Genomic DNA, 113,081 nt, shown 5'->3' on the forward strand with positions numbered 1-113,081 from the left:
ATGTGCTCCAGGATAGCGGCGCACTGGGCGCCCTGGCGGCCAGCAATGTGCTCATCGATCGACCGGCAGGCATGCCAGCAGCCGAAGCCGGAGATCCGGTACAGGTCTACTTGCTCCAGAATGGCGGTATCGCTTGACGATGCACATTTCGTTGCTTAGTTGTTCTCGCATTGTTCGCGAACAGAACTCGAAGTGTTCTACGCGAGAGGAACAAGGCCGCATCGCGCGGCCCATCAGGCGAGGCAGGCCACATGTTGACGCGCAAGCAGCACGAATTGCTCCGGTTCATCCAGCTCAGGCTTGAGGACAGCGGCGTCTCGCCCAGCTTCGAAGAGATGAAGGACGCGCTGGACCTCAAGTCCAAGTCCGGGGTGCACCGCCTGATTTCCGCGCTAGAGGAACGCGGTTTCATCCGGCGCCTGCCGAACCGCGCGCGCGCTCTGGAAGTGCTCCGCCAGCCCGAAGACATCACCAGCAAGCCGATTGCCACGCCAAAGGCTCTCGAAGTGCCGCAATCCGCGCCTGTCGCGGCAAGCAGCGCTCCGGCAAACGACGTGATCGAAATTCCGCTCCACGGGCGCATTGCCGCGGGCGTTCCGATCGAGGCACACGAAGGCCAGTCTACATTGCCTGTGCCGGCCGCCCTGCTTGGAGCGGGAGAACACTACGCTCTTGAAGTATCCGGCGATTCGATGATCGAAGCCGGCATTCTCGATGGCGATCTCGCCTTGGTGAAGCGCACCGACATCGCCCGTGACGGCGAGATCGTGGTGGCACTCGTGCGCGGCGAGGAAGCGACGCTCAAGTACTTGCGCCGCGAGGGCGGCAAGGTTCGCCTCGATCCGGCGAATGCCGCGTACGAACCACAGATCTACGGCGCCGATGAAGTTCAGGTGCAAGGCAAGCTGACCGGCATTCTTCGCCAGTATCACTGACGAGAGGTGGCTGCCTGCCGGAACCCCGGACTTCGGCTGCCCCAGCCACTGCGCTTGCTGCACAAAGATGCATGGTTTTTCCCTTCGCCAACCACGTATGGAACAGGCGCAAATCGCCAGGCATAGGCGGCGCAAAACGGTATCCCGGCGACACGAACCCGCCGTTTTTCAGCCGCCTTGTGCCGTACGCCACCAACCGTGCTGCCCCTGTTCCTGAGCAACGCTCTGAAAAGTCGCATTCCCAAGGTCAACCGTTACACCGCCGGTCCGCGCAAGCGCCTGTCGATCGAATTTCAGCCATCTCGGGCTGCACGCTGGTGGCAGGTAACGATCGGCGATGACGATGTCGCTGGCAGCACAGGCCCGAGCGAGTGAAGCCAGAGGTACATGCGCACGGTTGCGCGAAAGCAGGATCCGCCAGATCCGTCCGGTTTTCTCGACCGTCACCAGGCAAAAATCAGCGTTGCAACGCGCGCCCGACCAATCCTGCAAGGCCACCGTTCCCGACCGGAGCCCCGCAGTCTCGACGAGACTGTCTCTTGCATAGTCCCCCACACCGTCGCGCAGCACGGCCAACTTCGAGCCGTTGTCGACCACCAGAGCGACATGGCGGCCATCGCCGGAAACCATGATGTCCGGCGGCTGCACCATCAGCAGCCCGCCTAGCCCCAGGACAGCGGGAACAACACCCCAGAAACGGACCCGGTGGCTCCACAGCGCGAACCACAGCCCGCCGATGACAAAAAGGAGGAAATGGCCGCCGCCCATCCTGGGCATGGCGCTGACCGCACCCGGGAAATGCGCGACGTTCCTGGCAAGCGCAAGGAGCATCGAGATCGCCTCCCCGGACAGCCACCAGACCGGCTCACCGACGCCCGCAAGGTCGAGCAGCAGGCTGAACGCGACCAGCGGCATGATGACAAATGTCGTAAGCGGTATGGCTACCAGATTGGCGAGTGCGCCGTACACCCCGGCGCGGTGGAAGTGATAAAGCCCGATCGGCATCAGGACACATTCGATCGCCACGCCCGTCACCAGCATCAGCGTCAGCGCGCGCGCCAGCTTCATCGGCCAAGCATCGTCGCGCGGACTCAGCATTCGCTGAATCGGCCCCGCATTGCCAACAACGATCAGGGCAAGAACTGCCGCAAAACTCATCTGGAAGCTCGGCCCGACAATGCTTTCCGGCCAGAACAGCATCACCGCGAACGCAGCTGCCGCAAGCAGGCGGACCGACAGGGCCTCTCGCCCCAGCGCCAGCGCAGTCAGTACCAGCAGGGCCCCTGCACAGGAGCGGACCGTGGGTACCTGAGAACCTGTAAGCACCGTGTAGCCTATTCCGGCGAGCGCCCCGACGACTGCAGCCGCTACAGGTAGCCGGACCCGCAGCGCAACGGCTGGGAAAAGCGCCAGGAGCCGCAGGATGACGACATATACCGCCCCGATCACGGCGCTGACATGCAATCCACTGATCGAAAGCAGATGCGCCAGCCCGGAATCGCGCATCGCCCGGGCGTCGCTTTCGCCGATGCTGCCCATATCGCCAGTCACAAGCGCAACCGCGATTCCGGCTTCCGCGGGAGCGAGCCGTGACCGGACATGGCCGGCAAGTTCGGAACGCCATCGTGCCAACCGATCTCCACTCTCGCTCGTGCCCGGTGCAAGCACCACGATCGGCGCGGTGACGCTTCCCGTCGCGGACAGGCCGGAGAACCACGCCGCCCGGGCGAAATCGTAGCCTCCCGGAAACATCGGCGGTGCGGGCGCGATCAGCCTGCCATGGAATCGGATCAATGCGCCCGGCGCAATCAAGAGCCCCTGTGAGTTGCGTGCAAAGCGTGTCGAAACGTTGACCCTGACCTTGATCGCACGCCCGGTGCCCGGTTCGCGCATTGCCAGCACCAGCCTGTCACGCGAGAATGCCGGTTGCTCCTCCACCGACAGCACCCGCCCCACCAGACTGCCCGAAATCGGACGCGAAATCGCGGCCGTGCCGACCAGCGCGGACTTCCCCCAGATCACCAGAAAACCCGCAAGAATCAACACCGCCAGCGACCAGGCGGCACGGCGCAGGAACGGATAACGGGACCTTCCCTCCCGCCACGCCGCGCCCCCTGCTCCAATGACGACACAAATGGCGCTGAATGCGATCCAGTACGCCGGCCCCGGCAAGGTAAACCAGCACAGGATTCCGGTTCCGAAAGCTGCAACTAACCATGGCCCTCTATCGAAACCGCAGTTCGAAAGAAAACACTCGACTTCGTCCAATCTGCTCGACATGTGGCTCTGGCTGATCCATGGGCGATGCTGCAATGCAGCGCCTCCGACGCACGTCGGAAGCTCGGGATCATCGGTCGTGGCGGCTTGGCTGGCCATGGCCGACATTAGGACGGAAGGTAATAACAATGGCAAGCGGCAGTGCATCGAGCGGACAGACGGAAAAGAAAGCCGTCGTCACTCGTTTTGCCCCCTCGCCCACGGGTTTCCTGCATATCGGCGGGGCCCGTACCGCGCTTTTCAACTGGCTTTACGCCCGTCACCACGGTGGCAAATATCTGCTCCGCATCGAGGACACCGACCGCGCCCGCTCGACGGAGCCCGCAATCGAGGCCATTTTCGACGGACTGACCTGGCTCGGCCTCGAAGGCGATGAGCCCGCCGTGTTCCAGTTCGCCCGCTCGGACCGTCATGCCGAAGTCGCGGCCGAACTCATGGCGCGCGGCCACGCCTATCGTTGCTACCTGACGCCAGAAGAACTGGCAGAGCGTCGCCAGAAAGCACAGGAAGAACGTCGCCCGTTCCGAATCGACAGCGAATGGCGCGATGCCGATCCGTCGACCTGGCCGGCCGACAAGTCCTACGTCGTGCGTATCAAGGCACCGCGCGAAGGCGAGACCACGATCGCCGACCTCGTGCAGGGCGAAGTCACCGTCAAGAACGAGGAAATCGACGACTTCGTCATCCTGCGTTCGGACGGCACGCCCACCTACATGCTCGCGGTCGTGGTCGACGACAACGACATGGGCGTCACCCATGTCCTGCGCGGCGACGATCATCTCAACAACGCGTTCCGCCAGTTGGTCATCATTCACGGCATGGACTGGGACGTGCCCGTCTATGGCCACGTGCCGCTGATCCATGGTTCGGACGGCGCCAAGCTTTCCAAGCGCCACGGCGCGCTGGGCGTCGATGCCTACCGTGACGAAATGGGCGTGCTGCCCGAAGCCCTCTTCAATTACCTGCTGCGCCTCGGCTGGGGTCACGGCGATGAAGAATTCATCGGCCGCGACCAGGCCGTGGAATGGTTCGACATGGCGGACGTGGGCAAGTCGCCCTCGCGCTTCGACTTTGCCAAGCTGCAGAATCTCAACGGCCATTACCTGCGCGAGGCGGACGACACCCGCCTTGCCGATCTGGTCGCACCGCGCCTCGCCAAGGCCGGTTACGAAAGTCCCGACATGGCCCTGCTCGCGCAGGCCATGCCCGTGCTGAAGGTCCGGGCCAAGGACCTCAACGAACTTGCAGAAGGCGCGGCCTTCCTGTTCGCCAAGCGCCCCCTCGCATTCAGCGAGAAGGCGCAGGCGCTCCTGACCGACGAGGCGCGCTCGCGTCTTGCCGACATTCACGGGCGTCTTTCCGGGGTTTCCGATTGGAACCTCGAGGCATTGGAAGCCTGCCTGAAGGCAATGGCCGAGGAGCTGGGATTAGGCCTCGGCAAACTCGCGCAGCCGCTGCGCGCTGCCCTGACGGGTCAGACGACCTCTCCGGGCATTTTCGACGTACTGGTACTGCTCGGCCGGGACGAAAGCCTTGCTCGCATTGGCGAGCAGGCAGACGCCACGACCGGGTCGCACATATAAGGAGTAATAACTGGTGGGTGATCAGGTCAAACTGAATGCTGGTGGCACGGAATTCGATTATCCCGTGCTCAAGGGCAGTGTCGGTCCGGACGTAATCGATATCCGGAAGCTCTACGCCCAGACGGGCAAGTTCACGTACGACCCCGGCTTCACGTCGACGGCCAGCTGCGAGAGCGCGCTCACCTATATCGACGGTGACGAGGGCGTCCTTCTGCACCGCGGCTATCCGATCGGCCAGCTGGCCGAGAATTCGTCGTTCATGGAAACCAGCTACCTGCTGCTCAACGGCGAACTGCCGAACGCAGACGAACTGGCGACTTTCAAGAACACCATCACCCGCCACACCATGCTCCACGAGCAGCTGGCGAACTTCTACCGCGGTTTCCGCCGTGACGCCCACCCGATGGCGATCATGTGCGGCGTGGTCGGCGCCCTTTCGGCGTTCTACCACGACTCGACCGACATCTCGGATCCCGAGCACCGCAAGATCAGCTCGCACCGTCTCATCGCCAAGATGCCGACGATCGCCGCTGCCGCTTACAAGTACTCGGTCGGCCAGCCCTTCGTCTATCCCGACAACAAGCTGAGCTACACCGGCAACTTCCTGCGCATGACCTTCGGCGTGCCGGCGGAAGAATATGAAGTGATCCCCGCCGTCGAAAAGGCGATGGACCGCATCTTCATCCTCCACGCCGACCACGAGCAGAACGCCTCGACCTCGACCGTGCGCCTCGCCGGTTCGTCGGGCGCCAATCCCTTTGCCTGCATCGCTGCCGGTATCGCCTGCCTCTGGGGCCCTGCCCACGGCGGCGCGAACGAAGCCGCGCTCAACATGCTGAAGGAAATCGGCACTCCCGACCGCATCCAGCACTACATCGACCGCGCCAAGGACAAGAACGATCCGTTCCGCCTGATGGGCTTCGGTCACCGCGTCTACAAGAACTACGACCCGCGCGCCACGGTCATGCAGAAGACCGTCCGCGAAGTGTTCGACGCGCTCAAGGTCACCGATCCGCTGTTCGAAACCGCCCTTCGCCTCGAAGAGATCGCCCTCAGCGATCCGTACTTCGCAGAAAAGAAGCTGTTCCCGAACGTCGACTTCTACTCGGGCATCATCCTCTCGGCCATCGGCTTCCCGACCACGATGTTCACCGCGCTCTTCGCCCTTGCCCGCACCGTGGGCTGGGTCGCGCAGTGGAACGAAATGATCTCGGATCCAGGCCAGAAGATCGGCCGTCCGCGTCAGCTCTACACCGGCCCGACGCAGCGCGACTACGTGCCGATCGCCCAGCGCTGATCGCACGATACCGCGAGCAATCCCGGTACCCGATCAAGGCCCTCGCGCAAGCGGGGGCCTTTTTCGTTGCACATCAACCACTCCGATTTGCAGTGGCCACAAATTTGCCGCAACATTGTCGCAAAGCACCGTCGAACCACTGCGAGTCGCGACTATGCTGTTTCTCAAGATCCTTGCTTACGCTTTCGGCGCGCTGGCCGTGGCATGCGGTTTGCTGTGGGTATGCCAGGGCACCGGGCTGCTGCTCTGGCCGGCCAACAGCTTCATGCTCGACGATCGCGGATGGGCCATTCGCGGCGCCGTCATGGTCAGCGTGGGCCTGATCCTGGTCTGGCTGGCCTATCGCGCCGACGGGCGCAGCAGGAACGGACTGTGACAGCCCATCCTTTTCGGGTTCGTTCAAGAATTTCAACTGGCCCGGCGGGCACCTGCCGCCCGTAGCGGCGCCGACCAGCAAGTACTCAGCCGGCCGGACGGTCCAGCGGCAACTCCAGGGTAAAGCGGGCCCCCTGCCCTGGCGCACTCTCGACCGAGAGATCACCGCCCATCGCCCGTGCCAGTCGCTGTGAAATATACAGGCCCAGCCCTGATCCACCGTCGCCGTTACGGCCAAGCCGTTCAAACTTCTCAAAGACGCGGCTCTGGTCTTCAGCCGCCAGCCCCGGCCCCTGGTCCGCCACCGTCACCCGGGCGCGGCCGCCTTCGGATGCCAGGCGGATCCAGATCTGCGAACGCTCGGGCGAGTAGCGGATGGCGTTGCCGATCAGGTTCAGGAGGATCTGCAAGACCCGACGGAACTCGGCAATCGTGGGCAGCTCTTCCGCGGGGTGCGGCGCCTCGACACAAATGCCCTTTTCCTGCGCCCGCACGTTGAGGATCCCGGCAGCCTGCCGCGCGACCTCGGACAAGTCGATCCGGTCCGGCGCCGTCGAGAAACTATCCGCCTCGACGGCTTCAAGATCGGCAAGGTCTTCGAGCAGCCCGAGCAGCAACTTGCCGGCCCCGGCGATCTCGCCTGCATATTCCGCATAAGCGTCGGGCAAGGGCCCGGCGAGGCGCGTGCGGATCGTCTCCGCATTGGCGATGATGCGGGCGATCGGCTGACGCAGGACCGGCGCCAGATCCTGCCCGACCAGACTGCGGCGGGAAAAATGCTCCGCCACCGGGACGGCGCCGACGGCTTCGGATGCCGGAACATCGGAAACCAGCAGCAATTCGAAACCGCCTGGCTCGAACCCTGGTTGCAACTGCGGCACCAGGCTCACTCGCCAGGGACGCTCCGACCCGGCGACGACGACACGGGTGCCATCCAGCAGGCGCCAATGCAGCGGCTGCTTGTGGGTGACACTTTCAGGAGGGAGAAACTCCGTCCATGGACGCCCCAGTCCTGCCGCCATCGCCTGCGCGGCGGCAGACAGTTCGGCGCTTTCACAATCGACTGCCAGAACACGCTGGGCACTGTCGAGCCTTGCCGTCAATTCGGCCAGATGCCGGTCGATGGCCATGCGCCGCAGGTCTGCCGCCGAAGCATCTTCGGCAACCAGCGGGATCGCCTGCCAGTGGCGAACAAGGATCTCGCACTGGCCGTTTTCCTGCGGCTCGACCTCGACCCAGGCGGTCACCGCCTCGACACCGTCCTGCGCGGCGATCGCACGGGCCAGACGGAAACCGTAGCTGCGGGCCTTGCGCACAAGTTCGAGCAATTCGGGTATGGCGATGACGCCGGGAATATCGCCGCCGCAACGCTGCTGCAGCCCGGCCAGCGGCTCGTCCACGCGCATCAGGACATCCTGCGCGTCGCATTCGGCTCGTGCCAAGATGCTTCCCGGTGCCAACATCAGCCGCCGTAACGCCCCGTCGCCAGGATGGCGCCGGCTAGATCGGAGCCGATCTGTGCTAATCCGCCGGGCAGGACGATGCCGGGCTGAAGTGTCAGCATCTGCCGCGAGACGTCTTCCGCGGTCAGGCCTGCCGCCCGCAAGGCCAGCACGAAACGGGCGATCTGCGGCTCGTGCGTGGAAAGCGCGAGCACGTCGCGCGGTTGCCCCGAAGCCAACGAAAGCGCTGTCAGAAACAGCCCGAGGCCAGCCCTGTCGAGCGCCAGGGCCACGCCGGCATCCCGGCCAAGGCCCATGATCAGCCTTGCTCCAAGGCCAAGGCGGCCGCTTCCCTCGTCATAACGCGCGCGGATGGCGGCCTCCGCAGCGTTAGCGCGCTGCGCACTTCCCGCCAGCACCGAGCGCAAGGCAAGGCGGGCACCATGCAGGAGTTCGCCGGGAAGTTCGGTAAACGGCAAGCCCATGCGCCGCTGCGCCTGGCTCCACCGCGCCTGCGCTGCCAGCCATGTCATCGCCAAGGCTTGCGCAGCCTCGTCATCGCCCGAGACAAGGGACTGGACAAGCGGCGACACCACCGGGTCCAGCGCCGCGCGTGCCTGCAGCCGATCAGTCAGGAGCCACTCGATGGCCAGGGCGTGAACGTGCAAAAGCAGCTCCCGCCTGTCCATCAGGGCCCGCACCAACAGTTCATGCTCTGTCACACCAGGATCCCGGACGCCCGCGCCCGGCGACGCCTCATCCGCGGCCGTCAGAAGATTGCGTGCGAGATCGGCAAACATGCCGCGCACCCGCGCCAGCACCTCATCGCTGAACAAGGGGGCATCGTGCGCCGACAGCAGATGGCGCAGGACCGGCTGAACATTGCCCGCCAAGGCATCCCCGCGTGCGAGCTCGGCTCGCATCACGGCCTCGGCGTCTTCGACGCCGGCGGGATGGACAGCATTGTCTAACATCCGTCCCGTCTACCTTGCCCCTGGTTAAGCTCCGGTTATCCTTGCCGACGCAGCGGCAGCGCCATTCCGACAATGACCAGGGCAACCGCCATGATTTCAACAACCGGTTCAACCTGCCCGAAAGCAGCGGCAAACGCCAGTACCAGCGCGATCAGCACACGATCTCCCGCAAGCCGCACCGGACCACCCGCCACCACACGAGGAACCAGGGTCATAAGCAGGATCAGCATCACCGGTGGAAACAGCCACGACAACAAGGTTTCCCCGAACAGCCGCGGCACGCTCGCCAGCATGAGGCCGCCCAAGGCCACGTCGACAAGCCACCCCAAGGCATCGGCACGCGGTATGGCCGGCGGCAATTGTCCGAGGGACTGGCGTTCCGCCGCGCGCAGCAACCGGCTGCTTTCCACCAGCACCCCCGCCAGCGCTACCAACAGGAACCCGAAGAGACTGGCCCCGAACCACGCGAGCCCGCCGGAAATCGACAATGCGACCAGAACGGCCGCGCTCAGCACATTGCTCGCGTTGCCGGCATGAAGCAGCGAGGAACCGAACGTCAGCACCCCGTGCCGTGCGATGGCCGCGCCGGTTCCTCCGCCCTGCACTTGCGAGAAGCGCGCCCTCAGCCATTCGATCTCGACACCATGCGCTTCGGTATCGTCGTGAACCATGCGCCAATTCGCCGCGGTCCTGGCGGGCGCGGGAATTTCGCGCATCGCCACGCCCGATTGCAGGGCAATCCGCATCAAGCCCGAGGGCACATCGCAGTCGGAGGGCAATTCGTGCAGATTTTCCACCAGCCTGCCCGGTATCTGCATGATGCCGGCACCCGCGCGGTTGAGGTCGATCCGCTCAAACCCTTCGGCAAGCGCACCTTCCACAGGCTGCACCAGAACCGCAGGCGTAGTGCCGTCGAAACAAGGAACCACGCTGGCCGGATCGACAAAAAGCCCCTCGCTGACGACAACAAGCTCGTCCTGCGCGGTCACCAGACCCGAAAGCGGGCGCGAACCGGTGGATATGTAGAACTGGAGCCCGGCGTTTTCCGCCGCATGCTGAAGCGCGATCAGTTCGGGCGAGGTACCGCGTGCGACGCAGATCACCCGCTGGCAATCGAGCGCAAGCGCCAGGCCGAGCTGGTGCTGCGCAAGCGTCGCGCCGCCGACACGCAGGAACGCGCGCGGGCGCGGTTGCCCGGCAAGTGCAGGCTCCGTGATGGCGAGCAAGGCGATACGCAGCTTGAAAAACCTCCAGCAACCCGACAACGTTCAAGCGCCCCCATGTAAGCACAGGGGACGTGGGTGCCAAGCGCGCCGACGATCAGCCGGCGGAAAACTCTTCCAGATAAGCCCGCAACTGCCGGATCACGACCGGCTCGCCGGGAGCCGCATCCAGAGCCTGTTCGGCAAGCTCCAGCAAGGCATTGGAATGGAAACTGGCGGCCAGCCCCTTCAGCCGCATCGCCGCGACATGCCAGTTGCCGTCGCACCGCGCCCGGGCGAGCAGATCGATCTGCCGCGCCACGCTCTCGGCATAGGAGGCGCGCAATTCCGCGAAAAGTTCGGGATCTCCGCCCGCCGCCGCCGCGATTGTCGCTTCCAGAGCTCCAGGTTCATAGGCCATTTCCCCAGTATAATGAGCAAGGGGTTAATCCGGGGTTTATTGCCGCATCGCACATGCTATCCTGCGCCCATGGCTGGGGAAAACAGGATCATCGCGTTCGACGCGAACCACGGCGAAGACGGTCGCATGGAAAACGAAAGCGCCGAAGGCGCGGATACGCCGCCCTCGGATCCCGCTCCGGCCTCCTCCCCCACCAGGGAAGACCGGCATTCGGCGCGGGAAAGCAGGGCCATCGTCCCCTACCGGCAGCGCAAGGACTGGCTCGCCCCGGTGCTCGCAGGGCTCGCTTCGGCGGCTTGGACCGGCGTCTATATCTGGTCCCAGTGGCCTGCCTTCGGTTTCCTGCCGTTCTCCGCCTTGCCATCCGCCCTTACCACTTGGGCGGTTCCGCTGCTTCTGATCGGCCTCGTCTGGCTGCTGGTCATGCGCCACAGCGCCCGCGAAAGCCGCCGTTTCGCCGATGTCGCGGCAACGCTCTCGCGCGAATCCGCCGACCTCGAACGGCGCCTCACGGCAGTGAACCGCGAGCTCAGCCTGGCCCGCGAATTCGTGGCGGCACAGTCCCGCGACCTCGAAGCCCTGGGGCGCATCGCCGCCGACCGGCTCTCCAAGAATGCCGGTCAGCTGCAGGACCTGATCCGCGATAACGGGAGCCGCATCGAAACGATCAGCGACGTCAGCGTCTCGGCTCTCGACAACATGGAGAAGCTGCGCAGCCAGTTGCCGGTCATCGCCAGCTCCGCCAAGGACGTCACCAACAACATCGGCAACGCGGGCCGCGCCGCCCATGTCCAGCTTGAGGACATGATCAACGGCTTCAACCGCCTCAACGAGTTCGGTTCCGCCAGCGAACGACAGGTCTCGCGCCTGCGGGAGGCGATCGCCACCGCCATCGACGAATTCACCACGCAATCGGAACGCATGGGTACGCTCGCGGACGAGCGCTTCGGCACCCTGGCCGAGCGTGGCCTCGCCTTCCGCACGGAACTCGAGCGCCACGAAGTCGAAGCACTTGCCGGCATCCGCACGCGCGCCCATGCGCTTGAGGCGGAGATTTCCGACACCCGCGCCCAGCTTGACCGCCACGAGGAAGAAAGCCTGACTTCGCTCCGCGCGCGCCTCGTCGCGCTGCGCGAGGAAAGCGATGTCGTATCGCGCGCGCTGCGTGACGGCGAAGGCCGTGCCGCCGAAGCCTGGCGCAAGGCGCTCGAAGAACTCGAGGACGAACAACGCGAAGTCGCACGCGGCATCGGCCAGACCCAGGAAGCCACCATCGGCGCCCTGCGCAGCGCGCTCGAAGCCGTATCGAAGGAGAGCGAAAAGCTTGACGCATCGCTTGCGGCGCGCAGCGAGCGGCTCAGCGCAGAATCCGCGCAGCGCCTCGACCGGCAAGTCGAGCAGGAACGCGCCGCCATCAGCCGCCTTGAAGCCATGCTGGGCGAACTGGACGGCGAGATTTCCCAACGGCTCGAGCGCCACCGCCTGCAATCGGCCACCGTCTCGGAACGCGCCAACGCGATCACCGCGGAACTGGACCGCTACACCGAGCGCCTCGCCGGCGTGGCGACGAGCAGCGAAGCCATCGAAGGCCGCCTGGCGGCAAGTCTTTCCGCTCTGACAGAGCGTCTGACGGCCGCCCGTGCCACGCTGAGCGCAACCGATGGCGACGTCGACAAGCTCACCGAATCCAGCGTTCGGCTGCTCGAACTGATTCAGGGCAGCGCCCGCTATGCCCACAACGACCTGCCCGAAGCCCTGGCCGTGTCGGAGGATCGCCTGAACCGCCTGCAAACCGGGGTCGCCTCGGTGCTCGAGGGCCTGCAGGCATCCACGGCCAACGGCAGCGCCCTGGCACAAGACATCGAGACCGCTGGCAAGCACCTGACCGCACTCGCAGCCGAACTGTCCCTGGCACAGAACGACCTTGGCCGCAGCGGCAAGGCCCACGGTGTCCTGCTGGACGAATTGCGGCAGGCTATCGCCGCGCTGGAAATCGCCACCGGCGAGGCCGCAGGCAAGGCCGATGGCGAACTGCGCCGTTCGATCACGGCCTTGGAAACGGCAATCACCGATGCCATCGGCACGATCGAAACCGACAGTGCGGAACGGATCGCCAGGGTCGCGAACGATCTTGGTGAGCAAAGCGCTCTCGCCATCGACAAGGCGATGCGTCAACGCGTCGCGGAAGTGACCGGGCAACTCGATCAGGCCGTCGCCCACGCCTCCGGCGCCACGCGCGAGGCAACGATCCAGCTGCGCGATCAGCTCGCCAAGGTCGACGAACTGGTCGGCAACCTGGAAAACCGGGTGACGCACGCACGCGAGCGGGCGGCGGAACAAGTCGATAACGACTTTGCGCGCCGGGTGGCTCTCATCACCGAATCGCTCAATTCCAATTCGATCGACATCGCCGCATCGCTGTCTTCCGACGTCGCCGACACCGCCTGGGCCGCGTATTTGCGCGGTGACCGCGGCATCTTCACCCGCCGCGCCGTCACCCTGCTCGATGCCGGCGAAGTCAAATCGATCCAGCAACTGTTCGAACGCGACGAAGCCTTCCGCGAACATGTCAGCCGCTACATCCACGATTTCGAGGCGATCCTGCGCCAAGTGCTCTCCACCCGCGACGGCAATGCACTGGGCGTCACCCTGCTCTCCTCCGACATGGGCAAGCTCTACGTGGCGCTGGCACAGGGCATCGAACGCCTGCGCAGCTGACACTTTCACGAAAAAGGGCCCCGTTTCCGGGGCCCTTTTTTCTTTCATTCAGTATCCCAGATCCTCGACTGGCGGCCGTCCCAGCAGATTGAGCTGGTCCACCGTGATCCACTGCTCGGCATAATTGGCGTAATAGAGCCCGAAGAGGATCACCGCCAGAACCGTCGCGCGCTTGGCGATGCGTTTCGGACGGAAGTTGACCGGGGCGCTGGTAGCATGGCCTTTCGCAACCCGGTAACCGTCCACTTCGTCAGGCGTACGAAGGCCGAATGGCATGACGAGGAACGCACTGAGGACCCAGAACAAGCCGTAGATCGCCACCATCGAAGTCCATTGCATGGCCATCGCTCAATCCTCCAGCAGCAGGACCTGCACTTGCGGCTTCTTGCCCGACCAACGGGTCGCCGCCCGCCGCGCCGCGAGGCGTGCGGCTTCCACACGCACCTCGCGGTCCGATTTCCTGGCGCGCGACAGCGCCTCCGCCACATCCCGCTGCGCTTCCTCGACAAACTTGGGATAATCCTCGTCGAGAGGAAGCCCGATGGCGGCCACTTGCACATGGCCCTTACGATCCGCCGCGACGGAAACCACGCCGTTGAAGGAGATCCGGCGGCGCATCACCATCGCATCGCCATCGGCGGGCGCGATGATGTCACCATCGAGCACCAGACGGCCGGAACGCACTTCCCCGAACTTGCCGGGATGGCTGGGCGCCAGGCGAACAAGGTCACCGTTCTTCTGGAAGATCGCCTTGGGAATTCCGCTGGCAAGGCCCAAACGGGCCTGTTCGCGCATATGGCGCACCTCGCCGTGAACGGGCACGAGGATGTCCGGTCGCAGCCAACCATAAAGCGCTTCGAGTTCCGGCCGCCCCGGATGTCCGGAAACGTGGATCATGCTCTGACGGTCGGTGACGATGACGATGCCCGCGTCCGACAGGCGGTTCTGGATCCGGCCGATCGGGATCTCGTTGCCCGGGATCTGGCGGCTGGAGAACAGCACGACATCGCCCGCTTCCAGCTTGATCGGGTGGTTGCCCTCGGAGATCCGCGCCAAGGCCGCGCGCGGTTCGCCCTGCCCGCCCGTCGCCACGATCAGCACCTCGCCGCGCGGCAAGTCCATCGCCGTGTCGAGATCGACCAGTTCGGGCAACTTTGCGAGATAACCGCTGGCCTTGGCCGTTTCGATGATACGGTCGAGCGAGCGCCCGGCCACACATAGCTTGCGGTTGGTCTTGCGGGCAACGTCGCCCAGCGTCTGCAGCCGCGCGACGTTGGAGGCAAAGGTCGTGACCAGCACACGCCTGCCGCGATGCTTCTTCACTTCCTCCAGCAGGCCGCGATAGACTTCGCCTTCAGAGCCCGACGCCTTGGAATTGAACACGTTGGTCGAATCGCAGACCAGTGCCAGCACGCCCTCGTCACCGATGGCCTTGAGCTCCTGCGAGGTCGCCGGCGTGCCGACTTGCGGCTCGTCGTCGAGCTTCCAGTCGCCGGTGTGGAAAATCTTGCCGTAAGGTGTGTCGATGAGCAGCGCGTTGCCTTCGGCAATCGAATGCGCCAGCGGAACATAGCGGATACCGAAGGGACCCAGTTCGAACCGTTCGAGGTCCTCGACCACGATCAGCTCGACCTCGCCCAGAATGCCCGCTTCTTCCAGCTTCGCCGCGACAAGGCGCGCGGTGAAGGGCGTCGCATAGATCGGCACGCCCAGTTCCTCGGCGAAATAGGGCACTGCGCCGATGTGGTCTTCATGGGCATGGGTGAGCACGATGCCGAGCAGGTTCTCCCGCTCGTCCTCGATGAATTCGAGGTCGGCAAACACCAGATCGACACCCGGGTATTCGTTCATGCCGAAGGTCATGCCTAGATCGACCATCAGCCACTTGCCCTGGCAGCCATAGAGATTGACGTTCATGCCAATCTCGCCGGACCCACCCAGCGCACAAAACAGCAGTTCGTTACCCGGAATCACTTCTTCGCAGCCCTTTCGGCGAGAATAACAAGGCCTTCCAACGTCAGATCGGCGTCGACGGCGTCAAAAATATCGGTCGCCTTGTCGAACAGCACGGCAAGGCCGCCCGTTGCAATGACTTTGGCGGGGCGGCCGATTTCGGCCCGCATGCGCGCGATCAGCCCTTCCATCATCGCCACGTAGCCCCAGAATACCCCGATCAGCATCTGGTCTTCGGTATTGCGGCCGATCACCGATTTGCCTTCCGGCACGGCGATCGCGATGCGCGGCAGCTTGGCGGTATTGCCCACCAGTGCGTCGAGCGAAAGGTTGATGCCGGGCGCGATGATACCGCCCTTGTAGGCGCCGTGATAGTCCACGACGTCGAATGTCGTTGCCGTGCCGAAATCGACCACGATCAGGTCACCGCCGTGACGCTCATGCGCGGCGATGGCGTTGACGGCGCGGTCGGCGCCCAGCGAACTGGGCTGATCGACATCGATGTCGATACCGTATTCCGCCTTGCCGCGCCCCGCGATCAGCGGTTCGACGTCAAAGTAATGGCGGCAAAGAATCTCGAGATTGTGCAGCGCGCGCGGAACCACGGTCGAGATGATGATCGCCTCGACGCCCTTGGGATCTACCCCACGGATCGAGAGGAGTTGCATCAGCCAGACCGCATATTCGTCGCCCGTCCGGCGCGGATCGGTGGCGATACGCCAGCGGCCGCGCAGCGTGCGCCCTTCGAACAGCGCGAAAACGACATTGGTATTGCCGGCATCGATCGCGAGCAGCATGGAAATTCCTTCAGACCAGCGAGACGTCGCCCGCATGGATGACACGTAGGCTCGCATCCGCGAGACGCAAGCGCAGAGCACCGTCCGGGTCAAGCCCCGCAAAGGTGCCGGTCACCTCCCCTTCCCCGTCCAGCATGACTTTCAGCGCCGTTCCCTGCGGATAGGCCCCCTGCTGCCAGGCATTGAGCGTGGCAGATAGCCCTTCGCTGCGCCACTGCACAAGACGCTCGGCAAACGCATCTGCCAGGATTTCCAGCACGCCGTGAGCGTCTGCAGCGCGCCCTTGGGCAGCCTGAATGGAAGTGGTCGCGCGGTCCGCCAGTTCGGGGGCGGAGACGACATTGATACCGATCCCGACGATCACATCATCGCTGCGGCGTTCGAGCAGGATGCCGCTGATCTTGGCGCCTTCGACAAGAACGTCGTTCGGCCATTTGAGCTGGATCGTTGTCCCGGCAGGTAAAAGCGAGACGATGAGATCACGAACGGCGATCGCCGCTACAAAGGCCAGCGTGTGGACGGGCGGATCACCGGCGCGGAGCGCGACTACGGTGCTGGCGTAAAGATTGCCCTCGGGGGAGGACCATGCCTTGCCCCGGCGGCCGCGCCCGGCGCTCTGTCGCACCGCGCGCAGCCAGAAACCTTCGTCAATGCTCTCGCCGGCGCCGAGGCGCCGGACGAGATCCGCATTGGTCGAAGCCGTCTCTTCAACGACCTCGATCAAAGGGCGGTGAAGAGGGCCGCAGCGGCCGTGTCGGCCAGATGGCCCAGCCACTTGGTGAGGAAGAAGCCGAGCGGCGAGATGACCACGCACGAGCCGAACAGGATCAGCTTGTGCCAGATATCGCTCTCGCCCTTCACGACGTCAGCGGGTTCGTCGAAGTACATGACCTTGACGACCTTGAGGTAGTAGAACGCACCGATCACCGAGGCCGCGAAGCCCAGCGCCGCGAGCGCGATCATGCCGCCGTCGACGGCTGCCTTGAAGACCAGGAACTTGCCCCAGAAGCCGAACATCGGCGGGATACCGGCAAGGCTGAACATGATCATGGCAAGGCCCAGCGCCAGACCCGGACGGGTGCGCGACAGACCGGCCATCTTGCTCAGGTCCTCGACCTGGTTGCCGTTCTCGTCGGTGAGCATCAGGATCATCGCGAAGCCGCCGACCGACATCGCGACGTAGATCGCGAGGTAGAACAGCATGGCCGAGATACCCTGAGGCGTGGCGACGGCAAGGCCGACCAGCATGAAGCCGACGTTGTTGATCGAGGAGTAGGCCATCAGTCGCTTGATGTTCGATTGGCGGATGGCACCAAGAGCACCGACAACGATCGAGGCCAGTGCCGCGAAGACGATGATCTGCTGCCAGGCGTGGGCCTGGTCGCCGAACGCCTCGATGGCGACACGCATGGTGAGTGCCATCGCCGCGACCTTGGGGGCCGTGGCGAAGAGCGTGGTCACCGGGGTCGGTGCGCCTTCGTAGACGTCGGGGGTCCACATGTGGAACGGCACGGCACTGATCTTGAAGGCAAGACCGGCAAAGACGAAGACCAGGCCGAACAGCGCGCCGTTCGAAAGGCCGTGCGCCATCGAGGCGCTGATACCGTCGAACGAAGTGGTGCCGGCAAAGCCGTACGTCAGGCTCATGCCGTAAAGCAGGATGCCCGAGGCCAGCGCGCCGAGCACGAAGTACTTGAGGCCCGCTTCGGCCGAACGGCCATCGGTACGCAGGAAGGCTGCCAGCACGTAGGCGGCGAGCGAGTTCATTTCGAGGCCGATGTAGAGCGTGATGAGGTTCGTTGCCGAAACCATCATGCTCATGCCGATCGTCGCCAGCAGAACGAGCACCGGATATTCGGCGCGCATCGCGTTGAAACGATCAAAGAACTTCGGCGCGACCACCAGTGAAACGGCGGCGGAAATGTAGATCAGGACCTTGGCGAAGGACGCAAAGGCGTCAGCCTTGAACTGACCGTAGAAGGCGAAAGTCTCGGTACCCATGGCACCACCGCACAGGGCGGGGGCGACCAGGACACCGGCGGCGACAAGCGCCGCCACGGCGAGAACGGAGATCAGCTTGGAGGCCTTGTCACCGCCCCAGGCGGCGACAAGGAGCAAGACCAGGCTTGCGATGCTAAGCGTTTCTTCCGGCGCGATCAGGCGCAGCGACTGTGACCAGTCCATCAGTGTGCCCCCTCATGCGCAGCTGCTTCTTCGTGCGCAGGCTTTTGCTTGCCCATGGCCAACTTGGCGTCTCCTTCCGGCTTTGCGCGAGCGAGCCGGGCGTCGAGCGCGGCGATGTCCGCGCGCATCGGAGCAATGAAGCTCTCAGGATAAACGCCCATCCACAGCACCGCGAGACCGAGCGCACCGACCATGATCAGTTCGCGGGCGTCGAGGTCCACCATGGCGGCGGCATCGGCATTCTTCTGGTCGCCAAAGACGACACGGCGATAGAGGTAGAGCATGTAGGCAGCGCCCAGGATGATGCCGGTGGTGCAGATCAGCGCCGTCCAGCTCGATGCCTGGTAGATACCGCCAAGGCTCAGGAATTCGCCGACGAAACCGCTGGTGCCCGGAAGGCCGATCGAGGCCATCGTGAAGAGCAGGAAGAACAGCGCGTAACGCGGCATGTTGATGGCGAGGCCGCCGTAACGGGCGATCTCACGGGTGTGCAGGCGGTCGTAGATGATGCCGACGCAGAGGAACAGCGCGCCCGAGACGAGACCGTGGCTGAGCATGACCAGCATCGAGCCTTCGAGGCCCTGCGGATTGAAGGCGAAGAGACCGATGGTCACGATCGCCATATGGGCGACCGACGAGTAGGCGATCAGCTTCTTCATGTCGTCCTGCACCAGCGCGATGAGCGAGGTGATGACGACAGCGGCCATCGACAGGCCCCACACCAGCGGCGCGAAATAGGCCGAGGCTTCGGGGAACATCGGCAGCGAGAAGCGGATGAAGCCGTAGCCACCCATCTTCAGCAGCACGCCGGCGAGGATCACCGAGCCTGCGGTCGGCGCCTGAACGTGCGCCGCCGGAAGCCAGGTGTGGACCGGCCACATCGGCATCTTCACCGCGAAGCTCGCGAAGAAGGCGAGCCAGAGCCAGGTCTGGACCTTCGGATCGAAGTCGTAGTTCATCAGTTCGGGGACCGAGGTCGTGCCGGCGGTGTGGACCATCCACAGCATCGCCACGAGCATCAGCACCGAGCCGAGCAGCGTATAGAGGAAGAACTTGTACGAGGCGTAGATACGGTCCACGCCGCCCCAGATGCCGATGATCAGGTACATCGGGATCAGGCCTGCTTCGAAGAACATGTAGAACAGGAAGATGTCCTGAGCCACGAACACGCCGATCATCAGCGTTTCAACGAGCAGGAAGGCAGCCATATATTCGCCGACGCGCTTCTCGACCGAATTCCAGCTCGCGCCGATGCAGATCGGCATGAGGAACACGGAAAGCATGATCAGAAGCAAGGCGATACCGTCGATACCGAGGGCGTAGGAGAAGCCCGAGAACAGCTCATGCCGCTCCTGGAACTGCCACTGCGCGCCGCCGATATCGAAGTTCATCCAGAGGACGATGCCAAGTGCAAGGTCCACGAGCGTGGCGACAAGCGCCACGACACGGGCCGATTTGGCATCAAGGTAGAGGCAAGCCAGTGCCGCCGCGAGCGGCACTAGCAGCATCAGACTGAGGATCGGAAAACCACTCATCATCTTATCCCGCGATCACCCAGCTGATGGCGGCTACGACGCCGATCAGCATGACAAGAGCGTAGCTGTACAGATAGCCCGACTGGACCTTCTGCGCGTAAGTCGAACCCTTCGCGACCACCCAGGCCGCACCGTCGGGACCGAACTTGTCGATCACGCCGATATCCAGGACCTTCCAGAACACGTTGCCGAACCAGAAGGCGGGACGGACAAAGATCGTGTTGTAGAGTTCGTCGAACATCCACTTGCGGTACACGAAGGTGTAGACCGGCCCGAGCTGTGCGGCGACTGCCTTGGGGAACGAAAGGTTCTTCATGTAGCCGTACCATGCGGTCAGCAGGCCCAGCGCCATCACCGTGAACGGCGCCCACTTCACCCAGGTCGGGACGCCGTGCATGGCGTGGATCAGGTGTTCGTGGAAGACCAGAGCGCCCTTCCAGAACTCGCCCTCACCTTCCGAGACGAAGGCGTGCTGGAACACGTAACCGGCAAAGATCGCACCCATCGAGAGAATGATCAGCGGCAGCAGCATCACCAGCGGGCTTTCGTGCGGGTGGTAGCCACCCGTACCGTCGCCGTGCTGCGAATAGTCCGGACCGCGCGAACCGAGTTCGGGAGCGGCATGGGCATGCGCATCGTCTGCATGGTCGTCGTGCGCATGGGCATCATGGGCATGATCGTCGTGACCGTGTGCGTCATGAACGGCGTGCTGAACGTGCTCCGACTGGATCCAGCGCGGCTTGCCGAAGAAGGTCAGGAAGACCAGGCGCCACGAATAGAAGCTCGTCATGAGCGCGGCAGCGATGCCCATCCAGAAGGCGAAACCGCCAACCTGCGAGCCCGAACCGAAGGCCGCTTCAAGGATTGCGTCCTTCGAGTGGAAGCCTGCGAAACCGGCGAAACCAGCAACACCGACGCCGGTGATGGCCAGCGTACCCGCCGTCATCGCCCAGAAGGTAATCGGGATGTGCTTACGCAGACCGCCGTAGAAACGCATGTCCTGTTCGTGGTGCATCGAGTGGATGACCGAACCGGCACCGAGGAACAGCAGCGCCTTGAAGAAAGCGTGCGTGAACAGGTGGAACATGGCCGCGCCATAAGCGCCGACGCCAGCGGCGAAGAACATGTAGCCGAGCTGCGAGCAGGTCGAATACGCGATCACGCGCTTGATGTCCCACTGGGTGCAACCCACGGTGGCAGCAAAGAAGCAGGTGCAGGCGCCGACGAAAGCGACGATGTGCATCGCGGTTTCGCTGGTTTCGAACATCGGCGAGAGACGGCAGACCATGAAGACGCCGGCGGTGACCATGGTGGCCGCGTGGATCAGCGCCGACACCGGGGTCGGGCCTTCCATCGCGTCCGGAAGCCAGGTGTGCAGACCGAGCTGCGCCGACTTACCCATCGCGCCGATGAACAGCAGGATGCAGATCACCGTCATGGTGTCGAAACGGGCACCGAGGAAGCCGATGGTCGAACCGGCCATGCCGGGCGCGGCATGCAGGATCTCGGGGATCGAGACCGTGCCGAACACCAGATACGTACCGAAGATGCCGAGCATGAAGCCAAGGTCACCGACGCGGTTGACCACAAAGGCCTTGATCGCGGCAGCGCCGGCCGAAGGCTTGCGGAACCAGAAGCCGATCAGAAGGTACGAGGCCAGGCCCACGCCTTCCCAACCGAAGAACATCTGCACCAGGTTGTCCGCGGTCACCAGCATGAGCATGGCGAACGTGAACAGCGACAGGTACGCGAAGAAGCGCGGCTGATCCGGCTCCTCGCTCATGTAGCCCCACGAATAGAGATGCACGAGCGCGGAAACCGAGGTGATGACCACCAGCATGACGGCGGTCAGCGTGTCGACACGCAGTGCCCAGTCGAAGGTCATGGCGCCGGACTGGACCCACTTGAGGACCGGCACGACGCTGGCTTCGGCGTGACCGCCGAGGAACTGGAGGAAGATCGGCCAGGAGAGGGCGCACGACACGAAGAGTGCGCCCGTCGTGAGAGACTTCGCGGCGACGTTGCCGAGTTGCTTGTTACCCAGCCCGGCGATGATCGCTGCCAATAATGGCAGGAAGACGATGATCAGGATCGACTGCAAGGCCTTATCCCTTCATCCGGTTGACGTCGTCGACGGCAATGGTGCCGCGGCCACGGAAGTAGATCACGAGGATTGCAAGCCCCACTGCGGCCTCGCCGGCGGCAACCGTAAGCACGAACATCGCGAAGATCTGACCCGTGAGGTCGTGCAGGGCGGCGCTGAACGCGACGAGGTTAAGGTTGACCGCAAGCAGGATCAGTTCGATCGCCATGAGCAGAACGATGACGTTCTTGCGGTTGAGGAAGATGCCGAGGACGCCGAGCACGAAGAGGATCGAGCTCACGACCACGTAATGTTCGACGCCGATCACAGCTGAACCCCCTTGCCCACTTCGGGCTTGACGTTGACGGTCGCTTCGTCGGGACGACGGGCGATCTGCTTGCTGATCTTCTGGCCGCGCGTGTCCCCACGCTGACGATGGGTCAGCACGATGGCGCCGATCATCGCGACGAGCAGGATCAGGCCGGCGGCTTCGAACAGGAACAGGTAGCGGCTGTACATCAGCGCACCGATGGCTTCGATGTTCGTGGTGCCGGCAGGCGCGGCGCTGGTGCCGTCAGGCGTGCCGAGGATAAGGCTACCGGACTTGTAAGCACCGATACCCAGCACCATCTCGGCGAGAAGGACAACCGCGACCAGCAGGCCGAGCGGGAAGTTCTTGACGAACCCGGCCCGCAGTTCGGCGAAGTCGATGTCGAGCATCATGACGACGAAGAGGAACAGGACCGCAACGGCACCGACATAGACGATGACGAGCAGCATGGCGATGAACTCGGCGCCGGTGAGCACCATCAGCCCGGCCGCGTTGAAGAACGCCAGGATCAGGAACAGCACGGCGTGAACCGGGTTGCGCGAGAGGATCGTCGCGGCGGCCGACGCGATGGTCAGCACAGCGAACAGATAGAAGGCGATGGTCTGGATCATGTCCGCGGGCCCCTATCGATACGGCGCATCGGCTTCAAGGTTCGCGGCGATCGCACGCTCCCACTTGTCCCCGTTCGCCAGTAGCTTGGCCTTGTCATAGAGCAGTTCCTCACGCGTTTCGGTCGCGTATTCGAAGTTCGGCCCCTCGACGATGGCGTCCACCGGGCAGGCTTCCTGGCAGAAGCCGCAGTAGATGCACTTCGTCATGTCGATGTCGTAGCGCGTGGTGCGGCGCGAACCGTCTTCACGCGGTGCGGCTTCGATCGTGATCGCCTGCGCCGGGCAGATCGCCTCGCACAGCTTGCAGGCGATGCAGCGTTCCTCGCCGTTGGGATAACGGCGCAGGGCATGCTCACCACGGAAGCGCGGCGAAAGCGGGTTCTTCTCGAAGGGGTAGTTGATCGTCGCCTTGGGCTTGAAGAAGTACTTCAAGGTCAGCCAGTGCGCCTTCACGAACTCCCAGAGCGTGAAGCTCTTTATGAGTTGTCCGACGGTCATTGGAAGTGTCCGGTAGCCATGAGGTAGCCGCTGACGAGAACAACGAACAGCAGCGATACGGGCAGGAAGACCTTCCAGCCCAGGCGCATCAACTGGTCATAGCGGTACCGGGGAACGGTGGCCTTGATCCAGCTGAACACGAAGAAGAAGCCGAAAACCTTGATCAGGAACCAGATGAAGCCCGGAACGAGGTACAGCACGGGGATGTCGAGCGGCGGCAGCCAGCCACCCCAGAACAGCGTCGCGTTGAGCGCGCACATCAGGAGCACGTTGGCATATTCGCCCAGCCAGTAGGCGGCGAAGGCCATCGACGAGTATTCGGTCTGATAACCGGCGACGAGTTCCGATTCCGCTTCGGCAAGGTCGAAGGGAGCACGCTGCGTTTCCGCAAGGCTCGAAATCAGGAACATCACCCACATCGGGAACAGCAGCGGGTTCGCGGCGAACCCGTTGATGATGCCCAGCACATGGCCCTTCTGCGCCCAGACGATGTCGTTCATGTTGAACGTACCCGCCCAGAGAACGACGGTGATAAGGATGAAGCCGATCGAGACTTCATACGAGATCATCTGCGCCGAAGCGCGCATCGCGGAGAAGAACGGGTACTTCGAGTTCGAAGCCCAGCCCGCCATGATCGTGCCGTATACACCCAGCGAGCTGATCGCGAGGATGTAGAGCAGACCGATGTTGATGTTGGAAACGAAGGCGCCCGAATTGAACGGGATCACCGCCCAGGACAGCAGCGCCAGCGTGAAGGTCACCACCGGGGCGATCAGGAACAGGCCCTTGTTCGCCGCCGAAGGAATGATGGTTTCCTGAAGGAAGACCTTCAGACCGTCCGCGAAGGACTGGAGCAGACCGAACGGGCCGACCACGTTGGGACCACGGCGAAGCGCCATGGCGGCCCAGATCTTGCGGTCGACATAGATGATCATGGCCACGGCCAGCATCAGCGGCAGCGCGATGAGCAGGATGCCGCAGACGGTGGCGACAAACCACGCCCACTCGTAGCTCATCCCGAGAGTTTGGAAGAAAGCGGTCATTCCGCGGCCTCCGCCAGTTCTTCCCCGTGGAGGATTTCGGCCGAGCAGCGCTGCATGACGGCGCTCGCACGGGCGATCGGGTTGGTCATGTAGAAGTCCTTGATCGGATAGGCGATCTGACCGGCAGCGGAACCGCCGCCGAGGGGCAGAACGCTGCCGTAGTCGGCCAGACCTTCGCTGCCAAGTGCAGGAACTTCCGCGATCATTGCGTTTCGCAGTTGATCGAAGGTGTCGAAGCCGACGGTCACGCCGAAAGCATCGGCGAGCGCACGCAGGATCGTCCAGTCCTCACGGGCATCGCCCGGCGCGAACACGGCCTTGTCGGACCACTGCACGCGGCCTTCGGTGTTGACGTAAGTGCCTGCCTTTTCGGTGTAGGCCGAAGCCGGCAGGATCACGTCGGCCGCGTGGGCGCCCTTGTCGCCGTGGTGACCGATGTAGACGATCATCGAACCGGCGAACTGGGTGAAGTCCACTTCATCGGCGCCGAGCGCGAGCAGGACCTTGGGCTTGGCGGCGACGAGGTCGGCAATGCCGCCCTTCTGCGCGTAGCCCAGCATCAGGCCGCCCATGCGGGCTGCGGCCATGTGGAGGACATTGAAGCCGTTCCACTGGGTGCCGTCTTCAAGATCGCGCACGAGGTTGAACCGGGCCGCGAGCGCGAGGCCCGCTTCCAGACCGCCACGGCCGAGCGCCGCGCCGCCGAGGATGACCGCCGGACGCTTCGCGTTCGACAGCGCGTCGGCGACGTTCTGCGGCAGATTGCCAAGGACCGACAGGTCTTCGCCGAGGAACTCGCCGCCGAAAGTGGTTTCCCACTCAGGGCCGACGAGGAACACCTTGGCGCCGCGCTTCACCGCCTTGCGCAGGCGGACGTTGAGCAGCGGGGCTTCCCAGCGCACGTGGCTGCCCGCGATGAGGATCGCGTCAGCGCTCTCGATGCCCGAGAACGTGGTATTGAAGTTGACCGCGGCCAGGCTGCCCGTCGCATAATCCATCCCGGTCTGACGACCTTCGATGAGCGTCGAACCGAGCGCGCCGACCAGCTTCTTGGCCGCGAACATCGTTTCGCAATCGACCATGTCGCCAGCGACGGCGGCGATCGAGTTGCCCGGGTTCAGCGTGGCGATGGCGGCAAAGGCCTCGTTCCAGCTGACCGCGACGAGCTTGCCGTCACGGCGCAGGAACGGCTTGTCGAGACGGCGCTTGGTAAGCCCGTCGACCATGTAGCGCGCCTTGTCGCTGATCCATTCCTCGTTCACGTCGTCGTTGTTACGAGGAAGCACGCGCAGCACTTCGCGGCCGCGCGCATCGACGCGGATGTTGGCGCCGGTGGCGTCCGACACGTCGATGCCCAGCGTCTTCTTGAGTTCCCAGGGACGGGCCTCGAAGGCGTAGGGACGCGAGGTGAGCGCGCCGACCGGGCACAAGTCGATCACGTTGGCCGACATCTCGTGCTTGGCAGCATGTTCGAGATAGGTCGTGATCTGCATGTTCTCGCCGCGATAGAGCGCGCCGATCTCGTCCACGCCGGCGATCTCTTCCGAGAAACGCACGCAGCGGGTGCAATGGATGCAGCGCGTCATCGTCGTCTTGATGAGCGGGCCCATGTACTTTTCAGTGACCGCGCGCTTGTTCTCGTCGTAGCGCGAAGCGCCGCGACCGTAAGCGACCGACTGGTCCTGAAGGTCGCACTCGCCGCCCTGATCGCAGATCGGGCAGTCGAGCGGGTGGTTGATGAGGAGAAACTCCATCACCCCTTCCCGCGCCTTCTTGACCATTTCGGAATCCGTGCGGATTTCCTGGCCTTCGGCCGCCGGAAGCGCGCACGAAGCCTGGGGCTTGGGCGGTCCGGGCTTCACTTCGACCAGGCACATGCGGCAGTTGCCGGCGATGCTCAGGCGTTCATGGTAGCAAAAGCGCGGGATTTCCTTGCCGGCAAGCTCACAGGCCTGCAGCACGGTTGCGCCGGTGGGGACGTCGATCTCGACGCCGTCGACTTTGACCTTGGGCATTACTCGGCAGCCTCGCGGACGTTTTCGGCGATCCGGCGCTCAAGCTCCGGACGGAAATGACGGATCAGGCCCTGGATCGGCCACGCCGCAGCGTCGCCCAGAGCGCAGATGGTGTGGCCTTCGACCTGCTTGGTCACCTGCTGCAGCATGTCGATTTCCTCGACTTGCGCATCGCCGGTGCGCAGGCGCTCCATCACGCGCCACATCCAGCCCGTGCCCTCGCGGCAGGGGGTGCACTGACCGCAGGACTCGTGCTTGTAGAAGTACGAGATGCGGCTGATGGCGCGGACGATGTCGGTGGACTTGTCCATGACGATGACGGCCGCGGTACCGAGGCCCGAACCGACAGCGCGCAGCCCGTCGAAGTCCATCGGCGCGTCCCAGATCTCGGCAGCCGGCACCAGCGGAACCGAGGAACCGCCGGGGATGACCGCCAGCAGGTTGTCCTTGCCGCCGCGAATGCCGCCGCAGTGACGCTCGATCAGCTCGCTGAACGGGATCGACATCTCTTCCTCGACCACGCAGGGACGGTTCACGTGCCCGCTGATCTGGAAGAGCTTGGTGCCCTTGTTGTTCTCACGGCCGAAGCTGGAGAACCATGCAGCGCCGCGACGCAGGATCGTCGGCGCGACGGCGATCGATTCCACGTTGTTCACGGTAGTCGGGCAGCCATAGAGGCCCGCGCCGGCCGGGAACGGCGGCTTCAGGCGGGGCTGGCCCTTCTTGCCTTCGAGGCTTTCGATCATCGCGGTTTCTTCGCCGCAGATGTAGGCGCCAGCGCCGCGGTGGACAAAGACGTCGAAATCGTAGCCCGAACCGCAAGCGTTCTTGCCGAGCAGGCCGGCTGCGTAAGCCTCTTCACGCGCCGCGAACAGCGTTTCTGCCTCGCGGATGTATTCGCCGCGAATGTAGATGTAGGCCGCGCGCGCACCCATTGCGAAGCCCGCGACCAGCGCGCCTTCGAACAGCAGGTGCGGGTCGTGACGCATGATCTCGCGATCCTTGCACGAACCCGGTTCGGATTCGTCCGCGTTGATCACGAGGAAGCTGGGCTTGGGATTGCCGTTCTGGTCGAGCGGCGGCTGCTTGGGCATGAAGGACCACTTCATGCCGGTCGGGAAGCCCGCACCGCCGCGGCCACGCAGACCCGAAGCCTTCATCTCGTCGATGATGGCCTCGCGGCCGCGCTCGATCAGCGCCTTGGTGTTGTCCCAGGCGCCGCGCGCCTGCGCTTCCTTCAGGTTCCACGGCTGATAGCCGTAGAGGTTGGTGAAGATGCGATCCTTATCGAGGAGAGCCATTACCACTCACTCCGATAGTCATGGTTTTCGGTGATCATGGCCGCCAGGCTGGTCGGCTCGCCCACCGGTTCGACGGTGTGACGGGCAGGATCCTGTGTGCCGGCCTTGGGCGTTTCACCACGTGCCAGCGCGTCGAGCACCGCGTTGAGGCGCTCCGACGTGAGGTCTTCGTAGTTGTCGTCGTTGATCTGGACCATCGGCGCCGAGGCGCAGTTGCCCATGCACTCGACCTCGGTGAACGACCACAAGCCGTCCTCCGAGATGTGGCCCTTCTTCATGCCGCGCGACTTGCAGGTCGCCAGCAGATCGTCGGACCCGCGCAGCATGCACGGCGTGGTGCCGCAGACCTGCACGTGGAAGCGGCCGATCGGCGCGATGTTGTACATCGTGTAGAAGGTCGCGACCTCGACAACGCGGATGATCGGCATGTCGAGATAGGCGGCGATGTATTCCATCACCGGGATCGGCAGCCAGCCCTGCGTGTTCTCTTCCGCGCCAACCTGACGCTGGGCGAGATCGAGCAGCGGCATCACGGCCGAGCGCTGGCGCCCTTCCGGATAACGCGCGACGACTTCCTTCGCCTTCTCGGCGTTTTCGGAAGTCCAGGCGAAATTGCCCCAACGGGCCCGAAGTTCGGGCGTGTCGGGTTCGATATAGCGGTCAGCCATGCTTACCCCTGCGCTTCAGCCACTGGTCCTGGCCGAAAAGAAACAATTCGAAACCGCCGATCGCGGTCACCAGCATCGGCAGGGCGCCGGTGGGCTGGAGATCGAGATAGACGGCGGCAAAATACCACACCGCAAGGGCCACACCGGTGACGGCGGCCCAGATGCGGATCAGTTCGAGCGTGTTGAATTTCATCGGATGAACTCAACCCGCGAGCACTTGTCGCCCTCGAAGCTGTACACCGACATGACTTCGAAGGGCTCCGCGCTCGCCGAACGGAACACACGCTCGTGCAGGACGACATATTCGCCCAGTTCGTAGGACGAGAGGATGTCCGCGCGGTTCTCGGGGAACTCGGCGAACATCTTCTTCAGCCCCTCGCGGGTGCCTTCCTTGCCTTCGCGAACGACCGCGCCGCGATAGCCCGCCTCACATGCGTCGTCGGTCATGAGAGCGACGTAAGCATCGGCGTCCTGCGCGTTATAGTGCGCGATCATCAGCTCGGCGGTAGCGAGGCGGCTCAACGGTCGCACTCCCCGAACACCACGTCGATGGCGCCCAGAATGGCGGTCGCGTCGGGGAGCATGTGCCCCTTCGACATGAAGTCCATCGCCTGAAGGTGCGAGAAGGCGGTCGGGCGGATCTTGCAGCGGTACGGCTTGTTCGAGCCGTCCGACACCAGATAGACGCCGAATTCGCCCTTCGGGCTTTCCGTGGCGACGTAGACTTCACCCGCCGGGACGTGGAAGCCTTCGGTGTAGAGCTTGAAGTGATGGATCAGCGATTCCATCGACTGCTTCATCTCGCCGCGCTTGGGGGGAACCACCTTGCGGTCGGACGAAGCCACCGGGCCCTCGGGCATCTGCGCCAGGCACTGCTTCATGATCCGGGCCGACTGGCGCACTTCCTCGACGCGGACCATGAAGCGGTCGTAGCAGTCCGAGTTGGTGCCGACGGGGATCTCGAAGTCCATGCGGTCATAGACGTCGTAGGGCTGCGACTTGCGGATATCCCAAGGGATGCCCGCGCCGCGGATCATCGGGCCCGAGAAGCCCCAGGCCAGCGCATCTTCCTTGCTGACCAGCGCGATGTCGACATTGCGCTGCTTGAAGATGCGGTTGTCGACCACGAGGCTCATCGCGTCCTCGAACAGCTCCGGCAAGCGGGTGTCGAGCCAGTCGGCGATGTCGGTCAGCAGCTTGAGCGGCACGTCCTGGTGGACGCCGCCGGGGCGGAACCAGGCCGAGTGCATGCGCGCGCCCGACGCGCGTTCGAAGAAGTTGAGGCAGTCCTCGCGGATTTCGAACAGCCACAGGTTCGGGGTCATCGCGCCCACGTCCATGACGTGCGAGCCGATGTTGAGCATGTGGTTGCAGATGCGGGTCAGCTCGGCGAACAGCACGCGCAGGTACTGCGCGCGGATCGGAACCTCGAGGTTGAGCAGCTTCTCGACCGCCAGGACGTAGGAATGCTCCATGCCCAGCGGCGAACAGTAGTCCAGACGGTCGAAATAGGGCAGCGCCTGGAGGTACGTCTTGTGCTCGATCAGCTTCTCGGTGCCGCGATGCAGCAGGCCAACGTGCGGGTCGATGCGCTCGATGATCTCGCCATCGAGTTCCATGACCATGCGCAGAACGCCGTGAGCCGCAGGGTGCTGCGGACCGAAGTTGATCGTGTAGTTGGTGATGACTTCGTCGCCGGTGGTGGGCGACTGCTCAAGCAACATGCTCACTTCGCCTCTCCTTCGGCCTTTTCATCGCCCGGGAGCACGTATTCGGCGCCTTCCCATGGGCTCATGAAGTCGAACTGGCGCAGATCCTGCGCAAGCTTGACCGGCTCGTAGACCACGCGCTGTTCCTCTTCCGAGTAACGCAGCTCGACATGGCCGGTGAGCGGGAAGTCCTTGCGGAACGGGTGCCCTTCGAAGCCATAGTCGGTCAGGATGCGGCGCAGGTCCGGGTTGCCGGCGAAGATCACGCCGTACATGTCGAACACTTCGCGCTCCAGCCAGCCCGCGTTGGGCCAAAGCGTGGTCACGGTCGGCACCGGGGTGTTCTCGGCGGCGTTCACCTTCACCATCAGGCGATGGTTCTTCGTCACCGAAAGCAGCATGTAGACGACTTCGAAACGCTCCGGACGCGACGGGAAGTCGACACCGGCCATTTCCATCATCTGCTGGTATTCGTGATGGTCACGCAGCAGGCGAAGGGCGTTTTCGATCTGGTCGCGCACAACGGTGAGCACGACTTCGCCGTGTTCTTCCTTGGCCGCGACGACCATGTCACCAAGTGCGGCCGAGAGCGTCTCGATCACACCTTCATTCGAAGCGAACTTCGGGGCGGAATGCAGAACGGTCATCGTCGTCCTTACCTATCGAGCGCGCCGACGCGGCGGATCTTGCGCTGCAACTGCATCACGCCATAGAGCAGCGCTTCTGCGGTCGGCGGGCAGCCCGGCACGTAGATGTCGACCGGGACGATCCGGTCGCAACCGCGCACGACGCTGTAGCTGTAGTGATAGTAACCGCCGCCGTTGGCGCACGAGCCCATCGAGATGACGTACTTCGGGTCCGACATCTGGTCGTAGACCTTGCGGAGCGCCGGAGCCATCTTGTTGCACAGCGTGCCGGCCACGATCATCACGTCCGACTGGCGCGGGGACGCACGCGGCGCGACACCGAAGCGCTCCATGTCGTAACGCGGCATGTTCACGTGGATCATCTCGACCGCGCAGCAGGCGAGGCCGAAGGTCATCCACCACAGCGAGCCGGTACGGGCCCACTGGAACAGCTCCTCGGTCGAGGTGACGAGGAAGCCCTTGTCGGACACTTCCTGATTGAGGTCCTTGAAGAAGGACTGATCGGGCGGCGTGATCGCACCGCCCTGGCTTGCGGCCGGCGCCAGGGGCTGGCCGGCAGAGTTCACGAGAGTGCTCATTCCCAGTCCAGAGCTCCCTTCTTCCATGCATAGGCGAGGCCGATGGCCAGTTCACCGAGGAACACCATCATCGTCAGCCAGCCGGCCCAGCCGGTCAGCTTGAGCGACACGGCCCAGGGGAACAGGAATGCGGCTTCAAGGTCGAAGACGATGAAAAGGATCGCCACGAGATAGAAGCGCACGTCGAACTGGCTGCGCGGGTCTTCGAATGCGGGGAAGCCGCATTCATACTCGCTGTTCTTGTCGGCACTCGGGTTGTGGGTGCCGGTCAGGCGCGAGACGGCCAGCGGCAGGAGCACGATCACCGACGAGAGCGCGAGCGCGATCACGAGGAAGATCAGAATCGGCAGGTATTGTGACAGATCAGTCAATGGTTCTGGCCTCATACCGGATTACGGCAGCCGGACTCATGCCAATGGCAACGCCCGGTCGTTGCGGGCGTCCTTAGGACAGCCCTCCCCCTATCGCAAGGTGTCCGAGCGGAATAATCGGCCCAAGTTCGTTGCATTGCAACGCATTCGCAACAAGCCACTCTCCAGACATCTATCGCCATGATCCGGCATCATCCGGAAACCCAAGGAGCGCCGCGGGATCGGCCCCTGTTTCGCCCGGCAAGCCCTATCGCCTTACAGATGCAAGATTTCGCAGCCAGATTGCATAAAAAGGTGCCCGGAACAGTGGCCCAACGCCGTGGGGATGGAGCATCCTCGCCACCGTTAACGCCAGAGTCGCCAATTGCAATTGATGCAGCGCAACACTAGTTCACTTGCCAAGGATACCTGTTTCCCAGCGTGAAAGGCATAATAATGGCCCAAATCTCGGCTTCGGACCCAATTGTCATTCTCTCTTACGCGCGCACCCCGATGGGCGGCCTGCAAGGCTCGCTCGCGGAGGTCTCGGCAACCGATCTCGGTGCAACCGCGGTAAAGGCCGCGGTCGAGCGCGCCGGCGTTGCCGGTGACGACATCGAACGCATCTACATGGGCTGCGTGCTGCCGGCAGGTCTCGGCCAGGCCCCTGCCCGCCAGGCCGCTCTCAAGGCCGGCCTGCCGAAGTCGGTCCAGGCCACCACCGTCAACAAGGTCTGCGGCTCGGGCATGCAGACGGTGATCATGGGGGCCGAGGCGCTCGCCTCCGGCTCGCTCGACGTGATCATCGCCGGCGGCATGGAATCGATGACCAATGCGCCGTACCTGTCGAAGAAGCACCGCTCGGGCGCCCGCGCCGGCCATGACACCCTTTACGATCACATGTTCCTCGACGGCCTCGAAGACGCCTACGAAGGCGGCTCGATGGGGTCGTTCGCCCAGGTGACCGCCGACGAGTACCAGCTGACCCGCGAAAACCAGGACGACTACTCGATCGAATCCCTGCGCCGCGCGCAGGAAGCCATCGCCAACGGTTCGTTCAACGGTGAAGTCGTCCCCGTCACCGTCAAGACCCGCAAGGGCGACCTGGTTATCGACACCGACGAGCAGCCGCCCAAGGGCAACCCGGACAAGATCCGTACGCTGCGCGCCGCCTTCGCCAAGGACGGCACGATCACCGCCGCCACCTCCAGCTCGATCTCGGACGGCGCCGCCGCCGTGGTCATGACCCGCAAGAGCGTGGCCGAGGCCAAGGGCCTTGCCCCGGTCGCCACCGTCGTCGGTGTCGCCGCCCACGCGCAGGAACCGGCAAAGTTCACCACCGCCCCGGTCGGCGCCATCACCAAGCTGATGGACAAGGTGGGCTGGCAGCTTTCGGACGTCGACCTGTTCGAAGTCAACGAGGCCTTCGCCTGCGTCGCCATGTTTGCCATGCACGACCTCGGCATTCCGCATGACAAGGTGAACGTCCACGGCGGCGCCACCGCGCTCGGCCACCCGATCGGCGCCTCGGGCACCCGCATCATCGTCACCCTCATCAATGCCCTGAAGGAAAAGGGCCTGAAGAAGGGTGTCGCCTCGCTGTGCATCGGCGGCGGCGAAGCCACGGCGATCGCGGTCGAACTGGCCTGATCGCCAACGACCCGATCCCAAAAAAGAAAACCTCGCCGGAAACGGCGAGGTTTTCTTTTTTCAGGCCATGCGATTCCGCCGGAACGCTCAGGGTGCGCCGGTGCCCCACAGCTGCTCCTGTTCGACAAACCCCTTGTGCCCGGCAACATCGAACGGACACCAGCCGTTCTTGCAATCCCCCAGCACGCCGACGACCCCAGACTCGATGCGCCAGAGCATCGGCGATGTGCGACTGGGCTCGGCATGCATCTCCACCGGTGCCTTGGAGCGCACCATCGCCGCGCGCTGACGCGACAGCAGCAGGTCGCGCATCCAGCCCTGCGTTCCGTCCGGATCCTCGACAAAACGCCATGGCCCTTCGCGGCGGATCACTTTCACCGGCAGATGCGGCCGCCGGTAGACCCAGTCGATCCGGTACGATTCGCCCGGCCCCACCCGCAAGTTGGCAAGGTCGGCATCGATCGAGGCCCAGTACGGCACCTTGTCATCCTCCGCCCCGGCCGGTGCGGCCGCGAATGCGGCAAGCGCGCCCGCAAGAACTGCCACGGTAAAGGCGCGTGCGCCCTTGCGGGCACGGAAAGCGGTTGGGATAGTCATGGCGCTTTCATACCTTGCTCCCCCGCGCCGCTTCAAGGCCGCTTGACCGGGAGCCTGTGGAAGGCATAGCCCGTCAGGGCGATGACTCTGGTGACCGAAACCGATCTTGCCCACCGCCATGGCGACCGCCCCCGCGTGATCCTGACGCGGCGCCTTCTGCCCGAGGTGGAAGCGCGCATGGCCGAACTGTTCGAACTCGTCGCCAATCCGGGCGATCTCGCGATGTCACGCGAGCAACTCGCAGCCGCGATGAGCGACTGCGACGTGCTGGTTCCCACGGTAACCGATCGCATCGACGCCGAACTGATCGCCGCAGCCGGAACGCGACTCGGGCTGATCGCCAACTTCGGCGCCGGCACCGAACATATCGACATAGACGCTGCGCGGGCGCGCGGGATCGTCGTCACCAACACTCCCAGCGTCTTCACCGACGACACCGCCGACCTGACGATGGCGCTGATCCTCTTCGTAATGCGGCGTTTCGGCGAAAATGCACAGGTCCTGCGGCGCGGCGCGTGGTCGGGCTGGGGTCCCTCGGCAATGCTGGGAAGCGCGCTGTCCGGCAAACGGCTCGGCATCGTCGGCATGGGGCGGATCGGCCAGGCCGTCGCCCACCGCGCCCGCGCTTTCGGACTGGAGGTGACCTATCACAACCGCCGCCGCCTGCCGACCGCACTCGAAACCATGTTCGGCGCCCGTTACGAAGCCGACCTCGACCGCCTGATCGCCGAAAGCGACATCCTCACCCTGCATTGCCCTGCATTGCCCGGCCCTGCCCGGCGGCGCGGCGCTGATGGATGCCCGCCGCCTCGCCGCGATGAAGCCCACCGCATGTCTGATCAACACCGGGCGCGGGCAACTGGTCGACGAACCGGCGCTGATCGACGCGCTTGCAAACGGCCGCATCGCCGGCGCGGGCCTCGACGTGTTTGCCAACGAGCCGCGGGTCGATCCGCGGCTGCTCGCACTGCCCAACCTCGTCGCCCTGCCCCATCTCGGCAGCGCCACCCACGAGGGGCGCGGCGCCGCTGGCGAAAAGATCATCGCCAACATCCGCTTCTGGGTCGACGGCCACCGCCCGCCGGACCAGGTCCTCCCGCAACTGTCCTGATCGGGCTTTTACCTAACCTGCTTGCGCCCTGCATGCGCTTGTCTATGCACGACTTCCTGCACTAGACTGGCCCCTGGGGGCCGGTTCGTGGAACCGGTGCGTTTCAGGGGAATGTTGATGATCAAGCGCAGCACCTTGGCCCTTGCGGCCATGCTCGGCGCGCTGCCCGTGCCGGCCTGGGCTCAGGCCGGTTTGCCTGACCGCGCGGACAGCGGCGACACGGCCGCCCTGCTCGCGGCGGCCGCGCTGGTGCTGCTGGCGGGCCTGTCCGGGATCGCACTCCAGCATTGCGGCCGGCTGCGGCCGGGCAACCGGATGTCCGTCCTCCTGCAATCGCTCTCGATCACCGCCGTGGTGACGCTTGTCTGGACCGTTGCCGGCTACACCATCGCCTTCGGGGACGTTTCCGGCGGCTGGATCGGCGCAGGCAATGCCTGGATGCTGATCCACCTTTCCGACCTTCGCCCCGGTACGGCGGTTCCCGAGAGTGCCTTCGTGCTGTTCCAGCTTGCCGTGGCGACCATCGCCCCGGTGCTGATGACCGGCGCCTGGGCCGAGCGGGCCCGCTTCGGCTGGGTCATGCTGTTCTCGGCGCTCTGGACCGCAATGGTCGCCGCGCCTCTCGCCCATTGGATCTGGGGTGGCGGCTGGCTGGCCCGATCGCTCGGCGCGCTCGACTGGGCCGGCGGGCTGGGGCTGTTCCTGCCTGCGGGCATATCGGCGCTGGTCGTGGCGCTCATGATGGGCCGACGCCTTGACCCCAGCCCCGCCAGCCTCGCTGACCCCGCCGTGCAGGCAAATGCCCTGTCGCTGACCGGCAGCGGCCTTGTCTGGATCGGCGGAATTGCGCTCTGCGCGGGATGGGCCTTCTCGGCGGGCGACGCCGCGGCAGCCGCTGCCATCAACGGCCACATTGCCATGGCGGCCAGCGTGGTGAGCTGGATCGGCCTTGCCCGCCTGTCGGCAAGCAAGGACGGGCTGGCCGAACCGGGACCGGCGGTACTGGCAGGCCTTGCCGCCGTCGCCACCGGCGCGGGCTTTGTCTCTCCGGGCGGCGCCATGCTGACCGGTGTGGTCGGAGCGCTGGCGGCCTGGTACGGCAAACGCCTGCTCGTCCGCCTCGCCATCGACGATACCAATGCGGTCTTTGCCACCGCCGGCCTGGCCGCCATCGCCGGAAGCCTGCTCTGCGCGCTGTTCCAGAGCGTGGATTTCGGCGGGACCGGCTATGCCGGCGGCCAGACCATGATCGGACAGATCGCCGCGCAGGCCATCGCCATCGGCGTCATCACCATTTGGTCGGCAGTGGTCAGCGCGATCGCCGCGCTCATGGCCTCGATCCTGTTCCCGATGCGCGTGTCGGAGCCCGCCGAGCGCGCCGGGCTTGACGCCAGCAGCCACGGAATTGCCCGTAGCGTATGAAAGACAAGATCCGATCCTGGCTGCACCTGGCCCTGCAGACGCTGCAGGGCACGTTCAGCCTGCAAGGCCGCTCGGCACGCAGTGAAGTCATCGGCTGGTTCGTGCTGGTAACGCTGCTCAACGCGGTTCTGCTGGCCATTGCCTCGCTGCTGCTGTCAGGCGCGGCGCTGGCATGGACACAGTTCGCAATTCCCGCGGCGACCACGCTTCCGGCTTTGGCCCTTTTCGTGCGGCGCATGCACGACATAGGCCTGCGCGGCTGGTGGAGCCTTCCACTGGTCATCGTCGGCTTCAAGAATCTTGCCCTCGATGCGATTTCGCAAACCGCAGGCTGGGGCCTGCGCGGCAACATCGAGGCCGTCACCCGCTATCTCGACTGGGCGCTGCTGCCGGCCTTCGCCTTTGCCTACCTTCTGGTCCTGGTCGCACCGGGGACATCTGGCGGCAACCGGTTCGGCCCCAATCCGCGGCTCGCAAGCACGGACGCAGCACCTCCGACCAGCCCCCCGACCAGCCCTCCCTCCGCCGTCACCGGCACCTGATCGCGCTCAGCCCGGCTTCCTGGGCAGCGCGATCTCGGCCAGGCCGGCGCACATCAGCGTGCCCTTCTGGTTCGTCATCTTGTGCTTCACCTGCACCAGGTGACGGCCTTCATCGTCCACCAGCTTGTCGACCACCTCGGCAGTCTGGATCGTGACGTCGCCCGAAAGCGCCGGCCCGCGATAATTGGCGGTCGAGTGGACAACCATGCCCCATTCCCCGGCCCAACCGGACAGGTAGTCCGTCACCCACGCCCCCATCGACGCGCCGTAACCATACGCGCGCGGCATGCCGATCTTGCGGGCGTATTTCGGGAACAGATGCCCGCGCGAAGGCCCGAAATAGGCGCCATCCGTCAGCTCCGGATTGATCCGTTCCATATGGGGATCGTTTTCGTGACCGGCCATTTCCGGCGTGAAGCCCAGTGCGGCAAGATCCAGTTCGCGGCGATCCAGCGTGCCCCAGGTGGTGAACAGATAGGCGCGCCACTCGGTGGTGAAGCTGGCCACGGTATGCGGACCGAAGACCCGCTCCGGCAGCTGGTCGCCGATGGTCACGTCATCCCACCAGCGTTCCTTGTGCCCCAGTTCGTGGAGCATCCGGATCCAGGCAAACTTGCGCTCTTCCAGCGTCTCCAGCTCCTCGTCGGTCCATTCCGGCTCCTCGAACTCGGCGGTGTTGACGGTGTCCCCACCGGCATGGGCGAGGTAGCGGATCGCGGTGGAGCGCTGCTTGGCGATCAGTTCGCCGTGCTGGTTACGATAGAAATTGTCACCGCGCTGGAAGCAGGTCGGGCCGAAACCGGTGTTCTTGACGACGTAGTCGAAGGGAATACGCTCGTTGGTGACGGTATCGCCGCCAAACACGCGCGGGCCATAGTGCCAGAACTCGTCGCCGCCGAACAGCAGGTGCGAATTGGGAATGCAGCCCACGCAGGACGGCGCGGTGCCGTGGCCGTCGTCCATGACGATCGGGAAGCTCTGCGGCGCCACCAGCTTGCCGTAACGGCTGGCAGCCGCATAGGCCGGGTCGAAGTGCAGCAGGTTGGGATAATGCATCGCCTGGACCCAGCGGCGAATGTCGTTGTTGCCCAGCACTTCGCGGATCGGCGCGGAATCGATGACCTTGCCGAGATACTGGTCGATATCCGAACAATCGAACGTGGCGGTTGCAGCCTCTGACATCGCGTAGTCCTCTCCTTGCCGGGCCATGGACAGGCCTCGTGCGTGATCCGGTGCCCTGCTCGGCCCCTCATGATCGACAATGCTGTTCATTACAGAAGCGGAACGCCACGTCACGCCCGCACCGCTCCGCCACGAACAGTAACGCCGTGGCGCTACGCCGCTCTCGACAGGCGCGCGTGCGCCAATTATGCCGGCAGTTAATCGATCAATTAAACGGAGTGGACATGCCTCTTCCTGCGCCTTTCGATACTTTGCGCCTTCCCGTCATCGCGGCGCCGATGTTCATCGTCTCGAACCCGGAACTGGTCATTGCCCAGGTCCACTCGGGGATCGTCGGCAGCTTCCCTGCGCTGAACGCCCGTCCGGCCAGCCAGCTCGACGAATGGCTTTGCAAGATCGAAGAGGAAACGGAAGGTTGCGCCGCGCCCTTCGCCGTCAACCTGATCGTCCACAAGAGCAACAACCGCCTCCAGGACGACCTTGCCGTGCTCGAGAAACACAAGGTGCCGCTGGTCATCACCTCGCTTGGCGCCATCCCCGAGGTAAACGCGGCCGTGCACGGCTGGGGCGGATCGGTGTTCCATGACGTGATCGACAACCGCTTTGCCCGCAAGGCCGTCGAAAAGGGTGCGGACGGCCTGATCGCGGTCGCCGCCGGTGCCGGCGGTCATGCCGGCACGCAGTCCCCCTTCGCACTGGTCCAGGAAATCCGCAGCTGGTTCGACGGGCCGCTGGCGCTCTCCGGCGCGATTTCCTGCGGCCGTTCGATCCTCGCTGCCCAGGCGATGGGCGCCGACTTCGCCTATATCGGCAGCTCCTGGATCGCCACCAGCGAAGCCAATGCCGCCGAGGGCTACAAGCAGGCGATCGTCGACAGCCATGCCTCCGACATCGTCTATTCCAGCCTGTTCACCGGGGTCCACGGCAATTACCTGCGCTCATCGATCCTCGCATCGGGCCTCGATCCCGACAACCTGCCGGAGGGGGACAAGAGCGCGATGGACTTCGGTTCGGGCGGCAATACCGCAGCCAAGGCGTGGAAGGACATCTGGGGCGCCGGTCAGGGCGTAGGCGCGGTGGAGCGGATCGAATCCGTGGCGGACCGCGTTGCCGCGCTCGAAGCTGAATATCGGTCGGCCGTCGCCAGCCTGCGTGGCCGCACGGGCATCGATTGAGGGAACGGCGGCAGGAACGCTGCGCCCGGCGGCATGACTGTCGCCGGCGCTGCCGAAACCGCGCCGTCCGTCCCCTGCCACAGCAGTTCGGCCATCGCGTCGAGTTCGGCAAAGTCGATGCCCTGCCCCAGCGGATCGCGACGGTTGAGCAGGGGGCGACGGGCGCTCGGTGTCAGCAGCAGGCGCCGCAAGGCCTTGCGCAGCAGATCCAGGCGCATCTGCGCGGCCATGGCCGCGCCCCGCGGATCGCGCCGGTCCGCCGTGCACCAATCCGCCTCGATCTGGCCGACCCGCTCCACCACCAGCTGCGTATAGCCGTGGTGCGGACCGCGGTGGAGCGGCAGGCCCATGCGCAGCGCCGCCTCCTCGCGGCATGGCAGCAGCAGGCCATTATCGCGAAAATCCTCGAAACGACGCCGCTCCGGCCCGATGGCGGCGAACATGCGGACGAACGACTTGCGCACGAGCACGGCGCGCGGCAGCAAGTGGTGGCGCTGAAGCCCCGGATCAAAATCGGGCTGACCCCTGCGGTTGACCGCTCGGAAAGACAGGAACTGCCGCAGAGGTAGATCGGCTCCCTCAACCCTGGCGCCAGATCCACACGAGGTTGCCGACTTGCGAAGGTTCGGCAAACAGCCCGTTCCCGCCCTCGATCGGTTCGGGCCGGGTCATCGCGCCGTGCCGCACCAGGAAATCGGCCACGCGGATGGCAAGCTTGATGGTCTCGGCCCGCGCCTCGCCCTGGGCAGCTTCGAGCTGGAATTCCTGTCCGGTGAACGCGGCAAGCCCCTGGCTGGCCACGCTGCCGTCCGGCGCAGGCACCAATGCGGCAAGACCGAGCGCGGGGAATGCCCCGCCGCCCAGCCAGTTCATCACGATTCGCGCGAAATAGGCAGGAGCCATCGCCGTTCCCGCGCTGTGCCAGACCACCGCTACCACCGGTGCCTGCAGTGCAAGCCCGGCCGCCAGCCCCGCCAGCGTACGCACCACCGGCAGCATCGCCCGTCCTGCCGCGATATGTCTCCCCGGCGCGATCTCCACCGCCTCCAGAGCCTGGAAGCGGGGCATCGACTGCTCGAACCCATAGACATGCTGCGGTGTCGGCACCGGCGAACCTGCGCCCGGCTTCAGGCCGGACATGTCGAACGTCAGGCCGCTCGACAGCAGTTCCAACCAACCCTCATCCTGCCGGGGGCGGTGACTGATCCGTGCGGTCGTCCCGCCGCCTTCGAACAACCGGGCCATGTCATCCGCCGAGGGACGACAGCCCGCTTCGAACAGCAGCGAAACACCGCCCTCCGAATGGCGCACGGGCCCCTCGCAAGTCAGAACATCAAGGCTCACCGGCTCATCCGTTTCCACCGTCACAATTGGCATCAATTCGCCTCTGGCGTCGAGTCCGTTCTGCCCTTCGTACCAAGCATGAACGCACCCCCGAGGGTGGCGTTAAAATATTGAAATGCCGGGCTGCAAGCGGCGTCAGAAAATACCCAGCGCCAGCCCCTCGGCAAAGGCCATGCCGAGTTCGCAGCAGGCCCCCAGATCCTCGCGCGAAACGGTCTTTTCGGCGAGGATCTCGCGCGGCGTCTGCGCGTCGAGATGCACGACCAGCGGCTGTGCGACACGGCGCAGACGCCATCCGGTGACGATGCGGTCGATCTGCGCCTGTGCTCCGCTGCCATCGCTTCCCGCAGCGATCGCGGTGGCATAAGGCCGCCCCTCGATCCGGCCGAGCAGCGGGTAATAGCACCGGTCGAACATCTCCTTCATCATGCCCGACATGGTGCCGAGGTTTTCCGGGCAGACAAAGACATACCCCTGCGCGCCCAGCAGGATCGCGGGCATCGCCTCGGCCGCCGGAAGCAGATAGGCCGCTTCTCCGGCCCCGTCGGAAATGGCGATGGACATGGCGCGCGCGGCGCCGGTTCGGCTGTGCCAGACCACTGCGATCATCGATCGCCTCCTCTTCCATCCATGCACACGGCTTTTCGCCTCGATCATACGCCCATTCTCGCCCCGCCCATAGGCATGATTGCGCCGTTCCGCCCCCTCCATTTCGCGATCATCGCGCCAACCGTATCGCTGCGCACTGGCCGTTCGCCGCCGGGTGGTATAACCGACCGCCATGGCATCCCGACCCGCAGCCGTTTTCGGCATCGACCGCTCGCTCTCCGGCAAATCCTGGCGCTGGCGCGGCGGCAACATGGACCTTTCAGAGCCCGACGGCATCTTCGGCGGCGGCATGACCGACGATATCGTCACGCAGCTCCTGCTCTCGCGCGGGGTTCCGCGTGAAGACCTCGACCGGCACCGCAATCCCTCGCTGCGCGCGTTCCTGCCCGATCCGTCGGAATTCCGCGACATGGACGCCGCGGCGGAGCGACTGGCGCAGGCCGTGCTCACCAACGAGACGGTCACGATCTACGGCGACTACGACGTCGACGGCGCCACCAGCGCCGCCCTGCTGATCCTGCTGCTGCGCGAACTCGGCCACGAGGCCCGCTACTACATCCCCGATCGCCTGCTCGAAGGCTACGGCCCGAGCGGCGAGGCGCTGGTGCGAATCGCCGGAGAAGGATCAAGCCTGATCGTCACCGTCGATTGCGGCGCCATGGCCTACGAAGCGCTGGAAATGGCAAGCAATGCCGGCGTCGACGTGGTCGTGGTCGACCACCACAAGTGCGCCGCCGTGCTGCCGCGCGCGATGGCGCTGGTCAATCCCAACCGCCTCGACGAGAACGAGCTTGCCGCCTCTCATGGCCATCTGGCCGCCGTCGGCGTCGCCTTTCTGCTGGCGGTAGCGACGGTGCGTGTCCTGCGCCGCCGCGGCTTCTTCGCGAACCGGCGCGAGCCCGATCTCTTTGCCCTGCTCGATCTTGTCGCCCTGGGTACGGTGGCGGACGTCGCCGCGCTCCACGGCCTCAACCGGGCCCTTGTGGCGCAAGGCCTCCGGATCATGGCCCGGCGCGACAACATCGGCATGTCCGCCCTCATCGATGCGAGCCGCCTCAGCCGCGCCCCGACGTGCTCCGACCTCGGTTTTGCGCTCGGCCCGCGCATCAACGCAGGCGGCCGTGTCGGCGAATCGACGCTCGGGGTCCGGCTTCTCACCACCACCGACGCCGACGAAGCCCGCGACATCGCCGCCCAGCTCTCGCGTCTCAACGACGAGCGCCGCGCCATCGAGCAGGCCGTGCAGGAAGCGGCAGAGGCACAGCTCCACGCCCAGCACAACCGCGCGGTCATCGTTGTCGCGGGGGCTGGCTGGCATCCCGGCGTGATCGGCATCGTCGCGGGCCGGATCAAGGAAAAGACCGGCAAGCCCACCCTCGTCATCGCCCTGGACGCCGACGAGAACGGCAACGGCAAGGGGTCCGGCCGCTCGATCTCCGGCGTCGACCTCGGCGCCGCGATCATTGCCGCGCGCGAGGCCGGCCTGCTGGTGGCAGGCGGCGGCCACGCCATGGCAGCGGGCCTCACCATCGCTCCCGACAAGCTGGAGGCCCTGTCCGAATGGCTCGATTCCCGCCTCGCCAACGACGTTGCCCATGCCAGCGCCCACCAGTCGATGCTGCTGGACCTTGCGCTCGCCCCCGGAGGCCTGACGCCTGACCTCGTGGAGACCCTCGAGAGCGCCGGCCCATACGGCATGGGCTGGCCCGGCCCTCGCGTCGCGGTGGGCCCGGTGCGCATCCTCAAGGCGGACACGGTGGGCGCCGATCACGTGCGCCTGATCGTTGGGGGCAACGACGGCGGCCGCTTCAAGGCGATGGCATTCCGCGCCGCCGAAAGCGACCTCGGGCAGGCCCTGCTCCACGCCTCGCAGGGACGCCGCCTGTGGCTCGCCGGACGGGCCAAGATCGACGATTGGGGCAGCCGTCCGCAGGCCGAACTCCACGTCGACGATGCCGCGTTCCTCGACTGAACAAAAAATCCGGGGCACCCAATGCCCGGTAAATCGGGCCGAAATCGAGTTTTCAACAACTGCCTGCAGCAAACCGACACAGAGAGTTCATTTAATTCGCAATGTGGGGGTTGACCCCCCGGGGGACCACCGCTAGAGGGCCGGTCCTGCCTCCGGCGCAACTCGGATGGCCCCTTCGTCTAGCGGTTAGGACGCGGCCCTTTCACGGCTGAAACACGGGTTCGATTCCCGTAGGGGTCACCATTCCGGTGCTTTGAGTGTAGAGCAAAATGCCTTTGTTGGCCCCTTCGTCTAGCGGTTAGGACGCGGCCCTTTCACGGCTGAAACACGGGTTCGATTCCCGTAGGGGTCACCATTCCGGTGCTTTGATCGGCAGACCAAAATGCCCTTGTTGGCCCCTTCGTCTAGCGGTCAGGACGCGGCCCTCTCACGGCTGAAACACGGGTTCGATTCCCGTAGGGGTCACCATATAAGCAGTTGATAAATCTGGATTTTATCCAGAAATTTGCAAAAAGGAGGCCCATTAGGTGGCCCATTTGCGAATCTCGACCCTCGAATCTTGCGCGATCGGGCCGCCTGTTTGACGGCTTTTCAGGTCGGTGAATCAAGAGATGGCATCGTACAGGTCCCGCGATCTCGGGGCCGCACAAGCACTGGCAGCGCTGCTTTAAAATGCCGCTTTGGACGGTCCCGCGTCGCCGTAGATCTGGTTGAGCTTGGCGGCCTCACGACCAAAGTCGCCATGGTCGATCCATTTCGAGTAATGCCTGAACAGCATCGCCGCGCTTCTGTGACCGAGTTGCCGGGAGATATAGGCCGGGTTCACGCCGCCCATCAGCGCGGTCGTCGCATAGGTATGGCGTGTCTGATAGGCATCCCGGCTGCGGATGCCGAGCGCGCGTAGCGTCGGGTGGAAATAGAGCTTCCGCTGGTCCTGGACGTCCGGCCACGGCGTATTGGTGACCGGGTTGATGAAGATCGGCGAATCGAGACCGCGCATGAAGCTGTGCGCCTTCTGACGCTGCAGCACGGCCATCATGCGCGGAGTGAGATCGATGTCCCGCACGGTTCGCGTCTTGGTCGACTTCTCGACGGCGCGGACGCGGGCGCGCTCAATCCGGATCGTCTGGCGTTTCCAGTCAACGTCGCGCCACTGGACGACGATCTGCTCGCTGGGCCGCATGCCGGTGCCGAAAGCAAACTCGTACCAGTTCCAGACCTGCTCGTCATAATGGTCGCGCATATAGGCTAGGATCTGCTCGGTCTCCTCGCGGTCGAACGGGTCGGGTTCGCGCTTCTGGTGCTTCTGGCTCTTGATCCGATCGAGCGGCGAGCGTTCGAGCAACTCGTCATCGACGGCTAGTTCGAAGATGCCGCGCAGGGGGATCATGTTGTTGTTGATCGTCTTGCCGCTGACCACCTTCGCGCGTTCCGCGATGATCTTCTTGATCTCGCTCGGCTTGATGGTCTTGAGGTTCCGTTCTCCGAAAGCCGGCGACCAGACCTTGTTGATGGCCGACACATAGTCCGACATGGTTGATTTCTCGACCACGAGGGTTTCGAGCCACTGGTTCGCGTAGGTGGTGAAGCCTCCGGCTATCTGGCGGTCAGTCTTGCCACTCCCCTTTTTCGGGAACGTGGCTTCGTAATCGAAGATGCCGAGGTCGATTTCCTGATGGACGCGCGCCATCAGGCGCTCCGCCGCCTTGATGTTGGCGGCCGTGGGTTCAAGGTTGTCAACCGGCGCGCAAAACTGACCCCCTATCGGCGCCCAATATTGACCCCACCTTTCGGTAGTCTGGCGGTTATCCCGGTAGTCGATAGGAGGGGCCCACGGACGACGACGCGCACCGTCAGGTGTGCTGGCGGCGGCGTCCGTGGGAGGTCCCTGTTGACCCACCGGGTTAACCGCCGGGGATGGGGGTCCGGGGGAAGGGGTTTTCGGCTCAGTTCCGGTTTTTGAACCGCCAGCTGTCATTGCCCGTCTCGATGATGTCGCAGTGGTGCGTGATGCGATCGAGAAGAGCGGTGGTCATCTTGGGGTCGTGGAAGACGCTCGGCCATTCGCCGAAGGCGAGATTGGTCGTGATAATGACCGAGGTCTTTTCGTAGAGCTTGCTGATCAGGTGGAAGAGCATCTGGCCACCGGACCGGGCGAACGGCAGGTAGCCGAGCTCGTCAAGCACCACGAGATCAAGCCGCGAGAGTTGGGTGGCAAGGCTGCCGGCCTTGCCCAGGCGAGCCTCTTCCTCAAGCCGGTTCACCAGATCGACCGTATTGAAGTATCGGCCTCTGGCACCGGCGCGCACCACTGCGGCGGTGATGGCGAGAGCCAGATGAGTCTTGCCCGTGCCTGTTCCGCCGATCAGCACGATATTGCGCCGTTCCGGCAGGAACGAGCCCGTATGAAGCGAGCGGATCAGTCCTTCGTTGATCGGCGTGCCATCGAACATGAACCCATCCAGGTCCTTGATCGCCGGAAGCTTGGCTGCGGTCATGCGATAACGGATCGATGCCGCATCCCGGTGCGCCGTCTCCGCACGCAACAGGTCGCCCAACATCTCCATGACCGTTCTGTCTCGGCGGATGCCGTTGGTGACGGCATCATCGAAGGCCGCCACCATGCCCTTGAGCCCCAGCCCCTTGAGGGCGGCCATGATCTCATGCCGCTGCATCGAGGTCTCGCACGGTATCGTAGCGGCCGCAGTTCGCCTCTGGCGGATGCTTGAGCTTCAGGTTGACGACGACGTCCATAGCCTGGGCATCATGAGGCTCGCGGCGACGGGACAGGATGTTGAGGATGATCTCGTCGCTGATAGTACCGGCGCTGAGTGCCTCGCGCACTGCGGCCTCGACAGCCTCCAGGCCATCTTCGGGGACAGCGGCGAGGACGCGTACAAAGCGCCGGTCGGCATCGTCGCCCTTGCCCAACTTACGCCGCAATTGGGCCAGTGCAGGTGGGAGAGCCCAGTCCTGGAAGGGAGCACCATTGCGCAACGCACCGGGCTTGCGGGCGAGGATGGGCAGGTAGTGCCATGGATCGAAGATTGTCTGGTTCCGGCCGAAGACCCGTTCGTGTTCGGCCACGACAGCGCCGTCGCAGCGGATCACGATGCGCGTTGCATAGGCCCGCACCTGCACAGCCTGATGGGCCGCCTTTGCCATCACCGAGTACCGATTGCGATCGAAGCTCACGAGGCACGTCGAACTGGCTACGTGTTCGCTCTCGAAGAACCCGTCGAAGGGAACCGGTAGCGGTTGCAGCATCGGCCGCTCCACCTCCAGCGCCTGCGCGATCGTCATGCCTTCCTGGTCAGGATGCTGGTTGCGTTCCGCCCAGCGCCGGCACTCGGCTTCCAGCCAGATGTTCAGTTCCTCGAGGCTGGCAAAGCGCAGGCGCGGCTTGAACAGGCGCTCCCTACTGGTCTGAACCTGGTTCTCGACCTGACCCTTCTCCCACCCTGCGGCAGGACTACAGGCCACCGGCTCAACGCGATAGTGGTCCGTCATGATCAGAAACCGCCGGTTGAACAGGCGTTCCTTGCCGGTGAACACCGTCGTCACCGCCGTCTTCATATTGTCGTAGATGCCGCGCGTCGGAATCCCACCGAAGAAGGCAAAGGCGCGGGCATGTGCGTCGAACACCATCTCTTGCGTCTCGCGAGGATAGGCACGGACAAATGGTGCCCGTGACCAGCAAAACCGCATATGCGCGACCTTCACGCGCATTGGCTTGCCGGCGATCTCGACGTCCTCATGGCTCCAGTCGAACTGGTAAGCCTCGCCGGGCCGGTACATCAACGGGATGAACGCCTTGGTCATATCGCCGGCGTCAACGCGACGCTCACGCTTCCAGCGTGCAGCATAGCGCCGCACAGCGTCATAAGAGCCGCCAAACCCTTCGCGCTGAAGCAGATCATGGATCCGCGTCATGCGAAGCCGGTCACGCCGGGGCAGCCCTTCGTTCTCTTCAAGCAGTTCTTCCAGGCGAGTGCTGAAAGGGCCGGTCTGCGGCCGATGCTGTTCCTTGCGCTCGTAACTGGCATCCGCGTTCGGCGCCCGGATCGCCTTGCGCACCGTGTTGCGCGACAGCCGCAAATCCCGCGCTATCGCCTTGATCGGCTTACCGTCCCGGTGCTCCCGACGGATCCTCGTAATCGTCTCCACAACCAACATCCCTGTACCCGCCGTCCGGAACCGAAACGGCGGCGCTTCTCACAATGAGATGAAGGGGGTCAATTTTAGACGCCGATCACCCCGCTAAGGGGGTCAATTTTGCACGCCGCTCCACAGTTCAAGGTTAAGGGTTTCGCGGTAGCGCTTGCCGTTCCAGCGGAAGCGGACGCGAATGGAGTGCTTCAGCGGCTCGATACCGGAGCCTGGCCGTTTTCTACCCATTTTTGGTAGCCTTCGAGATCTATGCAGAGGCTGCCGTCCGGGGCGCGGCGATATTCGCGGCCGTGGATCCACACGCCGTCGGCGATCTTTCGGTAGATCGCTTTCTCGGTGTAGCCGGTCAGCTCGGCGAAACGCTTGATGCGCACATAGCGCGCGCCCGTCATGGCAGTTCTGCGGTTGAGGAAAGGAAGCCGCGGACAGCCATCCACCCGCCGCTTCCGCTTCCCTCCCTCTCCCTCCTCTTTCGGGGGGTTTGAAATGATCGAGCTGTTACGCGCGGATTGTGAGCCGCAGTTCGCCGAAACCGGTCATGTGGGTGTGCATGGGAATAGCGCATGGACTGCTACCCGATAGGCAGCGCAGGCAGGCCATGACGCGTGGCTAATCTATCATTTCCGGTCCGGCATCCAAAGGACGAAGATCGCGTTTTCAGGCAGACAGATGCCGCATCTCGCACTTTTGTCGACCAGCCCGTCAGCGGCCTGACCTTTGGAAGCCGCTTCGCGTTTGAGGCGATGCGTTGCTGCAAACCGCTGCCCGAAGAGCCTAGAGTCGGTTGCGGATGGTTTGCGCCATCGTACTCATGCTTATTCCGAAATCCTTTGCCAGCTGGCGCACGCTCGCTCCGGCGCGTCTGCGCTTTATGATCTCGTCTGCCTGGGGATGCCTTGTGATGTAGCGCTTTGATTCCGGGTTTTGGCGCCTGTCGTTGTCCCACTCATGCAGAACGACGATCACATCGGGCCGGCTATATCCTCGCTCGCGATAGGACCGCAGGTTCGATGCCGCGGGCCACGGCACGGCTCCTGCTTTCAACAGACCGAATTCCTTCTGGTTCGGCAACAGAAACAGGTTCGCGGGTGCATGATTATCGTTGTTGCCATCCAGGCAAATCACGACCTCGTTCCGTTTGAGCCTTCGACCGATCGTGCGTTCAACGACAAGCCGATGCTCACCATCATATTTCGCGGCATAGCCCTCGCGGTCAATCCTGCGAAACGTCCGCCCGTTCTGCTTCACGACGCCGCCTTGCCAACCGGGCGATCGATCACGGACATAATAGGACGTCGAACATGCCCGTGAACACAGCATCTCGTCGGAACGCGCGCGCGACACAGTGAACGGCTCGCCGCAGTTGAGGCATGTCTTGGTGACGCGTCGCGATCTGCGATACGCGTTCAGGCAGGCAGTAGAGCAGAACCGCTGTGATGCATCTCTGGCGGAAGCGTCAAACGGCTTTCCGCAGTTGGCGCAGGGCACACGCCTTGCCTGTGACCACCCGTGATGGGCGCGGACGCATTCACGCGAACAATATTTCGCAGCGTGGCTTCCACTCGCATTTTGCCCGGCAGGAATTTCGAATGTCTTTCCACAATGAAGGCAGGAATTTTCCCTGAGAGATGTTGGCAAACGCCGGGCCAGCCCCGCGCATTTTCGTGAGCAGAATTTCTGGTTTATCCTGTGCGCTGTGTACTGCTTTTCGCAGACCTGACAGGTCTGGCCGGGAATAGACGGCATCCAGTGACCATCTGGTGAATAATGCGGACGGCTCATGGGCTTTCCATTTCTTCCTGCCTGCGTTGGCGGGACGAGGGATTGCCAGGATGCGGCGCGTCGCACTTCGCGTCACCCACGAATTTCATATCTTGCCGTTCTCATCGTCGCGCCGCCATTCGGGTGACAGGTTCTGCTTCAGCGCGGCGAGCACCGACTCCGATATGACCTCGATGCACTTGCGTTCGATGCCGGGGAGATCGCCGTAGATCAGCTGACGCGGGAACCGCATGCGATGGCCCGCAAAGAGGATCGAGAACGCAATGTGCCCGGTCGTCATGCCGAGCCTGAGCGCGGCGTTCAGATGATCCTCCAGCTTTGTCACCGGCGCGCCGGCTTCGATCTCGCGCAGCCAGCGCGGACTGCCGCCCATATTGGTGGCAAGCTGCAATTGCGTGATGCCGCGCAGATTCCGCTCGTGCCTGATCCGCTCGCCGGACAGCATCTTGATCTCCCTGAAGATCGACAGGTCGACGGCGGCAAATTTATCGTCAGGCTCCATGCTCTCGTCCTCCGCGGCAACGCCTCCTGGCGCGATGGATCGCCCGAAAGATGTAAGTGGTCTCGATAATCGTGAGCAATAATAGATGCCGTTGATTTTAGAGGAAGGTATCTGCCGAATAGGAACGAATATATGAGCATGAGTGTCGATTACCGAACAATCGGCATTTCACTGCCTGATTCATCGGAAATGGACTGAATGGGAACTCTCTTTCCGAAATCGCGGCCGACCGGCGCGAGTGCTCCCGAATAAGCCGGATTAGAACTAATTTCGTGCAATTCCGGCTAATTTCGTTGGTGGCGGCAGGCCCCTGCCGGGGCCTGTTGCAATCCTCGTCGATTCAAATCAGTCAGGCTTCGTTCCGAACAACCCAAGTCGAATCAGACCTGATACTTCGGATCATTAAACATTCTTAACCAAGGCGCGAGGCGCCGATTGGAGTCGTGCATGAAGCCGATTACCAAAGCGATGACGGCTGCCCTGGGCGCCCTCGTCGCCACGACGACAGCCTGTGCCGCGCCCGGCGGGCGCCCCCAGCAACTCGGCATCATGCTGGACATGGAGCGGCAGCGGACCATCGCCGCGACGGCAGACGGGTTCGTGATCCGCGCCGCGGCTGCGGCCGAGGCGGACAACCCCATCGCCGCCGACCGCCGTGAACTCATCCCGGTAGGATCGGGCACGCATCTCGATGCGCGCCTGCTCTCCCGTCCGTCCAACACCATTCAGGAGATTTCGCATGCGCATCCGTAAATTCGGGGCGGCAGCGCTCGCCCTGCCTTTGATTTTCGCCGCCCAAAGCGCCGCGACCGCGCAAGCCCTCCCCGATCCGCTGGCCGCGGCGGCGCGAGAGGCCGAGAACGAGCTGCGGCAGACCTTCACCAATTTGCAGTTCGAGGATTTCGGGCCGGCGCCGGTCAAGGGGCCGATCTATCAGGCGAGCGCGGGCGGGCGCATCATCTACTACGCGCCCGAGAGCGAGCACCTGCTGTTCGCGGAAGTGTACGACCGCAACGGGCAGAACCTGACCGCGCTCGCGCAGAACTCCGCCGCCGCAAGGAAGCTCGCCGGGATTGACACCAGCAAGGCGCTGGCCATCGGTCCCGAAGGCGCGCCCGTCGTCATCGAGTTCACCGATCCCGATTGCCCCTATTGCCGTGCGCTGGACCGCTTCTGGGCAGCGAAGGCGGCCGAGGGCAAGCCGGTGCGACGCCTGATCTTTTTCGTTTCCGGCATCCATCCTGAGGCGGCGGCCAAGGCCGAGCATGTCCACTGTTCCCCCGACAAGGAGGCCGCGTTCAAGGCGATTTATGCCGGAGCCGCGCCGACACCTTTGCGCACTTGCGCTGAAGGCAAGGCCCGGGTCGAGGCCGACGCCGGGATCGTGCGCAGCATCGGCATCTCCGGCACGCCGACGCTGATCGCGGAGGGCAAGATCATCTCCGGTTTTCGGCAAGCCGAGATCGAGGAGGTCCTCGCCGGGACCAAGGCGCTCGCCAATGCCGACCGCTGATCATGTCCCGATCCCTGGCACGGCGATCGCTGTGCCAGCCCCATGCCGGCGGCAAGGCCCGAACCGGGCCGCCCAGCCTAGCCGCCGGCCGACAGCGCCGTGCCGCGCCGCGTGTCGCGGCACGGCCATCGATGCCGGCAAGCAAATCCCGGAGCGGCCCATCTTCACAGGAGCAAAAGCATGTTGAGGACCATCGGTCGACAGACCGTCTCGCTCGCCAATGTCGGCATCCCTTTGACCGCGCTCGCGCTGCTTGGCGCCGGTGGGGCTCACGCCTTCTCCGCGCCGGCGGCGGGCGACCTTGGCTACGACATCTACGATATCGTCGTGAACCAGGGCGTCAAAGGCCCGCTCGGCTTCGTCGGCGGCGTCGCGGCCTTCCTGTTCGGCGTGAGCAGGCTGTTCAGCAACATCATGATCGGCATCCCGACCATCGTCGCGGCGGTCTGCCTGATCAAGGCGGATTCGATCCTCCAGACTTTCGGGATGGTGATCTGACGGTTCGGTCCGTGGTCCGCCCACGCGGACTGCGGACCTCAACGGGCCGGAGCGCACAGGCGCGATGGCGAGACAGCCCACGAAGTTCAACCGGCTTCGCAGGGAGGTCACGACGCAAGGAGGAGAAGGCTCGTGGACGAGCGGCTACCCCAATATCTGCACAAGCCGGTCCAGATCCTGTGGTTCGGATCGGACGAATTCGTGCTGGTGATCACCGTCATCTTCGTCGCCGTAATTCTCGGCGGGATGCTCGGTTGGGCGCTCGTCGCGGGTCTTCTCCTTTTCGTTCCCTGGCTCCGCACCAAGCCGCGCGGCTTCATCCCGCACATGGCCTGGCGCTGGGGGCTGGTCGGCTTTCGCCACTATCCGGGTCCGACGCAGACCCGCTTCTTCGAGTGAGGAAAAGCGATGTTCGGACGCAAATCCCCCAATGCGCCTCCACGCGATCCGCTGCTCGGCAAACCTGCGAGCTTCGGCCTGCACCGCTACCTTCAGGGTTCGAGCAACCTGTTCGAGGAGAACCGGCTGCTGAAGCTCGCTGTGGTCGGCCTGTTCGGGATCACGGCGGTGCTCGGCACGCTGATCTACACCTCGAACCAGAACACCCGCACCGTCGTCGTGCCCTTCGGCGCGAGCGGCGATCTCTATGTGACCGGCAGCGAGCCTTCGGAGGCCTATCTGCGCACGATCACGCGCAACGTGGTGTCGCTGTCGGGCACCTACTCGGCCTATTCGGCGGACAGGCAGTTCCAGGAACTGCTCTCGATCGTCCATCCGTCGACCTACAACGGCCTGCGCGACAGCCTCAACCGCCTGCTCGACGAGTTGGCGAACAATCCAACGCTCTCGATCGCGACCTACATTCGCCCCGACCAGCCCGTGACCTGGACCAAGACCGAGATCCTGGTTCCGGTGGAGAAGGTCAGGGTCATCGGCGGCGTGATCCGCAAGTTCCGGGGCAATCTGCGGATTCGCTACGTGATCGACAACGGCCGCTTCTGGCTCACCGCCCTTACCGAGGAGAACTTTGATGCACAGCCCCGCTAGGCGGCTGCTGGCGCTCGGCCTCGTCCTGATGCCGCTGCCGGCCATGGCGCAGACCATCGTCGCGCTGCCCGACCAGACCAGCACCATCCGCCTGTCCAACCGCGACATCAACCATGTCATCTGCGCGGGCGGCGAGATCGAGGACGTCAAATTCTCCGCCGAGAAGGCGATCGCCGTCGAACGGGCCGGGTCCGACGCCTGGATCAAGTTCCTCGTGCGCGAGATCGACGACGCCGGCGCGGTGACGCGGACCTATGTGACTGTCCCCTCCGAATTCTTCATCACCTGCAACGGCGCGGTCTATGCGCTCTACGCCGAACCGTCGGACATCCCGGCGCAGACCGTGATGCTCCAGTCCGGCAGCGTCCAGCGCGCGAAGGCCAACGAAGAGCTGCTCGGGCCGCTGGTCGAGGAGGAGCGCGCGGTCTCGATCACGCTTTCGATGCTCCAGGACCGGATACCGGCAAGCTTCACCAGCGTGGCGCCGCGTTCGGGTCCGCTCCGCCTGGGACTGCTCCCCGATGCCAGCATCGAGGAGCGCCGCCGCATCGAGGTCGACGGCTCCGGCCTCTCGGCCTCGGAATATCTGGTGTCGGTTGCGAGCGATACGCTGCTCGATGAGCGCAGCTTCCTCGACAGCGCGCTCGGCGCCAACATCTTCGCGGTCACGATCGACCGCGGCACTCTCTCGGCGGGCGAGACCGCGCGGCTGATCGTCGTGCGCCGGGGAGCCGGGCAATGAGCCCCGCCGGCCCCAATGATCGCAGCCCAGGCAATCGCGGCGGCCGCGACGATCGCACGTCCCAGGGCCGTGACGGTGAGCTCGACCTGGACGGCTTTCAGGAAGAGCGTGCGCGACCCGAAATTTCCCTGCGCGGCCCCGCACTACTCGACCTCAAGGCGCGGTGGCAGACGCTGAGTGCGCGCCAGCAGCTGCGTCTGAAGCAGCTCGGTGTCGCCGGGGTGATCGGAGCGCTGGGGCTCGGCCTCTACTCGGCGAGCGGCGAAGGCACGAAGGAAGCGGTTGTCCCTCCGAGTTCGCATCTCGACATGGGCGCCGGACTTCGCGGCGATAGCCTCGAGATCAAGCTGCGCGGCGACCTGAAGAAGATCCTCGACGGCCAGACGCTGCTCGGCGAGCGTGTCACTGCGATCGAAGAAGGGAAGATAGTGCCGGGGGCCGGCACGGCGGGCGCGATCGACGGCGACCTGCCGCCGGCGATCCCCGGCGACGTTCCGGCCTTTCCCGAACCGCCCGCGACCGGCGACATCGATCCATCGGCGTCCGCTCCTCCGGCGCCTCCGGCGGCCCCGCCCGCGCCCCCGGCTCCGCCGGTCGAAAAGACGGTGGGCGCGATCGGCGCGGCGACGGCGCCGGTCGGCGGCGGCGATGCGGCAGCGGGCGCTAAAAAAAAGACCCGGACGATCTATTTGCCACCTGGTTTCATGAAGGCGCGGCTGCTGACCGGGATCGACGCGCTGGCGAGCCGGGACGCGACCAACAATCCCGAGCCGCTGATCGCGCGTGTCCAGGCACCTGCCGTGCTGCCCAATGACGTCAAGGCCAACCTCTCCGGCTGCTTCGTCATCGGCAACGCCACCGGCAGCCTCGCCAAGGAGCGGGTCGAAGTCCAGCTGGTCTCGCTGTCCTGCGTCGACTTCGACGAACGTTCGGTGGTCGATCAGCCGATCAAGGGCTTCTTCGTCGATGCCGACGGTAAGAAGGGCCTCTCCGGCAAGGTCGTCACCCGTGCCGGCGCGGCGCTGGCCCGCTCCTTTATCGCGGGCACCATCACCGGGGTCGCGCAGACGGTCGAGAACACGGTCGGCAATGTCTCGACCTCGGCGCTGGGCTCGGTCCGCACGCTGGATGCGGGCGACGCGGCCCAGGCGGGCATCGCCGGCGGCCTGTCGCGCTCGTCGGACAAGCTGACAGACTTCTATCTCGATCTCGCGCGCCAGGCCGGCCCCATCGTCGAGGTCGGCGCGGCCAAGGATGTCGTCGTCGTCATCCAGGAAGGCGTCAGCCTCGAAATCAAGCCCACCGCGGGGAGCAAATTCTGATGCGCCCGCCAGCAAACACCAGGGGAGTACGTCCCATGTTTCATCGTCCGCGAGGCCGCGCGATCCGGGCCGCTGCATTGATCCTCACGCTTCCCTTGCTCGGCGGCTGCGCGACGCTGGGATCGGTGATGTCGCCCTACAGCGAGAAGTTCAGCTGCAAGAACGACGATCATGGCCAGTGCATCCATCCCGACAAGGCCTATGCCGACGCCGTGGCTGGCGTGGCGTCGAAGTCCGATCCGGCCGTCACCAACGACAGGAAGCTGCTGAAGGACGGCAAGCCCGCGCGCGGTTCCGGCAAGGCAGGCACCGCAAAGACAGGGTCGGGCGCGTTCGCGGGCTATCGTGACTCCGTATATCGCGAACTGCAGGGCCTGATCGAGCAGCCAGTCACGCCGATGCTGAAGCCCCCGCGCACGGTACGCACCCTGATCCTGCCCTATGCCGACCGGCAGCGGCCCGACCGGCTCTACATGCCGCGCTACGTCTATTCGCTGGTCGAGCGCCCGCAATGGGTTGTGGGCGACTATCTCGTCACGCCCGTATCGCCGGCATCGCGCGCGAACGTGCTCGAACAGGTCAGGGATCGTCCGGACGACGGCCAGAATGAATCGGGGCCGCGGCCATGACCAGCTACCAATCGGGCATGACGCTCGCGCGGCTGCGTCGCAGCGTCGAGCGCGACAGCTATTCCGATTACCTGCCGCTCGCCGCCTGGGTCGAGGAAGAGCAGGCCTTCCTCACCATCGACGATGGCTGGGGCTACGCCTGGGAGCTGGTGCCGTCCGCCTACATGTTCGCCCATGTCCACGAAGCGTTGCTCGGCCTGCTCAACGTCAACTTCCCCGAAGGGACGATCCTCCAGCTTCAGAGCTTCGCCGATCCGCTGGTCGAAGGCGCTCTCGATGCCTTTCTCGACCTGAAGACCCGCCCCGATCCGCTGATCCAGGCATCGGCGCGGCGGACCTTCGATTATCTGCAGGCCGGAACCATGGGGCTGAAAGCGCTCCACGGCATCCCGATCCGCAATTTCCGCACCTTCCTCTCGGTCAAGACGCGCGCGCCGATGGATAGCGATCTTAGGCGCCAGATCGAGGAGCAATTATCCAAGCTCGGCATCCGGCCGATGGAGGCGGGCGAGATCGTCAGCTTCTATCGCCGCATCTTCAACGGCGTCCATGCCGCCGCGCCTGGCGTCTTCACCCAGACCGCCGACGTGCCGCTGCGCCGCCAGATCATCGACGCGGGACCGGCGCTGCGTTTCGACGGGCCGGAAGTGTTTCTGGGCAACCAGGTGGCGCGCTGCCTGACCCCCAAGTCGCCCCCAAAGCGCATCACCGCCGAGCGCGCCAATCGCCTGACCGGCGGGATGCGGGGGAGCGCCGAGGACAGCGACCAGATCGGCGGGCCGTTCCTGTTCACCCTGAACGTGCTGTTCGACCATTCGCAGTTCGAGATCCACAAGCGCGCGCAGATCCTCTCGGCGCAGAAGGCCGCGGGCAGCTTCGCGGTCGAGGTCGGCAAGCAGATCGAGGAGATTTCGTGGATTTTGGACGAAGTGGGCAACAGCCGCTTCGTCTCGGTGATCCCGACCCTGTGGGTGTTCGGCCGCGATCGTCACCATGCGCGCGAGATGGCGGCGCGCGCTAAGCGTCTCTGGGAATCAGAGCCGTTGCCCTGGATGGTGCAGGAGGAAAGCTACCTCAACCCTATCCTTCTTGCCGCGAGCCTGCCGTTCGGTCTTTACCCCGAGCGCCGCACGATCCGCATGCTCCAGCGCGATTTTCGCGTACCGGTGCGCGCGGGCGTCCTGATGTCGCCAATCCAGACCGATTTTCGGGGCGGAGGGTGCCCGGCCCTTCTCTACACCGGACGCAAGGGACAGCTGATCACGCTCGATCTCTTCGATCCTCGGATCAACAATTACAACTTCATTGTCTCGGCCGAGTCCGGCGCGGGTAAGAGCTTCCTGCTCAACAATCTGTGCCAGCAATATTTTGCGCAGAACGCGCTGATCCGTATCATCGATATCGGCGGCTCCTACCGCAAGCTCTGCACGCTTTGCTCCGGTCGCTATATCGACCTCGGCGAAGAGCATCTCGTCCTCAATCCCTTCGATTTGGGGCTGGCTCTCGACGGCGACGATCGCGAATCCGCGATTTCGATGGCGGTGTCGATCGTTGCCGAGATGGCCAACGCCGCGACCCGCAAGCCGGTGACCACCAGCGAATGGAACCTGCTCAAGTCCGCGGTGCAATGGGCGATCGACAGCGGGCGGGCCGAAGCCGGGATCGACGCGGTGCGCGAATGGCTGGGCGCCTATCCCGCCAACACCGCCTCCGATCTCGACCGGGTCGACCACTTGATCCCGACCGCGCGCGAGCTCGCTTTCAATCTGCGCGATTTCGGGTCGGACGGGGCTTACGGGCATTATTTCAACGGTCCTTCGACCTTCGACATATCGAGCGACGAATTCGTCGTGCTCGAACTCGAGCGCCTGAAGGCCATGCCCGACCTCTTCAACGTCGTGATCATGGTCGTGGTCAACGCCGTCACCCAGGAACTCTACCTGTCGGCGCGTGACCGGCCCCGCTTCGTGCTCTGCGACGAAGCCGCGCAGTTCATGACGCGCAGCGACGGGCAGGACCTGTCGCGGCTCGCCGAAGCCTTTAGCCAAGGATATCGCCGCGCCCGCAAATATCGCGGCAGCTTCGGCATCGTCCTCCAGTCGATGAACGACCTGATGCTGTTCGGCGGCACCGGCCAGGTCATCCTCGAGAACGCCGCCACCCGCTTCCTGCTGCAAGGCTCGACCTACGACAAGGCGGTCGAGAACAAGATCCTCGACTATTCGGGGTTCGTTCTCGATCTCCTGAAATCGGTCCGCAACAACAAGCCCAACTACAGCGAGGTGTTCATCGACTCGCCGCTCGGGCTCGGCATTGCGCGCCTCGTCGTCGACCCGTTCTCTTACTGGATCAACACCTCGGCGCCCGAGGACGTCGCTGCCTTCGAGGCGCTGGTGCGCCATGGCCGCTCGCCGCTCGAAGCCGTCTGCGATCTTGCCGGTGTCGATCCCACGGAAATTCTCACGCCACAGGGAGGCTATCATGCTCAAGCCTAAGCCGCATCCCGGCCAGCTCGCGCTCGAATTTTCGCCGGGCGATGATCTTGAATCCTATGTCGAGGCGCGCGTCGCCGTGCGGGCCGAAGCCGATGCGCTGCGCTGGCGGTTCCGCCTCGTCGTCATCGAATCGGTGATGCTCGCATCGCTGGTGCTCGCGGCTGGCGTGGTGCTCAATCAGCCAATAGGCCTCGTGCTGCGGGGCGCGGGCGTTGTCGGCGCCGGATGCTTTGTGACCGGGCTCATCCTGATCGGCCTGACCGGCGCCGCCGGTCGCCTGATCACCCGTTTCAGGAGGCCGCGATGATCTCCGTATCGCTCGCCTATGACAGCGATGGGCGTCTGATTCCGGGCTACATACCGCGCAGGCCCGACGAAACGCTCCACGACTATCTGCTGCGCTCGCGAAACGAGCTGGCCCTTCATATCCGGATGCTCGAAGCGACCAGCGACGCGCAGACCGAATTGTTCGGGTCGCAGCGCAGACACTGGCGCCGCGCCATGGTCATGCTCGCGTTCGGCGAAGCCGGCATCGCGGCGGCGGCTTATCTTCTGTGCCACCTCAGCGGGCTTTCCGGCTCGATGCCCGCGCTCTGTCTTGCCGCGGTGATCGGAGCATGCGCGCTCGTCGGCGCCGCGGCGTCGATTGGCTTAGCGTCCATGCTCGGTCGCGTCCCATCCTGGAGGCTGGCGACGGATGACTTGCTCCGGTGGCTGCTGAGGCGCCCACGACAGGTCGTGGAACCATCGGCCACCATCCTCCCGCTGGTCAGAACCAGTGACCGCGGGCTGGAGGCCTGCGCGGCGGAGCCATCGCGGCAAGCCGAAGGGCCGGCGTGCGAGGTCGATCCCGATCCTGAAATCGAGGCGGTCATAGAGGACTGTGCGGTCGCCCGCCTGGACAATTGGACTGCGCTTTGGGGAATCGGCCTCTTGGTCTTCCAGGCCATGACCGTCACGCTTGGCCTTGCTGCCGCACGGACCGCGTCCGGCGTGCCGCTCGACATTGTAATGGACGATGCGCCGCCGGTTCTGGCCGTCTGTCTTGCTGTCGGCTTTTTCGTGCTGGTCTTCGCCAATCTTGCCAGCGACGGCCTTGTGCAACTGGCGATCTGGTGGAGGCGTCGATGAACGGCATCTCCTCCCACTCGACTTTCAGGTCGCCCTTCCGATTGCTGGTAGGCGGAACGCTCAGGCTTGCTGTCAGGCTGATGGACGGCGAAGCGATCCGACGATTTCGTGCCCGCGAAATCGAGCAGCCGGAAGATGTCTTTGGTCGACCGGGCGTGGCGCAGCGCCTGCCGGGCGAAACCCAGGACGAATATATGGTGCGAGTGCGTCGCGCGAATGAGGCGGCGATCATGGCGCTCGGCCGCGCCACCATCGCGCTGGACCGTCAGGTGACGCAGACCGGCATGGTCGTGGCTCGCCGCTTCCGGCAAGTCGTCGGTCTCCAGGCGGCAGCGGCTTCCTGCATCGCGGGTCTGTTCGTGCTGTTTCCCGACATGTCCTCGCTCATGCGGTTCATCATTCTGATCCTGACGCCGATCGCGCTGGCCCGCGGAGGGCTGTGGTTCGTGAACCATGCGTCGACGATCGGAGAGGCCCTCGAGAGATATGCCGAAAGGTGGAACCGATGAACGGCATCTTCACCGCCTCACCCTGTCCGTCGTCGATCCGCCTGCTGGTCGGCACGCATCTGCTGCTAATCGTGCAATCGGGGCTGGTGCTGTGGTCGGCGCCGGACCTCGGCGGCAACCAGGCGCTCATCTGGCTGACCCTCGTGCTCGGCCTCTCGGCATTCATATGCGCGGTCTGCGGCGAAAGCCGCACGCCGCCCGTGCCCTGGAGGGAACGTCGTCGTGGCCGATGATCGCCTCCCTAAGGGCTGGCCAATCGTGGCCTTCCAGTCCGCGACGATCGTCGCGCTTGTCGCCGGTTCGCTGCTGCTGGCCTCCGCCGCCCGCGCCGACACGTCGACTGTCGGCCGCACTTGGCAGATCGCCGAGCCCGACGCGATGGCCGAGATCGAAGCGCGCGCCGCGCAGCAGCCGCCCGACATCAGGGCGAAGTTCGGCCCGCGTTCGGCATGGAGCGCGCTCAAGGGCGCGACTCTCGCCACGACGCGCGAGGATCGTGTGCGCCATGTCGTGCCGTTCTACTCGCTCGATACCGAAATCCGGCTTCCGGACGGTAAGCTGCTCTATCCCAAGGGCTTCACCTTCAACCCGCTGACCTATGTCTCGCTGCCGCAGCGCCTCGTCATCGTTCACCCCCGCGATCTCGCTTGGGCACTGAAGACGGCGGCGCTTACCGACTGGATCGTCCTGACGGGCGGCGGCAATCCCAAAGACGACGCCCTGTCGCTCGGCGAACGCCATGGCCGCGCGCTGTTCATGCTCGAGGAGCGGGTGAAGGACCGCCTCGGCCTCACCGTCGCGCCGGTGATCGTGCGCCAGGTCGGACAAAAGCTCGAACTCACCGAAGTCAACCTGTCAGCCAAGGGAGGGCGCGGCCAATGACCCGCCTTGCATCTGCCTTACGCGTCGGGGCCGCCGCGATCCTGCTGTCGCTGCTCGCGCCCGCCACGCCCGCGCATGCTTCCAAATGCCCTTCGGACACGGTGTTCAATCCGATCACCAAGGTCAGGTGGAATTGCATCTTCCCGATCACCATCGGCGGCGTCCGCGTCGGCAGCTACGACAAGCTCGACAAGGCGCTCGACGCGCAATCGGCTTCGAAGCCGTTATGCGCTTGCAGGAAAGGTGCGACTTTCTGGTTCGGGGTCAAGGTCAGCTTCTGGACGCCCAACCGGATGGTCGACGTCGTCACCGAGCCCGGCTGCATGATGGCGCTGGGCGTCGATCTCATGCCGACCGGCGGCAAGCTTCAGGGTAGCCAGTCGTCGATCTCCGACGGGACCAACACCACCAAGCTGTTTGCGCAAGCGCATTACTACATCGCGCCGGTCTGGAAGATGCTCGACATGTTCACCGACCTGCCGTGCATCGAGGATGACGGCTTCGACGTCGCGATGATCACCGAGGTTCTGCCGACCTGGCAGTCGGGCACCTTGGGAGCGATTATCCAGCCAGAGGGCATCCTGTTCGGCAATCCCGCCGCTGGTCTCGCCTGCATGGCCGACAGCGCCGCCGCCGCCGCGGGCAAGACCATCGATCCCCTGTTCTGGTGCATGGGGTCGTGGGGCGCGACCTATCCGGTCGCCGGCGATATCCATATGGGCGACCGGGTCGAAGCCTGGGCCGGGCTGGCGGCGCGCACGACATTCATGATGGGGCGCCTGGGCGCACTCACTATCCATTCCGAGGACGGCTGCTCGTTCAAGGCTCAGCCGATCTGGACCAAGAGCCGCTACAAGCTCCAGATCATGGAGCCTGTAAAGGGCGGCAAGTGCGTCAATATCGGACGGCCCGGCGCGCTCTGGACCAGCGGCAAGCACGCACCGGGCAAGGACAACGCCCAGTTCATGCTCTTCGAAAAGGCGATCTGCTGCGCGGGGATTTCCACGCCGTGAGCCGGTCGCTCCCCCCAACCCGCGCATCCGGCACGGGCGGTTGTCCCGCTCGTCACGGAAGGCTCCCCACCGTGAGCGGGCGCGCGGACGGAGCGGCGGCGGTGCCCCCTGCCGCCGTCGCTCCACCTATGGTCAGCGCGGCCGAATGCCCCCCATCGGGGGCGGCAGGCCCCCCTCATGCCGCGCCTCCGATGGCGGCCGCGCTGACCACCTTCGCCGTACTTACAACCTTCGAGGGCCAGGCCGTCTTCAAGATACTCTCGCCCGGATCCAGCGCATTCCGCGCGGGAGACGTGTTCCGGTTCCGGCGCGGTTCGCGCGGCACGCGCGCGAGGCAGCCATGAAAGGGCGCTGTCTCCTCCTGCTGGCGGCGACCGCCACTCTGCCGATGTCGGCTTCGGCGCAGACGGTCGAGGAGCGCGCCCGCGCCGCCGCCGAGGCCTCGCGCGCGAAGACGTCGGACAGCGATGCGATCCAGGAGAACTATCTGACGCCGGGCCTTGCCGGGCAGCCGATCACGACCGTCGACAACAGCCAGACCTTCAATCCCAACATCGCGTGCCAGAAGACGGCGACGCTGCTCGAACTGCTCGCGCAGCCCGCTGGGACCGGCGATATCGGAACGCTTCGCATTTCGCGCGACAAGGATCTCGACGGCAGCGTCGACCAGACATTGACCTTGCCCGTGCCGGTGTCCGGCATCTGCGCCAACGGCATCGTCTCCTGCCAGCCCGGCACCTGGAACCAGTGCAAGAGTTTCAAATGGGATATCGCCTCGAGCGGCGACCTCAAGCTCACCGAGGTCGGGTTGACCGAGCTCGCCGGCTGCTACTGCATCAACAACAGCTGCGGGTCGAACCTCGTCTGGGGAAACATGGCCTCGGTGCTGAAGGACCTGGGCGGCGGCGTGATCGGCGCGCTCACCACCGCCGATCCGCGCGTCGGCGTCGCGCAGGCCACGATCGACGGCCCGGCGATTCGCTATACCGGCGCGCAAAGCACCGCCTGCACGCCCAATCCATCGCTGCCTCAGACCGCCTATCGCGCCAATCCGACCGCGATCCAGGGCGATGCCTCTGCGGCGTCGACTTCGAGCAGCGTCTTCCAGGCACTGAAGGCTTCGCCCGCTGGCGTCGGCAAGGCGGATCAGGTCAGGCTCTGCACGATCGAGCGCGAGGTGACGCTGGCGCCCGCGACCTATGACGACATCATCAGCGTTTCCGGACAGGTCCAGTCGGTCACGAGCTGCGGGACCGACTGCCGGCGCTACCGGATCGGCGGCAACGGCAATTGCTCGGCCGCACCGCCCATATTCACCGCGACGTTCCAGGTTCTGAGGCCAGACCGCCTCGTCTCTGCCCGCATCGTGCGGCAAGACGCCAACGACTGGCTGCAATCACGCGTCAACGGCGAGGTTGTCGGCTATGCCGGCAAGCGGCCGTGGCTGGGCGACGCCCTGCCTTCGGGCGACTGCAACGTCGATGCCGAGACGGTCAACCTGACGCCGATCGATCTCACCGAGCGATTCCGCGCCGGAACGGCCGCGCTCGGCGTGCGCGTGCGCGGCGGCGGTGACGGCCGTTGGGGCTGGGTCGATCTCGAGGTCCGGGTCGATGCGAGCTGCGGTGTCTCCGAACGCCTCGTCGATCTCTGCTCGGGCTATGCCGCCGATTCCGCCTGCCGCCTCGATGGTGAGACCGTCGACGGTGTGCAGACCGTCAGGAACGGCGTCGGCACCGGCCTCACGCCGCTGCCGCAAACGCGCCTGTTCGGCAATGGGAGCTGCACGATCCGGGTGACCCGGGATTTCTTCAAGCGCGAGCGCCGCTACAAATGCGCCGTCGATCTCGGCTCGCCGACGCCGCCCGATCTCAGCCGCGGCGCCTATATCATCGACCATTCGACCGAGGCGCTGCTCGCCGACCGGGTAAAGACGGCGGACGGCGGCTATGCAACGTCGTCGCGTCCCTTCGCGCTGCCCGATCGCGGCTCGGTCCCGGCCTGCGAGCCGGTCTGCAAGACACGCGCGCCCAAGGCCAACGACGGCGTGGCATTGGATGGCGTCGTCGGTGCGAAGCAGAACGCGCCGACCGGGTGGGACACCTTCTATCACGCCTGCAGGCCCGGCAGCGGCGGCGATGTCTGCCCCGCCGGTCCGGGTGAAGAGATCGTCTCGGCCTGCGGCTGTCTCGACGATTTTCCCGAAGCGGTCGTCATGATGCAGACCGTCCGTCTCGGCGGCGCCGATCTCGTCTGCACCGGAGAAGTGCGATGATCCGGCAACCGATCCCTTGGCCGACACGAGTTGCCCTGATCGCGCTCGCCATCTGCGGGTTTCTGCTCGCCGGGCAGTTCGCCCCCGCACAGGCGCAGCAACCTGTCTGCGCGGTCGACCTCGACGGCAACGGCGATGCCGGCGATCCCGGCGAGGTCGTGAGCTGCTCGGCCATGGCCGACGACGCCTGGCTTTGCCCGATCCAGCAGACGATGTGCGTCGCCGATGCACAAGACGCCTATAGCTGCCCGCTCGGATCGCAGCACCAATGCCTGACCCCCGTGGGCGGCGGCACGCCGATGTGCTCGCCCAATGCCTGCACCGGCAGCGACGGGACGGGAATCGAGGACGATCCCGTTGTCGATGATCCGGGCGCGCCCGCTGACGGCGCGGTCGACGTGGAAGGCCATTGCCTCGGCAACATCGAGATATTTGCAGGCCGGGCGACACGCTGCCGACCCGCTGGTCTTCGAACCACCTTTTCGAACTGCTGCAAAGACAGGGGCAAGATCGTCAAGGACGGCATGGGCGGATCGATCTCGTCGATCGGCACCAAGATCGCGGTCGCCAAGGGCGTGTTCACCGGCATGAAGGCCGCCTACGGTGCGTTCAAGGCTGGCGCGACCGCGGGCCAGGCCGCCACGTCCGGCGCCAATGCGATCATTGCGGGCATCGATCCGACGTCGATCGCGATCAGCCTCGCCATCAACTTCATGATGGATTTCCTGCTCTCGGGTTGCGACCAGCAGGACATGGAAGTGGGCATGCTCCGGGGTTCGGGCATGTGCCACGAGGTCGGCACCTATTGCTCCTCGAAGATCCTCGGCATCTGCGTGCAGAAGTCGAAGGGCCATTGCTGCTTCAATACCAAGCTCGGCCGCATCATCCAGGAGCAGGGTCGGCCCCAACTCAAGAGCTTCAACAGCGTCGGATGGGGCACGCCCAAGAATCCCTACTGCCGCGGCTTCACGCCGGAGGAATTCCAGGCGCTGGATTTCTCCAAAATGGACCTTTCCGAATATTATTCCGAGATCGAGGCCCGCGCCCAGGCCGACATCCAGATCGACATGAAGGACAAGATCGATGCCTATATGCAGGTTATCGGCCAATAGCGCGCGCCCTCTGGCCATCGTGATGGCGATGCTGATTTCCGCCTCGGCGCTCGCGCAGGACACGCCGCGCTCGGACAATGCACGCGATCGAGCTGCCGCTGAAGGCGATGCCGCGCTCGAGCGTCTTGAACGCGCAACGGCCGCGCGGAAAAAAGAGGCGGAAACGCGCGGCCCGACCGCGTTGCCCACTCCGTCCGAGGAAACCCGCCGCCGTGCCTTCGACGGCCTGCGCAAGCGCGCACCGTCGCCCGCCATGGATGCCCGCGCTCGCGCGGCGCTCGACAAGGGCAAGGATGTCATGGCCGCCGAGCGCGAAGCGATGGCTCGGCGTTTGGGTCAGGCGCTCGGCCTCGACGCCCCCGATATGGCAGCGGTCGCCGGCGTCGCCGCGCCGCCAAGCGCCAAAAGCTGGGTGCCGGTCCTGTTCGTATCCTCGTCCATGCCCGTAACGACGCTGCGGACCTATGCCGCACAGCTCGAGAAAGCGCGCGGCATCCTCGCCTTTCGCGGCATGCCGGGCGGCCTCACCAGGGTCGCCCCGATGGCGAAGCTCTCGGCCGAGATATTGCGCCACGATCCCGGCTGCGAAGGTCCGGCCTGCGCGATGCGTGATGTGCAGCTGATCGTCGATCCGCTGATCTTCCGCCAGCACGGTGTCACCCGCGTTCCGGCGTTCGCTATGGTGCCCGGCGATCCCGCGCTGCCTTATTGCGAGCGCGAGGACGAGAGCCCGCGTGCTGCCCATGTCGTCTATGGTGACGCGGCACTCTCCGGACTTCTCGAAGAATATGCCCGCCTCGGCGGCAAGCAGGAGGTGCGCGATGCTGAAGCTCGCCTTCGCTGCTGCTAAATCGGGCTGGGTGGGACTCAAGGCTCTGCCGCTGAAAGCGGCGGTGGCGCTTGGCAGTTCCGGGCTCGGCCAGCCAGCGCGCCCCAGGCAGCTCTGGAAAGCGTTCGGGATCGTGCTGCCGGTCGGGCTGCTCACCTGGTGGGCGATTCCGCAGGCGACGATCGTGATGAGTCCGTCGATCGATGCATGGGCAGTCCGCAAGGCGCCGGGACCGATCGCGCGCGGCGATTTCGTGTCGTTCACCCTGTCGCACCCGCTTGCCGGCCCTAAGCCGGTGCAGGTGACCAAGATGGCGCTGTGCCTGCCCGGCGACCGCATCGACTGGATCGAGAAGCCCTCGCCGATGCATCCGGGCGAATGGGATGGCTGGTATTATTGCAACGAGACCCTGCTCGGGGTGAGCAAGCCTTTCGGCCATAACGGTCAGCGTCTCGACCACTGGCGGCCGATGATCAGGACCATCCCGGCGGGCATGGTCTATGTCGGCTCGAGCCATGCAAGCGGGTTCGACAGCCGCTATTACGGCCCGGTCGCGATCGACCGGCTCCGGCGCATGGAGAAGCTGCTGTGAGCCGGGTCCGCCTTGCCCTCGCCGCGGCGCTGCTGGCCCCGTCGTCCGCGCTGGCCCAGGGATCGGGCGATGGCCGCACCGGCTATTGGTGGTATCAGGCGCCGCCGAAGCCGGCAGAGGAAGAGCCCGATCCTGACGCGCTGGTGAAGCCGGCCATCCCGCCGATCGCGGAGCTCGCCACCTGGACGCCGCCGAAGATCAGGAAGCTGATCGAGCAGCAACGCGATTACGCCGCGACGGTGCTCACGGTCGATGCCGTCGCGGATTTCTGGCGCTTGCAGGATTTCGCGAGGCGCAAGGCGCGCGCCTTCGCGGGAGTCACCCAGATCGCCATGCTCCAAAATCCCGAACTCAACGCCAAGTCCGCCAATCCGATGGTCGGCGAGGCCCGCGACCAGCTTTCCGCGCAAAAGGATCAGGTCCGTCGCCAGTATCTGCGCGGCCGGGCCAACGAGTTCGCACTGGTCATGTTCTCGCGTTCGACTTGCGGCTATTGCCGCGTCCAGTGGCCGATCGTCCAGCGCTTCCAGGAGGAGATGGGCTGGCAGGTCACGCTGATTGACATCGAGCGCAGGCCCGAGCTGGCCCAGCGGTTCGGGGTCGAGATCACGCCGACGACGATGGTGATCAGGCGCAACAGCCAGCAGCGCATGGTGATCGCGAGCGGGGTCGAGGCTTATCCCAATCTCATCCAGACGGCCTATCAGGCGGTGCGGCTGCTTGCGGGTGATATCCGGCCCGAACAGTTCCTGACCGGGGCCGGCGAAGAGGACGGCTTTTTCGATGCCCTCTCGGCCGGGCCGGTGTCCGCAACCGATCCCCGCGCGCTTGGCGGCGATCTTGTCGGCGCGAGCCTGGAGCCGCAGCGGTGAAGCGGCACCTGGCCTGCACGCTGGCCGTGTTCCTTGCGGGCGCTTCCCCGGCGTCCGCACAGCCTGTCACCCGCGAGCAGGCGATGCGCGCGGCGATCCATCCCGTCGCAACCGAGGCCGGGATGCGACAATGGCTCGCCCGCGTGCCGGTGACACGCAACTGGCCGCCCGATTTCGCGGAAACCATGAAGGGCCAGGGACCGGCCTTCATCGTCGAGATGAGCACGGCGCCGGGTTGCGTGCCCTGTGCCGATCTCTGGAACAGACTCGGTGCCCTCGGGCAACGCTATGGTTGGAAGGTGCGCACGATCGGTAGCCAGGAGGCGATGCTGCGCTCCGGGCGACTCGGTCTGCCCTGGGTGGGGCATCCCGTCGCCTGGGTGCGCCCGGTCTCCGATCCCAATCGCATCATTCCGGTTGCGATCGGAACCGACCACGAGCCGAACCTGGCGCGCAACCTCTACCTTGCCGCCAAGATGCTGACCGGGGTGAAGCCCACCGTCGGCGTGCGCGGCATGTCGAAATTCACCGGGATCGTGGCCGCATCGCCACGCCCCGTCCCCAACCGGGCGAGGAATTGACATGGGGAGCCACGTCCTCGCCCACTTCCAGGAAAGTTGTCTGCCATGGCCTCCGCTCGTTGTCGTCTGACCTTGCTTGCCCTGCCGCTGCTGGCGGTCTGCGGCTTCGCTTCCCCCGCGTCCGCGCAAAGCTGGGCCGAGAGCTGGTTCGACAATGTTACTTACACCAGCCCCGGCAGCTTCGAGGATCAGACTCGCGGCTACATCACCGCGGGCGGCATGTCGGGCCGGGTCGACGTCCATAACGACTATCTGATGAGCGTCACGCTGCCGAAGATCAGGGCGGGCTGCGGCGGAATCGACATGTTCCTGGGGGGAATGAGTTTCCTCGATCCGGACTACCTCGTGCAAAAGCTCGAAAGCATCCTGCAGGCCGCGCCCGCCGTTGCTTTTCAATATCTACTCGAAACCCTTGATGAAAAGATGGGCAACATCATCTCGAAGATGGAGGCCGCGACCAACTTCCTGAACTCGATCCAGGTCAACGACTGCCGTCTCGCCAACCGCATGGTGCAGATCGCCAAGGGTGACGACAACATGTCCGGCATCATCGAGGAGATGACCGGCTATAAGTCGGTGCGCGAAGGTTTCTCGAAAAGCTATCAGCAGAGCCGTGAGAAAATCCAGGCCAATCAGGGCAATCCGACCGAGGATTTGAAGGACGCGCTCGAAAACTGCCCCGCCGAGGTCACCGACATCTTCAAGACCGGCTCGCTGCTCGCCCACGCCGCCGCGCGGGTCGGAGCATCCGAATGGGCCGGCGTTATGCGCGCGCGCGTCGGCGACGTCTATATGCGCTGGGACGCCACCGATCGCGTGCCTCTGTTTAGCGCGATCCCGGCCTGTCCACGGCAGGATACCGAGAGCGTGGACGATTTTCTAACGGGCAAGGTCCAGACCCGAGCCATCGCCGTGCCGCCAACCTCGACTGATTGTTCCGTGGACGGCAGCGGCAAGGGCGCACTGATCCTTTCGCGCGGACGGATGGAGTCAATTGCGGTCAAAATCCGCACCCGGGCTGCTCTGACGCCCGAGGAACGCCAGTTCGTCGCCAATGTCCGTACATTGCCGGTCTATCGCCTGCTGGAATGGGGCGTGCGGCAGGGCATGGTCGAGAGCGTGATCGGTGACACCGATGAACTGGTCGCCCTGACGCTCGCCTATCAGATGCTCAACGACCTCACGCGCAGCATCGACTTCGCGGTGTCCAATGCCGAACGCGGCGCGACGGCGGCAGGGGCCAGCGATCCCGGAAATGCCAAGGTCTGCCAGACGCGCATCCTCAGCAAGGGAATCGAGCAATTGAGCGGACTGCGCGACGAAGTGCTGCGCCAGCGCGCGCAGATGCGTCAGTCCTATATGGCAGCGCTTGAGTCGGCGAATCTCTCGGCCAACTATGCCGGGGTGGTTCGCCAGCGCGACCGCGATGCGCGTGATGCCGCCGGCGCCGCCGCCAACCGCAACCGCTGAGCTAGGGCCACGCCATGATCCGCATTCTCCGCGCCCTGTCCGTCCTGATCGCGCTTTTCGTGGCCACACCCGCGCTGGCGATCGATACCAGCTTCCATACTTATGACGGCTTTGCCGAGACTGTGGACGCCTTCCGCCTGGTCTCGATGATCTTCGGCGATCCGCGCTACGAGACACTGGTACTGATCGTCGCGGTGGTCGGCATCGGCCTCGGTGTCCTGCTCGCCGGCATCCGCGGTCAGGGCATGGGGCTGGTCGGGTTCGGTTTTCAGATGCTGATCGGCGTCGGGCTGTTCGTCGGCATGGTGGCGACCACGGGCACGGTCCATGTCTATGACCGCGTCCGCAACGCCTATCAGCCGGTCGGCGACGTGCCGAACCTGATCGTGCTGGTCGCGGGCGTGACCAATATGATGGAGCGCGCGCTGGCCGAGGTCATCGACGACAATACGACCGATCCGCACGCCAAGCTCGAGTTCGGCGCGGGCGGCCACACGTTCGATCTGTTTCTCAATGCCGCGTCCCCGCGCGGTCCGATGACCGACACCTTCCTAGATAGCACGATCAAGGACTATGTCCGGCAATGCTATCCGGTCGCGCGCGTCTCGCCCGCCTATGGCGTTGACGATGATATGCTGTTCCGCACCGCCACCGATCTGCCCGCCGCCTTCGCGGGTATGGCGGGTCCCGCGACATTCAGCACGGTGTTCACGTCCACCGACAAGGGCGGCACGACGGTCAGCTGCACCGAAACCTGGGAGCATATCTCGACGCGCCTCTCCGAGCCCGCGCTGTTCGACAATTACGTCGCGCAGGTCTGCACACGCACCGGCTACGATATCACCAACGCGACCCAGCTACAGCGTTGCCGATCCAACATCGGCGAACTCGGCCAGATGATGATGGACACACCCCAGTCGCTCCAGCAGTTCCTGACCAATGTCATGCTCGGCAGTACGGTGGGAGACGTGCTGTTCGAGGACAGTCCGGCAACCGCCGCGCGCGTCATGGCCAATCGCGCCGTCGTCTCCTCCGGCCTCGCCACCATGTCGACCGCCAACGAATGGATGCCGACCATCCGGGCCACGGTCTTCGGAATCATGTTATTCATGATGCCGATCGCGCTCCTGTTCATCCTCACCCCGATCAACCTGCGCGTCGCGTCGTTCGCGCTCGGTCTTTTCGTGTTCGTCGCGCTTTGGGGCGTGATCGACGCCGGCATCCATCAACTCACCTTGGGCCGCGCGACCGACGTGCTGGCCGAGATGCGCGCGAACAATGTCGCGGCCAACGCATGGATGCTCGCGCCCTCCTCCGCGATGAAGGCGCTCGCCATCTTCGGGAGCTTCCGCACGGCTGCGGCGGGACTTGCGGGCGCCTTCGTGTTCACCGTGTTCCGTTTTTCGGGCAACGTGTTCACCTCGTTCACCAGCGGCGCCCTCGGTGTCCAGGGACAGGGCACGGCCGCCGCCGCGCCGCTCGCCACAAGCGAGGGCTATGCGGGCGCGCTCGAGGCGCAGGCGACGGCGGCGGGCACCATGGCGCGGCGCGGTGCGGCGTCGAACTTCGGCGACTTCGGGGAGCGCTCGACCTTCGGCGCGAACCGGGCATTCGGCGCCGCAAGCCGGGTCCTCGGCGAGCACGGCGGCGGGGCGAACGGCACGGCCGCATTCGGCATGGGTGGGCTCGATAGCGCACGAGAACTGGGCGGGTTATCGCCAGCGCTCACTGGCCGTAGTCTGACCGATCCAGCGACCGTTCGCGCAGTGCGCGACAATGCCGCGACGACGGCGATCCATAATTTCGCGGAGAAGGATGCGCTGCGCGCGCTGGGCACGGGATATTTCGGCCAGGGACAGGCGGGCGAAGGTGCCTTTGCCGCCTTTACGCAACGGATGGTCCAGTGGAAGGCGTTCGGCGATACGCGCGCCTATGACATGATGTTGTCCGGCGCACAGCGGCATTTCGAGCGGAACGGCTACGACCAGAAGGACGCGGTACTGAAAGCTTCGACGGTGATCGCGCAGGCATCGGCCGATCCAACCTTCGCCAAGCTGATTGCCAACACCTTCGACCAGGAGCAGATGCTGCGGAACGACCTCACCGCCGCTCAGGTCCAGGTCGGCGCGATGGAAGGACGGCGCGATTTCGCGGGCGACAATGTGACGCGGATCGAGCGCGGCAATGTCGCGACCGAGCAGGCACACCGCACCGGCAGCAATGAGGGGCAGCGTAATGCCGCATCGATGCTCGGCCTCGGCGTGCAGGAAACCTCCCGTCGGATCGCCTTCATCAACGCCCTCTCGGGCGAAGCCCGCTCCACCGCCATTTCCCAGCTCTCCCGCGCAACTGGCCGCAACGAAGCGCAGGTGATGCGCGCGCTCGAAACCTACAATGCCGCTGTGCAGGTCGGCACCGCCGACGGCGCGACGGCCGAGGCTGCCCGGGAAGGCACCAGCGTCTACGGGCGCACACGCGAGGCGGCGGGCTACGACTTCGCCGAGCGGTCGGGCAAGCTCGATGCGCAGCGCGAGGTCGGCCATGATGGAACGCGCTCTGCGGCTCGGATCGGCGAGCAGCGTCGACAGGCCGACAATGCCGGCTTTGCCGAGGGTGCGGCGGCTGCGGGCATGTCGGTGCGGCAGGCGGCCCACCTCGATAGCTTCATTCGCACATTGTCGCAGGGTGCCGGCAATCAGGTCGATATGGCCGAAGGCGGCGCGGAAGGAATTGCCGATCGCGCGCGCAACGAGCGCCTGACCCGCATTGTCGACAATGAGCGCCTGACCCGCATGCAGCAACTGCTGGGCGAGCATGGCGTGCAGATGTCCAAGCGCCAGATCGCCATGGCGCAAAATGGTGACCTGAGCCTCAATCTGACGCCGGAGACCGCAGCGCAGATGTGGCGCGGTGGTCTGATCAACGAGAGCCAGCTCGGTGCGATCGCCAATGGCGGGCGTGCGCGATTTTCGTTCGCCGACAACGATGTGCTGGTATCGAGCTCGGTCGGGTTCCAACAGTCGGCGCGCAACGACACCAGTACGCGTTTCGAGGCGGGCAAACAGGCCGGGCCCGACACGATCGAGCATTTCCTGAGCAGCGGCGAACAGGGCCAGGCCATGATGCAGAACTGGCTGCGCGGCGGGTTCGAGATGGACCGGCACGGCAACTGGCGGCTCAATCCGCAGGTAGCAGATACGCTCACCAGGGACGTCCAGGCGATCATCGCGCAGACCGGATGGCAGCGGGGGCTGTCGCGCTCGGCGCAGGATCAGGTCACGATTGGTACGTCTGTCGGTGCTCATGTCGGAGGGAGTATCGACTCTCAGGAATCCGAAGCTATTGGCGGCCGCGGACAACCGGCCGGCAAGGGACAGCAATCGAGCCAAACGCCGACCACCCAGAAGGGCCGTTCCACCTCGGGACGTGTCGGCGGAAGTCTGGGGTTCGAGAGCCGTGATGTTGGCATTTCAACGGAGAATGCTCAGTCGAGCCTGGATATCGTGAACTACGACGTTCGAGAGGCAATTGCTGCCGCCGAACGTGCCGCGGCCCGGTCCAGCGATCCGGCTGCAACCTTCTCCCGCGAACTGTCAGATCGCATCCTTGGCCCGGATGGCATGCGTAACCGCTACCTTCAGGACGCGGATTCCGGGCGCGCGACATTCGACGTTACTGGCCCTCTCACATCGGTTGAACAGAACGCGGTTCTGAAGGGCGGGAGATTCTCCACGGACATCGAGGGCAGCCCGGGCGATGGCGACAGCAGCTTCAAAAAACGCTGATACGAGCGCCATTGTTAGGGCTTATCGGATTGCCGATGTATAGCGCCCCGGAGCGCGGATCGTGGATATCGCTGCCGGCTCGGATATCTTCCATAGCGCGATCATGCTCTTCCCACAGACGGGCAATTCTAGCCCGCGCCTCATCGGATATAGGATCGCCCTCGCCCTGCGGCGCAAATGCCGTCAGCCAATCCTGCGCGTAACCGACACCCAGCGCCAGGAGCGCAGTCATCGGGAAGAAAAGCACATTGAGAAAACCGGCAGGCGCGCTGTCGTAGAAGGCCTCCAGCGGCGCGATCTTCGTGGACGCCGCCATGCCGATCCACCAGACCGGGATCGTGGCCCACCACGCCTTTGCATACCACGGACGCCACAGCCAATCGGCTAGCCTCAGCCGCGGCGCTGCAGGATCGGTTGGGGGCATGTCGGCTGCGGTATTCATCGATAGTTCCTCGCAGCCGACTATAGCAGAGATCTTGTCATTGTTCCATCATTCATAGCCGGTTTCGTGCGGCAAATCGCACTGGAACACTGGTTTGACCCCGCTGATTCTGTTCTCTGCAAGCCGATCTGGAGCGCGCCTCAGCCTTCGGGTTCCGATGTGGATATGGTCGCGCGAGTGACCCCGGTGTGGAGCTCACGTCGAAGACAAACGACATTGCACGGCGCATCGCGCCCTGAACGCCTAGAACTGGCCTGCAGCTCTCAATTCACGTTCGAGTGTCGCAAAGGGCAATATGAGCGTCAGCGGTTTGTCGTGCAGCGGAATAGCGCCGTAGCCGGCATACCAGTCCGCGGCGCGCTCGTTTTTGGCGTCGATGATCAGCATAACCCCGCCGACCTCGGTCGCGACGCGAATGCATCTGCGCCCGATCGCGCCCAGGAGCTGACCCCCGAGCCCTTGCCCCTGCACACGCAGATCCGTTGCTAGCCGCGCGAGCCGGAAGCCCGGCACCTCATGCCTGGCGAGTCCTCGCCTCGCCAGTTCTGGCGTATCCGCATGATCCATGCTGCCCGGAGCGATGCTGTAAAAGCCGAGAACCGTCTTGCTGTCGGTGTCGTCGATGGCGAGGAACGTCTTCGCCCCGCCTGCCTCGTGGCTTTGCCGCGCATAACGCTGCAAGTAGACGTTCAGATCATTGTCGCCGCAGTCGAATGAAGTCCGGTCATGCGCTTTCGAAATCGCTTCCTCGTGCCATGAAGGAAGCGTCATGCCAACTTCGGCATCGCGGCGATGGCAGCGCGCAGTTTCGCATTCACCGGCGGCGGGTTCTCGAGCAGATCAAGAACGAGCAGGCTGTCTCTCTCGCTCAGTTTCGTCCGCTCCGACTCTTCGATCACGTTCTCGGCCTCGCGCAGCGCCGAACGTGTGACAAAGGTCGTGAGATCGGTATGCTTGAGCGCAGCCGCCCGGGCAAGCAAAGCCTTTTGCTCCGGCCGAATCCGCAGGCTCATGCGTCTGTTGTCTTCCACTACTGCTCGCGGCATTGTGTGCCTCCACTCGTACAGCTTCAATTGGTACACCCTTCCGCTGCCGTTCGTCAAGCAGTGTACGCTTTGAAAGAGCACCGGGGCGCTTGGGGGCGTTAACGCGCTTCCCCACTCACCACCTTTCCGATTCTACTCCACCGCCTCAACCAACCTCCACCCTTCCGCGCTGCTCGCCGCAAAATGGTCCAAGCCGTATCTGGCGCATCGTCCGCTCCCGCAACGCGATGTGAGCTATCCACGCTCCGGCTTGTCGTCGGCGCTCTCGGGCACCTTGCTATCCCTGTCCTGGCCATCACGGATGACCTGAGCATCGATGATCGCGCGCGCGACCAGCTCCGAGCGCCTGAAGACGCCGTAGCGTTGCTTCGCTCTCGTTATGAAATACCGAACCGTGGTTTGGGCGATCCCGAGGATCTGGCCGATCTCCCAATCGGTCTTGCCGAGCGCGATCAGCGCCGTGCATTCTGCCTCGCGGCGCGTAAGCCGGGGAACATTGCGGTCGTGCATGGCGTGATGGAGATAGAGGCCCGCCCTGAACGCGAAGCCGGCGATGATCTGGAGCGTGGTCATCAGCGATGGCGTGATCTCGATCGGTTCCGGGCGGGCGAAGGTGCATGACGCGTAGGACTCGCTCGGGATGTGTAGCGGCACGGTGACGCCGTGAACGATCCCGTAGCGCCCCGCTTCCTTGAAAAGGGCATGCTGGTGATCGGCAAGCTCGACGACGTTGCTGATCTCCTCCCAGCCGAACGGCCGATCGAGAAGCTGGCTCACTTCATAGACCGGGTCGATAACATAATAGTGGTTTGCGATGTAGGATTGGACGAACTTCGCCGGATAGTTGGTGACCACCATCGAGCACTCGACCAGCCGCGGCAGACCGCCGTGTTGGACCAGCGCGATATAGGGAAAGCCCATTTGCCTGGCGGCATCAGCCAGTCCGTCGCGCAGTGCCTCGGTCGACGATGCCATGTTGAGACGGGATAGCGCTTCAAGCAGGCGGGGTCCGACATACACGGGTTTCTCCTCCTCGCCGGCGCAGATCTTCGTCCAGTCGCAGGCTTCCGCTCCGACCAGACTAGGCGGAAACTTCTCGAAGAAGGGACGCATCTGCGGTTGTCTTAGCGTCTTGCGGACGACAACTTTTCTGATCGCGTGAGCTTGAAAAGCAATTTTTAGCCGAATCGAGGCCGGTCGTGCTAATATTCATAAAGGATGGATCCTTTGCTAGATTTGAGGGGCCTGCTGCTGCTCCAGAGCGGCCGTGATTATGGCGGCCTGCATGTGCGGCAGAAAAAGCAGTATCCTCGCCGCCTCTGGATGAGCAATCGGGAAGGGCGCGCGGACGTTCATGTTCGCCCCGTTGGGAGTATTGTCGGTCATCATTCAGTCTCTTTGGCGTAAGAGGTTGACTGACCGACCGGCCTTTTTCCAGCAATGCGGGATTCTACGCACCAGGGTCTGTTGCGCGCCGCCTAGCGCTATCGCCGTCGCAACCAGGCTCGCGATCGAACTAGCGTCGAGCTTGCGCATGATTCGGGCGCGATGAATCTCAGATGGCCGATTTGCCGCAACACTCAGGGTATTGGCGTAACCTGCTGGTATAGGTGCTGGATATTGTCTGGTCTGGCGAGATCGTGACCCGGGCTCATCACGGCGGCAGCGCCAGCAGCAATTCCGAAGCGGAACGCTTCGGCCGTATCCCAGCCGATCGAGATCGCAAAGAGCATGGCGGAGAGGAAACTGTCACCGGCGCCAACCGCACTTTTCGCCTCTATGGAGGCGGCCGGCAGAAAAAGCTGTCCGGTGGCAGTGGCAAGGATTGCGCCGTCATGGCCCATGGTCACGGCGACATGCGCGGCTTGTCCCGATCGAACGATTTCCATTGCGGCATTGGCGATCTCGTCGGGTGTCGCGAGTTTCTGGCCGGTGAATTGCCGCAACTCGCCGATGCTGGGTTTTACGAGAAAGATGCGGCCTTCCTGAAGGCCACCCTTGAGACCGGGCCCTGAACTGTCGAGCACAACCGGGATATTGCGTCGGTGCATCAGCGCCGCGACCTGACCGTAGAAGTCACCGGGCATACCCCGGGGTAGCGAACCGCTTAGGACCATGAATTTGCACTGCGCGTTTTCAAGCTGGGCAAGACACGCCTGCCATTCGACAGGCTGGATTGTCGGGCCGGGCGGGACGAAGCGGAATTCCTTGCCGCTTTCGATCTCCAGCACGGCAGATGCAACGCGGGTGTGGCCCGCGATGGTGATGCGATTGCGAACAAGCTGATGAAGGTCGAGCAGGCCGTCGAGCGCATCGCCCGTTGCGCCACCCGCCATATAATAGTTTCGAGCATTGCCGCCGAGGCGGACGAAGACCCGGGCGACGTTGATGCCGCCACCGCCTGGGCTGTAAAACTCGGATTTTGTCCGCATCTTGCGCGTGTGGAACATGCGATCGACTTCGTAGGCGACGTCGATCGTGGGGTTCAGCGTCAGGGTGGCAATGTTCGTCATTCTGCCATTGAGCGGGCCGGCCGCATTCCGGTCTATCCGCAATATCCCCAATTCAACCGGCCCATATTCGCGGATGTGATCGAGGATCGACGACGTCGCGGTCAGCGCGATGTGCTCGGCCAGTACGGCAATGCCAGTTGACGCGGCCCACTACGGGATATCTCGCATAGCTCGAGTTATAGGGGTGTCTAAGGGTCGGACTGTTGCAGACCAAGCAGGAGCAGAGTGAGCCGATGAGTAACGAGCCCAAGATCACCTTCCACGGCGCTGCAGGGACAGTCACCGGCTCGTGCATGGAACTGCACTATGGAGGGAGTACTGTGCTTATCGACTGCGGCCTTTTCCAGGGATCGCGGACTCTCGAAACGCTCAATCGGGACCCATTTTCATTCGATGTGCGCAGGATCGACGCGGTCGTGCTGACCCATGCGCATATCGATCACAGCGGGCTTCTGCCCAAGTTGTCGGCCGAGGGCTACCGTGGCCCGATCTACTGCACTCCCCAGACCAAGGATCTTCTCTACTACATGCTGCCGGATGCCGGACGGATCCAGGAGAGCGAAGCGGAGCGACGCAATCGTCGGCGTGATCGCAGGGATGAAGTGCCGTTCGAGCCGATCTACACCGAAGCGGATTCGATGGCCGCTTACAGCCTGTGCGACACGGTCGAACTGAATGAGTGGTTCGAGCCGGTACCGGGCTTCAGGACCCGGTTTTGGAATGCAGGGCATATTCTGGGGTCAGCGTCGGCCGAGATGCACGTCGGAGGCTCGCACCTATTGTTCTCGGGAGACCTTGGACCGCATCACAAGGCATTCCATGCGGATCCTGTCAACGGCGGCGTAAAAGTCGTCCATTGGGCGGAGCAAAACCAGGCCACTTGATCCGGGTGTTGGCGAGCGCCGGGAGGGCGTAGCCCGAGCGGGGGTCGCCAACACCCGGATTGCCGTTTCTGTCAGGGGTTGGGACGTGCTTTGCGTGCCTGGCTCTGGGCCAGGCGATAGCTCTCGCCGTTCATCTCGAGGATGCTGACGTGGTGGGTGAGCCGGTCGAGGAGCGCGCCTGTCAGGCGCTCGGAACCGAACGTCTCGGTCCATTCGTCGAACGGCAGGTTGCTGGTGATCAGCGTCGAGCCGCGTTCGTAGCGCTGTGAGATCAGCTCGAACAGCAGTTCCGCGCCGGTTTTGGAGAGGGGCACGAACCCCAGCTCATCGATGATGAGAAGCTTATAGCCGGTCATCTGCTTGTGTAAGCGCAGTAGGCGGCGTTCGTCGCGTGCCTCCATCATCTCGCTGACCAGCGCGGAAGCAGTGATGAACCCGACCGTCAGGCCCTTCTGGCAGGCCGCCAGGCCAAGACCGATCGCGACATGGGTCTTGCCGGTCCCCGACGGGCCAAGGGCGATGACGTTCTCGCGACGGGTAATCCAGTCACAACGCGCCAGTTCGAGCACCTGCATCTTGTTGAGCTTCGGAATGGCGGCAAAGTCGAAGCTGTCGAGGCTCTTGGCGGCCGGGAACCGCGCGGCCTTGATCCGGCGCTCGACCATCCGGCGTTCCCGGTCGATCAGTTCCAGTTCGACAAGCCGAGCAAGGTAGCGGACATGATCTACGCCCTCTGCTGCGCATTGCCGGGCCAGCTTGTCATGCTCGCGCAGGAAGGTTGGCAGCTTGAGCGTCTTGAGGTGGCTGGCGAGCAGCAGTTCGGGAGCTTGGCTGCTCATGCCGCTGCTCCGCCGGTCAACAGCCGCATGTACGAGCGCGCCGATGTTGTCTCCACTCTGGCCCTGGGCAGGTAGGGATAGATCGCCATGTCCAGTCGGGGCGGGCGGCGCTCCACCCGGCATAACAGGAGATGCTTCACCGCATCGAAGCCGATCGCGCCCATATCAAGGGCCTGCTTCACCGCGCCATGCAGATCGGCCAGAGCGAAGCTCTCCAGCAGGCGCAGTACCTGCACATATTCGCGCCGGCCATGCTTGCCCATGCGCGTCTCCATCAGCCGGCGCAGCGTTGTAAATACCTCGGGCAGGTCCCAGCCCTGCAATGGTGCGGCCTGATCGAGGGCATTGATCTTCTGTTCGATCAGGGGAAGGTAATGGATCGGATCGAAGATCACATCCTCGCGCTCGTAGCTGCGCACATGGCGGGCAATGATCTCGCCCCGGCAACCGATCACCACCTCGTCGACATAGCCCCTGATCCACACCTCCTGGTGGCCGAAGCGCACCGGCACCGAGTAATCGTTGGTCCGGTAACGCACCAGCGCCTGCGATGAGACCTGGCCGCTGGTCTGGTCACAGGCCTCGAAGGGGGAAGCCGGCAGTTCCTGCATCGCCGCCAGATCGCGCCGCAGCCTCTCGCCAATCGTCTCACTCTCGCCCCGCAGCCGGTCGTTCTGCCGTTTGCGGCATTGCTCCTCGAGCCACAGGTTGAACGCCTCCCATGTCGGGAACCGGGGGATCGGCACCATGAAGTTGCGCCGGCAATAGCCGACAAGGCCTTCAACGCCGCCCTTATCGTTACCCTTGCCGGGGCGGCCGTAACGATCACGGATCAGGTAGTGCGACAGGAAGGCGCTGAACAGCCTCGCGCGCAGCCGCGTCCCGTCAGGCAGGATCTTCGAGACCAGGCAGCGGTCGTTGTCGTAGACGATCGACAGCGGCACCGCGCCGAAGAACGCAAAGGCGTGGACATGGCCGTCCATCCAGGCCTCGGCAACGGCAGCCGGATAGGCGCGTACGTAGCAGGCGTCGCTGTGCGGCAGATCGAGCACGAAGAAGTGCGCCTTCTGCTCCACCCCGCCGATCTCGACCAGAGCTTCTCCAAAATCTGCCTGCCCATGGCCGGGTGCGTGTGCCAGCGGCACGAACATCTCCCGGCTGCGCTGATCCCGATCCCGGATGTAATCCTTGATGATCGTGTAGCCTCCGGTGAAGCCATGCTCTTCGCGAAGGCGATCGAACACACGCTTCGCCGTATGGCGCTGCTTGCGCGGGACCGACCGGTCCCCATCCAGCCAGCCGTCGATGATCGGTATGAACGCTTCCAGCTTCGGTCGCCGCACCGGGGCGCTGCGACGGTAACCGGGCGGCTCGGAATACGACAGCATCTTGCGGACCGTGTCGCGCGATATGTTGAAATGCTTCGCTGCCGCCCGGGCGCTCATGCCGCCCGCGCAGGCAAGACGAACCTTCAGGTAAAGTTCCACGGTGTAAATCCCTCATCCCTCCTCGCCAGCATCGCGAAAAGGGAAAAAGTGGACGACTTTTACGCCGCCCGCAGCAGCACTTCGCCGCCGCTACCGTGGTCTAATTTTGCACCGCCGTTCTCAGCCTGCGTAACCGATTTCTGCCAGTCTTGAATAGCTATTTGCAGGCCTTGGGTGAAGGTTGTCTGGTTTTTGATCGCGACTTGTGTCAGCGCCTGCGCGCCGCCCACGTGGTACTGGAACTGACGCCAGAAGGCTTGTGCGGGCAGCGTGGCCAGTTCCTGCCAGTTCTTGGCCTTGAGCAGGTTTTCGATTTCTGCGCCGGACTCGGCAATGCCGTCTTTGCCTGCGCGCGTGGCGTTCTCCAACCATTGCTGGCCGTTTTCCTGCACCAGGCGCTGGAGGCGCAACTGCAGTTCCAGGTTCGCCTTGAACAGGTTGAGAGGGATGGTTTCATTGCTCATGGTCAAACTCCTTACTGGGTTGAGTGCCCACTCGGGCGATCAAACGATCAGGCCATCTGGCCGATCGTTTTGCGAAAGCGTGCCAACGACAGGAAAAACAGCACCGTGCCGATCAGGGCCAGCGCCAGGAACGGCTGCCATACCGTCTCCAGGCCCGCGTCCCGGTAAAGGATGGCCTGGCTCAGTTCCACGAAATGGGTGGTGGGTGCGATCAGCATGATGTTCTGCACGATCTCGGGCATGCTTTCGCGGGGCGTGTCGCCGCCGGATAGCATCTGGAGCGGCATGATGGTCAGCATCATCAGCATGCCGAACTGCGGCATGTTGCGCGCCAGCGTGGCGATGAATATGCCCATGGAGGTGGTGGCGAACAGGCTGAGGGCCGCGCCGGCGAAGAACAACACAATGGAGCCCTCGATGGGCACGCCCAGGATGCCGCGCACCATGAGGTTGAGGGACAGGAAGGAGGCGATCAGCACGACCAGGGCCATCGACCAGACCTTGGAGAGCATGATCTGCGCGGGTGTAACCGGCATCACCAGCAGGTGCTCGATGGTGCCGTGCTCGCGCTCCCGGATCAGCGCTGCGCCGGTCAGGATGATGGACAACAGCGTGATGTGGTTGATGATCTGCACCACCGAGCCGAACCAGGCCTTGTCCAGTGCCGGGTTGAAGCGTGCGCGCAATGCCAGATCCACGGGTGGCGCGTCGGTGCCGCGGTAACGCTTGACGAACTCATTGACTTCGCCGGTGAAGATCTGCTGGATATAGCCACTGCCGGTGAAGGCCTGGCTCATGCGGGTGGCGTCGACATTGAGCTGCACGGCAGGCGATCGCCCCGCCAGCACGTCGCGCTGGAAGTTGGGCGGAATGACCAGAGCGAAGGTGTACAGCCCCGCGTCCATGCCCGGGTCCACGTCCCCATAGTCGATCATGGCCGGTGGCGTGAACTGCGGGGGGTAGAAGGCCGAGGCAACCCGCTGGGACAGCGCCGAATTATCCTCGTCGACGATGGCGATGGGCGCGTTGTGCAGCGTCTCCGGCATGGACGTGGCCTTGGTGTAGACCGACGCGGTGAACACATAGACGATGAGCACAAGCATCATCGGATCGCGCCACAGACTCCACAGCTCCTTGACACCAAGGTCGTAGATATTGGCCAGGTTTCTTCTGCGCATCTCAACGCTCCTGCTTCTTGAGTAGCAAAACAGCCACGCCGAGAATGACCGGAACCGAAATGAGCATCGACCACAGCGGCCCCGTCAGGTCGGCCAGGCCGAGTGATTTGTTGAACACGCCACGGCTGATGGAGATCATGTGCGTGGCGGGGTAGATCTCGCCGATGAACTTGCTGGAGCCTTCAAGCGAGGACACGGGATCCCTCAGGCCGGCGAACTGGGTGGCCGGAATGATGGTGCCGATCATGGCAAAGAACATGGCGGCGATCTGGCTGCGCGTGACGGCCGAGGCCAGCAGCCCCATGCCTGTCGCGGCGAAGGAGAAGATCAGCGCGGCCAGCGACAGGGTGAAGAAGCTGCCCGTGACCTGCACACCGAAGACGGTGACCGCGAGCAGGCTCATCAGCAGGAAGTTCACCATGGCCAGACCGACATAGGGCAGTTGCTTGCCAAGCAGGAACTCGATGCGCGTGACCGGCGTCACGTACAGATTGGTAATCGAGCCTGTCTCCTTCTCGCGCACCACCGCCAGCGCGGTCAGCATCGCCGGCAGCATGAGCAGCAACAGGGGAATCACCCCCGGCACCATGGCCGGCAGGCTCTTGACATCGGGGTTGTAGCGAAAGCGTGTCTCGACGCTCGCATTTCCTGCGGCGCTGGCACCGCTGCGTTCGCTGGCCTGTACGAGCAGCCAGTGCTGGTGCATGCCCTGAACGTAGCCCTGGACGGTTTCCGCGCGTTGCGGCATGGCGCCGTCGATCCAGGCACCTATCTGCACGTTCTGGCCTCGCAACACATCGCGAGAGAAGCCAGGGGGGATCTCAATGGCCAGCGACAGTTCGCCGTTGCGCATGCGTCGATCAAGGTCCTCGTAGTCGATGATCGGCGCGTGCTCGGTGAAGTAGCGCGATCCGGCCAAGTTCAGCGTGTAGTTCTGGCTAAGCGTGGTCTGGTCGCGATCGAGCACCGCATAGCTCAGGTCCTCGACGTCCATGGTGATGCCGAAGCCGATCACGAACATCAGCAGCAGCGAACCGCCCAGCGCCAGCGTGGCGCGTACCGGGTCCCGCTGCAATTCCAGCGTCTCGCGCCACAGATAGCTGAACATTCGCTGCAGACTGAAACCGCCAGAGCCGTGCCCGCCGTGTTCAGCGGGCGCCGCCGATGGTTGCTCCTCGTGATCGGCGGCCCCGGGCTGGCTGGCCGGCGCCGCCGTGCCGCCCTCGGCTTCGACGAGGTAGCCGATGAAGGCCTCTTCAAGGGTTTTGGCGCCGCGCTTCTCGACCAGTCTGGCGGGCACGTCGCTGTCGAGCACCTTGCCCGCATGCATCATCGACATGCGGTCGCAGCGCTCTGCCTCGTTCATGAAGTGGGTGGAAATGAAGATGGTCACCCTGTCCCGGCGCGACAGTTCGGCAAGCAACCGCCAGAAGGCGTCACGCGCGACCGGATCGACGCCGGAGGTGGGTTCATCCAGGATCAACAGTTCGGGCTTGTGAACCATCGCCACAGCGAGGGAGAGACGCTGGCGGATACCGAGCGGAAGTTGCTCGGGCAGCTCGTCCATGACCGGCTCGAGACTGAAGCGTTCCGCCATCTCGGTGACGCGGCCCGGTATTTCGTCGACCGGCACATGGAACAGCCGCGCATGCAGTTCGAGATTCTGCCGTACGGTCAGTTCGCCGTAGAGCGAGAAAGCCTGGCTCATATAGCCAACCCGCCTGCGCGTCGCGATGTCGTGCGGATCGACCTCATGGCCAAACAGCCAGGCCCGCCCTTCGCTTGCCGGCAGCAGTCCGGTCAGCATCTTCATCGTCGTCGACTTGCCGCAGCCGTTTGAGCCGAGGAAACCGAAGATCTCGCCGCGGCGGATGCGGAAACTGACATGATCGACGGCGACGAAATCGCCGAAGCGCATGGTCAGCCCCTCCGCCTCGATGGCGATGTCATCCTCGTCGACGTCGAGCGGCGGGATGATGACCGGCTTGTGGCCGCGTTTCCTCTCTTCGGGCAACAGTTCGGCGAAGGCAGCTTCGAGATGATCCGTGCCGGTCCGCTCAAGGATTTGCGAAGGCGTGCCCGTAGCCAGGATCGCGCCATCATCCATCGCCACCAGCCAGTCGAACCGCTGCGCTTCGTCCATATAGGCCGTCGCCACGATCACGCTCATGCCGGGACGATCTTCGCGGATGCCGGCGATCAGATCCCAGAACTGCGCGCGCGCCAGCGGATCGACGCCGGTGGTCGGTTCGTCCAGGATCAGGAGATCGGGATCGTGGATCAGCGCGCAGCACAGGCCGAGCTTCTGCTTCATGCCACCCGACAGCTTGCCGGCAGGCCGCGACAGGAAGGAATAGAGCCCCGTGCTGCGGGTGAGCGCATCGATCCGGCGGCGGCGCTCGGACGCGCCATGACCGAAGAGACGGGCGAAGAACTGGAGATTTTCCTCGACAGACAGTGTCGGATAGAGGTTCCGTCCCAGACCCTGCGGCATATAGGCGATGCGCGGACAGACGTCCTCGCGATGACGGCGGTCGGCCATATCGCCGCCGAGCACATGAACCGTCCCCTCCTGCACGGCGCGAGCGCCCGCGACCAGCGATAGCAGGCTCGACTTGCCGACCCCGTCGGGGCCGATCAGACCGATCATCCGGCCTGGGCTCAGGTTGAGGTCGATGCCGCGCAGGGCTTCCGCCTTGCCGTAGCGCAACCGCACTCCGGCAAGGCGGACGACCGGTGGCCCCTGGGGGGGCGTGGGGGAAGCCACCGGCCTATTCCTTTACAAGGTTCGACAGCTTGTCCGGCCAGGCTGCCTGGGAATCGATCCGCACATAGGCCATGCCCGGCAGGCCTGTTTTTACCAGCGCGATATGGCGCTGGAGCAGCGCGGGATCGATCTTCGCCCGGACGCGGAACATGAGCTTCTGGCGCTCGCTTTGCGTTTCGACCGTCTTGGGCGTGAACTGCGCGACATCGGCCACGAAACTGATCTTTGCAGGAATGACGACATCGGGCGCGGCATCGAGCACCAGGCGAACCTCGCTGCCGATGCGCACGCGCCCCGCGACCGTTTCCGGCAGGAAGAAAGTCATATAGACGTCGGTCAGATCGACGAGGTTCATGACCCGGCCGCCGCCGGCGACGACCTCGCCCGGCTGGGCAACCCGATACTGGATGCGGCCGCCGCGAGGCGCCTTGAGGTCGCTGTCGCGGATATCCGCCTCGATCCGCGCGATGGTTGCGCGCGCCGCATCGACATTGGATCGGGCGCCGATGACCTGGCTGCGCGCTGCGGCGATATTGGCGTCGGCCGACGCCAACTGCGCGCGCGCGGCTTCTACCGTGGCGGAAGCTCCTTCGACCGCCGCCTGGTTATCGTCGCGCTCCTGCGTCGGCGTGGCGCCTTCGCGCGCAAGCGTTTCCGACCGGCCAAGCCGCTTGCGGGCCGCATTGAGTTCGGCTTCCCGCTGGCGGACAGTGGCGAGCGCTGCCGCGCGTTCGCTCTGCCGCTGCCCCACCTGGGTTTGCGCGATCTGGACGGCATTGAGCGCCTGGGCGAGCTGCGCCTTCGCTTCAGAAAGCTGAGCAGAGAGCGTCTCGACATCCATATGGGCGACGACCTCGCCGGCTTTCACCAACTGGCCTTCTTCGGCGACGATATCGCGGATGCGGCCCGGCGTTTTCGCCGAGATATCGATCTCGAGCGCTTCCAGCCGGCCATTGCCACTGACGATACCCTCCGGCAGGTCCGCGGGCCTGAGCAGCGACCAGAGGATCACGGCCACCGCCACGACCGCCGCGACGATCGCGCCCCTGATGAACCAGGTCTTGCCTGTCGTCTGCGTCATTGTGACTGTTCCCCGTTTCTGTTCGATAGGTTGCCGTCGAAGGCGTCGTCCGCGACAAATCCTCCGCCCAGCGCCGAATAAAGTACGACGATGCTGGCCAGTTCGGCCCGCCGAAGCTGGACCAGGGCCTGTTCGGCGTCGAACAGGTCGCGCTGGGCATCCAGCACCTCCAGATAGGCCGAGCGGCCATTGTCGAAGCGAAGCTGGGCGAGCCGCGCGCGTTCGCGCTGGGCGTCCAGCATCTGCTGTGTCGTGTCGATCTGCAGCTGCAACTGCTGCCGGCGGACAAGGGCATCGGACACGTCGCGGAACGCCGATTGCACGGTCTGTTCATATTGCGCGACCGCCCGTTCCTGCCGGGCCCTGGCCACGTCGAGATTGCCCTTCAGGCGTCCCGCGTTGAAAAGCGGAAGGCGGATGGTCGGGGTGAAGCTCCACGCCTCGCTGCCGCCGGAGAACAGCCCGTCCAACTCATCGCTCATCGTGCCGTATGCGCCCGTCAGGCTGATGTTCGGAAAAAAGGCCGCCCGCGCCGCGCCGATATTGGCGCTGGCGGCGCGCAGCTGATATTCGGACGCCACGATATCCGGGCGGTTGGCCAGAAGGTCGGAGGGCAGCCCGGCAGGCAGCGTGAGCCGTTCGGGCACGTCGGTCAGAGACAGGGTCCCGGACGCGATCTCGACAGGCCGCCCGATCAGCACCGCAAGAGCATTGCGGTTGACGGCCCGGTCCTGCTCCAGCCCCTGCATCGTCGTATTGGCCTGGCCCAGGAGCAGCTGCGCCTGGGTCATCTCGAGCTTCGATCCCGATCCCACCTCATAGCGGCGGCGCATGATGCGCAGCGCTTCCTCGCGCGTTTCGATCGAGTGCCGGGCGAGTGCGACCCGTTCCTCATATTCCCGTTCGAGAAGATAGCCGTTGGCGACCTGCGCGACGAGCTGGCTCGCGACCGCGCGGCGCGCTTCCTCGGTCGCCAGATACTGCCAGCGCGCGGCATCGCGCAGGTTGCGCAGCCGTCCCCAGAAGTCGATCTCCCAACTGGCCGAGAGCTGCGCGCTGATCTGTTTGACATCGACAGGCGTAGCGCCCGCGCCGGGGAGATTGAACAGGGTCCGGCCCCGCGTTCCCGTGCCGACCGCATCGAGCTGCGGATAGAGCGAGGAGCCCTCGATCCGCCAGGCGGCGCGGACCTCGGCGACGCGGGTCGCCGCGATGCGGATATCGCGATTGTTCGCGAGCGCCTCGCCGATCAGCCGCTGCAACTCGGCTTCCCGGAAGAAGTCGTGCCAACCGATGCGCGCGATCGTGGTCCCGGCGATGTTGGCCGCCTCGTAGGTCGGCGGCACCGGCTGGGGTGGCCGGACATGCTCAGGCGCAAAAGAGCAGCCGGTCACACCCACCATCAAAGCGGCGACAACAGCGGTCCTCGGCCGCAGGGGAAAGCACGGCAGGCGCCACCCTTTCATATGGACTTGATCAGTAAATCGCACAACATCCCCTGTTGCAAGAAGACTTCAACCTGCCCCCGCCCTGCCGAAATGCCGCAGGTTGGCGGCATGGCGGTCGAACTGTGGTTTTCAGGTCTTGTCGGTCTCGGGCTTGGCCGTTCCGGTCTTGGCCGGGGCGGTCACAGGCGCCTTGGCGGCTGCGGCATCTCCCGCCTGGGAGGGTGTGAAGAAAGACGTCCAGAGTTGCAGCACATGAGCCGCCTGCTCCTGGGCCTGGCCGGGTGACAGGCTGTCACCAACCCCGGCCCGCCAATCGTCGAGCGCGCCCTTCATGTCCTGGGCGCACGCCTGACCGTTCCGGCTGATTTCCTGCCACATCTCGGAAAAGCCGGCGATATTGGGCAGAGGCACAGCCCCCGCCTTCTCCGCGCTCTGCGCCGAGAGAAGCTCGAACGTGCGCGAAGCGATCGCCGCCTGGCGCTGGCCGGCTTCGCGCATGATCTCGGCGCATTTGAGGGCGAGTTGCCGATTGGCGCCGGCGACAGCGGCAAACTGGTCGAACGGATAGCTCATGAGACTGCTCCTTGAAGTGGGGTTGGATCTGGAGTGCAGATCGGAAGACGAACCACGCATTAGATTCATGGACGGCAAGAGTTTCAGCCGTTGGCGATATATTGCCCGCCATTGATCGTGAGCACCGAGCCGGTATTGAAACCGGCCTTGTCCGAGGCCAGCCAACAAACGGCTTCGGCGATTTCAGCCGGATCGCCCAGGCGCCCGACGGGAATGCCGCCGATGATCTTTTCGCGGACATCCTGCGGCACGGCAGCGACCATCTCGGTGTCGATATAGCCGGGGCATACGGCGTTGACCGTGATGCCGCGCGACGCATTTTCCTGCGCCAGCGCCTTGGTGAAGCCGATCACACCCGCCTTGGCCGCCGAATAGTTCACCTGGCCAATCTGGCCCTTCTGGCCGTTGATCGAGGAGATATTGATGATCCGGCCAAAGCGGCGTTCGCGCATGCCTTCGATGACGGCGCGCGTCATTGTGAACATCGAGTCGAGGTTGGTGCCAAGAACCTCGCGCCACTGCGCAAAGCTCATCCGATGGAACATGGTGTCGCGCGTGATGCCGGCATTGTTCACCAGCACTGAAACCGGGCCCAGTTCCTTTTCCACGCGGGCCAGGCCTTCGCGGCAGGCCTGTTCCTCCGCGACGTCCCATTTATAGACGGGAATGCCCGTACCATCCCGGAACAGCTCGGCGGCGGCGTCGTTTCCATGATATATGCTGGCAACATTCCATCCCGCTGCTTTGAGCGACCGGGCGATTGCCGCGCCGATTCCACGTGTTCCCCCAGTTACGAGTGCAATTCCCGTCATGATACTCCGGCTCCATTTTTCAGGTCACGCCGCGCGGTTTCCCCCGTCGCGCCTCTCCGGACTATTAGTATCTATACTTATGAGTGTCGTTATTGCCGCTTTCCCGCCCCGGATCAAGTGCGGTCTTTGGCCCGCATGAAAAAGGAAGGTAATGACAAAAAGGTGACAAGCCGCCGATCACCTCGACACAAGCTGGCGCCGCGCGATCCAAAAGGCGGACGGCCGCCGCAGGAAATAGCCGCGCAATTGGGCGAGCATATATTGCAGGTCGCGCTCGACCAGTTCATCGCCCATGGGGTGGAAGGCGCCAACATGGATGACATTGCCGCGGCCGCGAACGTCTCCAAGCGCACGCTTTATTCGCGTTACGGATCGAAAACCCAGCTTCTGATCGCCAGTGCCGAGCACGGCACCCAGCGCCATCTCAACCCACATTCCCCAAGTAAATCGCTGATTTTGCTGTCAGGATCTCAATATTTCCGATATAAATCATGGTGTTGATGGCCGTGAGGGGCGCGTTTGATGGATCACCCAGAGGGTGCGGGTTCGAAGCGGGCAGATCGGGTCGAGTTCGACCGCCGGGTGCATGTGGAGTTCCGAGGTGCGCAGCTCAGTTCCGACGGCGGCCTGCTGGTGATGCGCGAGCTGGATGACGCGCTCGGGCTGTCCGATCTGGCGGCAAAAGCATTGCGCGACACCCGGCGCGGCAAGAACACGGTCCACCGGCTTGACGGGTTGTTCCGGCAATCGGTGTTCGGGCGACTGGCCGGATACGAGGATGTGAACGACGCCGACCGCCTGGCCCTCGATCCGGTGATGCGCCAGGTCGTGGGTGGAAGGGCTGTCGATGCGCAAGCGGCCTCGGCCTCGCAGATGGGACGGTTCGAGACCGAGACACTGGCACAGCCCGAGAACCGTGCCGCGCTGGCCGACCTGAATGGCCAATGGATCGACCGGTTCCATGACCGTAACGGGCTGAAGTACATCGTTCTGGACATGGACAGTTCGGTCAGCCCCACCCATGGCGATCAGGAGGGCGCGGCCTGGAACGGGCATTTCGACTGCACCTGCTATCACCCGAACTTTTTGTTCAACCAGTTCGGCATGCTGGAGCGCTGCGCCTTGCGCCATGGCAACGTCCACAGCGCCGATGGCTGGCGGGACGTTCTCGACCCCGTCATCGCCCGCTACGCGGAGCGCGACCTTTGCGGCCGGTTCTTCCGGGCTGACGCCGCCTACGCGATCCCCGCGATCTATGAGCGGCTGGAAGAAGCCCGATTCTTCTACGCCATCCGGCTGCCTGCGAACAACGTCCTGCGCGAGAAGATCGCGCATCGGCTGACGCGCCCTGTCGGGCGACCTTCGCTGACCAAGGTCAAGCGCTTCTACGAAGACTTCGAGTATCAGGCGGCATCCTGGGACAAGGAACGCCGGGTGATCGCCAAGATCGAATGGCATCCGGGCGAACTGTTCCCGCGTGTCGGCTTCATCGTCACCAACCTGCCGATGGAGCCCGACTGGGTGGTGCGGTTCTATAACCAGCGCGGCACCGCCGAGCAGCACATCAAGGAAGGTAAATATGCCTTCCACTGGACGCGGCTGTCATGCCGGAAGTTCCGCGACAATGAGGTGCGACTGCAACTGCATGCGCTGGCCTACAACCTGGCCATCTTCTTGCGCTGCATCGAGTTGCCCGAGACGATGGCCGACTGGTCGTTGACCAGCCTGCAACTGAAGCTGATCAAGATCGGGGCACGTGTCGTCCGCCATGCCCGCGCCATCACCTTCCAGCTGGCCGAGGTGGCCGTCACCGGTCCGATGGTCCGCGCCATCCTCGCCGCCATCCGCCGATTGCGAGCGCCTCCGCTATGCGCATGACCGCCATCCACGCCCAAACTGAACGAAAACGGCAGGATGGGTCTGTCCGCTGCGCTGAAAAACACCGCCACCAGGGCACAACACGGCGGCTTCGCGGGCCGATCTGCCCTGTCTCAGCGCCTTGCGCGCCCGACGACGCCGCTCGGGACGGAAAATGATTGTCCTGCGGTCGGATTCAGGCGAAACTCACGTCAGACGGCATGCCACTTGGGGAATGTATGCTCAAAGGAGATTCGCATGGAATACAACAGCGGCAATTTCTACGCCTTCGCCCGCCCCCGCAAACCCGCAGGGGTGGATGGCAAGACCGCCTGGTTCGTCGGCTCGGGCCTTGCGGCGCTTTCGGGCGCGGCCTTCCTGATCCGCGACGGCCACATGGCCGGCGAGAGGATCACCATCCTCGAGCGGCTGGCGCTGCCGGGCGGCGCGCTGGACGGCATCGAGGAGCCGGAAAAGGGCTTCGTGATCCGCGGCGGGCGCGAGATGGAGGCTCAAGGGCGACAGCGGCCTTTTGCCGCAGCTTTGCCTCCCCGGGCAACGGCCCGACCGGTAGCCGCCCTGTAATGGAAATCTTCAAAAAGGACCGATCATGAGCGCCCAGAACATGCCCCAGGCACCCGACCCGCTCGACGGGATCGCCGAAACCCTCGACAGGGCCGCGGGCGCCGCGATCGCGCAGATGACCGCGGGGCTCTCCCCCATCACCATCCTCCAGGCCTTTTCGGACTGGGGACATCATCTCGCCTTCGCACCGGGCAAGCAGCTGCAACTCACCGCCAAGGCGGCCCGCAAATATGTGCGGCTCTTCGACTATGCCGTCCGATCCGCAGGCGACCGCGACGCGGCGCCCGCGATCGAGCCGCTGCCGCAGGACCGCCGCTTTGCCGATCCCGCCTGGCAGCAGCCGCCCTTCAACCTCCTCTCGCAGGCGTTCCTTCTCAACCAGCAATGGTGGCACGCGGCGACAACCGGGGTGGGCGGCGTCGGCAGCCATCATGAGGACATGGTCGAATTCACCGCCAGACAGATGCTCGATATCCTTGCGCCGACCAACTTCCTTACGACCAACCCGGTTCTCCAGCGCAAGATCGTCGAGACCGGCGGCCAATGCCTGGTCGACGGGTTCCGCCATCTGATCGAGGATATGCAGCATCTCGTAAGAGGCTTGCCTCCGGCGGGCACGGACGCCTTCCGCGTGGGGGAGACGGTGGCGACCGCCAGGGGCAAGGTCGTCTATCGCAACCGCCTCATCGAACTGATCCAGTACGCCCCCACCACCGACACGGTGCGGCCCGAGCCGATCCTGATCGTGCCGGCATGGATCATGAAATATTACATCCTCGACCTCTCGCCCGAGAACAGCCTCGTCCAGTGGCTGACGTCCCAGGGCTTCACCGTGTTCATGATCTCCTGGCACAATCCGGACAGCGAGGACCGCGACCTCGACATGGAGGCCTATCGGCAACTCGGGCCGATGGCGGCGCTCGATGCGGTGAGCGCGATTACCGGCGCGCCCGCCGTTCATGCCGTGGGCTATTGCCTAGGCGGCACGCTGCTCTCGATCGCAGCGGCGACGATGGCGCGCGAGGGTGACGATCGCCTTGCCAGCGTGACGCTTTTCGCGGCGCAGACCGAATTCAGCGAACCGGGCGAACTGGGCCTCTTCATCGATGAGGGACAGCTCAATCTCCTCGAAAAGATGATGTGGAGCCGGGGCTATCTCGACAGCGGCCAGATGGGCGGCGCGTTCCAGATCCTCAAATCCAACGACCTCGTCTGGTCGCGCATCCTGTCGGAATATCTGATGGGCGAGCGCGCGCCTCTCAACGACCTCATGGCCTGGAACGCCGACGGGACGCGCATGCCCTATGCCATGCACAGCCAGTATCTGCGGCGCCTGTTCCTCGACGATGACCTGGCCGAGGGCAAATACAAGGTCAATGGTCGCACCATCGCGCTCTCGGCGATCCGCAGACCGTTGTTCGTCGTCGGCACCGAGCGCGATCATGTCGCGCCCTGGCATTCGGTGCATAAGATCCACCTGCTGACCGGGGCCGAGATCACCTTCGTGCTGACGAGCGGCGGCCATAATGCCGGTATCGTCTCGGAACCGGGCCACAACGGCCGGCGCTACCGCGTGCTGACGCGCGAAACCGATGGTCTCTCCTACGATCCGGAGGAATGGGAACGCCACGCAGAGAAGAAGCAGGGTTCCTGGTGGACCGAATGGGGCGACTGGCTTGCAAGCCGTTCGGGCGCGCCCGGGGCCCCGCCGTCCATGGGCGCCGCGGACAAAGGCTATGCGCCGATCGCGGACGCGCCCGGCCATTATGTCCTGGAGCGCTGAGCCATGACCGATGAGGCCATGATCGAAAACCGGACCTTCGACGAGATCGCCGTGGGCGAAAGCGCGAGCGTGACCCGCACGCTCTCCAAGCGCGATATCCAGCTCTTCGCGCTGGTGTCGGGCGACGTCAATCCGGCCCATCTGGACGAGGATTATGCCGAAAGCGACTTCTTCCGCCGGGTGATCGCGCACGGCATGTGGGGCGGCGGGCTGATATCGGCGGTGCTCGGGACCGAACTGCCCGGCCCCGGTGCCATCTATCTCGGCCAGTCGCTGCGGTTCCTGAGGCCCGTGGGCATCGGCGACGCCATCACCGCGACGGTGACGGTGACGGAAAAGCGGGCGGACAAGCATATCCTGCTGCTCGACTGCCGCTGCGACAATCAGAATGGCGAGACCGTCATCACCGGCGAAGCGCAGGTCAAGGCCCCCACCGAGAAGATCCGCCGCCCGCGCATCGCGCTCCCCGATATCCGCCTGTCAGACCATGACGGCTATCATCGGTTGATCGAGGGCGTGCGCGGCAACCCCGCGCGCACCGCCATCGCTCACCCCTGTTCGGCCGCCGCGCTGGCGGCAGCGGTCGAGGCCGCCGAGGCAGGGCTGATCGATCCGATCCTGGTGGGACCGAGGGCCCGCATTCTTGCAGCGGCGGCCGAGGCCGGCAAGGATGTGGCGGCCTATCGCATCGTGGAAAGCGCGCACAGCCATGATTCGGCGGCGAAGGCCGTCGAACTGGTGCGGGCCGGCGAGGCGGTGCTGCTCATGAAGGGATCGCTGCATACCGACGAATTGATGGGCGCGGTCGTGTCGCGCGCGACGGGCCTGCGTACCGAACGGCGGATCAGCCATGCCTATGTGATGGACGTGCCCGGCCATCCGACGCCGCTCATCATCACCGACGCGGCGATCAACATCGCGCCGAACCTTGAAGAAAAGGCGGATATCATCCGCAACGCCATCGATCTTGCCCATGTGCTGGACATCGGCCAACCCAGGGTCGCGATCCTGTCCGCTGTCGAGACGGTGAACCCGGCGATGCCGACCACGCTCGATGCTGCCGCGCTGTGCAAGATGGCCGACCGGGGCCAGATCACGGGCGGCCTCCTCGATGGCCCGCTCGCCTTCGACAATGCGATCAGCGAGGCGGCCGCGAAGGAAAAAGGGATCGTGTCGCCCGTCGCGGGCAAGGCGGACATATTGGTCGTACCCGATCTGGAGGCGGGCAACATGCTCGCCAAGCAGCTCACCTTCCTCGGCGGGGCGGATGCGGCAGGCATCGTGCTGGGTGCGCGTGTGCCGATCATCCTCACCAGCCGGGCCGACAGCCTGCGCACGCGCCTTGCTTCCTGCGCCGTTGCCGTGCTGGTAGCGCGCGCGGCGACCAAGGCGGCGCCCGGCCTGCCGGAGGGTATGCGCACATGAAGGCCGTCGTCAGCCTCAATTCGGGCTCGTCCAGCATCAAGTTCGCGCTCTATACGCTCGATCGCGACCGCAAACCGACATTGTCCGCCGGCGGCAAGATCGAACGGATCGGTCTTTCTCCCCGCCTCGCCATTCGCGACGCAGCAGGCACAGTGCTGATCGAACGCGAGTGGCCCGACGAACGCGCCATGACCCATGCAGAGTTGCTCGCATGGTTGTTTGACTGGGCCACATCGCATCTCGAAGGGCGCGAAGTCCTCGCCGTCGGGCACCGCGTCGTCCACGGCGGGGTCGACTTCGCCCAGTCGTGCCTGATCGATACCATAGTGCTCGAGGAGCTTGAGAAGCTCTGTCCACTGGCCCCGCTCCACCAGCCCCATAATCTGGCTGCCATCCGCGCGATCGCCGCGCTCGCGCCGGACCTTCCCCAGGTCGCCTGCTTCGACACCGCCTTCCACCATGATCGCCCCGCACCCGCCACCCGCTTCGCGCTCCCGCGCGCACTTCACGAGCAGGGCATCAGGCGCTACGGCTTCCATGGCCTCTCCTACGACTATATCGCCCGCCGCCTGGCAGAGCTCGACCCATCGCTTGCCGCCGGCCGCGTGATCGCCGCGCATCTGGGCAACGGCGCAAGCCTGTGCGCCATGTCAGGCGGCAAGAGCATCGACACGACGATGGGTTTCACCGCGCTCGACGGCCTGATGATGGGCACGCGCTGCGGGTCGATCGACCCTGGCGTCATCCTGCATCTCCAGAACCGGGTGGGCATGAGCGCCGCCGACGTGGAGGCGCTGCTCTACAAGCAATCGGGCCTGCTGGGCGTATCAGGCATCTCGAGCGACATGCGTGAGCTTGCGGCCAGCGACCGGCCCGAAGCCCGCGAGGCCATCGACCTCTTCATCTGGCGTGCCGCGCGCGAGGCCGGCGCGCTGGCGTCATCGCTGGGCGGCCTTGACGGTCTCGTCTTCACGGCCGGCATCGGCGAGAACGACGCCGCCATCCGCGCGGGCATCTGCGAGCGCCTCGCATGGCTCGACATCAGCCTCGATGAGCGGGCCAATGCCGTCCATGCCGACGTCATCAGCGCGCCTGGCAGCCCCATTACCGTCCGTGTCATCCCGACGGACGAAGAACGGATGATCGTCCTGCAGACACTGGCCACCCTTTTTGGAGTTAAAACATGACCCCCCTCGTCGATCTTCGCGGCAAGCGTGGCCTGATCGTCGGTATCGCCAACGAACAGAGCATTGCAGCGGGCTGCGCCGAGGCTTTCAGCCGCTGCGGCGCGCGCCTTGCCGCGACCTATCTGAACGAGAAGGCGAAAGGCTGGGTCGAGCCGGTGGCGGACCGGCTGGGCGCCGAATGGCTCGCCCCCTGCGATGTGCGTGAGCCCGGCCAGCTCGAGGCCCTGTTCGACCAGGTGCGGGACCGATGGGGCGGACTCGACTTCCTGCTGCATTCGATCGCCTTCGCACCCCGCGACGATCTCCATGGCCGCGTCGTCGACAGCAGCGCCGAGGGGTTCGGCATCGCGATGGACGTCTCCTGCCACAGCTTCCTTCGCATGGCGAAGCTGGCCGAGCCCTTGATGGCGCAAGGCGGCTGCCTGCTCTGCGTCACCTTCTACGGCTCGGAGCGCGTCGTTGAAAACTACAACCTCATGGGACCGGTCAAGGCGGCGCTGGAGAGCGCGACGCGCTATATCGCCGCCGAACTGGGCCCCCAGGGCATCCGCGCCCATGCGATATCGCCGGGCCCTATCGCCACCCGCGCCGCCAGTGGCATCGCGCGGTTCGATGAATTGCTCGAGCGCGCCGCCGCCCAGACGCCGGTCGGCCAGTTGGTGACGATAGAGGATGTCGGCGGGCTGGCTGCCTTCCTCGTCAGTGACGCAGCCAGCCGGATCACCGGAACGGTGATCCCGGTCGATGGCGGACAGCACCTTCTCGCATGATGGACCGGTCTATCCGATGGTTGCTGGCGACAGCGCTCCTTGTGCCCGCCGCGGCGCAGGCAGCGCCGGTAGCGGTGCTCGTCCGGGACGCGGGCGAACAGGATGCAGAGGGCGCTTTGCTCGTCGATCTGCGCTTGCTGAACGAGGGCGATGAACCGCAGAGCTTCGCGCTCCCTGATCGGATCGAGGCCCGGGTCGAACGGTCGGGAGATATCCGGACGGTCTGGCTCGAGCGCGCCCGCGATGTGGCGGACCATGTGATCATAGCGCCCCGCGGATTCGAGCGCGCCCGCTACCGCCTGGCAGCCCGTGATGGGCAATCCCTGGACCTGGCCCGGCTTTCCATCCCCGCCTGGAACGTCAGCCAGATCGCCATGATACCGCGCCCTGCGGCGCCGGCATCGCATCTCGCCGAGGCGCACACGCCTGCGCCGGTTCCGCCTGTGCGAGCCCCTGCTCCCACACCGCCGCCTTCGGATCGCAGGGCGGGCAACGCCTTCCTCGCCAACCTGTCCGGCTACGAACCCATTTATGCGGTCTATGGTCCGGACACCAACAGCGAAGCCCGGATCCAGCTCAGCTTCAAATATCAGTTGTTCGGAAGCCGCCGCGCGGAAGGTCTCCCGCAAAGCTGGCGCGATGGACTCCATTTCGCCTACACGCAGCGCATGTTCTGGGATCTGGGCGCGGACTCCTCGCCTTTCCGGAACATCGATTTCCAGCCCGAGATATTCTATCTTACGCCCTCGACCACACTGGCGAGCGGCGTGTCCCTGAGCGCACAGGGTGGCATCCGGCACGAGTCCAACGGCCGGGACGGCGAGGCCTCGCGGAGCATCAACAGCATCTATCTGGCGCCCATGGCCGCCATTCCGCTGGGCGGCGGCTATCGCCTCTCTATCGCGCCGCGCCTCTCCCTCTTCGTCGGGGACAAGTCCGACAATCCCGACATACGCCGGTATCGCGGCAACACCGGTCTTTTTATGGAGGTCGGGGAGGATAATGGACTGCGCCTCTCCACCTCCACCCGCTTCAATATCGGCAGCGGAAAGGGCGCGCTGTCCGCCGACCTGTCCTATCCGCTCCGCCGTATCCTGGGCGGCGGGCCGGACTTCTACCTCTTCGGTCAGAGCTTCATCGGATATGGAGAAAACCTCCTCGACTATGATCGAAACACCAGGCGTCTGCGCGTCGGGATCGCGCTGATCCGATGAAGGCGGCGACATGGACGCTGGTTGAAGAAGACGGTTCCTTGACCCTCCACGCCGAGGGCGACTGGACGGCCCTGACCCTTGACCAGGCGAGCCGTCAGCCGCTGCCGGCTGTGGGAGGACAGCAGGCGAACAGGATCGACGTCTCCGCCCTCGGGAGGATCGACACGACCGGCGCCTTGCTGCTCCTTAAACTGATGCCCACCGACGGCGAGATCCTGTTCGGCACACGTGACGATGTGCGACGTCTGGCCAACCTCGTTGCGCCGGGCATGACGCCTCACGAGGATAGCCCGCCCCCCCGTGGCTACCTGACCGGGTTCTTCGCGCGCTTCGGCCAGCAGATCATTGAAATCGCTCACGACGCCTATGCGATGCTGGTTTTCACCGGTCAGATGATCCTTGCTCTTGGAGGCACATTGTTACGCCCCAGGCGATTGCGGGTCACACCGCTATTCGCTGTCATGCAAGAATCAGGCATCAATGCCTTGCCGATCGTTTTCATCATGACGTTTTTCATCGGTGCGATCATCGCACTGGTCGGCACCAATCTCCTCACCAGCCTCGGAGTGGAGATTTTTACCGTCGAACTTGTGGGCGTCGCAATCCTCAGGGAGTTTGGCGTCGTCATCGCCGCTATTCTTCTGGCGGGCCGCTCGGCCTCTGCCTTCGCGGCACAAATCGGCTCCATGCGGATGAACCAGGAAGTGGCCGCCATGCAGGTCATGGGTGTCGACCGGTTCGATGCCCTCGTCACGCCCCGTATCCTCGCCGCGCTCGTCATGATTCCGCTCATGACGTTCGTGGGCGACCTGGGCGGACTCCTGGGAGGGCTTCTCGTAAGCTGGGCCACCATCGACATCAGCCCCTCCTTCTTCGTCACCCGTCTCGCGGAAACCGTCAGTATCAAGCATTTCTGGATCGGCATGGGCAAGGCCCCGTTCCTCGCCCTGCTGATCGCTGCCGCGGGGTGCCGCCATGGAATGATGGTGGGAGGAGACGTCCAGAGTCTGGGCCGTCATGTGACGTCCGCAGTGGTCCAGTCTGTTTTCCTCATTATCATGTTCGATGCCATCTTTGCGGTGATCTTCATGGTGCTCGGCCTGTGAGCGGGTCCGTGAACAACGGTCTGGCCGATCCGCTCGCGATCCGGGTGACCGGTCTGCGCACCGCATTTGGTGACAAGGTCATTCACGACAATCTTGATCTCGAAGTCAGGCGTGGTGAAATACTGGGCGTGGTCGGCGGCTCTGGATCGGGCAAGTCGGTCCTTCTGAACACTATTCTTGGCCTTCAGCAGCCCGACGCCGGACACGTGGAAGTTTTCGGTGAGGATATGGGCCGGTCGCAGGGCGATGTTCAACGGCGCATCGGCGTCATGTTCCAGCAGGGCGCGCTCTTTTCCTTCCTGACCGTGCTTCAGAATGTCGAGGCTCCGATGCTGGAGCATACCCGCCTCGCGCCGGGGTTCATGCGCGAAGCGGCGCGCCTCAAGATCAGGCTTGCCGGCCTTCCCGCCCATGCCGCCGATCTTCGTCCGGCCGAACTGTCGGGCGGCATGCGCAAGCGCGCTGGCGTTGCAAGGGCGATCGCACTTGATCCCGACATATTGTTTCTCGATGAACCCACCGCAGGTCTCGACCCGATCGGCGCCGCAGAATTCGACGCGCTCATCCGCGATCTGCGCGATACGCTGGGCCTCACGGTCTTCATGATTACCCACGATCTCGACACGCTGTACGCGGTCTGTGATCGGGTCGCCGTCATCGCCGATCGAAAAATCGTGACCACGGCCCCGCTTCACGAGCTGGAGCAATCGGATCATCCCTGGATCAGGGATTATTTCCTTGGGCCGCGCGGCCGCGCTGCGGCAGAACAGCAGGATAGCATTTGATGGAACGGCAGGCCAATTACGCGCTGGTAGGCGCCATCTCGACACTGCTGCTGATTGCCGGCGTGGTGTTTGTCGTATGGCTGGGCGGATCGCGTTTCAGCAATGAATATGACCGATACAGGATCATCTTCGAGGGCCCTGTTCGCGGCCTCAGCGTGGGCGGGGATGTCCAGTTCAACGGTATCAAGATGGGTCAGATCGAACGGATCAGGCTCGACGAAGACAATCCCAACCGGGTAATCACCGACATATCCCTGCAGGCACGCACGCCGGTTCGCCGCGATTCTCTGGCATCCACCGAAACGCAAGGCATTTCCGGCACGAGTATCGTCCAGATCAGCGCGGGCGATCCGCAACAGCCTCTCCTGCGCGAGGCCGAGCGCTCCCACCGGCCTGTTATTCGAAGCAAGCCGAACGCCATGTCGTCGCTGATTCAGGGCGGCGGCCAGATGGTCGAAAGCGCGACCAGGGCGCTCAACCAGGTCAACAAGCTCATCTCGGACGAGAACATCGCCGATCTGAGCGCGACGATAAAGGATGTACGTCTCACCATGGGCGAGCTCGCCGAGAATCGCGCCATGTTCGATCATGCCGGGTCCATGCTGGCAAAACTCGATTCCGCTGCCACCGATATCGAAGCGTCAGCGGCGCTCATTCGGGAAATGGGCGAGGGAGACGGACGCCGGACACTCGCGGAGATGTCGGAGGCGGCGACCGAGCTCAAGGCCGCAATCGGCGAAGCGCGCGGCACCCTCGCCCATATCAACCGGCAAAGCGAGACAATCGGAACGACCACCCTCCCCGCCGTCAATGCCGCGATGCATAGCCTGCAGGAGACATCCGAATCGCTCGATGGGTTCTTGCGCGAAATACGCCAGAATCCGCGCCGTGCGCTCACCAAGGACAGTGGACAGGAACTGGAGCTACCCCGATGATGTGTTTTACGCGTGGAGCCAGGATCGCGATCATGACCGCTGTCCTGCCGCTGGCCGGTTGTGTCTCCGTTCTGAAAAGCGGACCGCCCGATAACCTCTATCGCTTCGGCATCGTCGAAGACCCGGCGCATGAGGCCCCCATAATAGAGCGGGATAAAAAGCCTGTAACGCTGGGGCGCGTCCGGTTCGCTCCCGAGATCGACGGTGACCGCATATTGACGGCTCATGGCGACACCGTCCTCTATATCAAGGATGCGCGCTGGGTTGCGCCAGCACCGGACCTGTTCACCCAGGCGGTGATGCGCCGTTTCGAACAGGCGACCTCTTCTGTTCGCCTCCTGCCCGCTGCCGCCCGGGGCAACGGCGCCCCGCTCCTGCACCTGACGATAGATCGTTTCGAAGCGGATTATCGCGGAAACGCCCAAAAATCCGACGCTCCGACGATAAGAGTGAGCGGCTCAGCCACCCTTGTCGATTCCGCCAGTCTTCAACCGATCGCAAGCCGCCGCTTCACGGTCGATGAGCGCGCATCCGCCAGCAGCCAGTCAGCCATCACTTCCGCGTTCGATCGGGCCGTATCGCACTATACGCTCCAGATCCTGGAATGGTGTGAGGTTGTGCACTAACCTCGGACCAACTGCGCCGCTGCCTCACCAGCACTCTCCATATAACTCGGGTCTCGATGAAGCAGCACGACGGCAAATGCCCCGTCGAGCAGAAGGATGATCTGGCGCGCAAGACGCCGGGCCTCGTCTGGTGGGCGCACATCTGCAAACAGCGAGCACAGCCAGTCCTCTACGCGCTTCTTGTGCGTGCGTCCTGCAAGGATCGCAGGGTGCCCCGGCAGGTGGATCAGCTCAACCGATGTCCGCAGGAACCCACAGCCCTTCCATTTCGGATGCCGTGCGGAAGCCGCAAGATTGCAAAAGATGCCTTGCACCTTGTCGGCCGTGCTGCCTGTCCGGCGTCAGCGCCCATGGCACAGATTAGGGGTTGAGATTGAAGGAGGGTTTGGGCTTCGTCGTAGTGACGAAGGAACGAAGATGAAGCCCAAACCCTCCTTGCGAAAATCGCCAGCAAAGGCCTCTGCCGAAGCCGTGGTGAAAGACATTCGCCGACAGACGCGGCGGCATTTCTCGGCCGAGGACAAGATCCGCATCGTGCTCGACGGATTGCGCGGCGAGGACAGCATCGCCGAGCTGTGTCGGCGTGAAGGCATCGCCCAGAGCCTCTACTACACCTGGTCGAAAGAGTTCATGGAGGCCGGCAAACGCCGGCTCGCGGGCGATACCGCCCGTTCTGCGACCACGGGCGAGGTGCAGGATCTGCGCCGTGAAGCCCGTGCCCTGAAGGAATGCGTTGCTGACCTGACGTTGGAAAACCGCCTGCTCAAAAAAAGCATGATCGCGGATGGGGGCGACGACGAATGAGGTACCCCGCCGCAGAAAAGCTGGAGATTATCAGGATCGTCGAGCAGTCGCACCTGCCGGCCAAGCACACTCTGGACAAGCTGGGTATTCCTCGCCGGACGTTCTACCGCTGGTATGACCGCTTCCTTGAGGGCGGTCCTGAAGCCCTGGAGGATCGCCCCTCGGCGCCGAGCCGGGTGTGGAACCGCATCACCGAGGATATCCGCGCGCAGATCGTCGAGATGGCGCTCGAGGCGACCGAGCTTTCCCCTCGCGAACTGGCGGTGCGCTTCACCGACGAGAAGCGCTATTTCGTGTCGGAAGCCACGGTTTACCGCCTGTTGAAGGCCCATGACCTGATCACCAGTCCAGCCTATACCGTGATCAAGGCCGCTGACCAGTTCCACACGAAGACCACCCGGCCGAATGAGATGTGGCAAACCGACTTCACCTACTTCAAGATCATCGGGTGGGGCTGGATGTACCTGTCGACCGTGCTCGACGACTACTCGCGCTACATCATTGCCTGGAAACTGTGCACCAACATGCGCGCCGAGGACGTCACTGACACGCTGGACTTGGCCCTCAAGGCATCGGGCTGCGACAGCGCCACGGTCCTGCACAAGCCCCGGCTACTATCCGACAACGGCCCCAGTTACATCGCGGGCGAACTCGCCGAGTACATCGAGGCCCAGCAGATGAGTCACGTCCGTGGCGCCCCGTTGCATCCGCAAACGCAGGGCAAGATCGAGCGCTGGCACCAGACCTTGAAGAATCGCATCCTGTTGGAACATTACTTCCTGCCCGGCGACCTCGAAGCCCAGATCGAAGCGTTCGTGGAGCACTACAATCACCAGCGCTACCACGAGAGCCTGAACAACGTGACGCCCGCTGACGCCTACTTCGGCAGGGCTCCCGCTATCATCAAGCGTCGCGAAACCATCAAGCGAAAAACCATCGAATATCGCCGCTTGCTTCACCGCAAGCTCGCCGCCTAACATCACCCCCCAGACGAGGCTCGCTCTCCGCTAATCCACGCCCCGATCTGTGCCAAATGTCTCGACGACGGACACCCACTCTCGCGCCAGACCTCGGCTAGTTTGACGCCCAGTTGAGTGTTTGCCTTCGCCAGAGCGACAACATGGTCGAGGATTGACTGACCTGTTCATCTCGCGTGGCCCACCCGAACACATACGCTGAGATAGTAGCGCCGAGCTCATCACCAATGCCGTCCAGCAATGGCAGCCTAGGATACCAGTCACCCAGGAAACGGCGACACTGCCATATCCGGCCACCGGTTCCCGCTTCTCGTCGCCCCTATCTCGGTGCGTCGATACCGGTTGCTGCGAACACCTTCGGTCCGAACCTCACGCGCATGTGGGTTGCGACCTTTGTTGCATAGGCCCGCTGTCGCCAGGCGGTGGGGCTGTGATAAGTGCCGATGGCCTTCCAATAGTCGCCTGTAGCCTCCAGTCCGGAGATGAATATCCAGCGCGCCGCTTCGACATTGAAGCAGGCATCGTAGCGCAGCCAATGGCGGACCTGATGCTCGGACCTGCCGATGAGGCGGGCGATGCGGGGCACCCACCATGAGTTGATCTGGAGCGGTCCCAGGTCATGCGTTCCGTTGGTGTTGGCGATTTCGGCTCCGATCCAGCCCGCCTCCTGCTTGCGCAGTCCCCAGAGGGTCTTTTCGAGCCAGCCATAGCCCCGCGCAGCAATGCGGATGCAGCGCGCGAGCTCGGCCGCCTCCGCCGATCCTCCACGCTGTGCCAGTGCGGGCGTTGGCGCGAGAACAAGCGAGAGCGACAAAAGCGAGGCGATGCCGATATAATAGCGGGGTCGCTGCGATCGTGAGCAGGACAGCGCGTTCATGACGACGTCCGCCTGAAAGCGATGGTTTCTCTGGGGCGACGAGGTTCACACAGGTCAGGTAAGAACGGCGCCCCCGTCAACAGGGCGAGCAGTTTCTGGCCTGACACGATCTGGATACCCGTCGCACCATCGACAACGGCGCGACTCATCCCGCCGGTGCGGCCGGTATGAATGAACAGGCCGCGCTGCCTTCTGGTGGCGCAGAGCTGGGCAAAGTCCCAGACATGTTCGGGCCTGATGGCGTCTTTGTAGCGCTTGGCCTGGATCAGGAAGCGTATTCCATCGATGATGACTTCGCCGTCGACGCCGCCGTCACCCGTATAGCGGCAATTGCGGATGACGCGGTGCCCGCGCCGCTCGAAGGCTTCGAGCAGCAACTCCTCGAACGCGAGCGGGTCCATGGCGCGGAACCGCGCATAATGGAGCGCGACCGGCTGATCGCGGTCCCGCCCCCGCAGTTGCTCGCACATCTCCCGGGCCTGCCGCCGTCGCCATCGATGGCGGATGGGGATGCGGTCGTGACGAAAGAGAAGCGCCAGCAGTGCGGTGCAGAGGATCAGAATGAGAACAAGATTCAGATTCATGGGTAACCCTCCTATCGGTCGTGTCCGCTGCCATGATCGCCATGGTCATGCTGCGGTTGAGGTGCTGGCTGGTGAACATGATGGGGCGCGCTGCCACGCTCGGTGGATTCGGGCGCGCGATCGCGATCGAGAGTGCCGCGCAGGAAGCGGTCGACCAAAACGGCAGCCTCTTGCGCGCGACTGGCAAGGCTGTCAGCGAAGCCCGGCGGGCCTGTGTTACCCCGCCCCTGCCGGCGCTGTTCGCGCTCGGCGTTGCGTTCGTCCCGTTCGCGGGCATTCGCCTCGCGCGACCGATCGTGGCGTTCCTTGTGGCGCGCGCCCCGCTGCTTGTGGCTGTCGGCCTTGAGCCGGCCAAGCCCTTCGAGCGTCGAGGTCTTCTCGCCCGAGCGCGACGCCAGCTTGGCCGCAAGACGTGTCACATCCTCGGTCCACAGCTTCACACCATAGCGAGCGCGGGTGATCGCAGTGTAATAGTTCTGGCCGTTGACCAGACCGGATTCGACCGGCGCCAGCACATAGGTCCGCGGGTAGCTTTTCGACTGGGAGGAATAGACAGTTTCCGCGTAGCCGTGGTCCCAGGTCCTATGAGCGGACAGGTCCACATCCTGCACACGCTCGCCGCGGTCCCATTTGATAGTGGCAATCGTCCCGTCGAAGGCCAACACAGTGCCACGCTCGGCGTTCTTGACGCCGATATCCTTGTTGACGAGCCGCCACTGGATGCGGTCCCCCTCGCCGAGCTGGCGCTGCTCGGTCAGGAAGACGTTGACGTGCGCCGCTTTGCCAAGCCGGGGATTCCATTCAATCTGACGGCCATGCTCGTCGGCCAGGCGCACGACCTGGCGGCCATTATTATTCCGCCCAATCCCGACCACGCGATATTCCGCGTCCCGGGCGATTCCGAGACCCGCGTAGTCGCGCGCAAACTTGAGCACCTGGCCTTCAGTGTAGAAGCGGGCGATCTGCTTTTCCTGATCTGTCATGCCCGCCGGCGTCAGGACTTCGAGCCGGTGATCATTGGCCGCGACCGCGCCCTCGCGTTTCAGCACTTCGCGGATGTGGCTGTTGACGATCAACCGGGTCGCATTGTCGAGCACAAGGATATTGGTGGCATTGCGCGCAGCGGGCCGCAGCCGGGTCCACTCGACGACGATATCCTTGGCGAGAGCCTCTGCGGTCTCCCCGGTGTTCACACGATCGAGCGCGGCAAGCGAAGCCGCATAGTCGCCCTTGCGCGCCATCGCCACCGACTCTTTCGTCGTCCTGGTTTGCTGGCGCATGGGATCGAGAAGTTGACTGGTGGGCAGTCCCAGCTGCTGAAGGAGCCAGAACGCCTTGCCCTGCTCGATCGCACCGGTCTGCTTGTTGTCGCCAAGCAGGATGAGCCTCGCGCCGGTCGCGCGGCTGATCTCCAGGATGCGCAATGCCTGACGGTTACCGAGCTGGCCCGCCTCGTCGAGCACAAGAATATGCCTGTCGGTGATATTATGGCCGCCACCGGCGAGCAGTGAGGCGACCGTGCGGGATTCGATATTTGCCTGGTTACCCAGTTCTGCCGCTGCCGAAGACGTCGGCGCAAGTGCGATTGTCATGTAATCGTCGCGGGTCGCATCGACCAGCGCGCCGACCAGGGTCGATTTTCCTGCGCCCGCGACGCCGTGGATCGCGACAAGACGGTTGTTGCCCGTACCGATCCCTTCGAGCGCGCGCGCCTGCTCTTGCGTCAGACCGGCAGCAACCGCGGCCTCTGCCAGCCGCTCGGAGCTGGCGACGGGAGAGGCATCGCCCATGGCGAGCGATAGATGTTCCGACAGGGCCAGTTCCAGTTTCGCGGTCCGCCGCGACGAGCGTCCCCGTGGAAGCGGTTGATCGCCGGTCTGGCGTACTGTGCGGAGCAGCTTGCGATCGGCTTCCTGAGCATCGAATATCGGACGCACGTCACCGAACCGGACCTCACCGACATGGGAGGCGAGCGCGGTGCGGTACAGCCGCCCGATATTGTTGACCGCTTCACGCGTCTCGCTTTGCCGGATTCCGAATAGCGCAGCGCGGCGGGCGACGCCCGGATCAGTCTCGATCGTGCGTTCGCCGCGCTCCGCGACGGCCGCCAGGAGCTTGTCGAGATCCTCGCGCCAGGGTTCGGCACGTTTGTTCCACCGCTCCTGGAGGTCCTCCAGTCCGATCTTTTCCTTGGCTTTGCGCGTCTCGAAGAAGGATATGCGCCGAGCAGCCTGTCCGGTGAGGCAATGTTCCTTCGCATGGGCGTTTATCTCCTCTGCCCGCTGCGAATATTCGCGGATCATTTCGCCGGGGACGCCGGCTACCTCGAACAGACCGCGGCGCGGATCGAACACAATCTCGTGACCGAGCTCACGCACGTCATGGGCTAGTTCGTTGCGATAAATCTGCCCAGTAACGAGCTGTTCCGCGAACATCGAACGCGTCTCGAGGCTCGACATCCGGTCGCCACGAAGATGGTTGGTCATGTTGAGGACGACGACATGGGTATGAAGGTGCGGATCGAGGTCGCGGCTCGCATGTTCGGTGAAGCGGGCGAAGAGAAGCCGGCCGGTCGTTTCATGGACGATCTCGCCCTCGACGCGGCGGCGCAGTTCGGCATGCTCTTCAAGATGGGCCAGCGCGACGCCAACCGCCCGTTCATGCGCTGCGATGATCCGCTCGTCGCCCGTCACCAGCGCCAGGATCGAGATCGACTTGGGGGCGCTGATGTTGAAGTCCCAGCCGGGATGGTGCTGGATACCTTCCTTGCGGCGCCGACCGAGTTGCTGGTCGCCGACCTTGCCGGCCAGCAGTTCCTCGAACTGTTTGGGATCGACCTTGCCCGACAGGCCGAGACCGGGAGCAAGCTTGCCACCCCATTCAGACGGTTCGTCGCCGCCCTTGGTATAATAGTCGCCGATCGTATAGTAGCGGCTGATATTGGCGGCCGTGCCCTTGAGACGGCGGGGATGTATCATGCCGGCTTCGCCTTCTCGCGCGGTCCTTCGGACCGGCCATGGCTATCGAGCGATACGCGAAGGGTCCCCCGCCGCGCGCCCAGCAGTGGGATGGGCGTCGCGACCACGTCGTCCGCATCAGCATGGTCCTCGATCGGCAAATCGCCCTCGCCCATGTCGGGATCAGGATGATCCGGAGGTATTGTGCTTTTGTCGTGACCGGCCGCCTCTTCGGGGATCGGCACACCGGTCGTCTCGTCCACGGGTGGAGGATCGTTCGGGCGGTTGAAAAAGTCGCCCTGCGGCTTCCCGGGTGTCGGTCTTGCGCCTTGGTCCGATGAAGCCTCTCCTTTCCTAGCGGCCGTTTGTCGTGCTTGCGCCGCCCGGCGACTTTTCCGTGTCTCGCATATGATCTTCTCGCCGATCGGCAGTCGCTTGGGCGGTTCGTTCCGTTCGATGAAGGCGGGTGCGACCGTTGGCAGGAGATTGAAGCGATCAGTGAAGCGCACGACGGGGAGGTTGCGACCGAACCGGAGAAACCCCGAAAGGTTGGGCAGGTGGTTGACCTCGGTGTCCATCACCAGCGGGCGGGTCACCTGCATACGGCTTAAGTTCACCCCGTCGCGCATGTCGTTGACGCCGTAGGACATGCCCTCGTTCGCCTCGACTTGCTCGACCCGGCCGAGATTCTTGGAGATGAGTTCCGAGGTATCGGAATCGTTGGCCCGGAGCGCCACCCAGGTCGAGCAGTAGCCGGTGATGGCGGCGGCATCCTCCTTGCCGTAGGTGGCATTGAGCTGGGGATAGGACTGGAACCCCAATATGCCGCAGCCCCCATATTTGCGCGCACGGGCCAGGAAGTCGGATAGCGAAGGAAGCTTCTGAAGCGTCGGCAACTCGTCGATCACGCAATAGAGCCGCCGGTTGCGATCGGGCGTAAGGCTCATGATCGCGCTGATCGCGATATCGAGCCAGACGGTGATGAGGGGACGCAGCGAGGGAAGCTGGTCGGCCTTGACGGTCACGAACAGCCAGCTGTCGTCCTTCTCGTCCTCGACCCATTTACGGATCGAGAAACCGTCCACCGTATCGTCAAGATAGGAGAAACTGCGCATGACCGAGGCGAGCTCGGCCTGGACGCCGGCAGAAGTGCGCTCCCCTTCCGAGGAGATGAACGCGGCGGCATCAGTGCCCTTCACATAGGCGGCGAGGTCCGCGACCGGGGAGCGGAGCACGCGGTCGAGCAGGATCGAGATGAGGGTGTGCTTCTGCCGGGCAAGCTTGCGCAGGACCGCGACCAGCGTACCGCGTGCTGCCTTCGACCAGAAGGGATCGCCATGCTTGTCGGGGATGGTAGATTCCGCGATCTGGTCGTAGTGATACTCCTGCGGGACATCGACCCAGGGGCTCCAGATGTCAGTGCGCTTGTCCAGCGGGTTAAGGAGGATGTCGCGTCCGGGGCGGTAGAATTTCTCGACGAAGCTCCCGGCGGTGTCATAGACGATGGCCCGCTTGCCCTGCTTGCGGATCCCAGCGAGCATGGTGGTGATGAGGTTGGTTTTCCCCGTGCCGGGGGCGCCGACAAGCAGGATATGCTCCGGCTCGAAGGCCTCTGGCACCGCGACGCCGCCGATGTTGAGCGCCCCTTTCTTCTGCCCCCGGAGAGCACGGCGGACTTCCGAGATCGTCCCAAAGCGGGCGCCGCGAATATATTCGTTGGACCCGAGGCCGCGTCCTGTCCGGGTAAAATAGAACCAGGCGAAAACCAGCGCGGCGAGTGCCCCCATACCGGCAATGGCCGCCCCATGGATGAGGTCGGTTTCGAGTTTACCGAGCGCCTTCTTACCGACGCGGGATTCGATAAGGGCGTCGGCCGACGTCCAATATTCCCGACCGTCCGGGGTGCGGAACAGCATGGGGTCACTGGTTCCTCGCGCGGTATCGGCCTTGAAGCTGGCCTCCGCCATCTTGACCAGAACGAAACGCTGATACTCGCTCGACTTCTCGAAGGCATACCAGCCAGTCCCCATCGCCCACAGGACGATCCCCGCGACCACGGTCTGGAAGAAGACCTGGGTGGTCATCCTGACATTGTGGACGATCGCCTGACCACCGCGGGTCCATGAGCCCAATGTGTCGTTACGGAAGATGCTCATGATTGCGCCCTCCCCCGAACAGAGGCATCCGGGACCGCCTGATCCTTCAGTTCGGGGTGAGACCCGGACGGCAGAAGGAAGCGATCGCCGCCATCGCCACCGTGGCAGGAGCCTCTAGTGGGGGACAGGGAGCCGACAAGCGCGCCCGTGACGGGGGTATCCCCACGCCCGCTCATGGCTGGTCCTCCGGCCCGAGCAGGCCCTTCGCTTCGAGCAACGCTTTGGCGTCGGCCATGCCCTGCTCGAGCGCTTCGGGCGACCGACGGCGTACCGATGCCGCGACGATCGAGAGTGTCTGTATGACGCAGGAGAGGATTTCGTCCTGCGTCGTATAGACGTAGCCGCCGCGAGGGTCGGCGGCCTGGTCGATCGCAGGGCGGAGGAGTTCGGCAACGCTGATGCCGACTTTACGAGCACGGCGCTGCAGCCGCTCGCAAAGCGCATCGTCTATCCGGATTGTGATCCTTGCCAACGTGGGCGCTCCATCAGGAGCTTCGGCAAGGAGATCACGACGCAGCCGCAATATAGCGCGGATGGACGGCAATCACAATAAAATCGACGTGGCAGACGCGTCTGCCAGCAGAAAACGGCGGAAATGCTGGGGGTTTGGGACGCCGCTTTCTGGGGCGGCAGACGTGTCAGCCACTTTTGTGGTTTTTTGGCTGACGCGTCTGCCAGCGCAAGGCACTGATTACAGGGCCGTTTTCGGCCACAGCACCCGTGCGTACGGTGCAATACAAACCGCGAAGCGAGTGCGTCGCTTGCCTCGCAGCGACGGCGTCGCTGCGTCTTCTCTACCGCTGCCGGGCGCACCCTATGCGGTGTCGGTCGATGTGGGGGAGTTTGGCCGCGCTTGGCGGCGGGGTCGCTTGTGGCGCGGGTGCGCCTGTGCGACAAGGCGGGCGTGACGAGCGGGCCAGCCTGAACAAGGAAACTGGTCATGCCGAAAATGTCTGAACGCGATAAGCTCGCCGATCTGGTCGAGCGCGAGAAAAAGCTTGCCGGTGAGATCGCCGCAACGCGCAAGCGGCTGCGTGATCGCTATGCGGCGATCGTCACGGCGCTGCCGGTCGAGGATTTGCAGGTAACCGAACGCGAGTTTCGCGATCTGGTCGGCCATGTGCTGCGGCTCGGCGGCGCTGCCGCGCTGGCTGCGCTCAAGGGGGCGTCGGCTGTGTCCGATGCCGCCCGCTCGGGGAAATCGCCAGCCGCGTCATTGCCTGCGAAGGGGGATGGCGGCGCGACTGCCGTTCCCGGCGCGGGGGCGTGAGACTGTCGGCTCTTCCCCTTTCGGGTTCCCCCGCCGCCGCGCCGTCAGGCGCGGCGGCGGCCGGTGGCACGAAAAAAGGCCAGCGCGCTGGAAAGCGCGCCAGCCTTGGCGGGTCTGCTGTGATGGGTGGCGCGGCGCTTGGGGAAGGCGCCGCGCCGTCTCGTGTCAGGCGTAGCGCCGCGCTCGCCTGAAGGAATATTCGCCGGATGCCTCCGGCTTGCGCGGCTTGGGGGCATCGGCGGGCTTGCGGAAGGCGTGAATAGGAACGCCCTTCTTGCGGAGCATCTGATAGAGGTTCGCCTGAATGCCCGATCCTTCGCCTAGCACGGCTTCGGAAATGTCGAGTTCACCAATCTTGCGATTACGGGCAAACGCTGCCTTGCCACGTCCGGTTAGAGCATAGGCGACCAAGGGCACGCCTTCACGCGCGCACCATGCCGCAACGATGGCATCCCATCCCGTGCGCTGTCCCGTGGTGACGACAACCATTCGCGGCGTCCGCTGCTTGATTGCGCTCATCGTGGTCCAGATCGGTTGCCAGTCGTCCCAGATAGCGGGGCCGGAAGACACGACGACTAGGCCGTCGGGCTGGTATTTCTCGCGCTTGGCAAGGGCGCGTTCGCGCAGGAAGTCAACCGCGCTGATATAGCTTGCGGTCGTGACGGATGACGCCTTGCTGCCCTTGCTAGGGGACCAAGCCTTGCGCCAGCAAGCGCGATACATGGCGGCGGCATAGTCGCGCATGGTTTCCACGGCGGCGCGCTGTTCAATGACGGATTGGCATTGAAGCTGCAAATCCTCCAGTTCCTTGTTGAATACCTCGCCCGGTTCCATGCGCCGCGTCATGTCGCGGATTTTATCGGCCAAGCTATCCTCGCGCCGTTGCAGTGTTCCGGCGACAAAGTGGAAGGAATTGACGATGCCCCAAGCAATATCCGGGGCGAGCGGGTCAAGCCGCGTGTCCGTCAAGAGGAGATAGAGCGAGGTCATAAGCTCGCCGCAAGTCTTCTGCGCGGCGAACGGTTCGGGCATGTCATGTTCGCCCGGTTCGTCGCCGTGCTCGATGATCGAAAGCGGCATCGGGTCTCCGAACGACGCTTCAAATTCGGGCGTTGCGGTTTCCTCCGCGATAAGTTCCGGCAAGTCGGCAAATGTGCTAACGGCCTTTCTAGCTGATTTCTTGCTCATGGGTGTGACTCCTGATGCTCGATGATCGGTCAGGGTCCGGGGAAGCGTTCCAGCGCCCCCCCGGCCCGTCTTGGCCTAGCGCCTAGAACTGGACTTCATCGTCCAGATCGGCGGCGGCGCTTTGGCTGGACAGTTCGCCGTTTTCATTGGCTGTGCTGTCCCCGAAGCCGTAATCGTCGCCACGGCTGGGACCGGAAGGCGCATCGTTGCGCGACGTGCGGACGGCAGGTCCAAAATCGTCGCGTTCCTGCCTGCGCCATGCCACGCGGAAGCCTTCCTCAATCGAGCCGAAAAGCGCGATAGGCAGTGCTTCGGGCATGGAAGGATCATCGACATTGCCTTGATAGAAGACTTCGCCGGTCCGCTTGGCGACGGCTTCCCAGAGCGCGCCGACTTGCACGACGCGGCCGCCGACATTGGGAGCGATGATCTCATAAGCGGGGGCCAGTTCGTTTTCGCTTTCCACCGGACGCAAGGCCAGCTTGGGCAGGTCGATTGTGCGGGTAGCAATCCACCCGACGACACGGCCCTTCTTCAAGTTAAACTCACCGATATTCATTGCCTTTACTCCTATAAGTGCGTCCGGGGCCAATCCCCATCTGCACTTATACTTATACCCCCTCCCCTTTATTGAGTATATCGCATTGTTTTCTTGACAGAATTTCATCCTATTTGGTGAGCCAGAGCCAAGAAAATGGCCGCGGTAGCGGCCCGAACAAAGAAAAGCATGGCGAAGCCATTCCTTCCTGATCAGCGGAGGACGCGACGGGGCCTGTCTGTCATCCCATCCGGAGCCGCCGTCGCCGGGGCTCAAGGGTCAGGGCTGGTCCGGGCAAGCAAGGGACGTCGCGCTGCGTCCTAGTGGAGGTTGAAGAAAATGGGCCTGCCGACCCCTTTGGATCAGATAATCCTGTCGGCAGGCCCATTTTCTTCTACCGGAGCTTGGGTGGAGGCAGCCCTTGCTTGCCCGGACCAGCCCTGGCACGCCGAGACCCTGCGAGGGCGGCGCAGGATGGGATGACAGACCTCGTCCGACGCTGATTGCGGGCCGAGGCGTCCTCGCCGAGGTCCGCTGGCCCTCGCCACAAACGCGACGCCGGAGGGGTAGAACGCAGCGCGCCGCTGGGACCGCTACGCTGGCCCGAGCCAGAGAACGTCGAGGAGGCTGCTGCTGGCCTTGCGTGCCTCGACGATGACGGCGGTGTCCAGAAGCGGCGGGAAATCCTGCGCGCCCTTGAGCCGCCAGACGTGGCCGTCGTCCATTTCGAGGAGGAACCCGCGCGCGTTGCGGCGCAGATGGCCATGGAGGCGTAGGGGCGCGGCCGCCATGATCACGGCGCGGGATGACGGCCGGTGCGGGCGGCCCATGCGGAAGAAGAAAGCATGATGATAGTCCTGTCGTACCTCAAGAGGTTTGGGGCTTGAATACGTTCCTCCTATGTTCTAGTAAATGGGAGAAAGGATATCTCCCCATGATCGCGGACTATCTCGCCGGTTTCGATTTCAATCTGCCTTTGATCGATGCGGTCAATGATCCCGATCTTCCGGGCGTGCGCAGCCAGATCGCGGCCATCGCCCT

Annotated in this window: 109 protein-coding genes, 3 tRNA genes and 3 pseudogenes (2 of these 115 only partly in view); 56 read left to right on the forward strand and 59 right to left on the reverse strand. The window is 64.2% G+C overall.

Annotated elements, in window-relative coordinates; all coding sequences use genetic code 11:
• On the forward strand, nucleotides 1–137 hold the 3' portion of the coding sequence (gene glp / locus DM450_RS07990) for a gephyrin-like molybdotransferase Glp (protein WP_142633958.1). Its footprint begins 1,084 nt before the window's first position; the window shows 137 of its 1,221 coding nt (coding positions 1,085–1,221); its start codon lies beyond the left edge, outside the window; its stop codon occupies nucleotides 135–137.
• A gap of 114 nt (nucleotides 138–251) precedes the next feature.
• Entirely contained in the window at nucleotides 252–935 is a 684-nt protein-coding gene (gene lexA / locus DM450_RS07995; protein ID WP_142633960.1) for a transcriptional repressor LexA, read from the forward strand.
• Between the two features lie 168 nt (nucleotides 936–1,103).
• On the opposite strand, the gene DM450_RS08000 is transcribed toward lexA, so the two are convergent.
• Entirely contained in the window at nucleotides 1,104–3,311 is a 2,208-nt protein-coding gene (locus DM450_RS08000; RefSeq protein WP_142633962.1) for a ComEC/Rec2 family competence protein, read from the reverse strand.
• 29 nt (nucleotides 3,312–3,340) lie between these two features.
• Between DM450_RS08000 and gltX the strand changes: the two genes are divergently transcribed.
• From gltX to DM450_RS08015, 3 genes are all read left to right on the forward strand, one after another.
• On the forward strand, nucleotides 3,341–4,795 hold the full coding sequence (gene gltX, locus DM450_RS08005) for a glutamate--tRNA ligase (protein WP_142633964.1): 1,455 nt from the start codon (nucleotides 3,341–3,343) through the stop codon (nucleotides 4,793–4,795).
• 13 nt (nucleotides 4,796–4,808) lie between these two features.
• Nucleotides 4,809–6,092 carry a citrate synthase gene (locus DM450_RS08010; RefSeq protein ID WP_142633966.1) on the forward strand — a complete coding sequence of 428 codons (1,284 nt, stop codon included), beginning with the start codon at nucleotides 4,809–4,811 and terminating at the stop codon, nucleotides 6,090–6,092.
• A gap of 154 nt (nucleotides 6,093–6,246) precedes the next feature.
• On the forward strand, nucleotides 6,247–6,468 hold the full coding sequence (locus DM450_RS08015; protein WP_142633968.1) for a hypothetical protein: 222 nt from the start codon (nucleotides 6,247–6,249) through the stop codon (nucleotides 6,466–6,468).
• 85 nt (nucleotides 6,469–6,553) lie between these two features.
• Here the strand turns inward: DM450_RS08015 and DM450_RS08020 are convergent, their stop codons facing one another.
• From DM450_RS08020 to DM450_RS08035, 4 genes are all read right to left on the reverse strand, one after another.
• On the reverse strand, nucleotides 6,554–7,930 hold the full coding sequence (locus DM450_RS08020; protein ID WP_142633970.1) for a sensor histidine kinase: 1,377 nt from the start codon (nucleotides 7,928–7,930) through the stop codon (nucleotides 6,554–6,556).
• Nucleotides 7,930–8,832, reverse strand: coding sequence for a hypothetical protein (locus DM450_RS08025; RefSeq protein WP_260610315.1), 903 nt, complete (start codon nucleotides 8,830–8,832; stop codon nucleotides 7,930–7,932). Before DM450_RS08025 ends, DM450_RS08020 begins: the two co-directional genes overlap by 1 nt.
• Nucleotides 8,833–8,918: 86 nt before the next feature.
• Nucleotides 8,919–10,109, reverse strand: a complete 1,191-nt coding sequence (locus tag DM450_RS08030) for a hypothetical protein (RefSeq protein ID WP_185928739.1) — start codon at nucleotides 10,107–10,109, stop codon at nucleotides 8,919–8,921.
• Nucleotides 10,110–10,203: 94 nt separating this feature from the next.
• Nucleotides 10,204–10,506 carry an Hpt domain-containing protein gene (locus tag DM450_RS08035; RefSeq protein WP_142633974.1) on the reverse strand — a complete coding sequence of 101 codons (303 nt, stop codon included), beginning with the start codon at nucleotides 10,504–10,506 and terminating at the stop codon, nucleotides 10,204–10,206.
• 69 nt (nucleotides 10,507–10,575) lie between these two features.
• Between DM450_RS08035 and DM450_RS08040 the strand changes: the two genes are divergently transcribed.
• On the forward strand, nucleotides 10,576–13,224 hold the full coding sequence (locus tag DM450_RS08040) for an ATPase (RefSeq protein ID WP_142633976.1): 2,649 nt from the start codon (nucleotides 10,576–10,578) through the stop codon (nucleotides 13,222–13,224).
• Between the two features lie 48 nt (nucleotides 13,225–13,272).
• Here the strand turns inward: DM450_RS08040 and DM450_RS08045 are convergent, their stop codons facing one another.
• The 20 genes and pseudogenes from DM450_RS08045 to DM450_RS08140 all read right to left on the reverse strand — a co-directional run bounded on the left by DM450_RS08045 (nucleotide 13,273) and on the right by DM450_RS08140 (nucleotide 31,548).
• The gene (locus DM450_RS08045; RefSeq protein WP_142637652.1) at nucleotides 13,273–13,563 is read right to left on the reverse strand and encodes a DUF1467 family protein; all 291 of its coding nucleotides are present in this window, start codon (nucleotides 13,561–13,563) and stop codon (nucleotides 13,273–13,275) included.
• Nucleotides 13,564–13,572: 9 nt separating this feature from the next.
• On the reverse strand, nucleotides 13,573–15,198 hold the full coding sequence (locus tag DM450_RS08050; protein WP_142633978.1) for a ribonuclease J: 1,626 nt from the start codon (nucleotides 15,196–15,198) through the stop codon (nucleotides 13,573–13,575).
• Complete coding sequence (locus DM450_RS08055) at nucleotides 15,195–15,974, reverse strand: type III pantothenate kinase (RefSeq protein ID WP_142633980.1); 780 nt, start codon at nucleotides 15,972–15,974, stop codon at nucleotides 15,195–15,197. Before DM450_RS08055 ends, DM450_RS08050 begins: the two co-directional genes overlap by 4 nt.
• 10 nt (nucleotides 15,975–15,984) lie before the next feature.
• Entirely contained in the window at nucleotides 15,985–16,698 is a 714-nt protein-coding gene (locus DM450_RS08060) for a biotin--[acetyl-CoA-carboxylase] ligase (protein WP_142633982.1), read from the reverse strand.
• Nucleotides 16,695–18,158, reverse strand: a complete 1,464-nt coding sequence (nuoN, locus tag DM450_RS08065; protein WP_142633984.1) for an NADH-quinone oxidoreductase subunit NuoN — start codon at nucleotides 18,156–18,158, stop codon at nucleotides 16,695–16,697. Before nuoN ends, DM450_RS08060 begins: the two co-directional genes overlap by 4 nt.
• Nucleotides 18,158–19,693, reverse strand: a complete 1,536-nt coding sequence (locus tag DM450_RS08070; RefSeq protein WP_142633986.1) for an NADH-quinone oxidoreductase subunit M — start codon at nucleotides 19,691–19,693, stop codon at nucleotides 18,158–18,160. Before DM450_RS08070 ends, nuoN begins: the two co-directional genes overlap by 1 nt.
• Before the next feature lie 4 nt (nucleotides 19,694–19,697).
• Nucleotides 19,698–21,794, reverse strand: coding sequence for an NADH-quinone oxidoreductase subunit L (gene nuoL, locus DM450_RS08075; RefSeq protein WP_142633988.1), 2,097 nt, complete (start codon nucleotides 21,792–21,794; stop codon nucleotides 19,698–19,700).
• Between the two features lie 4 nt (nucleotides 21,795–21,798).
• Complete coding sequence (gene nuoK, locus DM450_RS08080; protein WP_142633990.1) at nucleotides 21,799–22,104, reverse strand: NADH-quinone oxidoreductase subunit NuoK; 306 nt, start codon at nucleotides 22,102–22,104, stop codon at nucleotides 21,799–21,801.
• The gene (locus DM450_RS08085) at nucleotides 22,101–22,718 is read right to left on the reverse strand and encodes an NADH-quinone oxidoreductase subunit J (RefSeq protein ID WP_142633992.1); all 618 of its coding nucleotides are present in this window, start codon (nucleotides 22,716–22,718) and stop codon (nucleotides 22,101–22,103) included. The genes nuoK and DM450_RS08085 overlap by 4 nt, the downstream gene beginning before the upstream one ends.
• A gap of 12 nt (nucleotides 22,719–22,730) precedes the next feature.
• Entirely contained in the window at nucleotides 22,731–23,216 is a 486-nt protein-coding gene (gene nuoI, locus DM450_RS08090) for an NADH-quinone oxidoreductase subunit NuoI (RefSeq protein ID WP_142633994.1), read from the reverse strand.
• Nucleotides 23,213–24,259, reverse strand: a complete 1,047-nt coding sequence (gene nuoH, locus DM450_RS08095) for an NADH-quinone oxidoreductase subunit NuoH (protein WP_142633996.1) — start codon at nucleotides 24,257–24,259, stop codon at nucleotides 23,213–23,215. The genes nuoI and nuoH overlap by 4 nt, the downstream gene beginning before the upstream one ends.
• Nucleotides 24,256–26,274 (reverse strand): NADH-quinone oxidoreductase subunit NuoG, encoded by a 2,019-nt coding sequence (nuoG, locus tag DM450_RS08100; protein ID WP_142633998.1) that lies wholly within the window; start codon nucleotides 26,272–26,274, stop codon nucleotides 24,256–24,258. Before nuoG ends, nuoH begins: the two co-directional genes overlap by 4 nt.
• Nucleotides 26,274–27,575: an NADH-quinone oxidoreductase subunit NuoF gene (nuoF, locus tag DM450_RS08105; protein WP_142634000.1), complete on the reverse strand. Its 1,302-nt coding sequence runs from the start codon at nucleotides 27,573–27,575 to the stop codon at nucleotides 26,274–26,276. The genes nuoG and nuoF overlap by 1 nt, the downstream gene beginning before the upstream one ends.
• Nucleotides 27,575–28,243: an NAD(P)H-dependent oxidoreductase subunit E gene (locus tag DM450_RS08110; protein WP_142634002.1), complete on the reverse strand. Its 669-nt coding sequence runs from the start codon at nucleotides 28,241–28,243 to the stop codon at nucleotides 27,575–27,577. Before DM450_RS08110 ends, nuoF begins: the two co-directional genes overlap by 1 nt.
• Complete coding sequence (locus DM450_RS08115) at nucleotides 28,236–28,436, reverse strand: hypothetical protein (RefSeq protein ID WP_142634004.1); 201 nt, start codon at nucleotides 28,434–28,436, stop codon at nucleotides 28,236–28,238. Before DM450_RS08115 ends, DM450_RS08110 begins: the two co-directional genes overlap by 8 nt.
• The gene (locus DM450_RS08120) at nucleotides 28,433–28,738 is read right to left on the reverse strand and encodes a nuclear transport factor 2 family protein (protein WP_142637654.1); all 306 of its coding nucleotides are present in this window, start codon (nucleotides 28,736–28,738) and stop codon (nucleotides 28,433–28,435) included. The genes DM450_RS08115 and DM450_RS08120 overlap by 4 nt, the downstream gene beginning before the upstream one ends.
• Before the next feature lie 23 nt (nucleotides 28,739–28,761).
• Nucleotides 28,762–29,967, reverse strand: a complete 1,206-nt coding sequence (locus DM450_RS08125; protein WP_185928763.1) for an NADH-quinone oxidoreductase subunit D — start codon at nucleotides 29,965–29,967, stop codon at nucleotides 28,762–28,764.
• A gap of 20 nt (nucleotides 29,968–29,987) precedes the next feature.
• Nucleotides 29,988–30,599, reverse strand: a pseudogene (locus DM450_RS08130) (NADH-quinone oxidoreductase subunit C); the annotation flags it as partial.
• 8 nt (nucleotides 30,600–30,607) lie between these two features.
• Complete coding sequence (locus tag DM450_RS08135) at nucleotides 30,608–31,177, reverse strand: NuoB/complex I 20 kDa subunit family protein (RefSeq protein WP_142634010.1); 570 nt, start codon at nucleotides 31,175–31,177, stop codon at nucleotides 30,608–30,610.
• Nucleotides 31,174–31,548: an NADH-quinone oxidoreductase subunit A gene (locus tag DM450_RS08140; protein WP_142634012.1), complete on the reverse strand. Its 375-nt coding sequence runs from the start codon at nucleotides 31,546–31,548 to the stop codon at nucleotides 31,174–31,176. Before DM450_RS08140 ends, DM450_RS08135 begins: the two co-directional genes overlap by 4 nt.
• Before the next feature lie 435 nt (nucleotides 31,549–31,983).
• On the opposite strand from DM450_RS08140, the gene DM450_RS08145 reads away from it, so the two are divergent.
• The gene (locus tag DM450_RS08145) at nucleotides 31,984–33,177 is read left to right on the forward strand and encodes an acetyl-CoA C-acyltransferase (RefSeq protein ID WP_142634014.1); all 1,194 of its coding nucleotides are present in this window, start codon (nucleotides 31,984–31,986) and stop codon (nucleotides 33,175–33,177) included.
• A gap of 87 nt (nucleotides 33,178–33,264) precedes the next feature.
• Here the strand turns inward: DM450_RS08145 and DM450_RS08150 are convergent, their stop codons facing one another.
• On the reverse strand, nucleotides 33,265–33,774 hold the full coding sequence (locus DM450_RS08150; RefSeq protein ID WP_142634016.1) for an SH3 domain-containing protein: 510 nt from the start codon (nucleotides 33,772–33,774) through the stop codon (nucleotides 33,265–33,267).
• A gap of 177 nt (nucleotides 33,775–33,951) precedes the next feature.
• On the opposite strand from DM450_RS08150, the pseudogene DM450_RS26540 reads away from it, so the two are divergent.
• The 4 genes and pseudogenes from DM450_RS26540 to DM450_RS08165 form a co-directional block, all read left to right on the forward strand.
• Nucleotides 33,952–34,464: pseudogene (locus DM450_RS26540) on the forward strand (NAD(P)-dependent oxidoreductase); the annotation flags it as partial.
• Between the two features lie 103 nt (nucleotides 34,465–34,567).
• Nucleotides 34,568–34,885: a 2-hydroxyacid dehydrogenase gene (locus tag DM450_RS26545; RefSeq protein WP_409529354.1), complete on the forward strand. Its 318-nt coding sequence runs from the start codon at nucleotides 34,568–34,570 to the stop codon at nucleotides 34,883–34,885.
• Nucleotides 34,886–35,002: 117 nt separating this feature from the next.
• Nucleotides 35,003–36,307, forward strand: a complete 1,305-nt coding sequence (locus tag DM450_RS08160) for an ammonium transporter (protein WP_142634018.1) — start codon at nucleotides 35,003–35,005, stop codon at nucleotides 36,305–36,307.
• Nucleotides 36,304–36,849, forward strand: a complete 546-nt coding sequence (locus DM450_RS08165; RefSeq protein ID WP_142634020.1) for a DUF805 domain-containing protein — start codon at nucleotides 36,304–36,306, stop codon at nucleotides 36,847–36,849. The genes DM450_RS08160 and DM450_RS08165 overlap by 4 nt, the downstream gene beginning before the upstream one ends.
• A 6-nt stretch (nucleotides 36,850–36,855) precedes the next feature.
• On the opposite strand, the gene DM450_RS08170 is transcribed toward DM450_RS08165, so the two are convergent.
• Nucleotides 36,856–38,031 carry a MaoC family dehydratase N-terminal domain-containing protein gene (locus DM450_RS08170; protein WP_142634022.1) on the reverse strand — a complete coding sequence of 392 codons (1,176 nt, stop codon included), beginning with the start codon at nucleotides 38,029–38,031 and terminating at the stop codon, nucleotides 36,856–36,858.
• A gap of 224 nt (nucleotides 38,032–38,255) precedes the next feature.
• Here DM450_RS08170 and DM450_RS08175 point away from each other — a divergent pair, with 224 nt between their 5' ends.
• Nucleotides 38,256–39,206 carry an NAD(P)H-dependent flavin oxidoreductase gene (locus DM450_RS08175; protein ID WP_142634024.1) on the forward strand — a complete coding sequence of 317 codons (951 nt, stop codon included), beginning with the start codon at nucleotides 38,256–38,258 and terminating at the stop codon, nucleotides 39,204–39,206.
• Here the strand turns inward: DM450_RS08175 and DM450_RS08180 are convergent.
• From DM450_RS08180 to DM450_RS08190, 3 genes are all read right to left on the reverse strand, one after another.
• Nucleotides 39,092–39,838 (reverse strand): AHH domain-containing protein, encoded by a 747-nt coding sequence (locus tag DM450_RS08180; protein WP_255535832.1) that lies wholly within the window; start codon nucleotides 39,836–39,838, stop codon nucleotides 39,092–39,094. The genes DM450_RS08175 and DM450_RS08180 overlap by 115 nt on opposite strands.
• Complete coding sequence (locus DM450_RS08185; protein WP_260610316.1) at nucleotides 39,786–40,583, reverse strand: hypothetical protein; 798 nt, start codon at nucleotides 40,581–40,583, stop codon at nucleotides 39,786–39,788. Before DM450_RS08185 ends, DM450_RS08180 begins: the two co-directional genes overlap by 53 nt.
• 102 nt (nucleotides 40,584–40,685) lie before the next feature.
• Nucleotides 40,686–41,159, reverse strand: coding sequence for a flavodoxin family protein (locus tag DM450_RS08190; protein ID WP_242526120.1), 474 nt, complete (start codon nucleotides 41,157–41,159; stop codon nucleotides 40,686–40,688).
• 172 nt (nucleotides 41,160–41,331) lie between these two features.
• Between DM450_RS08190 and recJ the strand changes: the two genes are divergently transcribed.
• From recJ to DM450_RS08210, 4 genes are all read left to right on the forward strand, one after another.
• Nucleotides 41,332–43,131, forward strand: a complete 1,800-nt coding sequence (recJ, locus tag DM450_RS08195; RefSeq protein WP_142634026.1) for a single-stranded-DNA-specific exonuclease RecJ — start codon at nucleotides 41,332–41,334, stop codon at nucleotides 43,129–43,131.
• 168 nt (nucleotides 43,132–43,299) lie between these two features.
• Nucleotides 43,300–43,374, forward strand: a tRNA-Glu gene (locus tag DM450_RS08200).
• Between the two features lie 37 nt (nucleotides 43,375–43,411).
• Nucleotides 43,412–43,486, forward strand: a tRNA-Glu gene (locus tag DM450_RS08205).
• A 38-nt stretch (nucleotides 43,487–43,524) separates the two neighbouring features.
• Nucleotides 43,525–43,599, forward strand: a tRNA-Glu gene (locus DM450_RS08210).
• 199 nt (nucleotides 43,600–43,798) lie between these two features.
• On the opposite strand, the gene DM450_RS08215 is transcribed toward DM450_RS08210, so the two are convergent.
• The 6 genes from DM450_RS08215 to DM450_RS08240 form a co-directional block, all read right to left on the reverse strand.
• Entirely contained in the window at nucleotides 43,799–45,109 is a 1,311-nt protein-coding gene (locus tag DM450_RS08215) for a site-specific integrase (RefSeq protein WP_142634028.1), read from the reverse strand.
• Entirely contained in the window at nucleotides 45,078–45,806 is a 729-nt protein-coding gene (gene istB, locus DM450_RS08220; protein WP_013831348.1) for an IS21-like element ISSsp4 family helper ATPase IstB, read from the reverse strand. The genes DM450_RS08215 and istB (DM450_RS08220) overlap by 32 nt, the downstream gene beginning before the upstream one ends.
• Entirely contained in the window at nucleotides 45,793–47,307 is a 1,515-nt protein-coding gene (gene istA / locus DM450_RS08225) for an IS21 family transposase (RefSeq protein ID WP_142632652.1), read from the reverse strand. The genes istB (DM450_RS08220) and istA (DM450_RS08225) overlap by 14 nt, the downstream gene beginning before the upstream one ends.
• Nucleotides 47,308–47,489: 182 nt before the next feature.
• The gene (locus tag DM450_RS08230; RefSeq protein WP_142634030.1) at nucleotides 47,490–47,693 is read right to left on the reverse strand and encodes an excisionase; all 204 of its coding nucleotides are present in this window, start codon (nucleotides 47,691–47,693) and stop codon (nucleotides 47,490–47,492) included.
• Nucleotides 47,694–48,075: 382 nt separating this feature from the next.
• Nucleotides 48,076–48,549, reverse strand: a complete 474-nt coding sequence (locus DM450_RS08235) for a helix-turn-helix domain-containing protein (protein WP_142634032.1) — start codon at nucleotides 48,547–48,549, stop codon at nucleotides 48,076–48,078.
• A gap of 619 nt (nucleotides 48,550–49,168) precedes the next feature.
• Entirely contained in the window at nucleotides 49,169–49,528 is a 360-nt protein-coding gene (locus tag DM450_RS08240; protein WP_260610319.1) for a multiprotein-bridging factor 1 family protein, read from the reverse strand.
• A gap of 504 nt (nucleotides 49,529–50,032) precedes the next feature.
• Between DM450_RS08240 and DM450_RS08245 the strand changes: the two genes are divergently transcribed.
• From DM450_RS08245 to DM450_RS08355, 23 genes are all read left to right on the forward strand, one after another.
• Nucleotides 50,033–50,338, forward strand: a complete 306-nt coding sequence (locus DM450_RS08245) for a hypothetical protein (RefSeq protein ID WP_142634036.1) — start codon at nucleotides 50,033–50,035, stop codon at nucleotides 50,336–50,338.
• Nucleotides 50,325–51,098, forward strand: coding sequence for a DsbC family protein (locus DM450_RS08250; RefSeq protein WP_142634038.1), 774 nt, complete (start codon nucleotides 50,325–50,327; stop codon nucleotides 51,096–51,098). The genes DM450_RS08245 and DM450_RS08250 overlap by 14 nt, the downstream gene beginning before the upstream one ends.
• 180 nt (nucleotides 51,099–51,278) lie before the next feature.
• Nucleotides 51,279–51,596 carry a hypothetical protein gene (locus tag DM450_RS08255; protein WP_086485627.1) on the forward strand — a complete coding sequence of 106 codons (318 nt, stop codon included), beginning with the start codon at nucleotides 51,279–51,281 and terminating at the stop codon, nucleotides 51,594–51,596.
• Nucleotides 51,597–51,728: 132 nt separating this feature from the next.
• Complete coding sequence (locus DM450_RS08260; protein WP_142634040.1) at nucleotides 51,729–51,995, forward strand: type IV conjugative transfer system protein TraL; 267 nt, start codon at nucleotides 51,729–51,731, stop codon at nucleotides 51,993–51,995.
• Between the two features lie 9 nt (nucleotides 51,996–52,004).
• Complete coding sequence (locus DM450_RS08265) at nucleotides 52,005–52,643, forward strand: TraE/TraK family type IV conjugative transfer system protein (protein ID WP_142634042.1); 639 nt, start codon at nucleotides 52,005–52,007, stop codon at nucleotides 52,641–52,643.
• The gene (locus DM450_RS08270; protein WP_142634044.1) at nucleotides 52,627–53,385 is read left to right on the forward strand and encodes a type-F conjugative transfer system secretin TraK; all 759 of its coding nucleotides are present in this window, start codon (nucleotides 52,627–52,629) and stop codon (nucleotides 53,383–53,385) included. The genes DM450_RS08265 and DM450_RS08270 overlap by 17 nt, the downstream gene beginning before the upstream one ends.
• Complete coding sequence (locus DM450_RS08275; protein ID WP_142634046.1) at nucleotides 53,382–54,707, forward strand: TraB/VirB10 family protein; 1,326 nt, start codon at nucleotides 53,382–53,384, stop codon at nucleotides 54,705–54,707. The genes DM450_RS08270 and DM450_RS08275 overlap by 4 nt, the downstream gene beginning before the upstream one ends.
• A 35-nt stretch (nucleotides 54,708–54,742) precedes the next feature.
• Nucleotides 54,743–55,336, forward strand: coding sequence for a TraV family lipoprotein (locus DM450_RS08280; protein ID WP_142634048.1), 594 nt, complete (start codon nucleotides 54,743–54,745; stop codon nucleotides 55,334–55,336).
• Nucleotides 55,333–57,831, forward strand: coding sequence for a TraC family protein (locus tag DM450_RS08285; RefSeq protein ID WP_142634050.1), 2,499 nt, complete (start codon nucleotides 55,333–55,335; stop codon nucleotides 57,829–57,831). Before DM450_RS08280 ends, DM450_RS08285 begins: the two co-directional genes overlap by 4 nt.
• A complete protein-coding gene (locus tag DM450_RS08290; RefSeq protein WP_142634052.1) occupies nucleotides 57,818–58,138 on the forward strand; it encodes a hypothetical protein in 321 nt (106 codons plus the stop codon). The genes DM450_RS08285 and DM450_RS08290 overlap by 14 nt, the downstream gene beginning before the upstream one ends.
• Nucleotides 58,135–58,962 carry a hypothetical protein gene (locus DM450_RS08295; protein WP_142634054.1) on the forward strand — a complete coding sequence of 276 codons (828 nt, stop codon included), beginning with the start codon at nucleotides 58,135–58,137 and terminating at the stop codon, nucleotides 58,960–58,962. Before DM450_RS08290 ends, DM450_RS08295 begins: the two co-directional genes overlap by 4 nt.
• A complete protein-coding gene (locus DM450_RS08300) occupies nucleotides 58,959–59,471 on the forward strand; it encodes a hypothetical protein (RefSeq protein WP_142634056.1) in 513 nt (170 codons plus the stop codon). The genes DM450_RS08295 and DM450_RS08300 overlap by 4 nt, the downstream gene beginning before the upstream one ends.
• Nucleotides 59,468–59,704: a hypothetical protein gene (locus DM450_RS08305; RefSeq protein ID WP_142634058.1), complete on the forward strand. Its 237-nt coding sequence runs from the start codon at nucleotides 59,468–59,470 to the stop codon at nucleotides 59,702–59,704. The genes DM450_RS08300 and DM450_RS08305 overlap by 4 nt, the downstream gene beginning before the upstream one ends.
• Complete coding sequence (locus tag DM450_RS08310) at nucleotides 59,694–60,353, forward strand: conjugal transfer protein TraW (protein WP_142634060.1); 660 nt, start codon at nucleotides 59,694–59,696, stop codon at nucleotides 60,351–60,353. Before DM450_RS08305 ends, DM450_RS08310 begins: the two co-directional genes overlap by 11 nt.
• Entirely contained in the window at nucleotides 60,350–61,366 is a 1,017-nt protein-coding gene (locus DM450_RS08315) for a TraU family protein (RefSeq protein ID WP_142634062.1), read from the forward strand. Before DM450_RS08310 ends, DM450_RS08315 begins: the two co-directional genes overlap by 4 nt.
• A 340-nt stretch (nucleotides 61,367–61,706) precedes the next feature.
• Nucleotides 61,707–63,641 (forward strand): hypothetical protein, encoded by a 1,935-nt coding sequence (locus DM450_RS08320; RefSeq protein ID WP_142634064.1) that lies wholly within the window; start codon nucleotides 61,707–61,709, stop codon nucleotides 63,639–63,641.
• On the forward strand, nucleotides 63,638–64,753 hold the full coding sequence (gene traN / locus DM450_RS08325; protein ID WP_142634066.1) for a conjugal transfer protein TraN: 1,116 nt from the start codon (nucleotides 63,638–63,640) through the stop codon (nucleotides 64,751–64,753). Before DM450_RS08320 ends, traN begins: the two co-directional genes overlap by 4 nt.
• Nucleotides 64,725–65,603 (forward strand): type-F conjugative transfer system pilin assembly protein TrbC, encoded by an 879-nt coding sequence (locus DM450_RS08330; RefSeq protein ID WP_142634068.1) that lies wholly within the window; start codon nucleotides 64,725–64,727, stop codon nucleotides 65,601–65,603. The genes traN and DM450_RS08330 overlap by 29 nt, the downstream gene beginning before the upstream one ends.
• The gene (locus DM450_RS08335) at nucleotides 65,575–66,174 is read left to right on the forward strand and encodes a S26 family signal peptidase (RefSeq protein WP_142634070.1); all 600 of its coding nucleotides are present in this window, start codon (nucleotides 65,575–65,577) and stop codon (nucleotides 66,172–66,174) included. Before DM450_RS08330 ends, DM450_RS08335 begins: the two co-directional genes overlap by 29 nt.
• Nucleotides 66,171–67,046, forward strand: a complete 876-nt coding sequence (locus DM450_RS08340; RefSeq protein WP_142634072.1) for a conjugal transfer protein TraF — start codon at nucleotides 66,171–66,173, stop codon at nucleotides 67,044–67,046. Before DM450_RS08335 ends, DM450_RS08340 begins: the two co-directional genes overlap by 4 nt.
• An 83-nt stretch (nucleotides 67,047–67,129) precedes the next feature.
• Nucleotides 67,130–67,627, forward strand: coding sequence for a hypothetical protein (locus DM450_RS08345; RefSeq protein ID WP_373886193.1), 498 nt, complete (start codon nucleotides 67,130–67,132; stop codon nucleotides 67,625–67,627).
• A 45-nt stretch (nucleotides 67,628–67,672) separates the two neighbouring features.
• Nucleotides 67,673–69,097 carry a conjugal transfer protein TraH gene (locus tag DM450_RS08350; protein ID WP_048577675.1) on the forward strand — a complete coding sequence of 475 codons (1,425 nt, stop codon included), beginning with the start codon at nucleotides 67,673–67,675 and terminating at the stop codon, nucleotides 69,095–69,097.
• A 14-nt stretch (nucleotides 69,098–69,111) separates the two neighbouring features.
• Nucleotides 69,112–72,882, forward strand: coding sequence for a conjugal transfer protein TraG N-terminal domain-containing protein (locus DM450_RS08355; protein ID WP_048577674.1), 3,771 nt, complete (start codon nucleotides 69,112–69,114; stop codon nucleotides 72,880–72,882).
• Here DM450_RS08355 and DM450_RS08360 read toward each other — a convergent pair.
• From DM450_RS08360 to DM450_RS08380, 6 genes are all read right to left on the reverse strand, one after another.
• Nucleotides 72,869–73,324, reverse strand: coding sequence for a hypothetical protein (locus DM450_RS08360; protein WP_048577673.1), 456 nt, complete (start codon nucleotides 73,322–73,324; stop codon nucleotides 72,869–72,871). The genes DM450_RS08355 and DM450_RS08360 overlap by 14 nt on opposite strands.
• A gap of 243 nt (nucleotides 73,325–73,567) precedes the next feature.
• Nucleotides 73,568–74,095: a hypothetical protein gene (locus tag DM450_RS08365; RefSeq protein ID WP_048577672.1), complete on the reverse strand. Its 528-nt coding sequence runs from the start codon at nucleotides 74,093–74,095 to the stop codon at nucleotides 73,568–73,570.
• Entirely contained in the window at nucleotides 74,092–74,337 is a 246-nt protein-coding gene (locus DM450_RS08370) for a DUF1778 domain-containing protein (protein WP_237449632.1), read from the reverse strand. The genes DM450_RS08365 and DM450_RS08370 overlap by 4 nt, the downstream gene beginning before the upstream one ends.
• Nucleotides 74,338–74,604: 267 nt before the next feature.
• Nucleotides 74,605–75,483, reverse strand: a complete 879-nt coding sequence (locus DM450_RS08375) for a LuxR family transcriptional regulator (protein ID WP_202408155.1) — start codon at nucleotides 75,481–75,483, stop codon at nucleotides 74,605–74,607.
• 117 nt (nucleotides 75,484–75,600) lie between these two features.
• Nucleotides 75,601–75,756 carry a hypothetical protein gene (locus tag DM450_RS25785; protein WP_160985498.1) on the reverse strand — a complete coding sequence of 52 codons (156 nt, stop codon included), beginning with the start codon at nucleotides 75,754–75,756 and terminating at the stop codon, nucleotides 75,601–75,603.
• 194 nt (nucleotides 75,757–75,950) lie between these two features.
• Nucleotides 75,951–76,883 (reverse strand): 1-phosphofructokinase family hexose kinase, encoded by a 933-nt coding sequence (locus DM450_RS08380; protein WP_048578303.1) that lies wholly within the window; start codon nucleotides 76,881–76,883, stop codon nucleotides 75,951–75,953.
• On the opposite strand from DM450_RS08380, the gene DM450_RS25790 reads away from it, so the two are divergent.
• Together DM450_RS25790 and DM450_RS08385 are read left to right on the forward strand one after the other, a co-directional pair.
• Entirely contained in the window at nucleotides 76,812–77,024 is a 213-nt protein-coding gene (locus tag DM450_RS25790; RefSeq protein ID WP_185928795.1) for a hypothetical protein, read from the forward strand. The two genes, DM450_RS08380 and DM450_RS25790, sit on opposite strands and share 72 nt — an antisense overlap.
• Before the next feature lie 92 nt (nucleotides 77,025–77,116).
• Nucleotides 77,117–77,713 (forward strand): annotated as a pseudogene (locus tag DM450_RS08385) (MBL fold metallo-hydrolase); the annotation flags it as partial.
• Between the two features lie 125 nt (nucleotides 77,714–77,838).
• Here DM450_RS08385 and istB (DM450_RS08390) read toward each other — a convergent pair.
• The 9 genes from istB (DM450_RS08390) to phbB all read right to left on the reverse strand — a co-directional run bounded on the left by istB (DM450_RS08390) (nucleotide 77,839) and on the right by phbB (nucleotide 88,416).
• On the reverse strand, nucleotides 77,839–78,606 hold the full coding sequence (gene istB / locus DM450_RS08390) for an IS21-like element helper ATPase IstB (RefSeq protein ID WP_048578302.1): 768 nt from the start codon (nucleotides 78,604–78,606) through the stop codon (nucleotides 77,839–77,841).
• Nucleotides 78,603–80,093, reverse strand: coding sequence for an IS21 family transposase (gene istA / locus DM450_RS08395; RefSeq protein WP_081261070.1), 1,491 nt, complete (start codon nucleotides 80,091–80,093; stop codon nucleotides 78,603–78,605). The genes istB (DM450_RS08390) and istA (DM450_RS08395) overlap by 4 nt, the downstream gene beginning before the upstream one ends.
• 59 nt (nucleotides 80,094–80,152) lie before the next feature.
• On the reverse strand, nucleotides 80,153–80,557 hold the full coding sequence (locus DM450_RS08400) for a phasin family protein (protein ID WP_245843016.1): 405 nt from the start codon (nucleotides 80,555–80,557) through the stop codon (nucleotides 80,153–80,155).
• A 47-nt stretch (nucleotides 80,558–80,604) separates the two neighbouring features.
• Nucleotides 80,605–81,735 carry an ABC transporter permease gene (locus DM450_RS08405; protein WP_088137969.1) on the reverse strand — a complete coding sequence of 377 codons (1,131 nt, stop codon included), beginning with the start codon at nucleotides 81,733–81,735 and terminating at the stop codon, nucleotides 80,605–80,607.
• Between the two features lies 1 nt (nucleotide 81,736).
• Nucleotides 81,737–84,502, reverse strand: coding sequence for a ribosome-associated ATPase/putative transporter RbbA (rbbA, locus tag DM450_RS08410; RefSeq protein WP_089220944.1), 2,766 nt, complete (start codon nucleotides 84,500–84,502; stop codon nucleotides 81,737–81,739).
• 4 nt (nucleotides 84,503–84,506) lie between these two features.
• Entirely contained in the window at nucleotides 84,507–85,583 is a 1,077-nt protein-coding gene (locus tag DM450_RS08415) for an HlyD family secretion protein (RefSeq protein WP_037444232.1), read from the reverse strand.
• On the reverse strand, nucleotides 85,580–86,986 hold the full coding sequence (locus DM450_RS08420) for an efflux transporter outer membrane subunit (protein WP_048578300.1): 1,407 nt from the start codon (nucleotides 86,984–86,986) through the stop codon (nucleotides 85,580–85,582). The genes DM450_RS08415 and DM450_RS08420 overlap by 4 nt, the downstream gene beginning before the upstream one ends.
• Before the next feature lie 174 nt (nucleotides 86,987–87,160).
• Entirely contained in the window at nucleotides 87,161–87,604 is a 444-nt protein-coding gene (locus DM450_RS08425) for a hypothetical protein (protein ID WP_037444229.1), read from the reverse strand.
• An 83-nt stretch (nucleotides 87,605–87,687) separates the two neighbouring features.
• Nucleotides 87,688–88,416 carry an acetoacetyl-CoA reductase gene (gene phbB, locus DM450_RS08430; protein ID WP_020817741.1) on the reverse strand — a complete coding sequence of 243 codons (729 nt, stop codon included), beginning with the start codon at nucleotides 88,414–88,416 and terminating at the stop codon, nucleotides 87,688–87,690.
• 135 nt (nucleotides 88,417–88,551) lie between these two features.
• Here phbB and DM450_RS08435 point away from each other — a divergent pair, with 135 nt between their 5' ends.
• From DM450_RS08435 to DM450_RS08505, 13 genes are all read left to right on the forward strand, one after another.
• Nucleotides 88,552–88,917: a TetR/AcrR family transcriptional regulator gene (locus DM450_RS08435; RefSeq protein WP_260610397.1), complete on the forward strand. Its 366-nt coding sequence runs from the start codon at nucleotides 88,552–88,554 to the stop codon at nucleotides 88,915–88,917.
• Nucleotides 88,918–88,938: 21 nt separating this feature from the next.
• Nucleotides 88,939–90,294 carry an IS1380-like element ISKpn23 family transposase gene (locus DM450_RS08440; protein WP_003168745.1) on the forward strand — a complete coding sequence of 452 codons (1,356 nt, stop codon included), beginning with the start codon at nucleotides 88,939–88,941 and terminating at the stop codon, nucleotides 90,292–90,294.
• Nucleotides 90,295–90,531: 237 nt separating this feature from the next.
• Entirely contained in the window at nucleotides 90,532–90,858 is a 327-nt protein-coding gene (locus DM450_RS08445; protein WP_245843010.1) for an oleate hydratase, read from the forward strand.
• A 25-nt stretch (nucleotides 90,859–90,883) separates the two neighbouring features.
• On the forward strand, nucleotides 90,884–92,641 hold the full coding sequence (locus tag DM450_RS08450) for a PHA/PHB synthase family protein (protein WP_048575771.1): 1,758 nt from the start codon (nucleotides 90,884–90,886) through the stop codon (nucleotides 92,639–92,641).
• A gap of 3 nt (nucleotides 92,642–92,644) precedes the next feature.
• Complete coding sequence (locus DM450_RS08455) at nucleotides 92,645–94,066, forward strand: bifunctional enoyl-CoA hydratase/phosphate acetyltransferase (RefSeq protein WP_037444215.1); 1,422 nt, start codon at nucleotides 92,645–92,647, stop codon at nucleotides 94,064–94,066.
• A complete protein-coding gene (locus DM450_RS08460) occupies nucleotides 94,063–95,253 on the forward strand; it encodes an acetate/propionate family kinase (RefSeq protein ID WP_037444212.1) in 1,191 nt (396 codons plus the stop codon). The genes DM450_RS08455 and DM450_RS08460 overlap by 4 nt, the downstream gene beginning before the upstream one ends.
• Entirely contained in the window at nucleotides 95,250–96,023 is a 774-nt protein-coding gene (fabI, locus tag DM450_RS08465) for an enoyl-ACP reductase FabI (protein ID WP_037444209.1), read from the forward strand. The genes DM450_RS08460 and fabI overlap by 4 nt, the downstream gene beginning before the upstream one ends.
• The gene (locus DM450_RS08470) at nucleotides 96,020–97,237 is read left to right on the forward strand and encodes a phospholipase A (RefSeq protein ID WP_037444207.1); all 1,218 of its coding nucleotides are present in this window, start codon (nucleotides 96,020–96,022) and stop codon (nucleotides 97,235–97,237) included. Before fabI ends, DM450_RS08470 begins: the two co-directional genes overlap by 4 nt.
• A complete protein-coding gene (locus DM450_RS08475; protein WP_037444205.1) occupies nucleotides 97,234–98,343 on the forward strand; it encodes an ABC transporter permease in 1,110 nt (369 codons plus the stop codon). Before DM450_RS08470 ends, DM450_RS08475 begins: the two co-directional genes overlap by 4 nt.
• 8 nt (nucleotides 98,344–98,351) lie before the next feature.
• Nucleotides 98,352–99,128 carry an ABC transporter ATP-binding protein gene (locus DM450_RS08480; RefSeq protein ID WP_226949045.1) on the forward strand — a complete coding sequence of 259 codons (777 nt, stop codon included), beginning with the start codon at nucleotides 98,352–98,354 and terminating at the stop codon, nucleotides 99,126–99,128.
• Complete coding sequence (locus DM450_RS08485) at nucleotides 99,128–100,063, forward strand: MlaD family protein (RefSeq protein ID WP_037444199.1); 936 nt, start codon at nucleotides 99,128–99,130, stop codon at nucleotides 100,061–100,063. The genes DM450_RS08480 and DM450_RS08485 overlap by 1 nt, the downstream gene beginning before the upstream one ends.
• 32 nt (nucleotides 100,064–100,095) lie before the next feature.
• Nucleotides 100,096–100,689 carry an ABC-type transport auxiliary lipoprotein family protein gene (locus DM450_RS08490; RefSeq protein WP_020820686.1) on the forward strand — a complete coding sequence of 198 codons (594 nt, stop codon included), beginning with the start codon at nucleotides 100,096–100,098 and terminating at the stop codon, nucleotides 100,687–100,689.
• Nucleotides 100,690–101,106: 417 nt separating this feature from the next.
• Nucleotides 101,107–102,470 (forward strand): IS3 family transposase gene (locus DM450_RS08505; protein WP_260610333.1). Its coding sequence is split into 2 segments (ribosomal slippage): nucleotides 101,107–101,454 and nucleotides 101,457–102,470, totalling 1,362 coding nucleotides; the frame shifts between segments, so codons are not numbered across the junction.
• A gap of 319 nt (nucleotides 102,471–102,789) precedes the next feature.
• On the opposite strand, the gene DM450_RS08510 is transcribed toward DM450_RS08505, so the two are convergent.
• The 5 genes from DM450_RS08510 to DM450_RS08530 form a co-directional block, all read right to left on the reverse strand.
• A complete protein-coding gene (locus DM450_RS08510; protein ID WP_048575778.1) occupies nucleotides 102,790–103,347 on the reverse strand; it encodes a lytic transglycosylase domain-containing protein in 558 nt (185 codons plus the stop codon).
• Entirely contained in the window at nucleotides 103,344–103,931 is a 588-nt protein-coding gene (locus tag DM450_RS08515; RefSeq protein ID WP_048575779.1) for a restriction endonuclease, read from the reverse strand. Before DM450_RS08515 ends, DM450_RS08510 begins: the two co-directional genes overlap by 4 nt.
• A gap of 11 nt (nucleotides 103,932–103,942) precedes the next feature.
• Nucleotides 103,943–106,909, reverse strand: coding sequence for a MobF family relaxase (mobF, locus tag DM450_RS08520; RefSeq protein WP_066519823.1), 2,967 nt, complete (start codon nucleotides 106,907–106,909; stop codon nucleotides 103,943–103,945).
• A complete protein-coding gene (locus tag DM450_RS08525) occupies nucleotides 106,906–109,044 on the reverse strand; it encodes a type IV secretion system DNA-binding domain-containing protein (protein WP_048575781.1) in 2,139 nt (712 codons plus the stop codon). Before DM450_RS08525 ends, mobF begins: the two co-directional genes overlap by 4 nt.
• 172 nt (nucleotides 109,045–109,216) lie before the next feature.
• Nucleotides 109,217–109,516, reverse strand: coding sequence for a CopG family transcriptional regulator (locus tag DM450_RS08530; RefSeq protein ID WP_048575782.1), 300 nt, complete (start codon nucleotides 109,514–109,516; stop codon nucleotides 109,217–109,219).
• A 468-nt stretch (nucleotides 109,517–109,984) separates the two neighbouring features.
• Here DM450_RS08530 and DM450_RS08535 point away from each other — a divergent pair, with 468 nt between their 5' ends.
• Nucleotides 109,985–110,314, forward strand: a complete 330-nt coding sequence (locus DM450_RS08535; RefSeq protein WP_021243951.1) for a hypothetical protein — start codon at nucleotides 109,985–109,987, stop codon at nucleotides 110,312–110,314.
• A 165-nt stretch (nucleotides 110,315–110,479) separates the two neighbouring features.
• On the opposite strand, the gene DM450_RS08540 is transcribed toward DM450_RS08535, so the two are convergent.
• The 3 genes from DM450_RS08540 to DM450_RS08550 all read right to left on the reverse strand — a co-directional run bounded on the left by DM450_RS08540 (nucleotide 110,480) and on the right by DM450_RS08550 (nucleotide 112,831).
• The gene (locus tag DM450_RS08540; RefSeq protein WP_031290669.1) at nucleotides 110,480–111,502 is read right to left on the reverse strand and encodes an SLOG family protein; all 1,023 of its coding nucleotides are present in this window, start codon (nucleotides 111,500–111,502) and stop codon (nucleotides 110,480–110,482) included.
• An 82-nt stretch (nucleotides 111,503–111,584) separates the two neighbouring features.
• Nucleotides 111,585–112,061, reverse strand: coding sequence for a DUF736 domain-containing protein (locus tag DM450_RS08545; protein ID WP_021243949.1), 477 nt, complete (start codon nucleotides 112,059–112,061; stop codon nucleotides 111,585–111,587).
• Nucleotides 112,062–112,633: 572 nt separating this feature from the next.
• Nucleotides 112,634–112,831: a DUF5818 domain-containing protein gene (locus DM450_RS08550; RefSeq protein ID WP_142634077.1), complete on the reverse strand. Its 198-nt coding sequence runs from the start codon at nucleotides 112,829–112,831 to the stop codon at nucleotides 112,634–112,636.
• Between the two features lie 143 nt (nucleotides 112,832–112,974).
• Between DM450_RS08550 and DM450_RS08555 the strand changes: the two genes are divergently transcribed.
• A protein-coding gene (locus tag DM450_RS08555) for a hypothetical protein (RefSeq protein WP_021243947.1) crosses the window boundary here: on the forward strand, nucleotides 112,975–113,081 show its 5' end (the start). The gene runs 289 nt beyond the window's last position; the window shows 107 of its 396 coding nt (coding positions 1–107); its start codon is at nucleotides 112,975–112,977; its stop codon lies off the right edge, out of view.

The organism is Sphingomonas sp. IC081 (assembly GCF_006874585.1).
Classification (GTDB): domain Bacteria; phylum Pseudomonadota; class Alphaproteobacteria; order Sphingomonadales; family Sphingomonadaceae; genus Novosphingobium.

Excerpts from the sequence above, each read along its gene's own strand:
- DM450_RS08250 (WP_142634038.1), top strand. The coding sequence starts at position 50,325 with ATGCGCATCCGTAAATTCGGGGCGGCAGCGCTCGCCCTGCCTTTGATT.
- DM450_RS08040 (WP_142633976.1), top strand. The coding sequence starts at position 10,576 with ATGGCTGGGGAAAACAGGATCATCGCGTTCGACGCGAACCACGGCGAA.
- DM450_RS08470 (WP_037444207.1), top strand. The coding sequence starts at position 96,020 with ATGATGGACCGGTCTATCCGATGGTTGCTGGCGACAGCGCTCCTTGTG.
- DM450_RS08545 (WP_021243949.1), bottom strand. The coding sequence starts at position 112,061 with ATGAATATCGGTGAGTTTAACTTGAAGAAGGGCCGTGTCGTCGGGTGG.
- DM450_RS08035 (WP_142633974.1), bottom strand. The coding sequence starts at position 10,506 with ATGGCCTATGAACCTGGAGCTCTGGAAGCGACAATCGCGGCGGCGGCG.
- DM450_RS08055 (WP_142633980.1), bottom strand. The coding sequence starts at position 15,974 with ATGCTGCTCGCGATCGATGCCGGCAATACCAATGTCGTTTTCGCGCTG.
- DM450_RS08425 (WP_037444229.1), bottom strand. The coding sequence starts at position 87,604 with ATGAGCTATCCGTTCGACCAGTTTGCCGCTGTCGCCGGCGCCAATCGG.
- DM450_RS08460 (WP_037444212.1), top strand. The coding sequence starts at position 94,063 with ATGAAGGCCGTCGTCAGCCTCAATTCGGGCTCGTCCAGCATCAAGTTC.
- DM450_RS08350 (WP_048577675.1), top strand. The coding sequence starts at position 67,673 with ATGGCCTCCGCTCGTTGTCGTCTGACCTTGCTTGCCCTGCCGCTGCTG.
- lexA (WP_142633960.1), top strand. The coding sequence starts at position 252 with ATGTTGACGCGCAAGCAGCACGAATTGCTCCGGTTCATCCAGCTCAGG.
- DM450_RS08295 (WP_142634054.1), top strand. The coding sequence starts at position 58,135 with ATGATCTCCGTATCGCTCGCCTATGACAGCGATGGGCGTCTGATTCCG.
- DM450_RS08405 (WP_088137969.1), bottom strand. The coding sequence starts at position 81,735 with ATGCGCAGAAGAAACCTGGCCAATATCTACGACCTTGGTGTCAAGGAG.
- DM450_RS08160 (WP_142634018.1), top strand. The coding sequence starts at position 35,003 with ATGATCAAGCGCAGCACCTTGGCCCTTGCGGCCATGCTCGGCGCGCTG.
- DM450_RS08485 (WP_037444199.1), top strand. The coding sequence starts at position 99,128 with ATGGAACGGCAGGCCAATTACGCGCTGGTAGGCGCCATCTCGACACTG.
- DM450_RS08345 (WP_373886193.1), top strand. The coding sequence starts at position 67,130 with ATGCGCGCGGCGATCCATCCCGTCGCAACCGAGGCCGGGATGCGACAA.
- DM450_RS08135 (WP_142634010.1), bottom strand. The coding sequence starts at position 31,177 with ATGAGCACTCTCGTGAACTCTGCCGGCCAGCCCCTGGCGCCGGCCGCA.
- recJ (WP_142634026.1), top strand. The coding sequence starts at position 41,332 with ATGGCATCCCGACCCGCAGCCGTTTTCGGCATCGACCGCTCGCTCTCC.
- nuoI (WP_142633994.1), bottom strand. The coding sequence starts at position 23,216 with ATGACCGTCGGACAACTCATAAAGAGCTTCACGCTCTGGGAGTTCGTG.
- DM450_RS08070 (WP_142633986.1), bottom strand. The coding sequence starts at position 19,693 with ATGAGTGGTTTTCCGATCCTCAGTCTGATGCTGCTAGTGCCGCTCGCG.
- DM450_RS08490 (WP_020820686.1), top strand. The coding sequence starts at position 100,096 with ATGACCGCTGTCCTGCCGCTGGCCGGTTGTGTCTCCGTTCTGAAAAGC.
- DM450_RS08435 (WP_260610397.1), top strand. The coding sequence starts at position 88,552 with ATGAAAAAGGAAGGTAATGACAAAAAGGTGACAAGCCGCCGATCACCT.
- nuoH (WP_142633996.1), bottom strand. The coding sequence starts at position 24,259 with ATGACCGCTTTCTTCCAAACTCTCGGGATGAGCTACGAGTGGGCGTGG.
- DM450_RS08285 (WP_142634050.1), top strand. The coding sequence starts at position 55,333 with ATGACCAGCTACCAATCGGGCATGACGCTCGCGCGGCTGCGTCGCAGC.
- DM450_RS08125 (WP_185928763.1), bottom strand. The coding sequence starts at position 29,967 with ATGTTGCTTGAGCAGTCGCCCACCACCGGCGACGAAGTCATCACCAAC.
- DM450_RS26545 (WP_409529354.1), top strand. The coding sequence starts at position 34,568 with ATGGATGCCCGCCGCCTCGCCGCGATGAAGCCCACCGCATGTCTGATC.
- DM450_RS08370 (WP_237449632.1), bottom strand. The coding sequence starts at position 74,337 with ATGAGCCTGCGGATTCGGCCGGAGCAAAAGGCTTTGCTTGCCCGGGCG.
- DM450_RS08315 (WP_142634062.1), top strand. The coding sequence starts at position 60,350 with ATGACCCGCCTTGCATCTGCCTTACGCGTCGGGGCCGCCGCGATCCTG.
- DM450_RS08415 (WP_037444232.1), bottom strand. The coding sequence starts at position 85,583 with ATGACGCAGACGACAGGCAAGACCTGGTTCATCAGGGGCGCGATCGTC.
- DM450_RS08450 (WP_048575771.1), top strand. The coding sequence starts at position 90,884 with ATGAGCGCCCAGAACATGCCCCAGGCACCCGACCCGCTCGACGGGATC.
- DM450_RS08015 (WP_142633968.1), top strand. The coding sequence starts at position 6,247 with ATGCTGTTTCTCAAGATCCTTGCTTACGCTTTCGGCGCGCTGGCCGTG.
- DM450_RS08400 (WP_245843016.1), bottom strand. The coding sequence starts at position 80,557 with ATGAGCAATGAAACCATCCCTCTCAACCTGTTCAAGGCGAACCTGGAA.
- DM450_RS08170 (WP_142634022.1), bottom strand. The coding sequence starts at position 38,031 with ATGTCAGAGGCTGCAACCGCCACGTTCGATTGTTCGGATATCGACCAG.
- DM450_RS08045 (WP_142637652.1), bottom strand. The coding sequence starts at position 13,563 with ATGCAATGGACTTCGATGGTGGCGATCTACGGCTTGTTCTGGGTCCTC.
- DM450_RS08185 (WP_260610316.1), bottom strand. The coding sequence starts at position 40,583 with ATGCCAATTGTGACGGTGGAAACGGATGAGCCGGTGAGCCTTGATGTT.
- nuoN (WP_142633984.1), bottom strand. The coding sequence starts at position 18,158 with ATGGACTGGTCACAGTCGCTGCGCCTGATCGCGCCGGAAGAAACGCTT.
- DM450_RS08445 (WP_245843010.1), top strand. The coding sequence starts at position 90,532 with ATGGAATACAACAGCGGCAATTTCTACGCCTTCGCCCGCCCCCGCAAA.
- DM450_RS08355 (WP_048577674.1), top strand. The coding sequence starts at position 69,112 with ATGATCCGCATTCTCCGCGCCCTGTCCGTCCTGATCGCGCTTTTCGTG.
- DM450_RS08175 (WP_142634024.1), top strand. The coding sequence starts at position 38,256 with ATGCCTCTTCCTGCGCCTTTCGATACTTTGCGCCTTCCCGTCATCGCG.
- DM450_RS08290 (WP_142634052.1), top strand. The coding sequence starts at position 57,818 with ATGCTCAAGCCTAAGCCGCATCCCGGCCAGCTCGCGCTCGAATTTTCG.
- DM450_RS08150 (WP_142634016.1), bottom strand. The coding sequence starts at position 33,774 with ATGACTATCCCAACCGCTTTCCGTGCCCGCAAGGGCGCACGCGCCTTT.
- DM450_RS08360 (WP_048577673.1), bottom strand. The coding sequence starts at position 73,324 with ATGAATACCGCAGCCGACATGCCCCCAACCGATCCTGCAGCGCCGCGG.
- DM450_RS08000 (WP_142633962.1), bottom strand. The coding sequence starts at position 3,311 with ATGGCCAGCCAAGCCGCCACGACCGATGATCCCGAGCTTCCGACGTGC.
- istA (WP_142632652.1), bottom strand. The coding sequence starts at position 47,307 with ATGTTGGTTGTGGAGACGATTACGAGGATCCGTCGGGAGCACCGGGAC.
- istB (WP_013831348.1), bottom strand. The coding sequence starts at position 45,806 with ATGCAGCGGCATGAGATCATGGCCGCCCTCAAGGGGCTGGGGCTCAAG.
- DM450_RS08190 (WP_242526120.1), bottom strand. The coding sequence starts at position 41,159 with ATGATCGCAGTGGTCTGGCACAGCCGAACCGGCGCCGCGCGCGCCATG.
- DM450_RS08320 (WP_142634064.1), top strand. The coding sequence starts at position 61,707 with ATGAAAGGGCGCTGTCTCCTCCTGCTGGCGGCGACCGCCACTCTGCCG.
- DM450_RS08475 (WP_037444205.1), top strand. The coding sequence starts at position 97,234 with ATGAAGGCGGCGACATGGACGCTGGTTGAAGAAGACGGTTCCTTGACC.
- DM450_RS08440 (WP_003168745.1), top strand. The coding sequence starts at position 88,939 with ATGGATCACCCAGAGGGTGCGGGTTCGAAGCGGGCAGATCGGGTCGAG.
- nuoG (WP_142633998.1), bottom strand. The coding sequence starts at position 26,274 with ATGCCCAAGGTCAAAGTCGACGGCGTCGAGATCGACGTCCCCACCGGC.
- nuoF (WP_142634000.1), bottom strand. The coding sequence starts at position 27,575 with ATGGCTCTCCTCGATAAGGATCGCATCTTCACCAACCTCTACGGCTAT.
- gltX (WP_142633964.1), top strand. The coding sequence starts at position 3,341 with ATGGCAAGCGGCAGTGCATCGAGCGGACAGACGGAAAAGAAAGCCGTC.
- fabI (WP_037444209.1), top strand. The coding sequence starts at position 95,250 with ATGACCCCCCTCGTCGATCTTCGCGGCAAGCGTGGCCTGATCGTCGGT.
- DM450_RS08110 (WP_142634002.1), bottom strand. The coding sequence starts at position 28,243 with ATGGCTGACCGCTATATCGAACCCGACACGCCCGAACTTCGGGCCCGT.
- istB (WP_048578302.1), bottom strand. The coding sequence starts at position 78,606 with ATGAGCAGCCAAGCTCCCGAACTGCTGCTCGCCAGCCACCTCAAGACG.
- mobF (WP_066519823.1), bottom strand. The coding sequence starts at position 106,909 with ATGATACATCCCCGCCGTCTCAAGGGCACGGCCGCCAATATCAGCCGC.
- DM450_RS08335 (WP_142634070.1), top strand. The coding sequence starts at position 65,575 with ATGCTGAAGCTCGCCTTCGCTGCTGCTAAATCGGGCTGGGTGGGACTC.
- phbB (WP_020817741.1), bottom strand. The coding sequence starts at position 88,416 with ATGACGGGAATTGCACTCGTAACTGGGGGAACACGTGGAATCGGCGCG.
- DM450_RS08380 (WP_048578303.1), bottom strand. The coding sequence starts at position 76,883 with ATGACGAACATTGCCACCCTGACGCTGAACCCCACGATCGACGTCGCC.
- DM450_RS08510 (WP_048575778.1), bottom strand. The coding sequence starts at position 103,347 with ATGAACGCGCTGTCCTGCTCACGATCGCAGCGACCCCGCTATTATATC.
- DM450_RS08120 (WP_142637654.1), bottom strand. The coding sequence starts at position 28,738 with ATGATCGCGCACTATAACGCGCAGGACGCCGATGCTTACGTCGCTCTC.
- DM450_RS08455 (WP_037444215.1), top strand. The coding sequence starts at position 92,645 with ATGACCGATGAGGCCATGATCGAAAACCGGACCTTCGACGAGATCGCC.
- DM450_RS08245 (WP_142634036.1), top strand. The coding sequence starts at position 50,033 with ATGAAGCCGATTACCAAAGCGATGACGGCTGCCCTGGGCGCCCTCGTC.
- DM450_RS08275 (WP_142634046.1), top strand. The coding sequence starts at position 53,382 with ATGAGCCCCGCCGGCCCCAATGATCGCAGCCCAGGCAATCGCGGCGGC.
- DM450_RS08230 (WP_142634030.1), bottom strand. The coding sequence starts at position 47,693 with ATGACGGGCGCGCGCTATGTGCGCATCAAGCGTTTCGCCGAGCTGACC.
- DM450_RS08420 (WP_048578300.1), bottom strand. The coding sequence starts at position 86,986 with ATGGTGGGTGTGACCGGCTGCTCTTTTGCGCCTGAGCATGTCCGGCCA.
- DM450_RS08270 (WP_142634044.1), top strand. The coding sequence starts at position 52,627 with ATGCACAGCCCCGCTAGGCGGCTGCTGGCGCTCGGCCTCGTCCTGATG.
- DM450_RS08025 (WP_260610315.1), bottom strand. The coding sequence starts at position 8,832 with ATGCGAGCCGAGCTCGCACGCGGGGATGCCTTGGCGGGCAATGTTCAG.
- DM450_RS08165 (WP_142634020.1), top strand. The coding sequence starts at position 36,304 with ATGAAAGACAAGATCCGATCCTGGCTGCACCTGGCCCTGCAGACGCTG.
- DM450_RS08305 (WP_142634058.1), top strand. The coding sequence starts at position 59,468 with ATGAACGGCATCTTCACCGCCTCACCCTGTCCGTCGTCGATCCGCCTG.
- DM450_RS08525 (WP_048575781.1), bottom strand. The coding sequence starts at position 109,044 with ATGAGCATCTTCCGTAACGACACATTGGGCTCATGGACCCGCGGTGGT.
- DM450_RS08215 (WP_142634028.1), bottom strand. The coding sequence starts at position 45,109 with ATGACAGCTGGCGGTTCAAAAACCGGAACTGAGCCGAAAACCCCTTCC.
- DM450_RS08330 (WP_142634068.1), top strand. The coding sequence starts at position 64,725 with ATGCCTATATGCAGGTTATCGGCCAATAGCGCGCGCCCTCTGGCCATC.
- DM450_RS08240 (WP_260610319.1), bottom strand. The coding sequence starts at position 49,528 with ATGCTGTCCGGCGAGCGGATCAGGCACGAGCGGAATCTGCGCGGCATC.
- DM450_RS08365 (WP_048577672.1), bottom strand. The coding sequence starts at position 74,095 with ATGACGCTTCCTTCATGGCACGAGGAAGCGATTTCGAAAGCGCATGAC.
- DM450_RS08515 (WP_048575779.1), bottom strand. The coding sequence starts at position 103,931 with ATGAATCTGAATCTTGTTCTCATTCTGATCCTCTGCACCGCACTGCTG.
- DM450_RS08265 (WP_142634042.1), top strand. The coding sequence starts at position 52,005 with ATGTTCGGACGCAAATCCCCCAATGCGCCTCCACGCGATCCGCTGCTC.
- DM450_RS08300 (WP_142634056.1), top strand. The coding sequence starts at position 58,959 with ATGAACGGCATCTCCTCCCACTCGACTTTCAGGTCGCCCTTCCGATTG.
- DM450_RS08535 (WP_021243951.1), top strand. The coding sequence starts at position 109,985 with ATGCCGAAAATGTCTGAACGCGATAAGCTCGCCGATCTGGTCGAGCGC.
- DM450_RS08375 (WP_202408155.1), bottom strand. The coding sequence starts at position 75,483 with ATGCGTCCCTTCTTCGAGAAGTTTCCGCCTAGTCTGGTCGGAGCGGAA.
- DM450_RS08280 (WP_142634048.1), top strand. The coding sequence starts at position 54,743 with ATGTTTCATCGTCCGCGAGGCCGCGCGATCCGGGCCGCTGCATTGATC.
- DM450_RS08020 (WP_142633970.1), bottom strand. The coding sequence starts at position 7,930 with ATGTTGGCACCGGGAAGCATCTTGGCACGAGCCGAATGCGACGCGCAG.
- DM450_RS25785 (WP_160985498.1), bottom strand. The coding sequence starts at position 75,756 with ATGACCGACAATACTCCCAACGGGGCGAACATGAACGTCCGCGCGCCC.
- DM450_RS08540 (WP_031290669.1), bottom strand. The coding sequence starts at position 111,502 with ATGAGCAAGAAATCAGCTAGAAAGGCCGTTAGCACATTTGCCGACTTG.
- DM450_RS08085 (WP_142633992.1), bottom strand. The coding sequence starts at position 22,718 with ATGATCCAGACCATCGCCTTCTATCTGTTCGCTGTGCTGACCATCGCG.
- DM450_RS08550 (WP_142634077.1), bottom strand. The coding sequence starts at position 112,831 with ATGGCGGCCGCGCCCCTACGCCTCCATGGCCATCTGCGCCGCAACGCG.
- traN (WP_142634066.1), top strand. The coding sequence starts at position 63,638 with ATGATCCGGCAACCGATCCCTTGGCCGACACGAGTTGCCCTGATCGCG.
- DM450_RS08255 (WP_086485627.1), top strand. The coding sequence starts at position 51,279 with ATGTTGAGGACCATCGGTCGACAGACCGTCTCGCTCGCCAATGTCGGC.
- DM450_RS08115 (WP_142634004.1), bottom strand. The coding sequence starts at position 28,436 with ATGAAATTCAACACGCTCGAACTGATCCGCATCTGGGCCGCCGTCACC.
- DM450_RS08145 (WP_142634014.1), top strand. The coding sequence starts at position 31,984 with ATGGCCCAAATCTCGGCTTCGGACCCAATTGTCATTCTCTCTTACGCG.